We start from the raw sequence: 115,343 nt of genomic DNA, 5'->3' as shown, positions 1-115,343 counted from the left end.
CAGGTCCTTCTGCAACAGCGCACGCAGCGCATCCGTGCTGGCCAGCGGCTCCTGCGCGAAACCGTTCAGGTACAGCTTGAACGACTTCGATTCGATGATGTTCGGCGAGCCGGCCGGCACGCGGAATTCGGCCACCGCCAGTTGCGGCTTGCCGCGTGCATCCAGCCACGAAAGTTCGTACGTATTCCAGATGTCGCAGCCGTGGAAGGGCAGCGGTTCGTCCACGCCGATCTCCGCGCGCTTGGCGGCGCGGGGTATGGGAAACAGCAGGCTGGGGTCGTAGCGGTCGATGTAGACCGTGTCCTTGCCGAGTAGGGATTGGTCGGGCGTGCTCATTCGCCTAGTGTAACGGTGACTTCTGGCCTATCCCTCCGCCGCGCCGGCTTCCTATAGTGGGCCGGTCGCCCACGACCGAACCTCCCCGATGAAAACTCCCCTCCCGGCCGTCGCCGCCCTGTTCGTTGCCGCCGCGCTGTGCGCGCCTGTCCATGCACAGGACAAGGCTTCCGCCTTCGATCCCCAGGCGCTGTTCGCACCGCTTTCCCTGCCGTATCCGGCCAATGCGTTCCGCGACGGCGCCGGCAGGCCCGGCCCGGAGTTCTGGCAGAACCGCGTCGACTACGACATCAAGGCCAGCGTCGACCCGGCCACGCACGGCCTGGCCGGCGACGAGACCATCACCTACACCAACAACAGCCCCGATGCATTGGATGCGGTGTGGGTGCAGCTCGACCAGAACATCTACAAGCCCGATTCGCGCGGCGCCATCGCCTCGCCGTGGCGGCTCAAGCATGGCGAATCCAGCGATGGCTACCAGCTCGACGCGGTGGAAGTGGACGGCAAGCCAGTGCATTACCTGGTGGACGACACGCGCATGCGCGTGGACCTGCCCGCGACGCTCAAGGCCAAGGGCGGCCAGCTCAAGCTGCGCATCCGCTACCACTACACCGTGCCCGGCGTGTGGGGCGGGCGCACCGCGGTCACGCCGAGCAAGAACGGCGACATCTACGAGATCGCGCAGTGGTTCCCGCGCATGGCGGTGTACGACGACCTGCGTGGCTGGGACACGCTGCCCTACCTCGGGCAGGAGTTCTACCTCGAATACGGCAACATCGATTACGCGGTGACGGTGCCGTGGAATTACCTGGTGGAAGGTTCCGGCCAGCTGGTGAACCCCGATCAGGTGCTCACCGCCACCGAGCGCCAGCGTCTGGCCGCGGCGGCAAACAGCGACAAGACGGTCTACATCCGCAAGCCGGAGGAAGTGAACGATCCTTCCTCGCGCCCCGCGCGCAGCGGCACGCAGACCTGGCGCTTCCACATGGAGCACACGCGCGACGTGGCCTTCGCCGCCTCGCCTGCCTTCGTGTGGGATGCCGCGCGCATCAACCTGCCCGACGGCAAGCACGCGATGGCGATGTCGATCTACCCGGTCGAGGGCGTGGGTGCGGACAAGTGGAACCGCTCCACCGAATACATCAAGGGCGCGGTCGAGCACTTCTCGTCGAAGTGGTATCCGTACCCGTGGCCGAACGCGATCAATCTCGGCGGCCATGGCGCGGGCATGGAATATCCGGGCATCGTGTTCGACGGCTATACCGACAGCGGCGCGCCGCTGTTCTGGATCAGCGCCCACGAGATCGGCCACACCTGGTTCCCGATGGTGGTCGGCTCCAACGAGCGCCGCAACGCGTTCATGGACGAGGGCTTCAACACCTTCATCGACGTGTACGCGTCGGATGCCTTCAACCATGGCGAATACGGACCCAAGCGCGACGGCGAATACGCGCCGCAGGGCGGCAACCCGGTGGACGACATCCTGCCGCTGCTGGCCGACCCCGATGCGCCCACGCTGATGGCGCACGCCGATTCCATCAGCGAGAAGTACCGCCACCCGCTCACCTACTTCAAGGGCGCGCTGGGCCTGATTTTGCTGCGCGAGCAGATCCTCGGGCCGGACCGCTTCGACCCCGCGTTCCGCGCCTACATCCGCACCTGGGCCTACCACCATCCCACGCCCTCGGACTTCTTCCGCTTCATGGACAGCGCGGCGGGCGAGGACCTGTCGTGGTGGTGGCGCGGCTGGTACTTCCACAACTGGCAGCTCGACATGGGCATCAGCGGCGCCAGCTACGTGGACAACGACCCGGCCAAGGGCGTCACGGTGAACCTGGTCAGCAAGCAGAAGCTGGTGATGCCGGCCACGCTGCGCGTGGACTTCGCCGACGGCACGCACCGCGACATCCGCCTGCCGGTGGAAACCTGGCGCTTCGGCGCCACGCCCAAGGTGACGCTGGATACGGACAAGCGCATCGGCAAGCTGGAGCTGGATCCCGACCACAAGCTGCCCGACGCGGATCGCTCCAACAACAGCTACACGATGCCTTGAGCATCGTCCTCCCCCTGCGAACAGAGGGGGAAAGGCAACCCGCGCAAGCCTTCATCCGCTCCCGAACCGCCCCCTGCACACAGGGGGCGGTGTGTTTCGGCCGTCGCCTGCCGCAGCGGGGTGCACGCTCCTGGCGACGTCCAGCCGGGCGACGGGCATTCGCGGCCGCCATCCGGCGCGGGCAAGGAGCAGTTGCCATCAATTGCGCCGAAATCCGGCAGGTTCCGCGCCGGCAGCTTGCCTAGAATGCGCGCTGCGCTTCATCCACCAACCGTCTACACAGGGGGTAGTCATGGTTTTCGGCATGCGTTCGTCCGCGGCGTTCCTCGCGCTTCTTCTGGCCACCGGTGCCTATGCCGCCGACGGGCAGGTGCAGGTGCTCAGCGCCACCGTCAAGGACCAGAAGATCGCCGGGGCCACGGTGATCCTGCAGAAGAACGGCGAACAATCGGTCACGGCCCAGACCGATGCGCAGGGCAGGGCGGTGCTGGATGCCGGTGCGCTGGCCGACGGCGGTTCGCTGATCATCGTCAAGAAGGACGGCTATTCCGACCTCGTGGCCAAGTGCCCGTGCAGCGGCCTGACCTATGCGCTGAGCCCGGTGATGAACGGCCTCGACGGCCTGCGCATCGTGTTGACCTGGGGCGCGACACCGAAGGACCTGGACTCGCACATCGTCTACCCCGGCAACAACATCTATTGGCGCAACCGGCGCGGCACCGACGCCAACCTCGATGTCGACGCCACCCAGGGGTTCGGGCCGGAAACCGTCACGCTGGAGCGCAAGCACCAGGGTGAGACCTATGTCTATGCCGTCCACGATTACACCGATCGGCACGTACCCGGCACGAACGACCTTTCCGCCAGCCAGGCCAAGGTGTTCGTCTACGTGGGCCAGTCACTGGTGCGCACCTATTACGTGCCGCAGGGCCAGGCCGGCAACCTGTGGACGGTGTTCCGCATCACCGGGGCGGGCGAAATCCAGGACATCAACACGATGCGTGGCGTCGACGTGGCCGCAGAGAACGTGCTGGATACCCTGAGCGACGCCAGCAACGAGCAGAACCATGTGGTTGCCGCCAACCAGGCGCCCGTCGATCCCGCCCGTGCCCATGCCTCGAACCAGTCCGGCGAGAAGGCCTACCACGCGGGCCAGCTGGACAACGCCATCGCGCTGTACAACCAGGCCATCGGGCAGGACCCGAATTACGGCCAGGCGTACAGCAACCTCGGGCTCGCCTACCAGAAGGCGGGGCGCAAGGCCGAGGCGATCTGGGCCGACCGCAAGGCGCTCGCTCTCGCCAGCGGCCCCACCGCCGCCACCGTGCGCGCCAGCTCGTACTACAACATCGGCAGGATGTACGAAGAAGCCGGCGACTTCGCCAGTGCGCTGCAGAACTACCAGGCGGCCAAACGCGAAAAGGCCAACCCGACCTACGACAGCGCCATCGAGCGCGTTGGCAGCCACCACTGACCTCCAGCAGCCCCCGCACGCCGGGGGCTTTTCTCATACCGGGATACGCCCATGCGCAAGCCAGTCATCCTGCTTGGCCTGTTCCTTCTTGCCGCCGGCCCGCTGCATGCCGCCGGCCCCAGTGCCGTCGCTTCGATGGATCGCGGACTCTGGCCCGATCCCATCGATACGGCGGCCTCTTTCGACCGTGCCTCCCGCGCGGAACTGCTGGCCTTCGGCCATGCGCTGAGCGAAAGCGAGCAGTTGGGCGACGACAGCCTGCGCGACGCGCTCAAGCTCAAGCAGCTCGATCGCGCGGCGGTCGACCGCATGCGCGGCATCTACTGGCATCGCCTGGCCGCGAACTATGCCCTGGCCGCCACGCACTGCGGCACGGGCGAACCTTTCTGCGCAGGCGGCTCCGATGAAGCCGCCTTCAGGAAGGCAGCTGCCGCCTTCACTTCGGTCCGCGACGACCGCTACGCGCCGTGGTTGCAGGGAGCCGAAACGTTCCACCGCGTCTATCTCTACGAACTGCTGCGCCTGGCCTCGCTGTTCCCGCGCGTGAGCAGCGAAGTGGACACCTATTCGCCGCGGGAACTGAGCGGCAACGAACTGGCGGACCGCCACTTCCTGCTCACCTTCGACGACGGCCCGACGGCCGCCGGCGGCAATACCGGCAAGCTGCTGGCCGTGCTGCGCCGCGAGCACCTCAATGCCACGTTCTTCCTGCTCGGCAATTCCCTGCAGGCGCGATTGCGGCAGACGCCCGCCAGCGAACTGGCGGCCGACTACCAGGGCATGTGCACCGGTTCCCACGGATGGGAACACAAGTCGCACAGCGCGTGGCCCGAATGGCAGGATTCGGTCATGCGGAGCAGCGCGCTCGTGCATGACACGTTGCCGGCCAGCTACGTGCCGTTGTTCCGTCCGCCCTATGGCCAGCGCCGCTCCGACAGCGGTGCCTTCTTCGATGCCCAGGGCCTGCGCGTCACGCTGTGGAACATCGACTCGCAGGACTGGAGCGCCAAGGTCGATGCCGACCAGGTCAAGCAGCGCGTGCTGACGCTGATGCTGCTCTGGCGCCGCGGCGTCATCCTGTTCCACGACATCCACGTCAAGGCGCAGACGGCGGTGCCGTGGCTGGTCGACCAGACCCGGGGCACCGGCGTGCAGTGGATCGATTGCCATTCGTTCCCTGCGTCGTGACAGAGCCTGTCCGCGATCCCCCACGGGCGGGCCGCGGAGAGGCTCCAGAACGAACTTCAGCGATTCACGTGCGCCATGCTTGCCGCGGCATAGCGGGCGCCCGCCACCGCCCCGGCCGGGAACACCGCGTCGATGGCGGCGAGTTCCTGCTTCGACAACACCACGTCCAGCGCGCCCAGGTTCTCGTCCAGCCGCGAGCGCTTCTTGGTGCCGGGGATCGCCAGCACGTCGTCGCCCTGCGCCAGCACCCAGGCCAGCGCCAGCTGCGCGGGCGAGCAGCCCTTGTCGGCAGCGAGGGCCTTCACCTCGTCCACCAGCGCGAGGTTGCGTGCGAAGTTCCCGCCCTGGAAGCGCGGGCTGGAACGGCGGTAGTCGTCGGCCTCGAAATCCTCCGGCGAACGGATCGCGCCGGTGAGGAAGCCGCGGCCCAGCGGCGAGTAGGCGACGAAGGCGATGCCCAGCCGGCGGCAGGCGTCGAGCACGCCGTTGCTTTCGGGGTCGCGCGTCCACAGCGAGAACTCGCTCTGCAGCGCGGCGATCGGATGCACCTTGCTGGCGCGCTCCAGCGTGGCGGCGGAAGCCTCGGAAAGGCCGAGGTGGCGCACCTTGCCGGCCTGCACCAGCTCGGCCATCGCGCCCACGGTTTCCTCGATCGGCACCGCCGGATCCACGCGGTGCTGGTAGTACAGGTCGATGGTCTCGATGCCGAGGCGCTTCAGGCTGCCTTCGCAGGCGGCGCGCACATACTCCGGGCGGCCGTCGACGCCACGCGCGGCCGGATTGGCCGGGTCGCGCACGATGCCGAACTTGGTGGCGATGAAGGCCTGCTCGCGGCGTCCCCTGATCGCCTTGCCCACCAGTGCCTCGTTGGTGTGCGGGCCGTACATGTCGGCGGTGTCGAGCAGGGTCACGCCGCGATCCAGCGCGCGATGGATGGTGGCGATGGATTCGGCGTCGTCGCGGTCGCCGTAGAAATCGCTCATGCCCATGCAGCCGAGGCCGAGGGCGGAGACTTGCGGGCCGTTCCTGCCAAGCGTGCGGGTTTGCATGCGGGTGCTCCTGGGTGCGGGTGATGGGGAAGTGGCGCCATGCTGCGCCGTGGTCGTTGCGGGATAAATACCCAATAATCGTCATCACCATTCCATCGGCAACAACAATCCATGGATCGCCTGGACACCATGCGGCTGTACGCGCGTATCGTCGAGCTGGGCAGCTTCACCGCCGCCGCCAACGACCTCGGCCTGCCGCGCGCCACCGTCACCCACGCCATCAAAAAGCTGGAGGCGCGGCTGGGCGCGCAGTTGCTGCAGCGGACCACGCGCTCCCAGCGCGTCACCCGCGACGGGCAGGCCTATTACACGCACTGCGTGCGCCTGCTGGCCGACCTGGACGAAGTGGAAGCCGACTTCCGCGAGGCCGCGTTGAAACCGCAGGGCCGCCTGCGCATCGACCTGCCTGCCACGCTGGCGCGACAGCTGGTGATTCCCGCCCTGCCCGGGTTCTGCGCGCGTTTCCCGCAACTCGAACTCGACATCGGCACCAGCGACCGCTTCGTGGACCTGCTGCGCGAGGGTGTGGATTGCGTGCTGCGCGTGGGCGAGTTGCCGGACTCCGGCCTGGTGGGGCGGCGCGTGGCCACGCTGGCGCAGGCCACCGTGGCCAGCCCCGGCTACCTGCGCCGCCACGGCAGGCCCTCCCAGCTCGCCGACCTGCAGCAGGGCCACCTGGCGGTGAACTGGGCCTCGCCCACCACGCGGCGCCTTGAGCCTTCGCTGGAGTTCGTGCTGAATCGCCGTCGCCGCGAAGTGCACCTGCCTTCGCGCGTCACGGTCAGCGGCGTGGATGCCTATCTCGCCTGCTGCGAGGCCGGGCTGGGCATCGCGCAATTCACGCGCTATCGCATCGCCGATGCGCTGGCCGCGGGCACGTTGCGCGAGATCCTGCCCGACCTGCCGCCGCCGGCCTTGTCGGTCCACGTGCTGTACGCGCAGCAGCGGCAGATGCCGGCGCGCCTGCGCGTGTTCGTGGACTGGCTGGTGGAGCTGATCGGCAAGCAGGATCGAGGCGCGTAGGAGCGCAACACGTGTCGGGCGGTCACGAGGTGCGCGGCAGGATCGGCCTCGGCGGGTGGGTGCCCATCGTCTCGCTGCTCAGCGGCGCGCCGGCGGCGATCAGCGCCGCGCGCTGCTCGGCCATCGGCAGGCGCAGCATGCAGTCTTCGTAGCGGGCCAGCTTCTGCATGACGGGCAGCGCCTGCACGCGCCCCACCAGAGCAGCGGTGCGCGGCCAGCGCGTGGCGTCGATGGCGTAGCGTGCGAAGAAGGCGGTGCGGAAATAGCAGGCGATGCTGATGTCGGCGATGGAGAGCGCGCCGAAGACGAAGCCGTCCTCCGGCAGCTGGGTCTCCAGGTAGTCGATGGCGGCGGGGATCTCCACTTCCAGTGCCTGCGTCACCACGCCCTCGTCGGGCGGCTCGTTGAACACACGGCGGCGGATCGAGCGCTGGTAGAACAGGCGCCAGATCAGGCCGTCGGCCAGCCGCGTGTCGGCGTATTCCTCCAGCCAGCGGGCGCGGGCACGCTCGGCGATGTCGTGCGGGAAGACCGACGGCGTGGGGTATCGGTCCTCCAGGTACTGGCAGATCACCGAGGAGTCGTTCACCACCAGGCCGTCGTCGACCAGCACCGGCACGCGCCTGAGCGGGCTGATGCGCGCGAAGGCCTCGTTGCCCATGAACGGCGGCATCGGGTCGATCTCGTAGTCCAGTTCCTTCAGTTCCAGGCACGCCAGCACCTTGCGCACATAGGGCGAGAGGTAGCTGCCGACCACCTTGATGCGAACCATCGCGGCACTCCGCTGGAGGGAACCCGGACAGCGTGCGCGAATGGCGGCGCCGGCGTCAATCGCCTGCCGGGGCATGGGTGCCTGCTGCCGCCGGCTTCGCCTGCGGCCGTGTCAACCGACTTCGTCCGTCGCCGTTGCATTCGGGTTGCGGCGCCATCGCTTGGCGATCCGGCTTCGTGATTTTTTGCGACAAGAGCGGCAGCAACATGCGAATAGCCGCGACAGCGCGTGGCGCTGCGAACGAAGGGGGCGTGGTAAATGGGCGAGAGGGGAGCCGATCCAGCGTGACGGCTTCACGATGGCCGCATTCCGTCCGGTACAACCGCGAACGACCGCCGGGCGGTGATGCGCGCGCTGCTTCCCTCTCCACTTCACTGTCATCTTGCAGAGAGGGGAGATTTCCATGATCAGCTCGATTTCGAACGGGACAGGATCCAGCCGCGGCACCTCGCGCCTTGGGCGGGGCGCATGCATGCTTTCGCTCGCCGTGGCCATGGCGCTGGGCGTGGCCACGACGGCGTGGGCCGGGGAATTCATGACGCATCACGTGCGCGATGCGGTGCGCCAGGGAACGGCGAAGCAGGTGGGCGACCTGCCCACCAACCAGTTGATGAGCCTCGATGTCGTGTTGCCCGTGGGCGACCAGGCGGGCCTCGACCGGTTCGTGGCCAGCGTGACCGACCCCACCAGCATCGGCTATCGCGACTACCTCACGCCGACGCAATTCACCGCGCTGTACGGACCCAGCCAGCACGACTACGACGCCGTCGTGCAGTACCTGGTCAGGAACGGCTTCGCGATCACCGGCGGCAGCCGCGATGGCATGGACGTGCAGGTCGTCGGCCCGGTGTCCGCGGTGGAGGCGGCCTTCAACGTGAGGATGCACACCTACCAGCATCCCACCGAGAACCGCGTCTTCTACAGCCCCGACCGCGAGCCCACCACTTCGCTGGCCATCCCGCTCTGGCACGTCTCGGGTCTGAACAATTATTCGATCCCGCACCCCATGCTGGAGAAGAAGAGCGACTACGCGCGTGCGCACGGCATCTCACCCGACGCGGTGGTGACGCATGCCACGACCGGCTCGGGTCCCTCGGCCTCGTTCCTGGGCAGCGACATGCGCGCGGCCTACTACGGCGGCAGCGCGCTGACCGGTGCCGGCCAGAACCTGGGCCTGTTCGAGTTCGAAGGCACCGACCTGGCCGACCTGACCACGTACTACAAGAACGTGGGACAGACCAACAGCGTGCCGGTCACGCTGCTGTCGACGGATGGCACCAGCACGGCCTGCGTCGACTCCAAGGCGGGCGGCAGTTGCGACGACACCGAGCAGACGCTGGACATGACGCAGGCGCTCGGCATGGCGCCTGGACTGGCCAGCCTGACGGTGTACGTCGGTTCCACCGACACCGCCATCCTCAGCTCCATGACCACGCACAGCCCGCTGCCGACGACCATCGGCTGCTCGTGGGGCTGGACGCCGGCCGACCCGAGCACGTTGAATCCGTATTGGGAAAAGATGGCCGCACAGGGCCAGAGCTTCTTCGCCGCCTCCGGCGACAGCTCGACCTGGTCGAGGCGCAACGAGGCATGGCCGGCCGATGCCGCCTACGTCATCGGCGTCGGCGGCACCGACCTCACCACCGCCTCGGCGGCCGGGGCCTGGAAGTCGGAGACGGCGTGGGTCGACAGCGGTGGCGGCATCTCGCCGGACAAGATCGCCATTCCCTCGTGGCAGGCGGCTTCCGGCGTGATCAACAGCAGCAACAAGGGCTCGACCACCTATCGCAACGGTCCGGACGTGGCGGCGAATGCCAACTTCACCTTCTACGTGTGCGCGGACCAGACCACCTGCACCGCCAACGAGTACGGCGGCACCAGCTTCGCCGCGCCGATGTGGGCGGCCTTCGCCGCGCTGGCCAACCAGCAGGCCACGGCCAGCGGCGGCGCCACGGTCGGCTTCTTCGATCCGACGATCTATGCGCAGAACGAATCGGGCGGCAAGTTGACCAGCGCCTTCACCGCCGATTTCCACGACATCACCAGCGGCAAGTCCGGCACTTACTCGGCGGTGACGGGTTACGACCTGGTCACCGGCTGGGGCAGCCCGAAGGCGGCGCTGATTTCGGCGTTGGTTCCGTAGTCGCGGCAGGCCGCATTCCCGGAGCGCATCCGGGAATAGGCAGCAGGGCCCGGGGGCGACCCCGGGCCTTTTCGTGACCTCAGGCCAGCGCCGGCACGGCCGTCGGCGAACCGTTGGAATCCAGCGCGATCATCACGAAGCGCCCCGTGGTGCATACCCGGCGGTCGCCGGTGAGCGGGTCCTCGGCGGTCATCTCCACCTCCACCTGCATCGAGCTTCGTCCGGTGCCCGTGATGCGCGCCACCAGTTCCACCAGCTGGCCCTTGCGCACCGGCACACGGAAGTTCACCTCCTCCGAGCGCGCGGTGACCACGATGCGCCGCGCGTGCCGCGAGGCCACGATGAAGGCGGCCTTGTCCATCCATGCCAGCGCCTGGCCGCCGAACAGCGTGCCGAGGTGGTTGGTGTGGTCGGGGAAAACCATTTCCAGCAAGCGGGCTTCGGGCAGGGCGGCGGGCATCGAGGGTTCCGTGGCGCATGGAGAGCCCGCCATTCTGCCGCAGCGGGAGCCGGTGCATGCTCCCGGGCCTCCGTTCCGCGATCGGGGCGTTTGTTCTTGCGGTCCCGCTCAACCTTTGGCAGGGGTGCGCCCGCGCGCAAGGCATTAGCATCGGGCGTTGATGCGCTCGCGTTGCGGGCGCCGGTTTCGTTCCCTCGAGGGGTGGAAAGAAGATGAGTTCGACTATCGGCAAGACGCGCCTCGCCGGCGCGCTGGCAGTGGCATTGTTGGTGGGCAGCACCGGCGCGATGGCGCAAACGCGCACGCTCACCGCGCAGGACTACGCGCAGGCAGAGCGATTCATGATCTACAACACCCTGCCGCTGGTCGATCACGACGTGCAGCGCGTGAAATGGCTGGACGACACCCACTTCTGGTACGTCGACCACGACGCCAGCGGCGACCGCGTGATGGAAATGGACACCGCCACCGGCAAGGCCGCCCCGGCCTTTGACCAGGCCAGGTTTGCCGCCGCGCTGGGTAAGGCCACCGGCAAGCCGATGCCGGCGAACAAGGTGCCGCTGTTCGGCTTCGACTTCAGCGTGCAAAAGGACGGCCGCTACGACATCGACCTGATGGGCAAACACTACGTTTGCGACCTCAATGGCGCGGGCGACTGCACGGCCAAGGCCGCGGTGAAGACCGGCAACGAGCCCGGCATCGTTTCGCCCGACAAGACGAAAGAAGCCTTCATCCGCGACTGGAACCTGTGGGTGCGCGACCTCGCCACCGGCAAGGAAACCCAGCTCACCACCGATGGCGTGAAGGACTTCGGCTACGCCACCGACAACGCCGGCTGGATCCACACCGACCGCGCCGTGCTCAACTGGTCGCCCGACTCGAAGAAGATCGCCACCTACCAGCAGGACCAGCGTGGCGTGGGCGAGATGTACACCGTGCGCACCAAGGTCGGCCATCCCGAACTGGACGCGTGGAAGTACCCGCTGCCCGGCGACGACAAGGTGTTCATGATCGAGCCGGTGGTGGTCGACGTGGCCTCGCACCAGGTGGTGCGCCTGCAGCTGCCGCCGCAGCAGCGCCTGTCCAGCCTGTGCGACGACATCAGCTGCAGCAGCGACGGCCACTGGGACGACCTGCAGTGGGCACCCGACGGCAAGACCTTCGCGATGGTCAACAGCTCGCGCGACCGCCAGCAGGTTTGGTACCGCGTGGCCAACGCCGATACCGGCGCCGTGCGCACCGCCTTCGACGAGAAGGTGGACACCTATTACGAAAGCGGCATGGACCACGCCAACTGGCGCTACCTGCCGGATGCGCACGAGGCCATCTGGCCGTCCGAACGCAACAACTGGCAGAACCTCTACCTGTACGACACCGGCACCGGCAAGGAACTGCACCCGATCACTACCGGCGACGGCAACGTCATCGACGTGCTGCACCTCGACCGCAAGTCGCGCGAGCTGTGGTTCATCGGCACCGGCCGCGTGGCGGGCGTGGACCCGTATTTCAAGCAGTTCTGGAAGGTGGGCGTGGACGGCGGCAAGCCCGTGCTGCTCACGCCGGAAAACGCCGACCACACCATCAGCATGTCGCCCGACGGCAAGACCTTCGTGGATAGTTATTCCACGGTCGACACGGCGCCGGTCACCGTGCTGCGCTCCAGCGACGACGGCCACGTCATCGCCACCGTCGCCAGGGCCGACCTCACACGTCTCAAGGCTGCCGGCTGGGTGGCGCCGATCCCGTTCACCGTGAAGGCGCGCGACGGCAAGACCGAGCTGTACGGCCAGATGTTCAAGCCCAGCCACTTCGATCCGAACAAGAAGTACCCGGTCATCGACTACGTCTATCCCGGCCCGCAGACCGGCTCGGTGCGCACCCGCAGCTTCCTGCCGGCGCAGGGCGACAACCAGGCGCTGGCCGAACTCGGCTTCATCGTGATCGCGCTCGACGGCATGGGCACGCCGTGGCGCTCGGCCAGCTTCCACCACACCTGGTACGGCCAGATGGGCGACAACACGCTGCCCGACCAGGTCAAGGGCATCCAGGAACTGGCGCAGCGCTACCCGTGGATCGACATCAACCGCGTCGGCATCTGGGGCCACTCCGGCGGCGGCAACACCACCGCCGACGCGATGTTCCGCTACCCCGACTTCTTCAAGGTCGGCTGGGCCGAGAGCGGCAACCACGACAACCGCAACTACGAGAACGACTGGGGCGAGAAGTACCAGGGCCTGCTGACCACCAACAAGGACGGCAGCACCAGCTACGACAACCAGGCCAACCAGCTGATGGCGAAGAACCTCAAGGGCCGCCTGATGCTGGTGCACGGCACGATCGACGACAACGTGCCGCTGGGCGAGACCATGCTGGTGGCCGATGCGCTGATCAAGGCCAACAAGGACTTCGACATGCTGATCATCCCCAACGTCCACCACGGCTACGCCGCCGCCACGCCGTACGCCACGCGCCGCCGCTGGGACTACTTCGTGCAGTACCTCGCCGGCGACACGCCGCCGAAGGAGTACGAGCTGAAGAAGTGGCCGTGGTTCTGATCGCAGACCGTTGAATGACGCAGCAAAAGGCCAGGGTGCGAACCCTGGCCTTTCTGTTTCCCGGGTGCAGTGCTTCAGTGCACGTTGACGGGCTTGGCCAGGCCTTTGGCGAGGGCGTCGTCGATCAACGCCGACTTGCGTCGTTCGACTTCGGATTCCGCTGTCTGTCGTTGCTTCTGCATGGCTTCGATCTGAGGTTGCAGCGCCCCAAGTTCATGCTTGAGATCGGCCAGGCGCACGGTGATCTGCTGCTGCTGTTGATCCAGATCGGCAAGCCGTTGTCTGGATTCAGGTGCGTCTGGGGTGGCCAGCAATTTCTCGCGCTGCGCCTGCACGCTGTCTTGCCAGGCCTGCAGACCCTGCATCGGGCCCTTGATGGACCATTGCTTCCCTTCGAAGCTTCCGGCATTACGCCAATAGTCTTCGAGTGGCGCCGGCATGTCGCGGGCGCGCTGGATCATGGCGCGGTCGTGAACCACGTAAGCTTGCCCGCCACGTCGCAGCCAAAGCAGCGGTTCGTCCGACTTTACGCGTATGCGCTTGGCAGCTGCCTCATCGGTGGTGGTGCCATTGATGATGACGGTGTCGCCGTCGAATAGTGCCAGGCCTTCGCGCGCATCGGAGTGGATGTCGATTTCCACATTGTGTGCACCAAAACCTGCAGGGGGCACCGGTAGAGGCGGGGGCGGCGGGGGCGGCGGCGCGATGCGCGGAGGAGGCGGTGCATCGGGCATTTGCGCAGGGGGTGCCGGCGGCGGTGGCGGCAGTGCAATGGAACTGGTTGGTGCCGGTACGGCGGCGCGAGCAGCCTGGTCGCCCGCCACCACGCGATACGGCAGCACGCCGACCAGCGCGACGAGCGCGACGAGCAGCCAGCCACGCGCGCGCGGCATGGCGGTGGTGGTCTGTTGCAGCATGGTCAGTCGCCTTTTCAGGTTGTGGAAGGTGGGGGAGGCGCCGGCCAGCGCGGCGTGCGTCGGATGGGCTACGCCGAGGCGCAGCAACAGGCGGCCGTAGTCCTGTGGCGCGACGCGCTGCTGTTCGACGGCCAGCGCGTCGCAGGCGGCTTCGCGGTTGATCGCGTATTCGCGCATCGCCCAGCGCAGCAGCGGGTGGAAGAAGAACAGCCGCGCCGCCAGCGCGGGAACCCAGCCGAACAGCAGGTCGCCGCGTTTCAGGTGCGCGAGCTCATGGGCCAGCGCCAGTGCGGCCTCGTCCTCGTCCAGTGCGTCGCGTGCCGGCCACAGCACTACCGGTCGCCAGCCGCCGCTGACTTGCGGCGAGGCGATCTCGGGCGAAGCAAGCACGCTGGGCGCGCGACGCAAGCCCAGCGTGTGCGCTTGCCGCGCGCAACGCATCTGCAGGCCGGCATCCGTCGTCGCCGATGCATTCCGGCGCAGGCGACGCGCAATCCGATACGCGCGCAGCAAGGCGGGCAACTGCGCCAGCAACAGGAGCAGCCACGCGCCAATCAGGGTCGTGCGCCAATGGCTGGAGAGCCAACCCGGCGGGGTGTCCCGGCTTGTGCCGGCCGCGGTTGGCATCGTGATATGCACGGCCATGCGGTGCACGGCGGCATGATCGATATCCGTGGCGGTCTGCACGACGGCGATGGGCGCTTCGGCAACCGCCGGTGGCGCCAGCAACGGCAGGCGGATCGGTGCCTGCCAGCACAACCCCAGCACCACCTGCAGGCCGACCAGCCACCACAACGCGCAGCGCGCGGCGGCGGGCAGGCGCGGCAGGGCGCGGATGAGCAGCGCCACCGCCACGACCAGCACGGCAGCCTGCAGCGAAGTCCAGGCCAGGCGTTCCAGCAGGGTGGAGGCCAGATGATCGAGCGTCGTCATCTCACTTCTCCTTGCGCGTGCCCTTGAGTTGTTTCACCAGTGCCTGCAGCTCGGCCAGTTCGTCGTCGCTGACCTCGCCGCGTTCGGCCATCCACGCCACGAAGGGCGAGACCGAGCCGCGCAGCGTGTTCTGCACGAAGCTGCCCACCGCGCTGCGCATCGCCTCGCCCGGGCCGGTCGCCGTGCTGTAGCGGTATACGCCCTGCGCCTGCCTGCGCTTGAGGTAACCCTTGGCGCGCAGCCGTTCCATCATCGTCAGAACGGTGGAGCGGGCGAGGCCCTGCGCTTCGCCGAAACCGCCCGCCACTTCGCCCACCGAGGCGGGCTCGTGCGCGGCGAGGTAGCGCAGCAGGGCGAGTTCCTGGTCGCCGATGGAGGGTCGTGGCATGGGGCGGCTCCGCTTGACTACACGTGTCGTTACGCTACGCCTTGGCGACACGTGTAGTCAAGCGGTGGCCGGCCGGCGGTCAGAGAACCGTGGCGGCGTCCACGATGAAGTGCGCGATGATGTTGACCCACAGGTTGCGGCGCCACAGGTAGAGCAGCGAGAAGGCCAGTCCGCCGACGGCGACGATCAGCTCATGGCTCCAGCCCCAGTACGTCACGTGGTCGACCGTGAATACGGCAAGGGACAGCATGGTCGCGACGGCGCGGCTCCCGGTCAGTTCTTCGATGCGCCCCATTGCATACCCGCGGAACAGCAGTTCCTCCGCCACCGCCGCGCGCACCGTGGAAATGAAGCGCCACCACCACGGCGTGGCCATCAGGGCGCCGCCGTTGGCCGTGGCGACTGCCGAATCGTCGAGATGGAGTGCGGGCAGGATGAGGAAATACATGGCTGCGAATACCGCCAGCACGACTGCGCCGGCGAGCACGCCGATGACGCTGTTGGCGATGCCCGGCGGGCGGAAGCCGACCGACGACAAGGGCCGCCGCTCGACCCGTCGCACGTAGAGCAGCATCACGGCGACATAAGTCCACCAGATCGCCTCGTTGCCGAGCAGGTGCCCGATGCCGGCGAATTCATGGTCCCAGATGCCGAAGGGCAGGCTGACCACGCCCAGGGCGAGCAGCAGGCCGACAAGGCTGGTGAGCCATTGGCGCGTCCGGATTGCCTTCAGGTGATCGAACAAGCCGCGCATGGATGCCTCGTTTGGCGGGTCAGGTGTCGGCCCGGAATGCACGGGCATCGCCGACGATGCGGATGAAACGGTCGAGCGCCTGCGTCGTCCGCTTGCGGTCGCCGGTGCCCATGAGTTCGAGGAAAAGGCCGTCGAAGACGGCGCCGCACAGCGTGGCGAAGGCAGGGTCGCGCCGCGGTGCCGGGATTATCGAGAGGATCAGGTCCGACCAGTTCAGGGCGTTGCGCTGCAGATACTGCGCGTACGCCTCCGGATTCTGGATGGCGAGTATCTGCAATTCGTAGAGCAGCTTGAAATAGGGGTAGTTCGCATCGGCGATCGCCCAGTGCCAGAGCAGCTTGAGCGGCGGTTGCGGCTGCTTGCCGCCGGCCTGCGGCTCCAGCAGGCGCGCGAAGGACTGCCGGAGCCGGGCCTGCATGGCCTCGAGGATCTCGGTGAGCAGGCCTTCCTTCGATTCGAAGTGGTAGATGAGCAGGCGTGCGCTGGTGCCGGTGGCCGCGGCCAGCGGACGCAGCGAAAGGTCGGCCAGCCCGTGTTCGAGCAGGTAGGCGACGATGGAGTCGACCAGCGCTTCTTTTCGCGTCATCATGTAACGGACGTTACATGTAACGTCCGTTACAGGTCAAGCGGGCGTTGCCTTTCAGAACGCCATGTCGAACGCGACTTCGCCCTGCACGCCGACCTGGTACGCCGACACGCGGCGCTCGAAGAAGTTGGTGACTTCCTGCACGTCCTGCAGGTCCATGAAGTCGAACGGGTTCTTCGCGCCGTATTTCTTCGGCAGGTCGAGCTGGGCCAGGCGCTGGTCCGCGCAGTATTCGAGGTACTGGCGCATGTCCTTCGCCGAGAGGCCGGCCACGCCGCCGGAGAGCACGTCTTCGGCGAATTGCGTCTCGCAGGCGATGGCGTCTTCCAGCATTTCCTCGATCTGCGTGCGCATGCCGTCGTCGAACAGGTCCGGCTCTTCCGCGCGCACCGTGCGAACCACGTCGAACGCAAACGCCATGTGGCAGCTCTCGTCGCGGAATACCCAGTTGGTGCCCGAGGCCAGCCCGTGCAGCAGGCCGCGCGAGCGCAGGAAGTACACGTAGGCGAACGCGGCGAAGAAGAACAGGCCTTCGATGCAGGCGGCGAAGCAGATCAGGTTGAGCAGGAACTGGCGGCGCTGTTCGCGCGTCTGCAGCCTTTGCAGGTCCTGGATGGAGTCGATCCACTTGAAGCAGAACTCGCCCTTCTGGCGGATCGACGGGATGTTCTCGATGGCGGCAAAGGCCTTGTTGCGTTCGCCCGGATCGGGAATGTAGGTGTCCAGCAAGGTCAGGTAGAACTGCACGTGCAGTGCTTCCTCGTACAGCTGGCGCGACAGGTACATGCGCGCTTCCGGCGCATTGATGTGCTGGTACAGGTTCAGCACCAGGTTGTTCGCCACGATGGTGTCGCCGGTGGCGAAGAACGCGATCAGGCGGTGGATCAGGTGGCGGTCGGCCTCGCTCATCTTCGAGCGCAGGTCGGTGGTGTCCAGCGAGAAATCCACCTCGTCCACGGTCCAGGTGTTCTTGATCGCGTTGCGGTACATCTCGTAGAACTCGGGATAGCGCATCGGGCGCAAGGTGAGTTCGAAGCCCGGATCGAGGATGTGCTGGGTGCGTTCGGGTTGGGCGGACATGGGCGTTCCTTGATGAAGCGTTGGATGAACATCCCTTCTCCCTTCGGGAGAAGGTGCCCCGTAGGGGCGGATGAGGGTCCGGGCGAAGCGCGTCGATGAATTTGATCGCAAGGTCCGTCCGCGCGCTCTGCCCGAACCCTTACCCTCAACCCCTCTCCCGGTGGGAGAGGGGCTGCGAGCGGATTACTGGCAAGCCTCGCAATACTCAGGGTTCTCCAGCGAGCAGAACACCGCCGCCGTTGCCTGTTCCTGGTCGCTGGTGACCGCGGGCTTCGCCATCGCCGCGGCCGACACCGTGGTCTTGGCAATCTTGGTCGCCGGGCGCGAGCGCAGGTAGTACGTGGTCTTGATGCCGGACTTCCACGCGTACATGTACATGGAAGAGAGCTGGCCTATGTTCGGGTTCTCCATGAACAGGTTCAGCGACTGGCTCTGGTCGATGTACGCGCCGCGCGCGGCGCCGAGGTCGATCAGCGCCTTCTGCGGCAGTTCCCACACCGTGCGGTAGATCGCGCGCAGGCGTTCCGGGATCGCGCTGATGCCCTGGATCGAGCCTTCCGCCAGTTTGATCGCATCGCGCACTTCCGGCGTCCACAGGCCCAGCGTCTTCAGCTCGTCGGCGAGATAGCGGTTCACCACGAGGAAGTCGCCGGATAGCGTCTCGCGCTTGAACAGGTTGCTCACCTGCGGCTCGATGCACTCGTAGCAGCCGGCGATCGAGGCGATGGTGGCGGTCGGCGCGATCGCGATCAGCAGCGAGTTGCGCAAGCCCTTGGCCTTGATAGCCTCGCGCAGCGCGTCCCAGCGTGCAGAGTCGTTTGGCGTGGCGTTGGTCCAGTAGTCGAACTGCAGCTCACCGTTGGCCGCGCGGCTTTCGGCGAAGCCCGGATGCGCGCCGTGCTCCATCGCCAGCTCGTTCGACTGCGACAGCGCGTTGTAATAGATCTCCTCGGCGATGCGCGTGGACAGCTCCAGCGCTTCGACCGAATCGAACGGCAGGCGCAGCTTGAAGAACACGTCCTGCAGGCCCATCACGCCCAGGCCGACCGGACGCCACTTGCTGTTCGCCGTCCTGGCGGTGTCGATCGGGTAGAAGTTGAGGTCGATCACGCGGTCGAGCTGGCGCACCGCGGTGCGCACGGTGGCGGCGAGCTTGTCGAAGTCGAAGCGGCCGTCGACCACGTGGCGCGAGAGGTTGACCGAGCCGAGGTTGCACACCGCGGTCTCGCCGGCGTTGGTGACCTCGAGGATCTCGGTGCACAGGTTCGACAGGTGGATGACGTTTTCCGCCTTGGCTGTCTGGTTACTGGTGGCGTTGCTGCGGTCCTTGAAGGTCATCCAGCCGTTGCCGGTCTGCGCCAGCGTGCGCAGCATGCGCGCGTACAGCTCGCGTGCCTTCACTTTCTTCACGGCGAGGCCGGCGGCCTCCGCTTCTCGGTAGGCCTGCTCGAACGCCTCGCCCCAGCTGTCCACGAAGTGCGGCACCACCTTTGGGTCGAACAGCGACCATTCGCCGTCGCCCTCCACGCGGCGCATGAATTCGTCCGGGATCCAGTTGGCCAGGTTGAGGTTGTGCGTGCGGCGGGCGTCGTCGCCGGTGTTGTCACGCAGTTCGAGGAATTCCTCGATGTCGCCGTGCCACGGTTCCAGGTACACGCAGGCCGCGCCCTTGCGCTTGCCGCCCTGGTTCACCGCCGCGACCGAGGCGTCCAGCGTCTTCAGCCATGGCACCAGGCCGTTGGAGTGGCCGTTGGTGCCCTTGATCAACGAGCCGCGCGAACGCACGCGCGAGTAGGCCAGGCCGATGCCGCCGGCGAACTTGCTGAGCTTGGCCACGTCGCCGTACTTCTCGTAGATCGATTCCAGCGAATCGGCCGGCGAGTCGAGCAGGAAACAGGAGCTGAGCTGTTCGTGCGCGGTGCCGGCGTTGAACAGCGTGGGCGAACTGGCGATGTATTCCAGCGAGGAGAGCAGGCGGTACAGCTCAAGCGTTTCACCGATCTCGCTGCCGCCCAGCGCGCAGGCGATGCGCATGAAGAAGTGCTGCGGCGTCTCGATCACCAGGCGCTTCTGCGGATGGCGCAGCAGGTAGCGGTCGTACACCGTGCGCAGGCCGAAGTATTCGAAGCGGCGCGTGGCGAGCGGGTCGATGGCGTCGTTGAGCTTGCGCGCGTTGGTGGCGACGAAATCGCGCAGGCGTTCGTTGAGGATACCCAGCTCGGCGCCGCGCGCGATGGACTGCGAGAAGCTCTGGATTTCCTGGCCGCTCACTTCCTTGTCGATGAAGGCGCCCAGCAGGCGTGCGGCGAGCTGGCCGTATTCGGGCTCTTCCGCGGTGAGCGCGGCGGCGGTGCGGATCGAAAGCTGGTCCAGTTCCTGCGTGGTGGCGCCGTCGTACAGGCCGCCGATGGTCTTCAGTGCCACGCGCAGCGGATCGACGCCGTGCAGGCCTTCGCTGCTGCGGGTCACGGCGCGCACGATCTTGTTCACGTCCACCACTTCCTGGCGGCCGTTGCGCTTGGTCACGCGCATCTGGCCGGGGTTGTGCGGCGGGGTGAGGGCGAAGGCTTCGCCGGTGGAGGCCGGTACTTCGGCGGAAAGCGGGGACGACTCCGCGCGCGCAGCGGGAAGCTCGCGGGTATCGGTATCGAGAGGCTGCATGTCGGTGGCTCCAGGCCGTGGCGATCAACCGCCTGCTCCCGCGCGCAGGGCTGATGCAGTGGTTGCCCGCGGACGGTCGCCCATCGGGCGCAAGGGCCCGACGATCCGACGCGCCTCCCCGCGGAAGCCGCCACCACCCGGCATGGCGCTATGGCCATGCCGCGTCGGCAGGTCTTCGGACTCGTGGACGTGGGCCTGTGCCCGCCTACTGGTCTCCGCTTCCCGATCGCTGTGGATCAGTGCGCTATCGAGACGTTCGTTTCCACTTACCGCTGCGGGGCAGTTCCGGATTCGCACCGGATTCCCTTTTGAGCCCGGCCGACGATCGCGTCTGGCAGGGCACCGACCGGCACAACATATCGGGCAAAATCGGCCGGGTCAACCCAATAAGTTGTGGACAAGTCTTAGAGCGCGTCCTGATCCAGTTCGCCGGTGCGGATGCGGATCACCTGTTCCAGCGGGCTCACGAAGATCTTGCCGTCGCCGATCTTGCCGGTGCGGGCGGAGTTCTGGATCGCTTCCAGCACGCGGTCGAGCTGGTCGTCGGCCACCGCCGCCTCCAGCTTGATCTTGGGCAGGAAATCGACCACGTACTCGGCACCGCGATAAAGCTCGGTATGGCCTTTCTGGCGGCCGAACCCCTTCACCTCGGTCACCGTGATGCCCTGCACGCCGACCTCGGCCAGTGCCTCGCGCACGTCGTCGAGCTTGAATGGCTTGATGATCGCCACGACCAGCTTCATGGGGATTCCTCGGGCAGGAGCATCGCGACGCGACGCGGACAGGCATTTTGCCTCCGCAGCTTGCCGCTGTCGCCTGGGGGATACCATGTAGGACAATTCCTACACCAAATAACGGAATCCGCCGATGGTGCGCCCACCTTTCGTTCATGGAAACTCTCTTTCGACAAGTTCGAGGCGCCGTCCATGATGGATAGGCTGGATATCGATCAGCTGGCACGACGCCTGGCATCATTGGTTCCGCCCGGAGTGGCACAGGCGCAGCAGGATCTGCGAACCAATTTCCACGATGTCCTGGCACAGGGATTGCGCCGCCTCGACCTGGTCACCCGCGAAGAGTTCGATGTCCAGAGCCAGGTGCTTGCACGCACCCGCGCCAAGGTCGAGGAACTGGAGCGGCGCGTGGCCGAACTCGAGGCCGCCGTCGCCGCCCGCGGGGACTAGCCTCCCGGGAGCCGCCCCCGATTCGTCACCCTCACCCCGAGTTTTGCGATCGGGGGCGGTTATTTACGACTGACGCTGCACATGGAGTGTTCGATGCGGGTGCGTGACCGCGGCTTCCAGGCGAGCCGGCCGATGGCTCGACTCGTGGGCCGGCACGCGTTTCGGCAAGGAACGGCCGCATGAGCCTCGCCGTCACCCTCAGTCGCGCGCAGGAGGGCATCGCTGCGCCGCAGGTGATGGTCGAGGTTCATCTCTCCGGTGGCCTGCCGGCCACCAATATCGTGGGCTTGCCCGAGGCCGCCGTGCGCGAGGCCCGTGATCGCGTGCGCGTGGCCATCCAGAACACGGCCTTTGAGTATCCGGGGCGCAAGGTCACCGTGAATCTGGCACCCGCCGAGTTGCCCAAGGATGGTGGCCGCTTCGACCTGCCGATCGCGCTGGGCATCCTCGCCGCCAGCGGACAGGTGCCGCGCGAGAAGCTCGACGATTGCGAATTCCTCGGCGAACTGGCGCTAAGCGGTTCGTTGCGCAGCGTCTCGGGCGTGCTCCCGGCACTGCTGCGCGCACGCGCACGTGGCCGCAAGGTGGTGGTGCCACGGGCGAACGCGGCCGAGGCCGCGCTGGTTTCCGAGGTGGAAGTGCGTGTGGCCGACTCGCTGGCCGAGGTCTGCGGCTGGCTGCGCGGCGCTCAGGACCTGGCGACGCCTACAGGCGTCGACACCGAAGGCGGCATTTACGACGGTCCGGATCTGCGCGACGTGCGCGGCCAGTTGCAGGCACGCCGCGCGCTGGAAATCGCGGCCGTAGGCGGTCATCACCTGCTACTGGTGGGGCCGCCGGGCACCGGCAAGACCATGCTGGCCGAACGCCTGCCAGGCATCCTGCCGCCGCTTTCCGAATCCGAGGCGCTGGAAACCTGCGCGGTGCTGTCGGTGGCTGGCCAGCCCACCGATCCCGCACGCTGGCGACGCCGGCCATTCCGCGCACCGCATCACACCGCCTCGGCGGTGGCGCTGGTGGGCGGCGGTTCGCTGCCGCGACCGGGCGAGATTTCGCTGGCGCACAACGGCGTGTTGTTCCTCGACGAGTTGCCGGAATTCAGCCGGCACGTGCTGGAGGTGTTGCGCGAGCCACTGGAATCCGGCCATATCGTGGTGTCGCGTGCGGCCCGGCAATCCACTTTCCCCGCACAGTTCCAGCTGGTGGCGGCGATGAATCCATGCCCCTGCGGCCATGCCGGCGACACGCGCCGGCGCTGCCAGTGCACGCCGGAGCAGATCCAGCGCTATCGCTCGCGCATTTCCGGGCCGCTGCTGGATCGCATTGACCTCGCGGTCGAGGTGCCGTCGCTGCCGCTGCGTGAAATGGATGCGTCGCGCGGCCCGCACGACGAGGACTCCGCCACGGTGCGCGCCCGCGTGCTCGGTGCGCGGCGTCATGCCCTGATGCGTGCGGGTCGACCGAACGCGGAGATCAACCACCGCGAACTGGAGCGCGACTGCGCCTTGGGCCAGGCCGAGCGTCGCTGGTACGAACAGGCGCTGGAGAAGCTCGGCCTGTCCGCGCGCGCCTACCACCGCGTGTTGCGCGTGGCGCGCACCATCGCCGACATCGACGGTGGCGCCGGCGTGCTCGAGCGCGAACACCTTGCGGAGGCACTGCAGTACCGCCGTTTCTGACTGCCTGCACGCCGGACGTGCAGTCCTGGGGCTCGGGTGGACCGGCAGGAACCGGACGGATCGCCTGGACGCAGCGTGCTGCCGCGTGTTCCGATGCGGTTGGCGACGCGGACCAAGGATCGCGATGAGCATCGAACCCGGCCTGGTGCTGACCGGCATGCTGGTGATCGGCTTCCTGTGCCAGTGGCTGGCATGGCGGGTGAAATTGCCCGCGATCGTGTTCCTGCTGCTCGCCGGCCTGTTGCTTGGCCCTGTGTCCGGCCTGCTGCGACCCGATGCGCTGCTGGGCGGATTGCTGTTCCCGATGGTGTCGCTGGCGGTGGCGCTGATCCTGTTCGAAGGCAGCCTCGCCTTGCGTTTCCACGAACTGCCCGGCATCGGCGGCGTGGTGCGCGGGCTGGTGAGCTACGGTGCGCTGGCCGCCCTCGTGTCGCTGGCCGCCGCGGCGCATTGGGTGGCCGGCGTGGCCTGGCCCATCGCGCTGCTGTTCGGCGCGCTCACCTGCGTCACCGGGCCCACCGTGATCGCGCCGATGCTGCGCACGTTGCGGCCGAATGCGCGCATCGCCAACGCCTTGCGCTGGGAAGGCATCGTGATCGATCCGCTGGGCGCATTGCTCGCCGTGCTGGTCTACGAGGTGGTGGTGTCGCGCGAGCAGGGGCATGCGCTGAGCGTGTTCCTCGGCACGGTGCTCTGCGGCGCGGCGACAGGCGCGCTGGCGGCGTGGCTGCTGGGCCTGCTGCTGCGCCGCCAGTCGATTCCCGAGTACCTGCAGAATTTCGGCGTGCTGGCGACGGTGCTGCTGGCCTTCACCATCGCCAACCGGCTTGCGCACGATTCGGGTCTGCTCACGGTGACGATCATGGGCATTGCGCTGGGCAATATGCGCGACGTGCATGTCGACGACATCCTCGACTTCAAGGAGCACCTGACCACGCTGTTGGTGTCGCTGCTCTTCATCCTGCTGGCGGCACGGTTGCCATGGCCACTGCCGGGCGACCTGCTTTGGGAAGGCTTCGTGATCTTCCTGATCGCCCAATTCCTGGTGCGTCCGTTCAGCGTGCTGATCGCCAGCCTCGGCAGCCCGCTGGGTTGGCGCGAGCGCACGCTGATCGGCTGGGTGGCGCCGCGCGGCATCGTGGCAGCCTCGGTCTCCGCCCTGTTCGCGCTACGCCTGCAGGCGCTGGGCGTGGCAGGTGCAGGGGCGCTGGTGCCGCTGGTGTTCATCCTCATCGTCGGCACGGTGGTTCTGCAGAGCGCCACCGCGCGACCGCTGGCGCTGTGGTTGGGCGTGGCCGAACCGGAGCCGCGCGGCGTGTTGATCTTCGGTTCCGATGCGGTGGCCCGTGGCGTGGGCAGGGCGCTGCACGAAGCGGGTTTCCGCGTGGTGCTGGCCGACGACGAGCACGACGGCATCCGCCTGGCGCGAATGGAGGGGCTGAGTACCTTCTTCGGCAACCCGGCCTCGCCGCACGCCGAGCGCAACCTCGATCTCGCCGGCATCGGCCGACTGCTGGCGATGTCCGTGCACCGCGAGCGCAACACGCTGGCCTGCGTGCATTACCGGCAGGAATTCGGCCGCAACAAGGTGTACCGCCTGCGCGTGCTGGCGCCGGAGGAGAACACGGATCGCACCGCGTTGGCCGAGCGCCTGCTGGCTCCGCCGCTGTTCGACGAATCGATGACGCACGCGCGTTTCGCCGAGTTGCTGCTGGGCGGGTGGCGCATCAAGACCACCCGGCTGAGTACTGCGTTCGACTGGTCGCACTTCATCGCGCAGTACGGTCCGGACAGCGTGCTGCTGTTCGGCGTGGAGGAAAAAGGCGCGTTGCGCGTGGCTTCGGCCAAGCGGGATCTGGAACCCAGGCCGGGTTGGACGGTGATCGCGCTGGTGCCGCCGGCGACCGGCACGGCGTAAGGAGCGCACCCTGTGCGCGATGGCCCGGCGCTTCGATCAAGGCGCAAGGCCATCGCGCACAGGGTGCGCTCCTAAAGTGGCACGGCTTACGCCGCCGCGTGGCGTGCGAACTGCGCCTCTTCCGTCGAACCCTTCAGCGCCGTGGTCGACGACTGCCCTTGCTGGATCGCCTGGGTCACCGCATCGAAGTAGCCGGTGCCCACTTCGCGCTGGTGCTTCACCGCGGTGAAGCCGCGTTCGGCGGCGGCGAATTCCCTTTCCTGCAGCTCCACGAAGGCGCTCATCTGGCGGCGCGCGTAGCCGTGCGCCAGGTCGAACATGCCGTAGTTGAGGCTGTGGAAGCCGGCCAGCGTGATGAACTGGAACTTGTAGCCCATCGCGCCCAGCTCGCGCTGGAACTTGGCGATGGTGGCGTCGTCGAGGTTCTTCTTCCAGTTGAAGCTGGGCGAGCAGTTGTAGGCGAGCAGCTTGCCGGGGAACTGCTTGCGGATCGCCTCGGCGAACTGGCGCGCTTCCTCCAGGTTCGGCTTGCTGGTCTCGCACCACACCAGGTCGGCATGGGGCGCATAGGCGAGGCCGCGGCTGATCGCCTGGGCCAGCCCGGCGCGCACGCGGAAGAAACCTTCCACGGTGCGCTCGCCGGTGACGAAGGGCTTGTCGTTGTCGTCGATGTCCGAGGTGAGCAGGTCGGCGGCGTCCGCGTCGGTGCGCGCCACGATCAGGGTGGGCACGCCCAGCACGTCGGCGGCGAGGCGGGCGGCGGTGAGCTTGTCCACCGCTTCGCGCGTGGGCACCAGCACCTTGCCGCCCATGTGGCCGCACTTCTTCACGCTGGCGAGCTGGTCCTCGAAGTGCACGCCGGCGGCGCCGGCCTCGATCATCGCCTTCATCAGCTCGAAGGCGTTGAGCACGCCGCCGAAACCGGCTTCCGCGTCGGCCACGATGGGCGCCAGCCAGTCGATGCCGTCCTTGCCCTCGGCGTGGTGCAGCTGGTCGGCGCGCAGCAGGGTGTTGTTGATGCGCTTCACCACCTGCGGCACCGAATTCGCAGGGTAGAGCGACTGGTCCGGATACATCTCGCCGGCGAGGTTGGCGTCGGCGGCGACCTGCCAGCCCGAGAGGTAGATCGCCTTGAGGCCAGCCTTCACCTGCTGCATGGCCTGGTTGCCGGTGAGCGCGCCCAGCGCGTTGACGAAATCCTCCTCGTGCAGGCTCTTCCACAGCCGCTCGGCACCGTGGCGCGCCAGCGAATGCTCGATCGCCACGGTGCCGCGCAGGCGCACCACGTCGGCGGCGCTGTAGTGGCGGCGGATGCCGGCCCAGCGGGGGTTGTTGTTCCAGTCCAGTTCGATCTGTTCGGCGGTGGGCAGGGTGGTCTTCATGGCGTGGCTCCGTGGTTTGAGCCCCTCTCCCGTCGGGAGAGGGGTTGGGGTGAGGGTCCGGTGCTTGCGTAGTGCTGCGCACGACCGAACCCTCATCCGCCCTTCGGGCACCTTCTCCCGGGGGGAGAAGGAAGAGATTCAAAGCTGTTCGTAAGCCGGCACGGTGAGGAAATCGGCCAGCGTGTCGGCGTGGATCAGCTCGCGCAGCAGCCGCGCGGCGGCATCCACGCGCGCAGCGCCCGGCACGTCGCTGTCGCGCAGACGATGGGCGTGCGAGGCCAGCGCGTGGTCGAACAGGGCAAAGTCGATCGGCGCGTGATCGGGGAATTCCAGGCCACCCCCGGCAGGCGTCCCGCCGGCCGGAGCATCGGCATGATGCAGCCACTGCCACAACTGCGCGCGGGCGATCTCGGCGGTGGCGGCGTCTTCCATCAGGTGGTGGATCGGCACGCAGCCCTGGCCGTCCAGCCAGGCGGCGGTGTAGCGCAGGCACACCTCGACGTTGTTGTCGAAGCCGGCGCGGGTGATGGTGCCCACGCACGGCGCCAGCAACTGCTCGCGGGTCACGCGCACGTCATCGCGCTCCACGTCGCGCTGGTTCGGCTCGGGCATGTATTCGTCGAACACCGCCTGCGCGATGGGCACCAGCGCGGGGTGCGCCACCCAGGTGCCGTCGTGGCCGGCCTTCACCTCGCGCAGCTTGTCGGCGCGCACCTTGGCCAGCGCGGCCTCGTTCGCGGCCTCGTCGCCCTTGATCGGGATCTGCGCCGCCATGCCGCCCATCGCGAACGCGCCGCGCCGGTGGCAGGTCTGGATCAGCAGCTCCGAATACGCCTTGAGGAAGGGCACCGTCATCAGCACCTGGCCGCGTTCGGGAAGCAGGCGGTCGCGGTGGCCGCGCAGGGTCTTCAGGTAGGAGAAGATGTAGTCCCAGCGCCCGCAGTTGAGGCCCACGGCGCGCGACTGCAGCGCGTGCAGGATCTCGTGCATCTGGAACGCGGCGGGCAGGGTTTCGATCAGCACGGTCACCTTCATGCTGCCGGGCGGGAGGTCCAGTTCGGTTTCCGCGTGCGCCATCACCGCATCCCACAGCGCGGCCTCCTCCATGCATTCCAGCTTGGGCAGGTAGAAGTACGGGCCGAGGTCGCGGCGGTGCAGGGCGCGTGCGTTGTGGAAGGCGTACAGGCCGAAGTCCACCAGCGCCCCGCTCATGGTTTCGCCGTCCACCGTGATGTGGCGCTCCGGCAGGTGCCAGCCGCGCGGGCGCACCACCAGCACCGCGGGGTTGTCGGCCACGCGGTAGTGCTTGCCCTCGGGCGAGGTGTAGTCGAGCTTGCCGGCCACCGCGTCGCGCAGGTTGATCTGGCCGTCCAGCTGGTTGGCGAGGCTGGGCGCGGAGGAGTCCTCGAAGTCCGCCATGAACACCTTCGCGCCCGAGTTCAGCGCGTTGATGATCATCTTGCGCTCCACCGGCCCGGTGATCTCCACGCGGCGGTCGCGCAGCGCGGGTGGGATCGGCCCCACCGTCCATTCCGATTCGCGGATCGCGGCGGTGTCGGCGCGGAAATCCGGCAGTTCGCCGGCGTCCCAGCGCGCCTGCCGCTCGCGGCGGGCGGCAAGCAGTTCGCGACGGCGGGCATCGAAGCGGCGATGCAGGTCGGCGAGGAGGGCCAGCGCCTGCGGGTTGAGGATCGCCTGCTGGGCGGGATTGGGCTGGCCGTGCAGTTGCACGGCTTCGGTGGTCAGGCGTTCGCGGGGCAAGGCCATGGTTGGCTCCGGTCGTTGGACGACTCGAAGCTAGGCCATGGATTTACAATTTGACAAAGCAAATGTTTCAATTTTTGATATTGTCAATATTAATGCATATTGCAAGTCATTGACATGACAGAACGAAAAGCACCGACCAAGACAGCGAAATCGCCCAAAAAATCGCTCCGCAGCGCAACAAAAAAGCGTACGCAAGCGCATGGTCTGGCGAGCGAGCCTGCCCGTTTCTACTACAAGGGCAACCGCCACAAACAGCTGCGCGCCTTCGTGGCCACGGTGAAGCTGGGCACGCTGAGTCGTGCTGCCGAGGCGCTGTACCTGTCCCAGCCGTCGGTGAGCCTGCAGTTGCAGGCGCTGGAGCGTGAACTGGGCGCGACCCTGCTGGAGCGCCGCCGCCGCCGCATCAACCTCACCGATGCGGGCGAGGCACTGTACGAACTGGCGCGCCCGCTGGTGGAAGGCTGGGAGAATCTCGATCGCGACTTCCAGGCCAGGGTGCAAGGCCTCACCGCCGGCAGGCTCACCATCGCCGCTGGCACCTCCACCATCCAGTACCTGCTGCCGGAGCTGGTGCGCCGCTACCGCGAACGTTACCCGGCCGTGCACCTGCAACTCGCCAACGTCACCGGCAAGGACGGCATGGCGATGCTGCGCGAGGACAAGGCCGACTTCGCCGTGGGCTCGATGCTGGATGTGCCGCACGACATCGCGTGGGCGCCGGTGCGCCAGTACGACCCCATGCTGATCCTGCCGCCCGGCCACCCGCTGGCGGAAAAAGCCGAGGTGACGCTGGCGGATCTCTCGCCCTACGGCCTGATCCTGCCGCCGCAGCGGCTGTCCACCTATCGGCAGGTGGACCTGGTGTTCCAGCAGAACCAGGTGCCCTACCAGGTCGCCATCGAAGTCGGCGGCTGGGACGTGATCAAGGAATACGTGGCGATGGGCCTGGGCATCTCCATCGTCACCGGCATCTGCATCACCGACGCCGACCGCGGACGCCTGGTCGTGCGCAACATGCAGCGCTGGTTCCCGCAACGCAGCTATGGCGTGGTGATGCGCAAGGGCAAGTTCCTCAGCGCCGAGGCGCGCGCCTTCATCGACCTGATCCGCCCGGGATTGCTGACGCACCGGGACTACGACGAGCCGGGGCACTCCGGGCGCTAGAGGTGTCCTGCACGTCGTGATGCTTGCCCTTCAAGTTGAGCGTGTCGCCACGACTGGCGGTACGCGGGAGGCGCGCAGCGCCGGCACCAGCGCCGCCGCCTGGCCCAGCACAAGCAGGGCAAGCGCGCCTGACGCCACGTAGATCACTGGCAGGGGCGTCATCTCGTATTGCGCCATCAGCCATGCGTTGAGGCCAAGGGCCAATGCCGTGCCGACGATCACGCCGCCCGCGACAATCAGGAAATTCTCGATCTGGAAATAGCGCAGGATATCCACCTTGCGCGCGCCGAGTGCCCGTCTCACCCCGATCTGCCGGTAACGCTGCAGCACCCAGAAACTGGTCAGGCCGACAATGCCGGCAGCCGTGACGCCCAGCAGGATGATGCAGATTGCGCCCATCAGCAGCGCCATGCCGCGATCCGGGAAATAGCCGGAGGCGCGTATCTCGGTGAACGAATGGATGCCGGCATAGGGTTCGGGCATGAGGCGCATCGGGTTGAGTGCAAACAGGGCATCGTGGATTTCGCGCATCGCCTCCGCGGTGCGACCCGGTCGTGCCCGCACCACATAGCCCGCCCACGCATCGTCCACGCGCAACGGCTCGAGCACCGAGTTGAAAGCCCAGTCGCTGTCCGCCCTTTTCGGCGTCTGCAATCGTTCGACGATGCCCACGATCCTCGCTGGCTTGCCGTCCTGGTACACCGTCTGGCCGAGTGCATGGCCATCCGGAAAAAGGCGGTCTGCGACAGGCTTGCTCACGATGACCACGGGCGAGCCCGGAAGACCGTGCCCGTGCCGGATCTCGCTGGCGTAAAAGTCGCGGCCGGCGATCAGGTGCAGGCCGAAGACCGGCCGCATGCGCTCGTCGCCGTAGTAATAGGCCGCGCGCACGAATTTGCCCTTGCGGCCCGAGTCCAGCGAGATGTCGCCGGCTTCGTAGCCGCTCAGTATGGGATTGCTGGTGGAAGCCGCCGCGTCCTCTACGTCCGGGAGACTCCGCAAGGTTTCGAGATCCGCGCGCTGCATGGCATCGAATTTCTCGATGGCAGCCGCATCGTCCATGCCGGGCGTTGCCGGCCATTGCTGCACAACACGGATCAGGCCGTCTTCCTCGAGGCCGGTCGGCCGGCTCATTCGCCCGATGCTGTGGCCGATGATGAAGAACGCATTGGCGACGATCGCCAGCGTCAGCGCGATTTGCAGCACGATCAGGAGCGCGGCGCTCTTGTGCTTCTTCAAGGCCGCGAGGATGGGGTGGATATCCACGGCGCCCCTCACTGTCCCTTGAGCTTCAATGCGGGAGGTACGCGCGATGCGCGATGGGCCGGGTATGCGCCTGCAAGCAGGGTGGCGACCATGGCGAGCAGCAGGGCGGACGAAAGCAGGCCCGGGTCGATGCCCGCCAGGGCGGCAAGCTGCGCCGGCATGACCAGGCCCACAGCATGCACTCCCGCAATGGTGAGCAGCAGCCCGAGGATGCCGCCACCCAGGCCGATCAGGCCCGCCTCGATGAGGCATTGCGCGCAGACGGCTGCGCGCGACGCCCCCAGCGCACGTCTTACGGCTATCTCGCCGCTGCGCCGGAGGAATTTGGCCAGCAGCAGCCCCACCGTGTTCACCAGGCATACGAGCAGCAGGCCCTGCGCCACCAGCAATGACACCCGGGCCGTGCCGGGTATCACGTGCTCATGGTCGAGAAGCGCCGGCACGTCGCGCAGGCGGTTGTTGGGCGCCCAATTGAAGCGGCCGACCTTTTGTTGCTCGACCGCATAGGCATCGAGGTATTCGCGATACGCCCTCGCGGCAGCGGCGTCATCGAGTTCGACCATGAAGGAGATCCACGTGCAGTCCGAGTGCAGCAATGCCTCGAAGTCGGTGCCCGGATCGTCCGCGTCCCTCTTGCAATTGGCCCCCGCGTTGCCGATGGCGCGGGTCTCGACCACGTACTGGAACGGCAGGAAAACATCCGGCGCATCGACCCGGTACTGGAGATCCGCAAAGAAATCCGGCTGCGGGTTCCAGTAGGCGAGGATGCCGGCGATGCGATAGGCGCGGCCGCCGACTTCGATGGTCTTGCCAACGTTGTCGCCGCCGCCGAATACCTGCCGATTCAGGTGGTCGCTGATGACCGCCACGGGCGCCCGGCGCGCATCTTCCTCCTCGCTCCAGCTGCCGCCGTAGCGAAAGGGCACATCCAGCATGGGAAAGAACCCGCTGTAGACGGCATAGCCGCGAACCGGGATCGGGCTTGCGCTGCCGGTGGCGCGGTCCGGCATGGTTGATGACGACAACGAATAGATCGCCGATTGCCGGATGGCCCGGTGCCGGCGCATCAGCGCCATGGCATCGATGTAGTCCAGGCCGCTCTGCGGCTCGCCACCCGGTTCACGAAAACCCGGTCCCCAGATGTCGATCTGCGGCACGAACAGCCGCGACGACTTCCACGGGATGGGGTCGGCGGACAGGCCGCGGAATACCGAGTACATGGTCATCGACGCCGCCACGCCGAAGCCGATCGCCAGGATCATCAGCGCAGTCAGGCCCGGGCTGCGCTTCATGCTGCGCATGGCCAATTCAAGGTAGTAGCCAAACATCCGCTTGCTTGCCCCTTGCTCGATGCCCATCCGAAGCGGCGTCGGTCCTGGCGATTGCCCAACGCGATCGACCTGACCCTATATCCCGTGATGCTTCCCCTTGAACGGCGCATAGAACGCGCGCAGCCGCGCCATGTCGGCGTCCATGTCGTCGCTGGTGGCGAACAGCGGGCCGAGCTGGATGGTCTTGTCGGGGTAGTTGAAGGCGACCGGGAACACCGGCACGCCGGCGCCGTGGGCGATGCGCCAGAAGCCGGTTTTCCAGCGCGGCATGCGGCGGCGCGTACCTTCGGGGGCGATGCCCAGCCACAGCGTCTGTTGCTGGCCGAAACGTTCGACCATCTGCTCGACCATGCCCGCGGCGGCGCCGCGGTCGATGGGGATGCCGCCGAGCCTGACGAGCAGCGCGCCCAGCGGGCCGCGGAACAGTTCGCGCTTGGCCATGAAGTGCACGTCGGCGCCGATCGCGGCCTTGGTCAGCAGGCCCCAGATGCCGTCCCACCATGACGAATGGGGGGCGGCGATCAGCACCAGCCTGGGCACGTCGGGGAAGCTGCCGACCAGGCTCCAGCCGCACAGGCGCAGCACGCCGCGGCACAGCTTGCGGCGCCAGCCGTCGCGCAGGCGCGGCATGTGCGGCGGCAGTTGCGCTGGCGTGAAGACCGTCCCGTTCATTCGTGCCCCGGCTTCTTCGCGCGCAATTGTTTCAGCTTGCCGCGCTGCTGCTTGCCGGCGAGGCGGCGTTCCTTCGAGGCGCGCGTGGGCCTGGTCGCCACGCGTTTCTTCGGCACCACCTGCGCGGCGCGGACGATTTCGGCCAGCCGTTCGCGCGCGTCCTCGCGGTTGCGGGCCTGGTCGCGGAAGCGGCGCGCCTGGATCACCAGCACGCCGTCGTCGGTGAGGCGGCGGTCGCTGCGGGCCAGCAGGCGCTCGCGCAGCGGTTCCGGCAGGGTGGGCGAGCGTGCCACGTCGAAACGCAGCTCCACCGCGCTCTCGGTGCGGTTCACGTGCTGGCCGCCGGGGCCGTCGGCGCGCAGGAAGCGCTCGACCAGTTCGGATTCGGGCAGGGCAAGGGTGCGGCTGATGGTCAGCATGCGGGGAGTTTAGGGGATGGCACGCGGCGCCGGAACGCGGTGCCCGTGCCATCGCCATGGCCGAATCCGTCGCCTGCTACGATGGCGGGACGCCACGCAGCCTTGGGTCGCGGATGAAGGGAAAGGCCACATCGTTCGACATCGCACACCTCGCCGGGGTCTCGCAGTCCACGGTGTCGCGGGCGCTGCGCGGCAGTCCGCTGGTGAGCGAGGAGACGCGGTTGCGCATCCAGTCGGCGGCCGACACGCTGAACTACAAGGTGGACAAGAACGCCTCCAACCTGCGCCGCCAGCACACCGGCACGCTGGCCTTGCTGCTGTTCGAGGACCCCACCGCGGACGACTCGCACATCAACCCGTTCTTCCTGTCGATGCTGGGCTCGATCACCCGTGCCAGCGCGCAGCGGGGCTACGACCTGCTGATCTCGTTCCAGCAGTTCTCGCGCGACTGGCATGCCGACTTCGCGGGCAGCCAGAAGGCCGACGGCCTGATCCTGCTCGGCTACGGCGACTACCAGTCGCACCGCGACAAGCTGGAGAAGCTGGTGGCGCAGGGCACGCGCTTCGTGCGCTGGGGCGCGGTGCTGCCCGGCCAGCCGGGCGTTTCCATCGGTTGCGACAACTTCGCGGGCGGGCGGCTGGCCACCCAGCACCTGATCGAACAGGGGTGCCGGCGGATCGCCTTCCTCGGCGACGCCACGCCGCATTATCCCGAGTTCCACGAGCGCTACCGCGGCTATGCGGCGGCGTTGCGCGAGGGCGGCCTGCGCGTGGACGAGGCCCTGCAGGCCGACGCCGAGACCACCGAGCGCGCCGGTTACGAGGCCGCCGAGCTGCTGCTCGAGCGCGGCGAGCAGTTCGACGCGATATTCGGCGCCAGCGACCTGATCGCCATCGGCGCCCTGCGCGCGCTGAACGAGCGCGGCCTGTCGGTGCCGGGCAACGTGGCGCTGGCGGGCTTCGACGACATCCCCATGGCCAGCTTCATCAATCCCTCGCTCACCACGGTGCGGCAGGACACCGGCAAGGCCGGCGAGGTGCTGGTGGAGCAGCTGGTGCGGCAGATCGACGGCGAGGGCGCCGAAAGCGCGATGCTGCCGGCGCAGCTGAAGGTACGGCGATCCAGCCTGCGGCCGGAGCCGGAGTCGGGGCTCCACAAGATATTGCGCGATCCGTGAGCGATACTCACGTTGTGGCGATGCAGGGACTGGCATAACCTGCACCACCTGCATCGGGAGCACTGCACAGGGGCAATGCGATCCATGGAGAGCCGCCAGTACGAATCCGTGTCCAGCCATGTCTTCGAGCGCATCGCCGAAGCGTACGTGGCGCTGGACGCAGACTGGCGCTACACCTACGTCAACGAGGCGGCCGCCAGGGTCCTCGGCCGCAGCGCCGGGGAGTTGCTGGGCGAGTACGCCTGGGCGGGGTTCCCGGAGGAAGCCACCAGGCCGTTCCGCGAGGCCTACGAACGGGCCATGGCCGAGCAGCGGCCATGCACGGTCGAGGCGTGGTTCGCACCGCTCGGCCGCTGGTTCGCCAGCCGGGCCTACCCCGCGCCCGACGGGCTCACGGTGCTGTTCCAGGACATCGACGCGCGCAAGCGCGAGGAGTTGCGGCTGCAGACGCAGCAGCGGCTGATGGAGCAGGCCCAGCAACTGATGCACGTGGGCAACTGGAGCTGGGATGTCGCCGCCAACCGCGTCGCGTGGTCGGATGAGCTGTACCGCATCTATGGCGTGGATCCCGCGCAGCATGAGGCCACCTTCGAGGCCTACCTGGCGCGGGTGCATGCGGACGACCGCGAGCGGGTGCTCGGCATCATCCGGCAGGCATTGCACGATTGCGCCGCGTTCGAGTTCGAGGAACGCATCGTGCGGCCGGATGGCGACGAACGCGTGCTGAACAGCCGCGGCGTGGTGGAGGCCGACGCGGACGGCCGCGCGGTGCGCATGCTGGGCGTCTGCCAGGACATCACCGCGCGCAAGCGCGAGGAGCGCATGGCCGTCGGCTTGCACGAGATCCTGCTCGACATCGTCGCGCAGCAGCCGCTGGCGGCAAGCCTCGAACGCATCGCGCGCCAGCACGAGGCGATGAACCCGGGTTCGCAGTGCTCGCTGCTGCTGCTCGACGGCCGGCGCCTGTTGCACGGCGCCGCGCCCAGCCTGCCGGAGGCTTACGCCAGGGCCGTGCATGGGCTGGAGATCGGCGAGGCGCGCGGTTCCTGCGGCACGGCGGCATGGAGCGGCCAGCGCGTGGTGGTGGTGGACATCGCCACGCATCCCTACTGGACGGATTACCGCGAGCTGGCGATGGCGCACGGTCTGCGCGCCTGCTGGTCGACGGTGATACCCGGCAGCCACGGCGAGGTACTCGGCACGTTCGCGGTGTATTACCGCGAGCCGCGCGAGCCGCGGCCGGACGAACTGGCGAGCATCGACCGCCTGGTCCCGCTCGCCGGTATCGCCATCGAAAGCGCGCGATTGCTCGGCCGCCTGCGCGAGCGCGACCGCTTCTTCGAGATGTCGCAGGAAATCTTCTGCATCCTCGACCCGGGCAGCGAGCACCTGGTGCAGTTCAACCCCTTCCTGCAGCGGCTCACCGGTTACGGCACGGACGAATTGAAAGCGCTCGGTTACCGGCAGTTCCTGCGGACGCTGCCAGGCGACGAGTCGTCGGAGGTGATCCCGGCCACGGTGGAGCCGGGGCAGACGCGCGAGTTCCTCAACTGCTGCGTGGCGAAGGACGGCAGCGAGCACCTGCTGGAATGGACTTCGTTCGCCACGTCGGATGGCCTGCTCTATGCCGTGGCGCGCGACATCACCGAGCGCCGCCAGGTCGAGCAGAAACTGATCCACGCCGCCAGCCACGATCCGGTCTCGGGCCTGCCGCGCCGTGCGCTGCTGGAGGAGGCGCTGGCGCGCCTGCTGGACAACCCGTGGAGCGAGGCATGGGTAGTGGTGATCGGCCTCGACCGCTTCCAGGTGGTCAACGAATCGGTGGGTCACGTGATCGGCGACGACGTGCTGCGCCGCGTGGCCGACCGCCTGCGCGCCACGCTGGACGCGCGATGGCTGGTCACGCGCACCGCCGGCGACAAGTTCGCCATGGCGATGGCGGGCATGAGCCACGAGGAAGTGCTGGCCCTGGTCGAACGCCTGCGCGCGGAAGTGGCGCGCCCCATCGAGGGCCAGGACTACCGCCTGCTGCTCACCGCCAGCGTCGGCATCAGCCACGCGCCGGTGCACGGCAACACGCCGACGGCGCTGCTGCGCGGGGCGGAGGCGGCGATGATGCAGGCCAAGCGCGATGGCCGCGACCGCGTCGGCGAGTTCAGCGTGGCGCAGAAGCGCGCGCTGGACGAACGCGTGATCCTGGGCCGTCGCCTGCGCGACGCGTTGCGCAACGACGAGCTGGTGCTCTATTACCAGCCGCAGTACCGCGCGCTCGATCATGCGCTGACCGGCTACGAGGGGCTGCTGCGCTGGAATTGCGGCGAACTGGGGCAGGTCCCGCCGGCGCGCTTCATCCCGGTGGCCGAGGCGCTGGGCCTGATGCCGGAGATCGGCGGCTGGGTGTTCGCGCAGGCCGCGCGGCAGATGCGCGAATGGCTGGACCGCGGCCACCGCGGCTTCACCATCGCGGTGAACGTTTCTGCGCAGCAGGTGCAGCACCCGCACCTGGTCGCGCAGGTGGCCGAGGCGCTGCAGCGCTACGCCGTGCCGGCGTCGATGCTGGACATCGAGATGACCGAGAGTGCGCTGATGGAGAACGTGGCGCGCATCCGCACGACGCTGGCGGGCCTCAAGTCGCTGGGCGTGCAGCTGTCGCTGGACGACTTCGGCACCGGCTATTCCAGCCTCGCGTACCTCAAGCAGTTCCCGATCGACAAGCTGAAGATCGACCAGAGTTTCGTGCGCTGCCTGCCCGACGACGAGGACGATGGCGCCATCGTGCAGACCATCATCGAACTGGGCCACCAGCTGGGCATGCTGGTGTCGGCCGAGGGCGTGGAGACGCAGGCGCAGGCCGCCTTCCTCGCCGGCCTGGGTTGCGACGAACTGCAGGGCTACGTCCTCGGCACCCCGCTACCCGTGATGGACGCCGAGCGTTACTTCGTCGGCGTGCGGGATTCGTCGCTCGCCTGATGTGTCGTCTCCCCTCTCCCGCTTGCGGGAGAGGGGCTGGGTGAGAGGGCGTGAAGTTGCCTCGGCACCGCGCTCCGCCCGGGCCCTCTCCCGCCCTTACTCGCGCCGTCCTTGCCGCTCGCCCCTGCGGGGCCAGCTTCGCTGTTCCGCAGGGGCATCCTGCCCCTGCAGGTCGGGCACCCTCTCCCACAAGTGGGAGAGGGGAATAGTCAGGGCAGCGGCACGATGCGCAGCGCGCCGACGTCGGCATCGTTCAACGGGGCGCTGCCGCCCGTGCCGCCGGTGTAATGCGCGTTGTGCGCGAGGTAGCTCATGTTGAAGCCGTCGTCCAGCGCGAAGCTGCAATGCGCGCCTGCATCGGCGGTGAATCGCGCGGTGGTGGAGAGCTCCTCGCCCACGCTGTGCGGCATCACCACGGGTACGCGTTGCTCCGCGCCGCCATCGCAGCGGATCGCGAGCATCTTCACCGCGGCGGTGATGCCGGTGTTGATCGGGCCGTGGTCGTTGCGATAGTCCAGCGCCACCTGGTAGTTGCCGGCGGCGGGCGCGACCCACGCGCGCGGCCATGCGCCATCGACGCGGACGAACGGACCCTCGCACTGCGACGGGCCGTGCAGCGACTCCAGCCCGCCGGCGCCGGTCTGCGTGAGGCTGAAGCATTGCAGCGCGTCCGTCGCGGGAACCGCGAGCTTGCCCTCGATGGGCCCCACCGGCTTGCCGTTGAGGTAGAGCACGCCGGGCGCCGCGCTGCGCACCTGCCAGTCCGCGCCGTCGCGCGTCACCTGCGGCGCCGCGGGCGCCGACGGCGCGAACGGCGGCACCGTGCTGCGCACGCCCAGCACGGGCACCTTGATCGCCATCAGCTGCACCACGCTCTCGTCGCCGCGTTGCGCGGTGTCGCCGGCCACCAGCAGGTTGCCGTCCAGCTTCTTCGGGAGCTTCAGGGTGATGCGCCTGCCGGGCAGCTGCAGGCTGATCGAGTCCTTCTTGCCGAACAGCATGGGCACCAGCGACACGGGCAGCTTGGGCTGGATGCTGCCATCGTTCTCGAGGCCGAACACGCCCTCGCCCACCACCGCGAGGTAGGCGGCCACCGACCACAGCTGGCGCGGCGAATCCACCACCGGGCCGCTGAGCCTGCCGTCGTCCACGTGCGGGGCTTCGGTGGTCAGCTCGTAGTTCTCCATGTTGGAGCCGGCCAGCGCGGCGCCGCGCATCACCGAGGCGATCTCGAACGCGATGTGCTCCGGGTCGTTGAGCTTGCGCGCGGCGCGCAGCGCGTAGGCGCTCACGAACGGCCAGATCGCGCGGTTGTGGTAGATCGGCTGGTCGGTGCGCTCGGGCCAGATCACCGGGCTGCCGGCGGGCCATGCCGGGTAGTTCGCCAGCGCCTGCCGCGCGCGGTCGCCGTCGGCCACGCCGCTGTCGATGGCCAGCGCGATGCCGAGCAGGTCGTAGGTGTCGAAGGGCGCGCCGTCGCCGCCGATGTAGCTCATGTACATGCCGCGGTCGGCGCGCCAGAAATGCGCGTTGATCGCGGCCTTCAGTGCATCGGCCTGTGCCTGGTAGTCGGCCGCGCGCGCGTCGTGGCGCTCCCCCGCCAGGCGGGCGGCGAGCTGCAGCGCCTGGTAGTGCAGCACGTTGGTGGACAGCGCGAACGATTGCGCGATGAACACCACGTCGTCCTGCGTCCACGCGGGATAGCTCTGCTCGCGCCAGTCGAGGAAGGAGGTCTCGCCGCGGTACAGGCCCATGTCTGCGTCGAACACGTACTGGCGGTCCTGCGCCAGCGTGTTGGTGAGCGCCTGCCAGGTGTCGCTGGCGAAGGTGCCGTCGTCGAGCAGGTGGCGCGCGGCGAGGAACCATGCCACGCGGTCCGTGCTCACCGGCCAGCTGCCGCCCGAGCCGGTGTCCTGCATGACGACGGGTCCTTCGAGGGCAGGGTCTTTCGGCACATCGTTCGCGCGGATGCCGGAGAGCTTGAAGCGCAGGCCGTTGCGCGAGCGCGCGGCGTCGTAGCGCCACAGGCCGAGGTCCACCGAGAACGACAGGTCGCGCGTCCACACATAGGGCCACTTCTCGCCGGTGGCGAAGCAATCACAGGGGATCGGCTGGTCGTGGTCGTAGGCGCCGTCGCGGATCGCGTTGACGGAATCCTGCCGCAGGTCGTCCTGCGCCATCGCGTACAGGCCGTCGAACAGCGGGCTGGCGGTCTGCACCGCGTACGGCGGCGCGGGGATCCGGCGCGTGTCGTGCGCCGCATGCAGCAGGAAGCCGCCGCCGGCCTGCATCTCGATGCTGGCCGTCTGGTTGCGCCACTGCAGGCTGTCGTGCCACATCGGCCCGTGGGCGCCGGCGGTCAAGGCCATCATCACGCTGCTGAAAATACTCATGCGATATATCCGTGAACTGTGGGACGCCGGCACCATCTTGCCGAACCGCGGGTGTGTCGTGGAGTGCGGATCGAGCCGTCGCTGTCGCAGTCGTTTCCCTCCATCCGGCTGGCAGGCAACCCTTGCCGCCGCGATGCGCGCAGCCGGCAGCCAGTCTACGCGCATGCGGGACCGGAGAGGCCTGCCTTCCCGATGAATACGCCCCATCCGCCGGACAGGCGGACGGGGCGCGTGCCTCACTGCGCGAGGATCGCGCCGTAGTGCCCTTCCACGCTTACCGTGACATTGCCGTTGCTGACCGTGTACCTGGTTCCGGTGAGCAGGTCGGTGACCTGGCTGCCGTTGGTCATGCTCTCTTCGTACACCGGCACCGTTACCGTTTCGGTGTTGCCGGTGCCGTTGAGCACCACGGCGATGCGGTTGGTCCTGTCGAAGCGGGCGAACGCGTAGATGTCGTTGGTGTCGTCGGTGAGCAGGGTCATGAACGAGCCGGTGCGCAGCGCGGGGTATTCGTTGCGGATGCGGATCAGCTGCTGCGTCAGCGCCACCGCGGTGTTGCTGGTGGTGGCCTGGGTCCAGTCGAAGGTGCGGCGGTTGTCCGGGTCGGCGCCGCCCTGCATGCCGTATTCGTCGCCGTAGTAGATCGTGGGCGTGCCCACGTAGGTCATCTGGAAGATCAGGCCGAGGTAGGTCTTCCAGATGTCGCCGCCGCAGCGGGTGGCGAAGCGCTCGGTGTCGTGGCTGCCCAGGAAGTTGGTCATGGTCTGCTGCACGTCGATCGGCAGGTCGGCGCGCGTGCCGAGCAGCCAGCTGTCGAGCCCGCTGGGGGCCAGCGAGGCGCTGTTGCCGCTCTCGTCCACGCCGCAGATCCATTCCGACGCCGGCTGGGTGAAGCCGTTGTAGTTCATCGCGCCGTCCCACTCGGCGCCGTCGTCCAGCCAGGACGAGGCGTCGCCCCAGTATTCGCCCACGATGTCGGCGTTCGGGTTCACCGACTTCACCGCCGTGCGCAGCTCCTGCATGATCTGGTGGTTGGTGGCGTCGCTGCCGTTGTTGCCGCCGGCGTCGAGGTACTGCGCCGCATCCAGCCGCCAGCCGTCGATGCCGTAGGGCTGCTCCAGGTAGGTCTGCACCACCGAACCCGAATTGCCGTAGATCTGGTTGCGCGTGGCCGAGCCGCTGGCGCCGTAGTCCAGCTTGGGCATGCTGGAAATGCCGAAGAAGGTGGAATAGGTGCCGGGCCAGGTCTGGAACGTGTAGTAGCTGTAGTAGGGGCTGGACTGCGACTGGTAGGCGCCCGGTTGCGGGCAGGCGATCGAGTCGTAGGTCTGTGCGCCGAACCAGCAGTTGCTGTCGCCGCTGTGGTTGAACACGCCGTCCAGGATGATATAGCCGGCCGGGCCGTTGCTGGCGCTGTGGATGTCGCCGATCAGCTGCTGCAGCGTGGCGTTGCTGCCGAAGGCCGGGTCGACGGTGTAGTAGTTCTGGGTGTCGTACTTGTGGTTGGTCGGTGAGGAGAAGATCGGGTTCAGGTAGACGATGTCGGCGCCCAGCGTGCCCTTGATGTAGCCCAGTTTCTGGTCGACGCCGGCGAGGTCGCCGCCGAAGAACACCTCGCTGTTGCAGCCGCTGACGTTGGCGGTGACGCTGCTGCCCCAGGCGTGCTGCTCGGTGGCGCAGCCGGCATAGGTGTACTCGCCGTTGGTGACGTCGTTGCTGGTGTCGCCGTCGTAGAAGCGGTCGGGGAAGACCTGGTAGATCACGCCGTTCTTCATCCAGTCCGGCGTCTTGAAGCCCGGGATGATGAAGAAGTCGCCGGACGACGGTTCGCTGCCATAGATGCCCGCCGCGTTGTACCAGGCGGTGGCGCTGCCGTCGTTGATCTGGAAGCGGTAGTACTTCTCCGACGGGCTGGCGGGGATGGTGCCCTGCCACAGGTCGTAGGTGCCGGTGGCGTCGTTGGCCACCCATTGCATCGCCACCCAGTGATACTGGCCGTCGGCGCTGTCGTAGTACTTGATGTTGGCGCTGGTGATGTCGCCCTTGAAAGTGCGGAACGTCAGCGTCACCGGCGTGCTCGCCGTGGGTTCGGGGGCACTGTCGTAGACCGGACCCTGGTCGTGGAACAGGCCGGCCCACTCCACGTTGTTGTCGTTGCTGGCGGCGCGCGCGGCATTGCTCCAGAGCGACGCCCCGGACAAGGCCAGTGCCATGCACAGGGCGAGCGGCAGCCTGCGCGAACCGCGGCGGTGGTGTTGCATCGGATGAATCATCGGAACCCCTCCGTATCGAATGGAATGGATACCGTCGCGCCGGCCGGGCCCCCGTCCCGATGACTGCCGCGTGGCGGTGTTCGAGGCCATGCCTGGCAACGGACTCCCTGCGCCGCGCAGCCATTGCGCGGCGCCAGTCGCGATTCAGTGCGCGGGGCCCGCGTGCAGCGTCACGTTGCGTGCCGCGCCCGCATCGAGCTTGAGCACGGTGAACGTGCCGTAGCGGTCGCTGCCCGTGCTCCAGCCCTCGCCGCCGGCGGCTTCGAGCGCGGCGGGCGTGGCGTAGTACTGCAGCGGGCCATCCACGGCGGCGGCGGCAAGGCCGTGCACGCGCACCAGATAGCCGTGCAGCGCGGGGTGGTAGCTGCCCTCGGCCGCCGCGGTGCTGAAGCTCACCGTGTCGCCCGCGCGCTGCGTGGCGAGGCGCTGCAGGAAGTACGCGCCCTGCGCATAGTCGTAGCTCGCGCCGTCGTCGTCGTAATAGTCGAAGTGGGTGGCCTGCGCGGACGGGAACACGTCCACGTCCACGGTCGTCACCGGGTGCTCGGTGGTCCAGTCCATCACCGCCTGGGTGGGGATGATCGCGCCCTCGCGGATGAACAGCGGGATGTCGTCCCACTGCTTCGCGTCCGTGGCGACGGTGATGGTCTGGCCGCCCTGCCAGGTCTTGCCGCTGGACCAGTCCGTCCACGTGCCCGCGGGCAGGTAGACCTGCTTGCTGGTCTGGCCTTGCGCGACCACCGGCGACACCAGCAGCCAGTCGCCGAACAGCCAGGCATCGACGTCGTTGCGCAGCTTCGCGTCGTCCGGCCACGCGAAGGCCAGCGGCTGCACCAGGCCCAGGCCCTGCGTGCTGGCGCGATGCTGGTAGGCGTAGATGTAGGGCAACAGGCTGTAGCGCAGGCGGATCGCCTTGGCGGCCGCGGCTTCGGCCACCGGGCCGTAGCGCCACGGCTGGCGCTTCTCGTTGTCGTCGCCGTGCACGCGGAAGATCGGCACGAACGCGGCGAACTCGATCCAGCGCGCATAGTTCTCGTCCGAGGGATGGCCATGGAAGCCGCCGCCGTCCATGCCCCATTGCGTCACGCCCGTGTCGATGGCGCTGAGCATGCGCTCGCGCTGGCCGGCCATGCTGGCCCAGCCGGTGGGGATGTCACCCGACCACAGGCCGTAGGCGTAGCGTTGCGAACCCAGCCAGAAGTTGCGGTTGATCGACCACACGCGCAGCTTCGAGTGTGCGCGCTGGCCGTCGTAGGTGGCGCGCTGCATGTTGAGGAACTGCGTGTTGCTCTTGGTGGTGTCGGCCTCGTCGTTCCAGAAGCCGACGATGCCGGTGTCGAAGCTGTGCTGCAGGTCCGGGTTGAACCACCACGCGCGCGCCTCCGGCTTGTCGAAGTCGATGTCCTTCACCGGCAGGTGCGAGAAGTAGTCGGGGCTGGCCTTCTCGCCGGGCAGCCAGAGGTCGTGCGCGGTGGCGTAGCGGCCTTCCTCGGTATCCACGTGCACGCGCGGCTTCATGATGCCGGTCATGTGGATGCCCAGTGCATCCATGTCGGCCTTGAGCTTGCCGGTGGGGCCGTCGGGGAATTTCGCGGCGTTCCAGCGATACTCGCCCCAGTCCTTGCCCCAGTCCTTCCAGTCGAAGTCGAAGGTGAAGGCGTCGATGGGGATGTGCCTGGCGCGGTAGGCGGCGACGATGTCGCGGAATTCCTTTTCGTCGATGCCCCACTGGCTGTTGATGAAGCCGTTGGCCCACTTCGGGAACAGCTGTGCGTGGCCGCTGAGGTCGGCGAGTTCGCCCATCAATTGCGGCGGCGTGCCGACAAGGATGTAGAAATCCATCGAAGGATTCGCCGGTCTTCCGATGGTTTCCTCGGCAATGTCGAGGCGCGCGAGGTGCGGGTCGGCATCGGGATGGCCGGTCGGCAGGGTCTCGTCGAAGTCCACGTTCCGGTCACTGGCGAACAGCACGCCATAGCCCGCGGTACTCCACACGAAGGGCGCGCCGGGGTGGCCCTGCTCGCCGGCCTTCGCCACCTGCCTGCCCTTGCGCAGCAGGCCGGCGCTGGTGTTCTTCTCGAAAGCGTCGTAGCCGCCGATGCCGTACATCGGGTCGTCGCTGGCGTGCATCAGCGAGACCTTGCCGATCGCCGCGCCGAGCGGATGAAGCGTCAGCAATGGGTGCCCATTGGCGTCGTCCACGCGCAGCGTGGCCTTCTGCTTGTTCCATGTCGCGGTGAGCCGGTCGGAGCTCATCGTCACGGTGTCGTCCGTCTCGGACACTTTCACCGATGCATGCGTCGGCTTGTAGGCGGGATCGAGCACCAGGGCGGGCGTGGCCGCCGCCGTGCCGTATTGCACGTGCAGGATGCCGTCGTCGTCGAGATGGATGGCTACCGGCACCTCGGCAGCATGGGGGCCAGTGAAGGCCATGGTCCAGGCCATGCCATTCGCATCGACGTGCACGGGCCTGGGCGGCAGGGGCTCGTAAAAGTCGGCACGCGCAACGGGCGCAAGGCCCAGGCCAAGCATCACGGTGAGTGCGAGCGTGTGCAGTTTCGGTGTCGTCATCGTGCGGCTCCGGATGGTGGAAAGGTTTTGCCGTAGGAGCGCACCCTGTGCGCGAATGCTCTTGGCTCTGATCGAAGCATCAGGGCAATCGCGCACAGGGGTGCGCTTCTACGCGCATGGCGTCACTTCATGATCGCGCTGCCGTAGGCGGGCAGTTGCAGCTCGCCGTCGGCGAGGGTGGTGCCGGGCAGGCTGTGCCTGAGCAGGGTGCGGAAGCGTTGCGCGGGCAGGGCCACCGATTGCGGCTCGCCGGAGAGGTTGTGCAGCACCAGCACGTCGCCCTGTGCGTCGTCCAGCTCCCATGCGGCGACGTGTTCGCCGGCGTCGCGCCAGTTGTGCAGCGCGCCTTCGCGCAGCGCGGGGACGTCGCGGCGCCACTGGATCAGCATGCGGTACCAGTTGAGCAGCGAGTGCGGATCGGCCTGCTCGGCCTCGACCGACACGGCGGCGCCGTCGCCCGCGCTCCAGCCTTCCCAGGTGGTCTCGCCCGGACCCTTGCCGGCGCGGTACCAGCGCATCGGTTCGCGCAGGTGTTCGTCGGGCTTCTCGCCGCGCATGCCCAGTTCCTCGCCGTAGTAGACGAAGGGATGGCCGGGCAGGGTGAGCAGCATCGCGGCGGCGGTGCGCATGTGCTGCGGATTGCCGTCGAGCTGGCTCATCACGCGTTCCTGGTCGTGGTTCGACAGGAAGGGCGCGTCGTCGAAGCGGCCATGCGCGGCGGCGCGGAAGGCGTCGTACATGCGTTCCAGCGTGGCGCCGATGTCGCGGTCGCGCTCCTGCGCGGCACTGTCGATCAGCCGCGTGGCGAGCGGGAAGTTGAACACTGCGTCCAGCGAGGCCATCCACGGCGGCAGCTCGTCTTCATTGTGCCGCGCCACTTCGCCCACCAGCCACGCATGCGGGTTCGACGCGGCGATGCCCTGGTGGAACTCGTGCCACCACGCCAGGTTCTTCTGCAGCGCGACCGGGCTGTCCATATCGCTTTCGCTGTCGTCGTAGATGTGCTGTGCGGCGTCGAGGCGGAAGCCGTCCACGCCCTTGTCCAGCCAGAAGCGGCCCACCTTCACCATCTCCGCACGCACGGCGGGATTGTCGTAGTTGAGGTCGGGCATCTCGGCCGTGAACACGCCGAGGTAATGTTGTCCTGAAGCCGGCTGTCCGCCCGCCGCCGCGTGCCAGAGCGCACCGCCGGTGGCGCTGATCTGCTTGAGGTCGGTGGCCGGCGTGGCCCATTCGTACCAGGCGCGGTAGGGGCTGTGCGGGTCCTGCGCGGCCTTGAACCATGGCGACTGGTCGCTGGTGTGGTTGATCACCAGGTCCAGCACCACCTTGATGCCGCGCTTGTGCGCCTCCTGCAGCAGCCGTTCGAAGTCGGCCATCGTGCCGTACTGCGGGTTGATCGCCTCGTAGTCGGTGATGTCGTAGCCGTGGTAGCTGGGCGAGGGGTTGACCGGCATCAGCCAGATGCCGTCCACGCCCAGCGACTTCAGGTAATCGAGTTTGGCGGTGACGCCGTTGAGGTCGCCGATGCCGTCGCCGTTGGTGTCGTACCAGCTGCGCACGAAGATCTCGTAGTACGTGTCGGAGGGTGCCTGCGCGGCCTTTCCGGTGGCGGCCGGCGTGGCGGCCAGCGTCGGCGGCAGCAGCGCGACCGACAGCAGGAGGGCGAGGCGGCGGGGAAATTTCATGAGGACTCCTGCGGGGAAATTGCAGCCTGCATCGGTCAGGCCTCGACGGGCGTCGGCGTGCTGCAGTGGCGCGCCACGAACTCGTGGTGCGGCGGCAGCCTGTCTGCAGTGCGGCCGACCACGGTGCGGATGTCGGCGAGGAATTGGTCGAGCTGCCGCTCGTCCAGCTCGTCGGCCAGCGGGTGATGGCGCGCAGGCTCGATGTGCTGGCCCAGCAACACCTGCAGCCAACCCGTCTCGGCGAACAGCTCGTCGGCTTCGCGGAAGATCATGCTGGTGCGCCGGAACAGCTCGATGCGGCGCGCCAGTTCCGGCGGCACCTCCATCGCGCCGCACTGCCGCCAGAACGGCGTGTCGGTGCGTTCGGTGGCCTTGTAGTGCAGGATCAGGAAGTCGCGCACACGCTCGTATTCGAAACGGGTCTGGCGGTTGTACTCGTCCGCCAGTTTCGTATCGCAATGACGGTCGGGGAACATCGCCAGCAGGCGGTTCACGCCCGACTGCACCAAGTGGATGCTGGTCGATTCCAGCGGTTCCATGAAGCCGGCGGCGAGTCCCAATGCGAGGCAATTGCGGTTCCATGCCAGCCTGCGCATGCCGGTGACGAAGCGCAGCGGCCGGGGGTCGCCCAGTGGCTCGGTCTCCAGGTTCGCCAGCAGCTGCGCGGCGGCCTCGTCGTCACTGACGAAGCGGCTGCAGTACACGTGGCCGTTGCCGGTGCGGTGCTGCAGCGGGATGCGCCATTGCCAGCCCGCGGTGCGCGCACTGGCCTGGGTGTAGGGCCTCATCGGTCCGCCCGGCGCGCTGCCCACCGCCAGCGCGCGGTCGCAGGGCAGCCAGTGTTGCCAGTTCTCGTAGCCGGTCTTCAGCGTGCCTTCGATCAGCAGGCCGCGGAAGCCGGAGCAATCGATGAAGAAGTCGCCCTCGACCGTCGTGCCGCCCTCCAGCAGCAGCGATTCGATATGGCCGTCCTCGGCGTGCAGGCGCACGTCGACCACCTTGCCCTCGATGCGTTGCACGGCGCCGGGCTTGATGTGCTCGCGCAGGTACTGGCCGTACAGCGAAGCGTCGAAATGATAGGCGTAGCGGATGCTGGTAAGCGGATTGCCGGACGCCGAGTCCGGCCGTGCGAAGCGGTTCGCGGCCGCGGCGGCCGCGTTGATCGAATAGGCCCACAGGCTCTGCGCGGCGGGCCGGCCGCGGCTGCGCAGCCAGTAGTGGTGGAATGGCGTCAGGCCCAGCGGCAGGCCCAGGTCGCCGAAGGCATGGAGGTAGGAGTCGCCCAGCCGTCCGAAGTCGTTGAGCTGCACGCCGAGCTTGAAGGTGCCGTGCACGGCACGCAGCATGTCGTCCTCGTCGAGGCCGAGGAAACGGTTGACATGCAGGATCTGCGGGATCGTTGCCTCGCCGACGCCGACGGTGCCGATCTCGGCCGATTCCACCAGCCGGATCTCCAGCTGCGATCCGAGCGCGCGGGCCAGCAGGGCCGCGGTCAGCCAGCCGGCGGTGCCACCGCCCACGATCACCAGGCGTCGAATGCGCGTATCACTCATCTCGTCACCCTAGTCGATCCCGTCACCCTCCGTGGAACCTCTTTGCGCGTATCGACCCCGCGGAAAAAAAGTCCCCGCTGGTTTGCACGCAGCGGGGCACGGGGAGTCACGCGGTTCTGGTGCGTTGCCGCTTACTGGAACTTGTACGAGGCGCCCAGCGTGTAGGTGCGGCCGTAGCGTTCCCAGATCAGCACCTGGCGCGGATCGTTGTTCTGGTAGGTGGAGAAGATCTTGTTCGACAGGTTGGAGCCCGTCGCGATCAGGGTCAGGCCCTTGAAGGTGCCGCTGCTGAACGTGTAGCTCACCTGCGCGTCGTAGGTGCTGCCGCCCTTCAGCGTCTGCTCGATGCGCGAGGCGCTGATGCCCGACACCTCGCCCAGGAAGCTGGAGGTGTAGTCGTCGCTGACACGCGCCTCGAAGCCGTTGTGCTGGTAATACAGCGTGCCGTGGGCCACCCACTTCGACAGGCCCGGCACGGTGATCGGCGAGGGATTGTCGCCGTACACCAGCGAGCTGTCGTTGTGGGTGCCGGTCAGGATGGTGCCGAAGCCGTCGAGCACCGGGGTGAGCAGGTTGAACGGCAGGTTCAGGGTGACCTCTTCGCCGCGGATGTAGCCGTGGCCGTCGTTGGTCGGGCCGGAGACGATGCCGTACGGTGTGCCGAGCTGGGCCTGCTGCGCCGAAGTCAGGTAGTTCGGGATGAACGCGCTGAAGTCGTACAGGTAGGACGCGTTCGGGTCGATGTAGTCGTGCAAGCTCAGGAAGTAGGCCGATACCGCGAAGTAGCCGCCGCCACCGCCGTTGCGGCACAGGTCGGAGCTCTTCGAGTCGGCGTCGTTGCACTGGTAGCCGCCGGTGATCGGGCCCGAGAAGTAGTGCTCGTAGCTGATGTTGTAGTTGTCGGCCATGGTCGGCAGCAGCGCGGCATTGCCGCCGTTGGAGCTGAAGAACGCCTGGTTCGGGTTGGTGGAGGCCAGGTTCGTGATGTTGCCGCTCACGCTCTGGCTGGCGTTCATCTGGTCCATGCGCGGCTGGGCCATGGTGCGGGCAGCGCTGACACGCAGGTCGTCGTTGTCGGTGAAGCCGAAGATCAGGTTGGCGCTGGGCAGGTAGCGGGTGTAGCTGGTGCCGCCGGTCACCGGGATCAGCTGGGTCTGGCCGCCGGTAAGCGAGCTGCCGGGCGCCACGCGCGCGCCATCCGAGGTCTGGTTGGTGTGGTCCACCTGGATGCCGAAGTTGCCGCGCAGGGTGACGGCGCCCAGGTTGGTGTCGAGGTTGAACTGCAGGTAGGGGTTGAGGTCGCGCTCATGCACGCGCCAGTTCGGCGGCAGCGGCAGCGATGACTGGAAGGTGGGGACTTCCACCAGGGTGCCGTTGTCGATCAGGCTGAACGGGTTGTAGCACTCCTCCGAACCCATGCCCATCCACGCCAGCGGGCTGCAGGTGCTGCCGCCGAACGGTGCCGTCATCACCGCGTTGCCACCGCTCAGGGTGCCGCCGCCCAGGGTCAGGAAATCCTGGGTGATGTCATAGGTCTTGGTGCGGGTGGTATCGGACAGGCCGAACTTGATGCTGGAGAACAGGCCGCTGTCGAAGTCGCGTTCCACCGCGACGCGGAAGTTGGCCAGCCAGTCCACGGTGTGCGGCGCATTGATGAAGCCCGCCTGCACCAGGTTGCTGCCCGAGCCCCAGGCCTGCGGGTCGGTCAGCACCACGCCCTGGGTGTAGTTGAGCGAAGGGACGGCGTAGAGCATGCCATCGGGCATCTCGGCGAAGTCGAAGCTGCCGGGCTGGCCGCGCGTGCCGGTCGCCGCGTCGTAGTAGCCGGTGCCCGAATAGCTTTCCAGGTTCACGTCCTGGCGGGTGGCGCGCGAGTAATTGGCGTTGGCGTCGATCGACCAGTCTTCGTTGATCGTGAACTTGTTGTCCCAGTTGAAGTTGTAGACGCGGGCGGTGGTGCTGTTGAAGTCGTTGCGGATCACCGGGTTGATGTTCTGGTAGGTGCCGCTCTGCACGAAGCCGTTCTCGACATTGCCGGGCACCAGGGTCGGGCCGGGCTGGATCGCGCCGTTGCCCCACAGGAACGGCAGCTCCATGCCCTTGGCCACCTGGGTTTCCTTGAAGTTGTCGTAGGTGAGGTCGAGCGTGCTGGTGTAGTGCTCGTTCGGCCGCCACTCGAAGGTGGCCAGCAGGCCGTTGCGCTTCATCGAGTCGGTGATGCCGTAGTTCTTCGAGCCGCCGATCACCTGGTCGCCGTTGCTGTCGGCCAGGTAGCCCCACGGCGCCTGGTGCTCGATCTGCGTCGGGTTGTTCTCCAGGTCCACGCCCAGCGTCACGCCGAAGGTGTGGTCGGCGAACTGGTCGACCCACACGCCGTTGACGTTGTAGCCCTTGTTGCTGACGCCGGTGCCCTCGCCGGGGGACAGCTGGGACATGCTGTTCCAGATGTACTTGGCGTTCACCGCCGCCTCGGGGCCGCTCTTGTCCAGCGGGCGGATGGTGTGCATGTCGGTGGTGCCGGCCATGCCCTGGCCGACCAGGTCGGCCTCGGGCGAGAGGTGCACCACCACGTTGTCGAACCAGCTCGACGGGTACTGGTCGAGCGCCACGTCGCGGTTGTTGTTCGTGCTGACCTGTTGGCCGCCGTTGACCAGCACGGTGGAGAAGTCGGGGCCGAGGCCGTGGATGTTCAGCACCTGCGGGCGGCCATCCACATCCTGCGCGGAGATGCCCGGCAGGCGGCCCAGCGCGTCGGCGATGGAGGCGCCGGGCAGCTTGCCGACCTGCTCGGCCGAGACCGCCTCGACGATGGTGTCGGCGTTCTTCTTCAGCGCGGTGGAGTTCTCGATGCTGCTGACGAAGCCGTTCACCTGCACGGCCTGCATCTGCTTCGCCTTCTCCTTGTCCTTCTTGTTCTGGGCGGAGGTGGCGTCGGTGCTGGTGGTGGCGGTGCCTTGCGACGTCTGCGTGTCCTGCGTCTGTGCGGCCGGTGCGGTGGCGGCGTTGGCCACGGCGCATGCGCCGAAGCAGGCCGTCGCGATCGCCATGGCCAGCAGCTTGTGTTTCATCAACATGTCTCGTCTCCCCACGAAAATGGTCGTTGTCGTTGTCGCGCGTACCGTCTGGCGAATCCATCGATGGTGTCCATCGGAGAAAGGCTTTCGCCCACGTGCCCCCGTCGCGTGATTGCATGTTAGGGCGGCGTTTTCCGTGCGAGCGATCCGTGCATACGTATTCATGATGCGACGGGAGCGTCTTCGTCGCGGCGCAACATCGCGCTTGTGCGGAATCGATCGATCGCCTTCCAGCCCGCGCCGTTCCTGCATTCCGGCATGCACGAATCGCCGGCTTAAAATCGTTTGGACGTCTATTTCATTTGCCTGGTTACGCGACTGCAGCATCCATGAATACGTATGCAGCACTGTGCAGGGTGCGCATGGCCTGCCACTAAGCTGATCGCCATTCGACGACCGGGGCGTCTGCCTCGCGTCATGGGGCACAGCTAATGACCGACACACCCTGGTGGCGCGGCGCCGTCATCTACCAGATCTACCCGCGCAGTTTCCTCGACACCAACGGCGACGGCGTGGGCGACCTGCCGGGCATCATCGAGCGGCTCGACTACGTGGCGGGCCTTGGCGTGGACGCGATCTGGATCGCGCCGTTCTTTCGCTCGCCGATGGCGGATTTCGGCTACGACATCGCAGATCCTTGCGACGTCGACCCGCTGTTCGGCACGCTGGCCGACTTCGACCGCCTGCTGGCCGCGGCGCATGCGCGCGGCCTCAAGGTGATGATCGACCAGGTGCTCAGCCACACCTCGGACGAACATGCGTGGTTCAGGGAAAGCAAGCAGGGGCGCGACAACCCCAGGGCCGACTGGTACGTGTGGGCCGACGCGAACGAGGACGGTACGCCGCCCAACAACTGGCTGTCGATCTTCGGTGGCAGCGCGTGGCAGTGGGAGCCGCGGCGCGGCCAGTACTACCTGCACAACTTCCTCGCCAGCCAGCCCGACCTCGATTTCCACAACCCGGCCGTGCGCGCCGCGGTGCTGGACAACCTGCGCTTCTGGCTGGATCGCGGCGTGGACGGCTTCCGGCTGGACTCGATCAACTTCTGCTTCCACGACGCGCAGCTGCGCGACAACCCGGCCAAGCCGAAGGCCATGCGCACCGGCCGCGGTTTCAGCGCGGACAATCCCTATGCGTTCCAGTACCACTTCCACAACAACACGCAGCCGGAGAACCTCGCGTTCCTGCAGGACCTGCGCGCGCTGATGGACCGCTATCCCAGCATCGCCACGCTGGGCGAGATCTCCTCCGAGGATTCGCTGGCGACGATGGCCGAATACACCAGCGGCCAGCGCCTGCACATGGGCTACAGCTTCGAGCTGCTCACCCGCGACTTCAGCGCCGCCTACATCCGCGACACCGTGCGCGCGCTGGAGGCGAAGATGACCGAAGGCTGGCCGTGCTGGGCGATCTCCAACCACGACGTGGAGCGCGTGCTCAGCCGCTGGGGCAATGGCCACGCTTCCGCGGCGATGGCAAACCAGCTCACCGCGATGGTCTGTTCGCTGCGCGGCTCGGTGTGCGTCTACCAGGGCGAGGAGCTGGGCCTCACCGAAGCGGAGCTGCCCTACGAGGCATTGCGCGATCCCTACGGCATCACGTTCTGGCCCGAATTCAAGGGGCGCGACGGCTGCCGCACGCCGATGCCGTGGGAGGACGGCGAGCATGCCGGCTTCAGCGACGCCACGCCGTGGCTGCCGGTGCCGCCCGAGCACGGCGTGCTGAACGTGGCGCGCCAGCAGGTCGATCCCGGCTCCGCGCTCAGCGGCTACCGCCGCTTCATGCACTGGCGGCGCGGGCAGCCTGCGTTGCGCCATGGCGACATCCGCTTCCTCGATACGCCGGAGCCGGTGCTTGCCTTCGTGCGCGAGCTGGATGGCGAGCGGGTGCTGGCGGTGTTCAATCTTTCCGCGGCCGCCGTGGAGTGTGCGTTGCCGCTGGCGGGGGCGTTGCGACCGCTGCAGGGCCATGGCCTGGTGTCCGGGACGCTGGACGGTGGGCGCCTGCACCTGCCCGCCAATGGCAGCTTGTTCGCGCGCATGGCCTGAGCTTCCCGCGCCGGCTCCAGGGCGGCGCGCGCCGGGTTATTCGCGCGAGCGCGCTCCGGCGAGCCGGGACAGCCGCAGTTGCAGCCATTGGCCGACATCCGGCCACTCCCGGTCGAGGATCGAATAGCAGACCGTGTCGCGCAGGCTGCCGTCGGGGCGGCGCTTGTCGTTGCGCAGCACCCCGTCGCGGTGGGCGCCCAGGCGTTCGATGGCGCGCTGCGAGTCGAGGTTGCGGTGATCGGTGTGCAGCACCACGGCCACGCAGCGCAGCGTGTCGAAGGCGTGCGCGAACAGCAGGCGCTTGCAGGCGGTGTTGAGGTGGCTCTTCTGCCAGCGCCTGGCGTACCACGTGTAGCCGATGGCCAGCCGCGGCAACTCGGGCGTGATGTCGTAGTAGCGGGTGGTGCCGACGATCTCGCCGCTGCCCAGCTCGCGCACCGCGAACGGCAGCATGCCGCCGTCGCGCTGGCCGGCGAGCGCTTTTTCCACGTAGGCGCGGGCTTCGCCGGGGGCGGGCGCGCTGGTGTACCAGAGCTTCCATAGCTCGCCGTCGGCGGCAGCCGCTTCCAGCGCGGCGACGTGGTCCAGGGTGAGCGGTTCCAGCGCGACGTGCTCGTCGCGCAGCAGGGCGGGCTCGGCGAAGGTCGTCATGCGTCGAGGTCGGGGATCAGCTTGCTTTCCAGGCGCGCGATGTGGTCCTTCAGCAGCAGCTTGCGCTTCTTGAGGCGGGTGAGCTGCAGCTCGTCGCGGCCGATCGCGACGGCCAGCTGGCCGATCGCGAAGTCGAGGTCGCGGTGCTCCTGGCGGAGCTCGGCGAGCAGCTGGACGGTTTCGGCTTGATCCTGGACCTGCATGGCGGGCGCGGCGGTGCGGATGATGCCCGCTAGTGTAGCGCCGCCGGATGCGGCCCGGACGGGCAGGTACAATGGGCATCCTGCCGTCCCGATGCCCGCCATGTCCGCGCTGCCCGAATCCGCCGCCACGCCCGTCGCCGAGGTCGAACGCCTCGCCACGCGGCTGCGCCACCTCACCGGCAAGGCGATCACGGATTTCCGCATGATCGAGGACGGCGACAAGGTGATGGTGTGCCTGTCCGGCGGCAAGGATTCCTACACTTTGCTGGACATGCTGCTGCAGCTGCAGGCCAGGGCGCCGGTGCGCTTCGAGCTGGTCGCGGTGAACCTGGACCAGAAGCAGCCGGGCTTCCCCGAGCACGTGCTGCCGGAATACCTGCGTGCGCGCGGCGTGCCGTTCCACATCATCGAGCAGGACACCTACAGCACGGTGACCCGGGTGATCCCCGCCGGCAAGACCATGTGCAGCCTGTGCTCGCGCCTGCGCCGCGGCTCGCTGTACACGTGGGCGGCGGCGAACGGCGTGACCAAGATCGCGCTGGGCCACCACCGCGACGACATCCTCGCCACCTTCTTCCTCAACCTGTTCCACCAGGCCAGCCTGAAGGCGATGCCGCCCAAGCTGCGTTCGGACGACGGCCGCCACGTGGTGATCCGCCCGCTGGCGTACTGCCGCGAGGGCGAGATCGCCGAATACGCCGCGCTGCGCGAATTCCCGATCATCCCGTGCAACCTGTGCGGCTCGCAGGAAAACCTGCAGCGCAAGCAGGTGCGGCGCATGCTGGACGAATGGGAGCGCGATTACCCCGGGCGCAGCGAGACGATGTTCCGCGCGCTGGGCAACGTGGCGCCCTCGCAGCTGGCCGACCGGAAACTGTTCGATTTCGAGGGTCTCGGCGCAGGCGGCGGCGAAATCTGACATCATTGGGCGTTCATCCGTATGGACGTCCATACTTCCATTTGCACAGCAGCGAGAAATCACGTGTCCATCTTTGCTTCCGTAACCATGGCGCCGGGCGACCCCATCCTCGGCCTCACCGAAACCTACAACGCCGATCCGCGCAAGGAGAAGGTGAACCTCGGCGTGGGCATCTACGTGGACGAGCAGGGCAAGGTGCCGGTGCTGGATGCCGTGCGCCAGGTGGAACAGGCGCTGGCGCGCGACGACCAGCCGCGCAGCTACCTGCCGATCGACGGCCTGCCGGCGTACAACCGCGCCACGCAGAACCTGCTGTTCGGCGCGGGCGCAGCCATCCTCGAGGCGGGCCGCGTGGCCACCGCGCAGACCATCGGCGGCAGCGGCGCGCTGCGCGTGGGCGCGGACCTGCTCAAGAAGGTGCTGGGCGACCAGGCGAAGCTGGCGATCAGCAACCCGAGCTGGGGCAACCACCACGTGGTGTTCCGCACCGCCGGCTTCCAGCTCATCGACTACCGCTATTACGACGACGCCAGCCACGGCCTCGACTTCGCCGGCATGCTGGAAGACCTCGGCAAGCTGGAGCCCGGCACCGTGGTGCTGCTGCACGCCTGCTGCCACAACCCCACCGGCGTGGACCTGGACGCCGCGCAATGGGCGCAGGTGGTGGCGCTGCTGAAGGACCGCGGCCTGCTGCCCTTCGTGGACATGGCCTACCAGGGCTTCGACAGGAACTCGACCGACGACGCGCTTGCGATACGCCTGCTGGCCGACTCGGGCATCCCCGCCTTCGTGGTGGCGAACTCCTACTCCAAGTCGTTCTCGCTGTACGGCGAGCGCGTGGGCGCGCTGAGCTTCGTCGGCGCCGACCGCGACGAGGCCGCGCGCCTGCTGTCGAACATCAAGACCACCATCCGCGCCAACTATTCCAGCCCCGCCACGCACGGCGGCAAGCTGGTGGCCGGCGTGCTGGACAGCGCCGAACTGCGCGCACTGTGGGAGCAGGAGCTGGGCGGGATGCGCGGCCGCATCCACACCATGCGCGCGGCCTTCGTGGACAAGCTCGCCGCGTTGGGGGCGCCGGACTTCGGCTTCATCAACCGGCAGGCCGGCATGTTCTCCTACTCGGGCCTGAGCAAGGCCCAGGTGGATCGCCTGCGCGAGGAGTTCGCGATCTACGCGCTTTCCAGCGGACGCATTTGCGTGGCCGCGCTCAACACCGGCAATATCGACTACGTGACCAGGGCGGTCGCGGCCGTCTGCCGCTGAGACTGGTCGCGACGCGCCCCATACTCCGAGCCTGGGTTCTCCGAGGCGTCATGCCCGCGAAGGCGGGCATCCATTCGGGCAGCCCGAGAATGGATTCCCGCTTGCGTGGGAATGACGTCGTCGCCAGGTTCGGAACGTGGCCGCCGCAAGGCGGCCTTCGCATCTGCATGGATACCCGATGTTCTTCCGCAACCTCACCCTGTTCCGTTTTTCCCCCGCCGTCGCCGACGACCTGAAGCGCCTCGACGAGGCGCTGGGCGAGCATCGCCTGCGCCCCTGCGGCCCGCTGGAGATGTTCACCAAGGGCTTCGTGCCGCCGGTCGGCCGCGGCGACGAGGCCGCGCTCACCCACGTGGTGAAGCACTGCACCTGGCTCACCGTGGGCGGCGAGGACAAGCTGCTGCCTGCCGCGGTGGTCAACGACGAGCTGCAGCGCAAGGTGCGCAAGATCGCCGAGGAGGAAGGCCGCAAGGTGGGCGGGCGCGAGCGCAAGCGCCTGAAGGAAGACCTGCTCACCGAACTGCTGCCGCGCGCCTTCGTGCGCAGCTCGCGGCTTTCCGCCTACGTGGACACGCAGCATGGCTGGCTGGTGCTGGACACCTCCAGCCGCAAGAGCGCCGAGAACGCGCTCAGCCAGATCCGCGAGGCGCTGGGCAGCTTCCCCGCCGTGCCGCTGGCGCCGGAGGAAGGCCCGCGCGTGCTGATGACCGACTGGCTCGCCAACGGCACGCTGCCCGCCGGCCTCGCGCTGGGCGACGAAGTGGAACTGCGTGACCCCGCCACCGCCACCGGCGCGATCGCCAAGTGCCGCCGCCAGGACCTCGATGCGGAGGAGGTGAAGGAGCACCTGCGCAACGGCAAGCAGGTGTTCCAGCTCGGCCTGGTGTTCGACGACCGCATGAGTTTCGTGCTGGGCGAGGACCTGATCGTGCGCAAGCTGAAATTCCTCGACGTGGTGCTGGACGAGATGGGCGATGGCCACGAGGATGCGGCCGCCGAGGCCGACGCCGGCTTCGTCCTGCTAACCCTGGAACTGGAGCGGTTGCTGGCCAAACTCGAGGAATGGTTCGGCCTGCCGCGTCCCGCTGACGCGTGAGATTGGCCCAGGGCAAGGGTTTGCAGGGGGCATGACCCACGGCCCTTGCGCCGGGGCGTAGTCCTCGCCGCATACTGTCCGTCCGGGCCGGCCAGGTCGGCCGCGCCCGGCCGTGCAGGCAGCAGGATCATGGCGCAGCATCTCGAAGGCGACTGGCTGGAACTGGCGACCGCAGGCGGCAACACCATCCGCGTGCTCAAGGCCGCCCATCCGCGTGCGCGGCGCCTGCGCCTCACCGTCTCGGCCAGGGGCGCGCGGGTGACCTATCCCGACGGCACGCATCCCGCGCAGGTCAGCGCCTTCCTGCGCCACCACGCCGACTGGCTGGAGCAGAAGCTCGACGAGCTGAACCTGATCGTGAAGCCGCTGCCGCCGCTGCGCGTGGGCCATGCCACCACGCTGCCGCTGCGCGGCGAGGTGGCCGCGCTGGACTGGGCCGATGGCGCCTATCCGAAGATCGAGGCACATGCCGCTGGCATCACCCTGGTGATCCCGCGCCCGCACACGCGCGCCTTGCCGGTGGCGCGCGGCCTGCTGGCTTCGCATTTCGAAACGCTGATCCGCCGCGACGTCTCGCGCTGGCTGGCGTTCTACGTGCCGCAACTCGGCCTCGCCCCAACCGCGCTGAAAGTGCGGCCGATGAAGAGCCTGTGGGGCAGCCTCGACACCCGCGACCGCATCAACCTCGACCTCGCGCTGGCGCTGGCGCCGCCCACCGCGCTGCGCTACGTGCTGGTGCACGAACTCTGCCACCTCAAGGTGCGCAGCCACGCGCCGCGCTTCTGGGCGCAGGTGGGGCAATTGATGCCCGAGTGGCGGGAGCAGCGCGACTGGCTGCGCGTCAACGGTGCCACGCTGAAGGCAGAGCTGGATCGGCTGATTGCCGACGTGGCGGATTGATCAGCAGATAATCCGACGAAAGCGGAGTCGTTGCGCAAATAATTTCGATTGCGCAATTGGGCTCGAGTCTTTACAGGCAACCTGCCTCGCGTAGACTTCCGGGCATGCTCACTTTCAGGGGAATGTTGATGTCCAGGCGCTTGCTGCTGCTGGCGGGTTTTGCCGTGTGCTGCAACTCGATTTGTGCGCAGACAATCGATGCCCCTCAATTGAAGCCCGGAGACACCTGGGTCTATTCCAATACGAGGCAAGCGGGCAGCAGGGGGTGGGATAACAAGGTCACGGTGTCCACCCTTGAACGAATCGAGGGTGATCGCATCCTGGTCGGTACGAAGCAGCAGGATTCGACGCAGTCTCCCACCGAGCGTACGTATGGGCTGGACTGGAGTCGTTCCCGTGATGTCGACGGCAAGCAGACGGTGGTGAATCAGCCGCTGGATTTTCCGTTGAAAACGGGCAAGAAGTGGGAAGTCGGCTATACCGAAACAAATCCACCGAGCAATAAATCGCACTCCAGTGAAACCTTCAATGAAACCTATACGGTGAAGGGTTGGGAAGATGTCCAAGTGCCCGCTGGAAAATTCAAGGCCGTCAAGATCGAGGCCGAGGGTCAATGGACGGCAGTGATGGCGCGTGCCGCAGTCGGCGGAACCAGGACGGTGGCTACTGCGGAAGGTGTAACGGCAGTGTCGCAGGCTGGCCGCATTGACCCGCGAACAGTCAGTGGCCGGCTTTACAAGGCATTCTGGTATGTCCCCGCCGACAAGCGTTTCGTGAAGTCGGTGGAGGAATACTACAATGCCGATGACGTGCTTTCGCAGCGTTATACCGAGGAGCTTGTTTCATTCAAGCCTGCTGGTTGATGCCGATTGCGTCATCAAGGGGTTTGACGGGAAGTTGGTGCAACGGGTCGACTCGAAGAGCTCACGTGCATGATCTGACAACCGTCACTCGATCGGGGCGTAGTCGCGGCGCATGCTTGGTCCATCTTTTCCGCAGGCTGCCGCCATGTCGTCCTTCGAGAATTACACCGATCTCGCCGTCCTCGTCATCTGGGTTGCGTGGCTGCTGTACTGGTTCGTCAGCGCGTTCGGCAACAAGGCCGCGGCGCGGGTGGACGGCTGGGCTTCGTTCCTGACCTATCGCGTGCCGCTGGTGGTGGCCTACGTGCTGCTGTTCAGCCGGGCGACGTGGCGGCTATGGCCATGGCTGGTGCAGCGTTTCCTGCCGCATGGTGTCGCATGGCCGTGCATCGGGCTGGCCGTGTTGCTGCTGAGCCTGGCGTTCGCCTGCTGGGCGCGCGTGGCGCTGGGGCGCAACTGGAGTGCCACGGTGCAGCTCAAGCAGGGCCACGAGCTGGTGACCGCGGGGCCGTACCGCTGGGTGCGCCACCCGATCTACACCGGCATGTTGTCGGGCGTGCTGGGCAGTGCGCTGGTGATCGGCGAATGGCGCGGGCTGGTCGCGCTGGCGCTGGTCTTCGCCTCGTTCGCCTACAAGCTGCGCCACGAGGAAAGCTGGATGCGCGAGCAGTTCGGCGCCGCCTATGTGGAGTACATGCGGCGTACCAAGGCGTTGATTCCCGGCGTGCTGTAGGGGGCTTGCGAGGGCGGAGCAAAAAGCCCCTCTCCCCAGCCCCTCTCCCGCAAGCGGGAGAGGGGAACACGCGCGCTCAGTGCGACAGCGCGAACGCGGTGAGGATCTGCGCGGTTTCCCCGGGCTTCTCCATCTGCGGCATGTGGCCGCAACCGATCAGGGTGCTGGCGCTGATGCCCGAGGCGTGGACGAGGCCGTTGCGCAGGCTGTCCATCGCGGAGATGTCGATCACCTTGTCGCCGTTGCACCACAGGCCCAGCACCGGCATGGTGAGCTGGCCGAGCCGGTTCTGCACGGCGAGGTATTGCGAGGGTTCGCGCAATTCGTCGAATACCTTGGCCATGAAGGCGTGGTCCTTCACGTTGTTCGCCACCAGCACGTCGACGAAGCGGCCGGGGATCTCGGGGCGCTTGGCCAGCACGAGGTCGGTGGCGCGCCAGAAGCCGGCGGCGTCGGAGAACGCGAGGGGATCCTTGCCGGCCAGCGATTCGCGCGCAAAGGCGTTTTCGTTGAACTTCAGCCCGAAGCTGTCCATCAGCGCCAGCCCGCTCACGTGCTCGGGGTGTTCGGCGGCGTAGGTGCCGGCGATCGCGCCGCCCATCGAATGGCCCACCAGCAGGAAGCGGCCGAGGCCCAGCGTCTGCACGAAGGCCTGCAGGCGTGCGGCCTGCGCGTCGATGTTGTAGCTGGCGTCCATGTCGCGCGACGACTCGCCCCAACCCGGCAGGTCGGGGATGACGAGGTGGAAGTGCGGCGTGAGCTGCTTGGCCACGTCCAGCCAGACGTTCTTGCTGTCGGCGAAGCCGTGCAGCAGCACGATGGTGGGGCCGCTGCCGCCCTCGTAGTACGACCAGCGGGTATCGCCGGCCTGCACCGACTTCTTGTCCAGCTGCGCGGCCATCGCCTCGCGCGCGTAGTTGGCGTTGAGCAGCCACTGCGGCGCGAACAGGTAGCTGCCGCCCAGCAGCACGCCCAGCACCACCACCACGATGGCGAGGAACTTCAGCCGGCGGACGAGCATGCGCTTCCAGAGCGGGCGGGTGGAGGTGTCGGTGTTGGGCATCGGTTGAATCTCGTGGTGATTGAGCTCCCTCCCCTGCGTGCAGGGGAGGGTTGGGGTGGGGTTGCTCTTTGCGGCATCGAAGCACCCCCTCCCGGCCTCCCCCTGCCAGCATGGGGAGGAGGTTGAAGAGCGTTACTTCGCGGCAGACTTCGCCTTCGCGAACAGGCGCTCGATGGCCTGCTGCGTCATCGGGTGATAACCGTCCTTCGCCTTGGCATAGACCTGCCCGGCGTAAGCCAGGCCTTCCGGCGTCTGCGCGAACGCACGGTACACCGGCGTGGTGAGGTAGAGGCGGCCGATGCGCGTCATGTGCTCGGCGGCGGCCGGCCACACGGCCTTGTCGCCGGCGGCGATGGCGTGCACGTACCAGCGCATGCCGATCTCCGCGTTGTGCGTGCCGGTGAGGTGCCAGGCGGCGTCGATGGCCTGCACCTGCGCCAGCGTGGGCGCGTCGGGCAGGCGGTCGAGGAAGTACATCCATTCCTGCGTGTTCCAGTCCTTCGCGTCCAGTTGCGCGGCGGGCAGGCTGCCGGCGAGGAAGGCGCTGCGTTCCTTGTCGATGGCGTCGAAGCGCGGCGAGTCGGGCAGTGGCGCGTCCTGCGGGATGCCGGCGCCGTACACCCAGGCCTGCACCTCGTCCCAGCGCATCTTGCCGGGGTATTTCTCGATCAGGTTGGGCTTCATGTAGGCCAGCATCTGCTCGGTGGTGATGCTGTGCCAGGCGAAGTGGTCGAAGTAGCCCTTGAGGTAGGCGTCGAAATCCGCGCGGCCGAACTTCTGCTCCAGCGTGCGCAGGAACCACGAACCCTTGTCGTAGGCCACGTCGGAGAGCGCATCGTCGGCGTCCACGCCGCGCGGCTCGGGCGCCAGCTTCTGCGAGTTCGCGGGCATCTTGCCGATGGATTTCTGCAGCGCGCGGGCGGAGAGCAGCGCCTCCTCGTCGGCCAGGCGCTTGCCGTACAGCGCCTCGGTGATGCGCCCCTGCACGTAGGTGGTGAAGCCTTCGTTGAGCCAGCCGTCGCGCCACGCGGCATTGGTCACCAGGTTGCCCGACCAGGAGTGCGCCAGCTCGTGCGAGATCACGCTGACCAGGCTCTTGTCGCCCACGATGATCGTCGGCGTGGCGAAGGTCATGTTGGGGTTTTCCATGCCGCCGAAGGGGAAGGACGGCGGCAGCACCAGCAGGTCGTAGCGGCCCCAGCGGTAGGGGCCGTACAGCGACTCCGCCGTTTCGATCATCTTCTCGGTGTCGGCGAACTCGCTGGCCGCCTTGTCCACCACGGAAGGCTCGGCGTACACCGCCGAGCGCGGCCCGGTTTCCTTCACCGCGATGTCGCCGGCGGCGATGGCGAGCAGGTAGGACGGGATCGCGTGCGGCTGGTCGAAGCTGAAGTCGCCGTCCAGCGGATGCTTCGCGTCGTTCAGCGCGCTCATCACCACGCGCACGTCCTTCGGCGCAGTGACATGGGCGTCGTAGCTGAAGCGGATCGCCGGCGAATCCTGCAGCGGCACCCACGAGCGCGCGTGGATGGACTCGGACTGCGAGAACATGAAGGGCAGCTTCCTGTCCGCGGTCTGCGCGGGCAGCAGCCACTGCAGGCCGGAGGCCTCGGGCGAGGTGGCGTAGGCGATGCGCACCTGCGCCGGATGCCGCGGCGCCTCGATGGTGAGCTTGCTGCCCAGCTCCTTGTCGGCTGGTGCGAGTACGTACTTCAGCACCTGTGTCCTGCCGTCGGCGTCCACCGCGTCCACCGAGGCGATCGACAGGGCGCGCGTGTCCAGCACCAGCGCAGGGGCCTGCGGGTTCTTCCAGTCCAGCTTCAGCGTGGCCACGCCGTCGAGCTGCTTGTGCGGGAAGTCGATCTTCAGGTCGAGGTCGAGGTGGGTCACCACCACCTGGTCGGGCTGGGCGTAGGAGTGCGGGTCGTTGGCGTGGGCGGCCAGCGGCAGCGCGAATGCGGCCAGGGCAAGGACGGGGAGCGGGCGCATGGCGGGTACTCTGGAACCGAAAGGGCCAAGTATGCCATCGCCCTCCTGGTGGCGAACCGTGGCGGAAGTCCGGTCAGCTCTCGGCGACGGCCTGCTCCGGGTGGATCCGGTAGCCGTGCTTGCCCGCGTGCTTGACCTGGTACATCGCCCGGTCGGCGTGTCCCAGCAGTTCGGTCAGGGTATGCCCGTGCCGTGGGTAGAAGCTGATGCCGATGCTGGCGTGCATGGCCCACGAGCGCTCGGCGGCCACGATGGGTTCGGCCAGCGCGTCCAGCAGTTTCCTGGCGATGGCGTGGGCCTGCTCGGCCTGATCGAGCTGGGTGCAGATCGCCACGAATTCGTCGCCGCCCAGGCGGGCGCAGATGTCGGTGCTGCGGGTGGCATGGGTGAGCCGCTCCGCCACCACTTTCAGCACTTCGTCGCCGGCCAGGTGGCCGGCCTGGTCGTTGATGGACTTGAAGTCGTCCAGGTCGATGCACAGCACCGCCACCAGGTGATGCGGGCGGGTGGCCAGCAGCAGCGCGTTCTCGAACAGCGAATTCATGTAGCGCCGGTTGTTCAGGCCGGTGAGCGGGTCGCGGAAGGCCATGTCCAGCGCGTGGGACTCGGCCAGCAGCAGGCGTTGCTGGAAGCTGCGCAACAGCGCGGCGAGCAGGGCGAAGTACTGCGCCAGCGTCAGCGCCACGCCCAGCAGGAAACCGTGCGAGGACCAGATGGGCGCCCACGCGATGACCGGGTAGACCAGCGCCCAATGCAGCGCCAGCAGGAAGCTGGCCGCGCTGGCGACCGGCATCCAGCGGGCATCGAGTTCGTCGCGGAAGCGCAGGGCGACCCAGCCGATGGCCGACTGGACCAGCACGCTGACGCCCACCAGGGTCAACCCGCGCGAGTGCGGCGTGGCGCCGAAGGCCACGCCCAGCCAGATCCATGCCTCGACCGCGAACCATGCCAGCGCCACGAACCGCAGGTCGAACGCGAGCCGGAAGCAGCGGATCATGCCGGCGACGAGGCAGGCCGATTCCATCACCTTCAGCGCGGCATAGATCGCCTCGGTCGGCGCCCCCGCGTCGGCCACCGGCTGCAGCAGGTAGTCCACGTGCCCGGCGCAGGCGAACAGCAGTGCCATCGCCCACCATCCGGCGCCGGGATTGGTGCGCGGGATGGTCCGCAGCCACAGGAACAGCGCGCAGAAGACGAGATAGACCGCGGCGCCGACCGCGTGAATGGCCTGGTGCGACAACATGGCAGCCCCCCGGCAGGCCCACCCTTCGCCAATCCGGTCGATCGCCGGCCTGGCGCCCCTGAACGCTTGCGCGAATGCGTGGCCAGTCTGGATCTCCGCTTTCGCAAAATGCAAGCAGCAAAATGTATAGGCCGCGCGGCTTTCCTTGTGGTGAGGGTTGGCGCAAGCTGGGCGCCTGCATGGGAACGGGGGCGGGCATGCTGGACGGGGTGTATTTGCCGGCGGTGGGCTATTTCTCGGTCGCGTTGATCGCCGCCGCCGGCATTGCCTTCGCGTCGGGCGTGCAATACACGGTGATCGGCCTGTGGCAACGGCGCAGCGCGATCCACCTGTCCTATGCGCTGCTGTGCTTCCTGATCGCGGCGCTGGCGCTGGGCAACGTGCGCCAGAACGATGCCGCAGACCTGGCCGATGCCGTGGCGGCGATCCGCTGGACCATCGGCGCGGCGGTGCTGTCGTTCCTGCCGTTCGTCGTGTTCATCCGCGGCTACACCGGCGACGCCACCGGCTGGCGTACCGTGCTGGTGCTGGGCGCGGTGTTGCTGCTCTTCTTCTGCGTCAACCTGGGCGCGCCGGCGACGCTGTTCTTCAGCGAGCTGCGGGCCGGCCAGGGCATCACGTTGCCCTGGGGCGAGCGGCTGTACCGGCTCGACGGCGTGGTGTCGGCCTGGGGTTGGCTGTTCCATGCCGCGACCTACGCGCTGTTCACCTGGGCGCTGGGCCGGGCATGGCGGCAGTGGCGGCGTGGCGAAGCCATGCTGGCCATGCTGCTGGGCATCTGCCTCGCCATCGAGTTCGCCGCGCTGCTGTGGGGCGACATCGCCATCGACGTGCTTGGCGTGCCTTCGCCCTACCTCGATGCGTTCGCCTTCCTGCCCTTCGTGCTGCTGATGAGCCTGTCGCTGGCGGCGCAGTTGCGCCAGCAGACGCGGCAACTCGAGTCGGTCAGGCGGCGGCTGGAGATCGAGGAGCAGACCCGCCAGGCGGCGGAACACAAGCTGCTGCATCTCGCCTACCACGACGGCCTCACCGGCCTGCCCAACCGCAGCCGACTGCTCGAACACCTCGAAGGCGTGCGCGACGAAGCGCGGGCGCAGGGCTGTTGCGGCGCGTTGCTGCTGATCGACCTGGACAACTTCAAGACCATCAACGACGGCCTGGGCCACCTGGTCGGCGACCGCCTGCTGGAGGCGGTCGCCGCGCGCCTGCTCGCGATCGCGCCACCGCAGTCCCTGCTGGCGCGGCTTGGCGGCGACGAGTTCGTGCTGTTGCTGGGGCCGCTGCCCTGCGCACTGGCCGATGCGCGGGCGCAGGCGCAGCGGCTGGCCGAACAGTTGATCGCGCGGCTGGCCGAGCCGGTGGCGGTGGATGACCGCATGCTCGCCGTGGGCGCCAGCGTGGGCATGGTGATGTTCCCGGATGGCGAGGCCGACGTCACCGACCTGCTGCGCCACGCCGACATCGCGCTGTACCGAGCCAAGGCGGCCGGGCGCAGCATGGCGCGCCTGTTCGAGGCGCCGATGCAGCGGGAAGCCGACACCCGCCTGTTGCTGGAGCGCGGCCTGCGCGAGGCCCTGGAATGCGACGCCGAGCACGCGCAGTTCGCCCTGCATTTCCAGCCGCAGCTGGATCGTGATGGCCGCCTGCTGGGTGCCGAGGCGCTGCTGCGCTGGCGCCATCCGCAGTACGGCGAGCTGTCGCCGGACCGGTTCATTCCGCTGGCCGAGGAAACCGGCCTGATCCACGCGCTTGGCGCCTGGGTGATCACCGAGGCCTGCGCACGGCTCAGGGCCTGGGAGCGCGACGGCGTGGCCTTCCACGGGCGGCTCGCGATCAATGTCAGCGCGTGGCAACTGGCGCATCCGCATTTCGCCACGCAACTGGAGCGGCAGGTGCGTGGCGCCGGCATCGCGCCCGAACGGCTGACGCTGGAACTGACCGAAAGCGCCTTGCTGCAGGATTTCGACGGCACGCTGGCGATGCTGCGCCGCCTGGTCGGCGCCGGCTTCCATCTCGCGCTGGACGATTTCGGCGTCGGCTATTCCTCGCTGAGCTACCTGCAACGCCTGCCGCTGGACGTCATCAAGATCGACCGCGCCTTCGTCAGCGGGCTGGCACCCGCCGACACCGACCCGTTGGCCGGCTTCATCGTCGACGTGGCGCATCGCCTCGGCATCGCCACGGTGGCCGAAGGCGTGGAGACCGAGGCGCAGCGGCAGGTGCTGGTGGCGCTGGGTTGCGATGGCCTGCAGGGTTACCTGATCTGCCGCCCGGTGGACGATGCGGGCTTCCGGCGCTGGTTGCTCGAGCACGAACGCGCGTTGCCCGCGCCGCCGGTGGTGGCCGGCGATGTCGTGCCGGCCCAGTCGTAACCTGTTCCATAGCGACGGTCCGGTTGCCTGGCGGCCTCGGCGGCGCCGAAAGTACGGGCGTGCATCTCCATGTGTGCAGGCAGTCCCGGCGCCGGGTGCCAGGTGATCATGAATGGCCGGACAGGCGGCCGGTTCGCGCCGCCGTGTAAAATGCACCCTTTTCAGTCTGGATCCATGGCGAAAGCTTCCTCACGGGCGCCCGTGCTGGGCCCGGCGTTCATTCGCCTGCTGGCCCGCTTCAGCGATGCCGACCTGCCGCGCACGCCGCCGGTGTTGACCGAGCGGCTGGCGCAGTGGTTCGACTGGAATCGCGCACTGGTGCTGTCGCGCGCGCTGGACGGCAACCTGCCGGCTGCGGAGGGCGACAGGGCCGGAGACGACAGGGATGTCGACGACATGCAGGATGCCGGGTGCGCGGAAGTGCGCCAGTCGCTGGTGCAGGCCATCGATGCCGACATCGCGCCTGCGCTCGACTACCAGCCCTACCGCCAGCATTGCGTGGCCGTGCAGCGCGCGATGCAGTCGGCCACCGGCCTGCTGCGCGGCCGCCTGCGCGACGCGCTGGCCCGCCAGTCGCCGGCCAAGGCGCGGCTGGCCGAGGTCGATGCGGTGATGGAGGCCACGCTCAGTCCGCGCGAACTGATGTTGCTGGCCCGTGTCCCGAGCCTGCTTGGCCTGCATTACCAGCACCTGCGCGACACCGAGAAGCTTCAATACACGCAGACGCTGCCTGATGAATCCCTCTCCCGCTTGCGGGAGAGGGTGCCCGAAGGGCGGGATAGGGGTCGTGGGCGAAGCGTGCCCTCTCCCCCGACCCCTCTCCCGCAAGCGGGAGAGGGGAGTAGAGCCTCTGCGCTTGACGATACCTCTGCGACGCCTGCCGCCGGCCCCTGGCTGGCGCGGTTCCGCCAGGACATGCGCATGGCGCTGCTGGCCGAACTGGAGGTCCGCTTCCACCCCATCGACGGCCTGCTCGCAGCGCTGCGCACCCGGTAACGCTCCATGTCCCGAAACCTCGTCGCTCCCATCGTCTTCCTGGCCGGCCTGCTGGTCGTGGGCTGGATAGCCATCGGCTATCTCGGCAACCACACGCTGGCCTTCGCCGTCGCCGCCCTGATCGCCGCGTGCTATCTCGCGGGTTCGTTCGAGCTGCTGCGCTACGGCCAGGCCACCGCCACGCTGCTGCGCGCATTGCCGTCCATCGAACAGGCCGGAACCCATCCGGGCGACTGGCTGGTCCGCCTGCATCCCGGCCTGCGCAACAGCGTGCGCCTGCGCGTCGAAGGCGAACGCGTCGGCCTGCCGGCGCCGGCGCTGGCACCCTACCTGGTGGGCCTGCTGGTGCTGCTGGGCATGCTGGGCACCCTGCTGGGCATGATGGCCACGCTGCGCGGCACCGGCCTCGCGCTGGAAAGCGCCACCGACCTGGATGCCATCCGCAGTTCGCTGGCCGCGCCGGTCAAGGGCCTGGGCTTCGCCTTCGGCACTTCCATCGCGGGTGTGGCAACCTCGGCGGCGCTGGGCTTGCTGTCGGCGCTGCTGCGGCGTGAGCGCGCGCAGGCCGTGCAGCAGCTGGACGCCGGCATCGCGATGCACCTGGGGCAGCATTCGCCGTCGGCGCAGCGCCGCGAAACCTTCCGCCTGCTGCAGGAACAGAACGCGTTGATGCCGGCGCTGGTGGATCGCCTGCACATGCTGACCGACACGCTGGAGCGCCGGCAGCAATCCGCGGACGAGCGCCTGCACGCCGACCAGCAGGCCTTCCACCAGCGCACCGAAGCCGCCTGGACCCGGCTGGCCACGACGCTGCAGCAGGCGTTGCACGACGGCATCGCCCAGCAGGCCAACGCCGTGGGCGCCGCGCTGCAGCCGGTGGTGGACACCACCATGGCGGGACTGGCCGAACAGTCCGGTCGATTGCACGCGTCCATCGAACACGCCGTGCGCCGGCAACTCGACGGCCTCGATGCCGCCGTGCAGGGCGCGGCCGGCGCGGCCCGCGAAAGCTGGGGCGCGGCCGTGGCCGAGCAGCAGCGCGGCAACGCGGCGCAGGCGGAGGACTTGCGGCAGGCCTTGCAGCAATTCGCCGCCACCTTCGAGCAGCGTTCGGCGACGCTGGTCGATGGCGTGGCTGCGCGCCTGGAGGACAACACCCGGCGCACCGCCGAAGCTTGGAGCGCTGCGCTCACGAGCCAGCATGAAGCGCACGACGCGCTCGCCCGGCGCAACGAGCAGGCGCTGGTGGCGGCTTCGGCCAGTTTCGACGAGCACGCGCGTGCCCTCGTCGGCAGCCTGCAGCAATCGCACGGCGAACTGCAGTCGGCGCTGGCCGCGCGCGACGAGCAGCGCCTGGCGCAGTGGTCGCAGTCGCTGTCGGCCATGCTCGCCGCGCTCGACGAAAGCTGGCAGCGCAACGGCGCGCAGGTGACGCAACAACAGCAACAGGTCTGCGACGCGCTGGCGCGCACCGCCGGCGAAGTCGCCACGCAATTGCAGGCGGCGGCGGGCGGCGCGCTGGACGGCATCGCCGGCAATGCGCAGGCGCTGACCGAAGCCGCCGCGGCGTTCGCGCAGCGCAGCGACGCGATGATCCAGTCGCTGCAGCGCTCGCACGGCGAATTGCAGGATGCGTTGCAGGCGCGCGACGCCGAGCGCCTCGCGCAGTGGCGCGAGGCCTTCGCCACGCTGACCGGCGAGTTCGGCCAGCGCTGGGAGCACAGCAGCGGACAGCTCGCCGCGCACCAGCAGCAGGTCTGCGCCACGCTGGAAGAAACCGTGCAGGCGATCAGCGAACAGGCGCAGGTGCAGGCCCGCGACACGCTGGCCGAGATCGCGCGGCTGGTCGCCACGGCTTCCGAGGCACCGCGCGCCGCTGCCGAAGTGGTGGCCGAGCTGCGGCAGAAACTGTCCGACAGCATGGTGCGCGACACCGCGATGCTGGAGGAACGCGGCCGCCTGCTGGCCACGCTGGAAACCCTGCTCGACGCGGTCAACCACGCTTCCACCGAGCAGCGCGGCGCGATCGACGCGCTGGTGTCCACCTCGGCCGACCTGCTGGAACGCGTCGGCAGCCGCTTCACCGCGCAGATCGAGGACGAGCGCGGCAAGCTCGACGAGGCCGCCGCGCACGTCACCGGCAGCGCGGTGGAAGTGGCCAGCCTGGGCGAGGCGTTCGGCACGGCGGTGCAGCTGTTCGGCCAGTCCACCGAGGCGCTGAACGGCCGCCTGCAGGGCATCGAGTCGGCGCTGGACAAGTCGCTGGCGCGCAGCGACGAGCAACTGGCCTACTACGTGGCGCAGGCGCGCGAGGTGATCGAGCTGAGCATGCTGTCGCAGAAGCAGATCATCGGCGAGCTGCAGCAGCTTGCCGGGGCCGCCAGCGCATGAGCGACGAGATCGAGTTCGACGCCGAGTCCAGCGCCACCACCTGGGCCGCGTTCGGCGACCTGATGTCGGTGCTGCTCGGCGTGTTCGTGCTGATCCTGGCCAGCGTCATCGGCGTGCAGCTGCTGCTGCACCACCGCCTGGACCAGGAAGTGAAGCAGCGCCAGGCCGAGGCCGCCCGGCTCAGGACGCTGGAGCAGGCGCTGGCCGCGCCGCTGGCCGCCGGGCGCGTGACCCTGGTCGATGGCCGCATCGGCATCAGCGGCAGCGTGCTGTTCGCGCTCAACTCCGACCAGTTGCAGCCCGCGGGCCGCGAACTGCTGCAGAGCATCGCGGGCCCGCTGCGCGATTACCTCCGTTCGCGCGACGAGATCCTGATGATCAGCGGCTTCACCGACAACCAGCCGGTGCGCGCGGCCAACGCGCGCTTCGCCGACAACTGGGAGCTGTCGGCGGCGCGCGCGCTCACCGTCACCCGCGCGCTGATCGCCGACGGCGTGCCGGCATCGTCGGTGTTCGCCGCCGCGTTCGGCGCCGGGCAGCCGGTAGGCTCCAACGACGACGAGGCAGGCCGCGCGAAGAACCGCCGCGTGGAAATCGCCCCGGTCCCGCGCCAGAAGAACGACGGCAAGGCCGATGCGCGCTGAGCAGGGCGACCCGCATGCGCGGCTCGCCGCATGGCGCCAGCAGGGCGCCGATCGCGCCGACCCGTTGCGCTTCGCATGGATGGATGCGCTGGCGCGGCGTGCAGCACGCCACGACGGCGCGGTGCGGCAACGGCTGGACGCACGCCTGCGCGAACTGGTCGATGCCTATGCCGACCTGCTCGCCAGTCCCCCCGGGGCGCAGCCGGCGCGCGGCGCCGGCGAAAGTCCGCTGAAGCAACTCATGGCGTATTTCGCCAGCGCACCGCGGCTGGATGCCGCTACGCAAACCGCGGCTGCGGTGCAAGCCAACGAATCCGGCGGGCAGGCACTCGCCATCGACACCGCGCCGATGCCGGTGCTGGACGAGTTCCAGCAACTGTGGAGCCGCATCCGCATCGACAGCCTGCTGCGCCAGTGTCTGGACTCGCTCTCCGAAGATGCCGGCCCGCTGCACTCCAGCGTGCTGACCTACCGCGCCATGATGCTGATGCGCGAAGTCTCGCCCGAATACCTGCAGCACTTCATTGCGTATACCGACGTGCTGACGTGGATGGAGCAGGTTGGCGGCGGCGCGGTTGCTGGCGGCGATGCCGATGGTGCGGTCGCTGTGCGCAAACCTGCGCGCGCGGGTGGCATACGGCGAAAGAAGCCATCGGCGAATCCGGAAGCCTGATCTGCTCGCCATCGATCAACGAAGCGAGAGGTTCGAGTTCGCGTGGGCATTGCCAGTGAATCCCTCTCCCTTCGGGACCTGATTAGCGTCGAGTCTCAGTCGTGCCATGTTCGGTCTCCCTCCCCTGCATGCAGGGGAGGGCTGGGGTGGGGTCAGGTTCTTGCGAAAGCCATACATGAGAGTCTTTCGCAGGGTTTCACCCCCTCCCAACCTCCCCCTGCAAGCAGGGGGAGGAGCAAATCGGCTTGCCGCTGAGACTCGACGCTAATCAGGCCTTCGGGAGAGGGTGGCGACCTGCAGGCGCCGGAGCGCCTGCGGAACGGCGAAGCCGGCCCCGAAGGGGTAAGCGCCATGGATGGCGCAAATCCAGCCGGGTGAGGGTTCGGGCGAAGCGAGGTAGTGATGACTTGCGCAGAATGTCGGCGGCACGCTTCGACCGAACCCTCACCCCCAGCCCCTCTCCCGGAGGGAGAGGGGAGAAGAGCGGCATCAGCCGTAACGATCCGCCAGCTTGTCGGTAGCCTCCACCAGCGCATCGACGATGGCCGGATCGGCCGCGCTGTGGCCGGCCAGCACGATGCGCAATTCCGCCTCCGGCCAGGCCGCATGCAGGTCGAGCGCCGTCTTCACCGGACAGATGATGTCGTAGCGCCCGTGCACGATGGTGGCGGGGATGCGGCGGATCTTCGCCACGTCGCGCAGCAGCTGGTCCGGCCCGAGGAACATGCCGTGGCGGAAGTAGTGCGCCTCGAGCCGTGCGAGGCTCACCGCCTTGTGCGGCTCGGCGAAATCGCCGCTGGCGTCCGGGTCGTGGACCAGCGTGGTGCTGCCGCCCTCGTACTCGCTCCACGCCTGCGCGGCGGCGAGGCGCAGTGCCTCGTCGTCGCCGTCGAGGCGCTTCCAGTACGCCACTATCATGTCGCCGCGCTCGGCCTCCGGGATGAAATCGCGGAAGCGTGCCCAGCGCTCGGGGAAGATGAAACGCGCGCCGCCGTCCGCCTCGTTGAACCAGCGCAACTCCTCGTCGCGCGCGAGGAAGATGCCGCGCAGCACCAGTCCCAGCACGCGCTCGGGATGCGCCTCGGCGTAGGCCAGCGCCAGCGTGGAACCCCACGAGCCGCCGAACACTACCCAGCGTTCGATGCCGAGTTCCTCGCGCAATGCCTCGATGTCGGCGACGAGGTGCGCCGTGGTGTTGTCGACGAGGTCGGCGAACGGCGTGGACTGCCCCGCGCCGCGCTGGTCGAACAGCACCACGTGCCAGCGCCTGGGATCGAAGAAGCGGCGATGATAGGGCGCGATGCCCGCGCCAGGGCCGCCGTGCAGGAACACCGCCGGCAATGCGCCGGGCGTGCCGCACTCTTCCACGTATAGCGTGTGACGCGCATCCACCGCGAAGCGGCGCGTGCGGAAGGGCTCGATTTCGGGGTACAGCTCGCGCATGGTGATATTCCTCGATGTAGGAGCGCACCTTGTGCGCGAATGCTTTTGACTCCGATCGAGCATCAAGGCATTCGCGCACAAGGTGCGCTCCTACGGTCTGTGTCTAGCCGAAGTGCAACGCGGCGGTGAGGTCGCCCGGCGCCGGTCCGCCCGCATCGCGCATCGCCTTGTCGCGCATCACGATGCCGGGCAGCGGTTCCAGCCCGAAGCGGCGGTTGAGGAAGCGCTGGATCGAGCCGGTGTCGTAGATGGTGTGGTCGATGTGACCCTTCTTTGCGTAGGGCGAGATCACCAGCGCGGGGATGCGCGTGCCCGGTCCCCAGCGATCGCCCTTGGGCGGCGCCACGTGGTCCCACCAGCCGCCGTTCTCGTCCACGGTGATGACCACCAGGGTCTGCGGCCACAGCGGGCTCTTCTGCAGCGCGTCGATGACACTGGCGATGTGCGCGTCGCCAGCGGCGATGTCGGAATAGCCCGCGTGCATGTTGAGGTCACCCTGCGGCTTGTAGAACGCCACCGTGGGCAGCGTGCCATTGGCGATGTCGGCGATGAAATGGTTGGTAGCGGCATCGCTGCCGACGCCGCCGTCGCGCAGGTGCTGCGCGCGTGCCGTGGTGCCCGGCGCGAACGACTGGAAGTAGTTGAGCGGCTGGTGGTGTTCCTGGAAATTCGGCCCGTAGGGGAAGCTGTCGTGCGAGCCGCGCACGCCCTTGCCGTCCAGCGCCAGTTGCCAGCCGCCGCCGTACCAGGCCCAGTCCACGTTCGCCGCGCTGAGGCGGTCGCCGATGCTGGCATGCACCTGTGGCGGCAGCGTGCTGGGGTCGGCGGGGTCGGCCAGCGCCGGATTCTTCGGGTCCTTGGTGAAAGCCGGTGCATACGGCGGGCCCATCGTGTTCACCGCCCAGAAATCGGGAGTGAGCGCCATGCGCGAAGCGAACTTCGGCCGGCCCTGCATCGCGCTGGCGGGAGAATCGTCGGCGAGCTTGGGGCGCGTGCCCGTGGGGTCGTCGCCTTCCAGTTGCGTGATCTGGAACTGCGCCGGCGTCTTGTCCGCGTCCGGGAAGAACGGCGGCTGCGCGGCGACCAGGTACTGGTGGTTGAGGAAGGAGCCGCCGAAGGCGCCCATGAAGAAGTTGTCGCACAGCGTGAACTGCTGCGCCAGCCGCCACAGCGCGAAGTTGTCCGTGCCGGTGGCGTAGTGGCCCATCACCAGCGCGCCGCTGTCGCCCCAGGCGACGAAGCCATCGTTCCGGCCGCCGTTGATCTGCAGCTGGTTGTTGTAGAAGCTGTGGATCAGGTCGCGCGTGACCAGCGCATGCGGCAGCGGTTCGCCCTCGGGCGTGTGCAGCGCGAACGGCGCGTTGGCGATGTCGCGGATCGCGTCTTCGGCGATGTGGTACTCGCGGCCGTCCAGGGTCTGCTTGTGCGGCACCAGGCCGTGCCAGATCGGCGGCAGCGTATCCAGCAATTTGCCGTCGCGGTCGCGCTGCTGGAACTGTCCGGGCTTCAGCGCGGACAGCGGCTGCGCGAGCCCGGGGAAACCGCCGAACAGGTTGTTGAAGCTGCGGTTCTCCGCGTAGATCACCACCACGTGCCTGATGTGCTCGCGCAGCGCGGCATCCAGTGCGCCGCCGTCGGCGCTCGCCGTGTCAGTGCCGACGCCACGCGCATTGGTCTGGCAACCGCCCACCGCCAACGCGGCACCGGCCAGCGCGATGCCACCGAGCAAGCGGCGACGGGAAGGATCGGCAGGCGCGTCGTCGGTGGTGGTAGTGGGCACAGCGGGCGGCAGCTTCTCGGTCATGGCGATTCGCTCGTGGATATCGTGGATATCAAGGTCGGGAGTATGCCCGTCTTTGCCGTGGCAACGGGTCCACCCCGGGTCGAAATGGACCGCGACCATTTACTCTGCTGCGCATCGTTGCCAGCACATTGTTCATGCCTGACAACGCGACTCCCCATCGCGATGGTTCCAGCTGCGCACGTGTCAGCGCAATGCGATTCCGCGATGGCCATTGGCTCCGGCATGGTCGATGACAATGAAGGCGGCGTAGATTGCATCGTCGCAAAAACTTGCTTGTTGACGTGGCGCCCCCAGTGTCGCTACTTCTAAAAAAGCACCGCGCGCAACGCGCGGTCTGAAGGGGACAATGGGATGCGTGCACGTTGGCAAGGGAACTGCCTGTGGGCAGTGGCGTTGTTGGTGGCGTCAGCTGGGTGCCGAGCCCAATCGGTGACACCCGATCAGGAATACCAAAAGCTGATCCAGGTCGATCAAGCCATTCACCCATTGGGTGAGCATCCCTTCGGCGAAAACATCAGCCTGTACGACGGGAGCTTTTCGTTCGACGTCACCGACGTCACTTTGCACGGCAATGGCCCAACCATCACCGTGGGTCGAACAGCGCATTTTTTTGAGTGGTCCTCCGCCGGCGACGTCACTCGTCCAAATTTTCCATTCGACAACTGGGATTTGGATATCCCCCGCATCGAAACGTTGGCAGCGACGTCTCTGGGGTGGCAGACGGGGGTTGGCGGGGCTACCCCTACCGTAGGTACAACCAATCGGTGCAGCAATTTTGCGCCGCCACCAGGCATTCAATCCACGCTGGCTGAGGGAGGTTGGGTCGCAGATGAATGGTGGTATGGCTACAACCTGATGGTGCCCGGCGAAGGCACGCAGCCGTTGATGCCCCGTTACAGCGCAAATTCGCTGTCACCGACCATCAGCGGGATGAGCTTTAACATTGTCACGAAAAACAACTGGATGATCACGTGCGGCGTCACCGCAAGTGATGGGGGCGAGGGGTTCCTTGCCATCGCACCCGATGGCACGCGCTATACCTTCGCCCATCTTGTCTATCGCCCGTGGTATCCGATCATCGGTGCAGGGGGGCCACTCCCTCTAGATGGCGAGATCATCGCGACATCAGGCAATCCCTCCGCGCAGAGTGCTGCATCGGCCAAAAGCAACGCCGCAACACAGGGCGCTACGCCTATGACGGCCGGGCCAGGCGGCCTGGCCATCCTGGCTCGGGAAGATGCGTTGATGTATGTCACGCAGATCCAGGATCGCTACGGCAATACGCTGACCTACCACTACGATCCCACCACGGGGTATCTCTCCAGCATCACGGCGAGTGACGGCCGTGAGGTGGATGTCACCTACGTGTCCGGCTCGCCGAACATCCAGACGATTACCGCCAAGGCATCCAATGTTCCGCCGCGCACGTGGACATATACCTACGGCACGACTACCTACAGCACGACACTGACCGGTGTTCAATTGCCCGATGGCAGTGCGTGGTCCTACAACCTGAATATTGGGGCGTATGATCTCACGCTCCCTTCCAATGCCTGTTCACTCAACCAGTTTCCCTATTCCAATACGACCCCGGTCAGTGGGTCGGGTGCCGTCTCCGGTACGATAACGACGCCCTCTGGGCTCACGGGCGCTTTCGGCTTCGTGGGGAAAATGAGCGGCCGTTCGTATACCCCCCAAGTGTGCTGGGGGCAAAGCGGTGAAACGCCGCCGTTTGAGGAGGCCATGGCGATCTGGCCGGAATGGTACGTTCAACCCGCCATTGCGAGCGAAGTGATCTCGGGGGCGGGCGTGCCCACGCAGACCTGGACTTATAGCTACTCGCCCGCGAATGCGAGCTGGACGACCGACGCATGCGCGAGCAGCGGTACGTGTCCGACGACGGTGTACACCGTCGTCACCGATCCGGGCGGCAACGACACGGTCTACACCTTCAGCAATCGCTTCGATGCGACGGAAGGGCAACTGCTGAATACCAACTACTACAGCGGTTCCGCCGCCAGCGGAACATTGATGCGTTCGGTCACCAACACCTACGCCAATGCATCAGGTGGCCCTTGGCCAAGCGTCTATGGCATCGATCTGCTCTACCGCGACAATTACTATCAATCGGAACAATTGTCGCCGTTGAGCGAGCGCACGACCACGCAGGACGGCCAGACCTACACCTGGCAGGCGACGGCGTTCGACGCCTACGCGCAGCCGACCACGGTGACGCGCTCCAACAACATCGCCGGCCAGTCGTCGATCCAGGAAACCACCGCCTACCTCAACGACACCAACCTCTGGGTGCTGGGCCTGCCGCAAACCGTGACCAACGTGGGCACGGGCGAGGTGGAGAGCAGCAACACCTACAACAGCCTGGACGAGCTGACGGCGCGCGCCCGCTTCGGCGAGCCGCTGATGACCTATACCTGGAACAGTGCCGGTCAGCTGGCCAGCTTCGAGGACGGCGACAGCCACACCACCACGTTGGGCAACTACTACCGCGGCATCCCGCAGTCCATCGGCTACCCGGACAGCACCAGCGAGACCCTCTCCGTCGACGACCTCGGCCAGATCACGGCGATCACCGACCAGTCCGGCCACACCACGAGCTACAGCTACGACGCCATCGGCCGGGTCGCGCAGATCACCTACCCCTACGACAGCAGCATCGACAGCGCGTCGTGGTATCCCAAGGTGTTCACGTATGCCTACGTGACCAGCGCGGAGCGGGGCGTGGCGGCGGGCCACTGGCGCCGCACCACCACCCAGGGCAGCGCCACCGACACCACGTACTTCGATGCCACGTTGCGTCCGGTGCTGGACGACACCTCGAATGGCAGCGCGGACATCAGCACGGCCACCGCCTACGACTGGCGCGGGCTGACCACCTTCGCGTCCTACCCGGCCGCCGGCAGCCCGGCGCTGTCGGCGATCACCACCGGCACGCGCAGCACCTACGATGCCCTGGGCCGCCTGACGCAGAGCCAGCAGGACTCGGAGCTGGGCACGCTGACGACGACGACGGCCTATCTGTCCGGCGCGCAGGAACAGGTGACCGACCCGAAGGCCAACGTCACCACCACCACGTACCAGGTGTTCGACGAACCGGAGTACAAGACCCCGCTCCAGGTGCAGGCGCCGGCCGGCATCACGCAGGCGATCAGCCGCGACGTGTACGGCAACCCGCTGTCGATCACCCAGTCGGGCACCTACGGCACCGGCACGCTCAGCGTCACCAAGTCGCTGATCTACGACAGCTACCACCGCCTGTGCCGCACCGTGGAGCCGGAGACCGGCAGCACGGTGATGGCCTACGACGGCGCGAACAACCTGGCCTGGAGCGCGGAAGGCCAGAGCATCAGCGGCACGGCCTGCAGCCAGAGCGCGGTTCCGGCGGCCGCGCAGACTGCACGCAGCTACGACGCGATGAACCGCGTGCTGACGATCGTGCCGCCCAGCGGCACGCAGAGCACGACCTACACCTACGACACGATGGGCCGTGTACACAGCGCCGTCTCGGGCGTCGCCACCCAGGGCTTTGCCTACAACAGCCTGGGGTCGCTCACGGGCGAGAGCCTGCAGGTCAGCGGCAGCGGCTACACCTGGGCGCTCGGCTACGGCTACGACGCCTACGGCCACCGGGCCACGGTGACCTATCCGGCCGGCACGGGCACCAGCGAAAGCGTGAGCTATGCGCCCGATGCCTGGGGCCGCCCCACGCAGGCGGGCAGTTACGCCACCGGTACCAGCTACTTCCCCAACGGCCAGGTCGCGGGCTTCAGCTACGGCAATGGCCGCACCTACGCCGCCACGCAGAACACCCGCCAGCTGACCAGCGGCTTCAGCGATGGCACGAGCAGCGCGGCGGACCTGCAGGAAACGCTCACCTACGACGCCGACGGCAACATCACGGCGGTGACCGACCCCAGCGGCCTGCGCAGCAAGAGCTTCGGCTACGACGCCCTGAACCGCCTGACCAGCGCCACCGCCGCCAACCTCTATCCCGGCGGCCCGGAAAGCTACACCTACGACCCGGTCAACAACCTGCGCACGCGCCTGACGCAGGGCCAGACGCTGACCTACAACTACGACGCCACCAACAAGCTGGGCAGCATCACGCAGGGCGCGACGTCGATCGACACCTTCACCTACAACGCGCAGGGCGACACCATCGGCCAGAACAGCACCACGCTGGCGTTCGATGCCAAGCACCAGTTGACCAGCGTGCCGGGGCTGGAGAGCTACAGCTACGACGCCGCCGGGCGCCGTGTCGTGAAGCAGCCGACCAGTGGTTCGCCCACGTACTACCTCTACGACCAGGCCGGGCAGCTGATGTACCAGTACGCGCCGGGTACGGCCACGAGCAGCAATTACATCTACCTCGGCACCCACCTGGTCGCGCAGCACGACCATGTGCAGCTGAGCCAGCCCGGCGCCATCGGCTTCGGTACCAATCCCACCACCGGCAGCTCGACGGTGAGCTGGGGCAGCGCGCTGGCGGCCACCAGCTACACCCTGCAGCAGAGCAGCAACGGCGGCAGCACGTGGAGCACGGTGTACGGCGGCAGCGCCACCAGCACCACGGTCTCCGGCCTGGCCGCCGGTGGCTACACCTACCGGGTGGAGGCCTGCATCGGCAGCAACTGCAGCGGCTGGACGAGCTCGGCCACGCTGGGGGTGTGGCCGGCGATCCCGGCCGTCACGGTACCCACCGGCACCATCAACGGCCCCTACACCGTGAGCTGGACGGCGGCGACGGGCGCCACCGGCTACACCGTGCAGGAAAGCCTCAACGGCGGCGCGTGGAGCACGATCGCCACCAACACCACGGCGACCTCGATCAGCCGCCCGGGCACCACCACGGGCAGCTACACGTATCACGTGGAAGCCAGCGACGCCTACGGCACCGCCGGGTGGAGCGCCACCTCGGCGGCGGTGAGCGTCAACACGGCCTACGGCGTGGTGCCCACGCCGGTGCCCACGCTCACCGTGCCCGCGGCCAGCAGCACGGGCAGCGCCACGCTGGGCTGGACGGCGTCGTCGCCGGTGACCGGCTACACGCTGCAGCAGAGCAGCAACGGCGGCGGCACCTGGACGACGGTCTACAGCGGCACGGCGACCAGTGCGGCCCTGACGGGACTCGCCAACGGCAGTTACACCTACCACGTGCAGGCCTGCAATGACACGGGCGGCAACTCGGTGTGTACCGCATGGGCCACGGGCGGCACGCTGGTGGTGACGCATCCGCCGGCCAGCGCGCCGACCCTCACCGTCCCGGCGAGCAGCACCACCGGCAGCTACACCGTGAGCTGGGGGGCGGTGAGCACGGCCACCAGCTACACGCTGCAGCTGAGCAGCAACGGGGGCAGCACCTGGAGTACGGCCTATAACGGCAGCGCCACGAGCTGGGGGGCCAGTGGCCAGGGCAACGGCAGCTACGTGTATCGCGTGGAAGCCTGCAACGTGGGCGGCTGCAGTGCCTGGAGCAGCAGCGGCACGACCACGGTGTTGCTGCCGCCGGCCAGCGCGCCCAGCTTGAGCGTGCCGGCCAGCAATGCCACCGGCAGCTACAGCGTGAGCTGGAGTGCGGTGGGCACGGCCACCAGCTACACGCTGCAGCGAAGCATCGACAGCGGCGGCTGGAGCACGGTGCAGTCCAGCAGTGCGACGAGCTGGGCGGCCAGCGGCCAGGCCACCGGCACCTATGCGTACCAGGTGCAGGCGTGCAATGCGAGCGGCTGCGGGCCGTGGAGCGGCACCGGCACGACCAACGTGCTGCTGCCGCCGGCGAGTGCGCCGAGCCTGAGCGTGCCGGCCAGCAGCAGCACCGGCAGCTACACGGTGAGCTGGGGCGCCGTGGCGACGGCTGCGAGCTACACCCTGCAGGAGAACGCCAACAGCGCGGGCTGGAGCACCGTGCAATCCAGCAGTGCGACCAGCTGGAGCACCAGCGGGCGGGGCAATGGCAGCTATGCGTACCAGGTGCAGGCCTGCAATGCGAGCGGGTGTGGGCCGTGGAGCGGTGCCGGTACGGTGGCCGTGGTGCTGGTGCCTGCAACGCCCACGCTCACGGTGACCCAGAGTCACGTGGACTCGTTCATCAATGCATCGCTCACCTGGACCGCCGAGCCCACTGCAACGACATACGTGGTGCAGGAAGAGAGTGGCGCCACCATCACCCAGATGTATTCGGGATCCGGCACAACGTGGGCGGGTGGTTATGCCTACGGTGCCTTGCGCTCCTTCCGAGTGGAGGCATGCAATAGCAGTGGGTGTTCGCCCTGGACCGGGTGGCAGTGATGGCTTCGATGAGGATGCGGCCGGCCCCGGGCCACGAGGCCATGACGATGGCGATGGCGTCGCGCCTGACGCGTCGTCGTGCGTTTGATCGCTTGGACCTATCGGTACGCACCGGGTTGCGTCTATGCCATGGCTTGTCCGTGATGCGGCCAGGGCTATCAAGGAAGGACACACTATGAAGATCCGTCGGCACACCATCCGTTTCCTGTGCCTGCTTGGCCTGTGGTTGGGACTGGGGCTGCAGGCGCATGCACAGACGGATACGGTGACCTATGTGTACACCGATCCGCAGGGCACGCCGCTGGTGAAGGCGGATGCGTCGGGCAATGTCATCGCGCGGTATGACTACACGCCGTATGGCAACTCGATCGCGTCGCTGGGGGCGGCGCCGAACGGGCCGGGGTATACCGGGCATGTGAACGACCCGGAGACGGGGCTGGTGTATATGCAGGCGCGGTACTATCAGCCGATCGGGCGGTTTCCGAGTCCGGATCCGCTGGGGCCGGTAGCGGGCAACATTTACAGCTTTAATCGGTATGCGTATGCGAACAACAACCCGATTGTAAATATCGATCCGACAGGAAGGGCTCCTGGGGATGAAGATGATTTCTACCACTCGGCATATCCTGTCGAAATGACGACATTTGCTCCGATGGACCATGGAAGTGGCGGGGATTCGAAAGCATCGACAACACTAAGCAAGCAGACCCCATACCAAGCCAGCAATCACGAGGCAAATGTCACATATCATGAGACAGCTTCTCTAAAGGCAATCTCTGGCTTATCAGATGGCAATGATCTCCATAAGACCAGGGTGGATGCAGCTCACGTTTATAACAACTTGAAGAATAAGTCTAAATTTCAAGACTCTGGAACTCTTGATGCACGAGAACAAAGAGCCTTAGTTAATGGCTATGGTCCTGCAGTAAATGCATACAAAGATTCTCTTGGGGCTGTTGATGAGGCGACTCATAGCGCTGATACGACAAATGGATCAAGGCACTTTTTCGTGCGAGACATAACTGCCGGCCCTGCACAGCATGTCCCATCATGGGCAAACGGAAACCAGATTGTACATGGCCCCTTCAGGACGACGGCAAATGGAGATGGCCCAATACATAAAGGTGATACTGTATATATTTGGATAAACAACACAAGGTGAATCCAATGAAACTTATACCCATTCTTCTCTTGGTTGTGATTGCTTTGCCACTGAAGTCGCAAGCTGTGCAACAGACTACCAAGGACTCGAAGAGCCTCCTGCCGGCGGTGGCTCAGGCCATTGAGGATGAGCTATATGATCTAAAGCGGGAAGGTCTTTACTTTCAAATTGATGGGAACAGTGGTGGGGACGATAGTCCGGCTGAAATAAGCATGTACGTGAGTAAAGATATATCTCCAAACGGGGTGGGTGTCGTTGTTTATAAAGATATGCCCTATGGAGAGGTTTACCGGTACTTCGATGTTGATTCAGATGGAACAATAGAGCTTGCAGGGGATCCCGTATCAAAATTCCCGCCACATGGTGGCAGCATGCTGACCGTCTATATGACGGATGAGGAAGTCTGCAATTTCATACAGAGCAAGTCTTACAAGTCAAAGTTTGTCATCGATCCTCAGGCCTCCTCTAAACGTATCCATGACGCCGAAGTACGTCAATTGCGGCGCACTGGATACTCATTCAGGTTGAACAAGGGTCCTGGTTATAAGGCGACCTGATCAGCGATTCAGCGACGCATAAGGCGCATAAGGTGACGGAGGGAGTTAATCGGCCTCCGAGTCATCAGGCTGCCGTGGCCGATCTGGCCTCCTTGAGATGTGCGGGTCGTCCAAAGACCTTCGCCACCATGACCTGAAATTTCGTGTCACCAGTACGCATTGGCATCTATTCAACAGGGGATGATTTGTGATCAACAGCATGAAGTGCTTGCTCGTGATGGGTCTGCTGGCCTTGGCTGGCTGCGCTGCGACGCCTACACGGCCAAACAACGCCTCGGGCATCGTCTACAACAAGGGCGAGGCAAGGGTGCAGAAGGCAGCCGTCGGTGCGCTGCTGGCGAACGGCTTCGTGATCGGCAGGTCCGACACCGACTACGTGGACGGCTCGCGGCCGCACAAGATCGGCCTGGTGGTGGGTTCGGGCGGTGAATCGGCCGCGGTCTGGCTGTCTCCGCTGGGGCCCGGCAGGACGGCCGTCAAGGTCAGTACGGCCAAGTCCCTGCTTGGCATCCTGGGTCAAAAGAACTGGGACGCCGAGATCATTGCCGAGATGGACAAGAGCATCGGCCCCCATGAGGGTGGCGGCGCCGCCGCGATGACGATGGACTCGCCCGCGGAGCCGCAATCCGAACCGACGACAGGAACGGTCGCGGCAGCGGCATCACCGGATGCGCCCTCCGCGCAGGCGCCCCTCGACGACACGGCTGCCATGACGCAAGCCCAAGGCATCGCGTCCCAACTGGGCTGCGGTGCGGTCCAGTCGCAGGGCGGCTCGACCTTCGTCGCGCCTTGCGGCACCTATGGCGTGTTGATCGACTGCTATGACGGGAAATGCCACGCGATGCATACCGTCGGCATCAAGGGCAACGAATAGCTGGTCTGGCCGGGGCGCTGCCCCGGCGCGACGCCCGGTGGGGCAGGGACAACGATGCAGGGGAATCCATGAAAACAGCGGTATGTGCAGTCGTCATCGCATCCAGCCTGTCCGGGTGCGCGACGACGATCGGCAACCATCGCCCGCTCAATGGGCACTATCCGCCCAGGCCGGCCGATTGCCAGATCGACATCTTCAAGGCCCAACCACCCGCGAGGCCGTATGTTGCCGTTTCGCAGTTGAATGTCCATCTGGAAAAGACGTTCTTCGTGCCATCGGATTTCTCCTCGGCGCGCGGCGAACTCCGTCGCCAGGCGTGCCTCTCTGGTGCGGATGGCGTCATCGACATCGACGAGGAGCATTCAAGCTACCTCGAGACGCGCATCTACAATTTGTCGGCGACGGGTATCCGTTACCTGGAGCAGGCCCCGGCAAGCGGGAAGTGACGCGGCTTGCTTCGCCGGTGTGCCGGGCTCGCCCAGCCGCATGGTATTGACGGATACCTCAGGGGCGGAGGGAATTAAACGCTTTCCGGCTCGATGGCGGGTCGCCGTGGCCGGCCGCGCTGACGCAGCTTGGCAGAGTGACCCAGCGTCTTTTCGATCATGGCCTGGATATTTGGTGTCGCCCAGCGCCCGCTCCTGTTCGAGGTGCGCACGGATGTTCAGGAGTTCATCTTCACCGATGCCCTCTCGCAACCAGGTCCGGTAGGCAGCTGCGCGTGCCTGCGGGTCATGGCCTTGCGCCAGGAAGACGGGATGAGGCGTGATCAGCGGATCTTCCCCCAAGCCAAGATTCGCATGCACGCTTGACCAGCGGTACTGCTCGGGAAGCGCCACCATGGCCGCGCGCACCGGATTGAGCTCGATGTAGCGGTGAACGGTCATCAGGTAGCGGTCGGTGTCGACCAGACAGGATTTGAACCGCCCCTGCCAGAGCGCACCGGAGCGTCGATGACGCTTGTTGAAGGCTTGCACGTAGCACTGGCCGAAGTTGCGCATGGCACGGGATAGCGCTTCCCGGTCCGGAGGCGTCAGGAGCAGGTGCACGTGGTTGCCCATGAAAACGTAGGCGTGCACGTCGATGAGGTGCTCGGCCATGGCCTCGCGCAACAGATCGTAAAAGTGGTTTCGATCAAGGTCGTCAACGAAGATTGCACAGCGATTGACGCCACGCTGGGTGACATGGAGAGGGGTTCCCGAAAGCTGAAGGCGCGGACGACGAGGCATGCCGCATGATTGGCGCCGGATGGTCATCCACGCAGTCAGCAGATCGGGGCGATGGTGGTAAGCCGTCACCTGAAAACCCGGTCTCTTAATCTCGTCCGTCCCCTTTCATGCGTGATTCGCTCGTGGGTATGAGGATGGGGAGTATGCCCGTCCGATGGGGCATGTGGTCTGGGCGCCGGTATCGCTGGCGCAGGATGTGCAAGGCGTGGCAAGTGCACTGCATGGGCGGCGCATGCGCCGTGCTGGTTGGCGCCGGCATCCTTCAGCGCCTGCGGGGCCGCGCAGACATCCGTCCCCGCTTCTCCACCAGGAAGTCCATCAGCGCCCTGACTTTCGACGGCATGTATTCCCTGGACGGCACGTACAGGTAGAAGCCGGGGAACGGCTTGCACCAGTCCTTCAGCACGCGGACCAGCGTGCCGTCGTCGAGATGAGGCTGCAGCGTCCGCTCCATGTGCTGGACCAGGCCCACGCCCTGCAGCGCGGCGCGGATCATTTCCTCGTCGTCGTTGCTGATGAAGGAGCCCCTGGGCTCCACGGCGAAATCGTGGCCGTCGACGTCGGGCGCGCTGAACTCCCAGCCGTAGATCGCGCCGCTCGAAGTCTGCCGGTAGCCCACGCAGTCGTGTTGCACCAGGTCGGCCGGGGTGGCGGGCTTGCCGCGGCGGCGCAGGTAGTCGGGCGAGCCGGCCACGGCCATGCGCATCATCGGCGTGACCGGCACCGCCACCATGTGCTCGGACAGGCTTTCGCCCAGCCGGATGCCGGCGTCGCAGCCGTCGGCGATGATGTTGGCGATGCCGTCGTCCATCACCACCTCCAGCCGCAGCAGCGGATAGCGCCCGAGGAATTCGGCCAGGTGCGGTTCCAGCACCATCCGGGCGGCCACGCGGCCGGTGTTGACGCGCAGCAGGCCGGCCGGCTCGTCGCGCATCTCGCCCAGGCTGCGCACCGCGCGCTCGATGGAACCCAGCGAAGGGCGGATCGCGTCGAACAGGCGCTGGCCTTCCTCGGTGAGCGACATGTCCCGCGTGGTGCGGTAGAGCAGCTTCACGCCCAGCTGCCGTTCCAGCGCTTTCAACTGCTGCGACAGCGCGGGCCGTGACACGCCCATCTCGGCAGCCGCGCGGGTGAAGCTGCGGTGGCGGGCGATGTGGGCGAACCAGGCCAGCGGGGGGAGCAGGGAAGGGTCCATGGACGATTGGTAATCCATGCTTACCACTGTGGTCAAGTTCATGGGCTTCCTGGCGACCAATCGCCGGCCTAGCATTTCCTCCCGCAGCTACCGATGCGCCGCACGGGTCCACCGCCATGGCGCCGGGCATCGCCCAACGCAATTCGAAGCGCACAGTGCTTGAGCGCGTTGCGTCTTCACTTCCCGAGGAACCGACTGCCATGAAAACCGTGAACATCCGCAACCGCGACATGCAGTTGGATATCGCCGCCGATATCCGCTTCCCGCCCGGTTTCGACGAGCGCAGGAAATACCCCGCGATCATCAGTGCCCACCCGATCGGCAGCTGCAAGGAGCAGACCGCCGGCAACGTCTACGGCGCGGCGCTGGCCGAGGCCGGTTTCGTGGTCATCGCCTTCGATCGCAGCACCCAGGGCGCGAGCGGCGGCGAGCCGCGCTATATCGAGGATCCGACCGTGGCCGTGGAGGATTTCCGCCACGTCGTCGATTACCTGGTCACCCTGCCGTACGTGGATGAAGACCGCATCGGCGTGCTCGGCATCTGCGGCGGCGGCGGTTACGCCATCAACATCAGCATGACCGAACGCCGCATCAAGGCATTGGCCAGCATCACCGGGGTGAACTTCGGGCGCCTGTGCCGCGAGGGCTTCAGCAACTACGACCCGATCGGCGCACTGGAGGCGATGGGCAGGCAGCGCACCGCGGAAGCGCGCGGCGCCGATCCGCAGGTGGACCTGTTCGTGCCGCCGTCGCTCGACGCCGCGGCGCAGGCCGGCATCACCGACATCGACGTGCTGGGCGCTACCGACTACTACCGCAACCGTTGCCCGAACGACGGCGCCGGCACCCGCGCGCTGTTCTCGCACCGCGCTGCGTCGGTCGGCTGGGATGCCTTCCACCTGGCCGAGACGCTGCTGACCACGCCGATGATCGTGGTCATCGGCGACAAGCCTGGCGGCTTCGGCGCCTACCGCGATGGCCTGGAAATCCATGGCCGCGCGGCCTCGGCGCACAAGGAACTGGTCGTGGTGGAAGGCGCATCGCACTACGAGTTGTACGACCAGCCCGAGCCGGTACGGCAGGCGCTCGCCAGGGTCGTGCCGTTCTTCCGGACCCATCTCTGAGCCGCTTTTCCCGCGAGGACAGGATCATGCAAAAGATCAGCATCAAGAACGCCAATGGCGCCGGTATCACCCTGTCGGCGGTCATCGACTTCCCGCCGGATTTCGACGCGGGCAAGCGGTATGCCGCGGTCGTCGTCGCGCACCCGGGCGGCGGGGTCAAGGAACAGACCGCCGGCCTCTACGCGCGCAAACTCGCCGCGCAGGGCCTGGTCGCCATCGCCTTCGACGCCTCCTACCAGGGCGAAAGCACCGGCGAACCGCGCCAGCTCGAAAACCCGTACGTGCGCACCGAGGACATCAGCGCGGTGGTCGATTACCTCACCACGCTGCCTTAAGTGGACGCCGGGCGCATCGGCGCGATGGGCATCTGCGCCGGCGGCGGCTATGCCGCGAACGCGGCGATCAACGACCGCCGCATCAAGGCGGTGGCGACGGTCAGCGCGGTGAACATCGGCGCGATGTTCCGCAACGGCTGGGACAACAGCATCAAGGATGCCGACGCCATCCCCGCGCTGCAGGGCGGCTCGCAGGCGCGCACGGCCGAGGCCGGCGGCGCGGCGACCGTGCAGATCCCGCTGGCGCCGCTGCGCAGGGAAGATGCGCCGAACAAGGAGCTGGAGGAAGCCTGGGAGTACTACCACACGCCGCGCTGCGAATACCCCACCGCACCAGGCTGGGCCACCGCGCGCAGCCTCAACCAGATCATCACCTACGACGCCTTCCACAAGGCCGAGGCCTTCCTGACCCAGCCGCTGCTGATCGTCGCGGGCAGCGTCGCGGGCAGCAAGTGGATGAGCGACGACCTGTACGCGCGCGCCGCCAGCCAGGACAAGCAGTTCCACGTCGTGGACGGTTCGAACCACATGCAGCTCTACGACGTGCCGAAGTACGTGGACGAAGCGGTGTCCCGCCTGACGCCTTTCTTCGCGGCGAAACTGTAAGCACGCCATCGCAACCGGAGCATTGACCATGAAACGTGCAGGCAACGTGCTGGTGCTGGGCGCCGGCGGCCAGATCGCCCGCTGGGTGATCCGCATGCTGGCCGATCGCGACGACACCAGGCTCACGCTGTTCCTCCGGCATGCGCGGAAGCTCGGCCGCGCTCCCGCGCATGCGCGCATCGTCGAAGGCGACGTGCTCGACCGGGACCGGCTCGATGCCGCCATGGCGGGACAGGACCTGGTCTACGTCAACCTGGCCGGCGAGGTGGATGTGCAGATGAAATCCATCGTCGCGGCGATGCAGGCCGCCGGCGTGAAGCGCATCGTGTTCGTCGCCTCGCTGGGCATCTACGACGAGGTGCCCGGCAAGTTCGGCGCCTGGAACCGCCGCGAGATCGGCCCCTACCTCGGCCCTTACCGCCGTGCGGCGGACATGCTCGAGGCTTCCGGCCTGGACTACACCATCCTGCGTCCCGCATGGCTTACCGACGAGGACGAGATCGACTACGAGACCACAGGCCGCGACGCGCCGTTCAAGGGCACCGAGGTCTCGCGCCGCAGCGTGGCGGACCTGGTCGTGAAGCTGATCGAATCGCCCGGCCTGCTGGTGTGCGGCAATGTCGGCGTGGACAAGCCCGGTACGGAAGGCGACAAACCGGCATTCCTGTGACGGCAGCCGGATTCGCGCCGTGCGCGACCGCTCAATCCAGCGGCAGCTTGCGCGCGGCGTCCCACATCGCGCGGGTGACCGCGCGGTTCGCGTGCGGCGCCTGCAGCACGATCAGCGTGGTGGTGCTGATGCTGGAGTGGATCTTCAGCAGGCGATCGAGCACGCTTTCGAGGTGGTTGATGGACATCGCCACCACGCGCAGAAGGGCGGAATCCTCACCGGCGAGGCGGCGGCAATCCAGCACCTCGGGGATGTCCGCGACGATCTGGCCGATGCGCGCGCAGATGCCGCCGTCGCAGCGCAGCCGTACCATCGCCTCGATGCGGTAGCCCAGCCTTTTCGGTTCCACCATGGCGCGATAGCCGGTGATCACGCCGGCATCCTCCAGCCGCTTCACGCGTTCGGCCACGGCTGGCGCGGAGAGCTTCACCTTGCGGCCCAGCTCGGCGTAGCCCAGCCGCGCGTCGCGCTGCAGGGCTTCCAGCAACTGCCAGTCCTTGGCGTCCAGTTCGGGTTTCGATTCCAAGGCGGCATGCTCCGGTTTTTGTTTCGATCGACGGCGAAACATCGTGGTGGCCTGTCGATGCATTATTCCGCGGCATCGCCGGCAAGACTAGGATGCGCACTCCCCACTGCAGGAACTTCCACCCATGAGCGCCACCGAGCGCCTCGACGCACGCGCCCTAGTCTGCATCGCCATCGCGCTGGTCACCTGGTCGTCGGCGTATGCCGCGATCGCCTACGCGCTGGCCTCGTTCACGCCGGGCGAGGTGGCGTTCGCGCGGCTGGCCATCGGCTCGCTGTGCTTCGCCGCGCTGCTGGCGGCGAAGCGCGTGCCGCTGCCGGCGCTGCGCGACTGGCCGAAGTTGTTCGTGCTGGGGCTGGTCGGGCTCACCGCGTACCACGTCTGCCTCAACTGGTCGGAAACGCGCATCGCCAGCGGCACGGCGTCCATCATCATCTGCCTGGTACCCGCGGCGACGGCGGCGGTGTCGGCGTTGTGGCTGCACGAGCGTTTGAGCCTGCGCACCTGGATCGGCCTTGCCATCGCACTGGTCGGCACGGTGCTGGTGGTGCTGGCCAGCGGGCAAAAAGTCGAAGCCGATCCGAAGGCGCTGCTGGTGCTGGTGTGCGTGCTGGCCTCGGCGATCTTCTTCGTGGGGCAGAAACCGATGTTCGCGCGCTCCAGCACATTGGCGGTCACCGCCTTCGCCTTCTTCGCCGGCACGCTGGGTTGCCTGCCGTTCGCGGGCGGCTTGCCGCAGGCGCTGGCGGCGGCACCGTGGTCGCATGTCGCCGCGCTGTTGTGGCTGGGCATCGCGCCGAGCTTCATCGGCTATCTCGCATGGAACGTGGCAGTGCATCGCGCCAGCGCGTCGCGCGTGTCCAGTTTCATCTACCTCTCGCCGCCCATCGCCATCGTGATCGGCTGGGTATGGCTGGGCGAAGTGCCTGGCGCGATGGTGCTGGTGGGCGGCGCCATCGTGATCGGCGGCGTGGTGCTGGCGAATGCGCGCCGTCGGGCGCCGCCGGTGCCGGCCGCTGTTTCGGAGGCGACATGAGCGGCGCCGGGGTCCTGCGCATCGCGGCCTTCGCCGACGGCGATGCCGGCGGCAATCCCGCGGGTGTGCTGATCGCCGATGCGTTGCCGGATGCGGCGGCAATGCAGCGGATTGCCGCCGAGGTCGGGTTTTCGGAAACCGCCTTCGCCATGCGCCAGGACGATGGCTGGCGGGTGCGCTATTTCTCGCCCGAATCCGAGGTGCCGTTCTGCGGCCACGCCACGATCGCGCTGGGCGCGGCGCTCGCGCTCGCGCAGGGCGACGGCGTATTCGCGTTGACCCTCAACGAGGCGAAGATCACCGTCGAGGGCCGCAGCGCGGGCGGCACGCTGAGCGCCGCGCTGCAATCGCCGCCGACCCGCAGCGCGCCCGCGCCGCAGGCGCTGGTGGACGAGGCGCTGGCGCTGTTCGGCTACAGCCGCGCGGATCTCGATCCGCGCCTGCCACCCGCGTTGATCCACGGCGGCGCGGACCATCTGGCGCTGGCCTTGCGTAGCCGCGAAGCGTTGGCGTCGATGGCCTACGAACTGGACGCCGGCCGCGCCTTGATGCGCCGTGCCGGGCTGGTCACCATTCTGCTCGCCCATGCCGAGACACCGCAGCGTTTCCACACTCGCAATCCCTTCGCCTCCGGTGGTGTCTACGAAGATCCCGCCACGGGTGCCGCGACCGCGGCTTTCGCCGGCTACCTGCGCGACCTGGGCTGGCCGCATGGCGGCGACATCGAGGTGCTGCAGGGCGTGGACATGGGCAGTCCCTCGCGGCTCAGGGCCGAGATTCCGGCGGGGCCGGGCAGTTCCATCCGCGTCTCGGGAAGGGCCCGCCTGATGTAGCCATGCCCGGCGATGCAGGCCGCACCATTCAGACCACCAATCGAGGAGTGCATCGTGTACGAGCTCTACATCGCCAACAAGAACTACTCCTCGTGGTCGCTGCGGCCGTGGGTGCTGCTGCGCGAGCGCGGCATCGCGTTCACGGAAAAGCTGGTGCCGTTCGACGGCGGCGTGGGCGCGAACTGGGCGGCGTTCCGCGCGTTCTCGCCCAGCGGCAAGGTGCCCTGCCTATGCGACGGCGACACCGTGGTATGGGATTCATTGGCGATCGCGGAATACCTCGCCGAGCGGCACGCCGGCATCTGGCCGTCCGATCCGCAGGCGCGGGCATGGGCACGTTGCGCCGCCGCCGAGATGCATTCCGGCTTCAACGCCTTGCGCGGCAGCTGCACGATGAACTGCGGCGTGCGCGTGCGCATCGATGCGCCCGGCGAAGCCTTGCGCAAGGACATGGCGCGCATCGACGAGCTGTGGAGCGAGGGCCTGGTGCGCTTCGGCGGCCCCTTCCTCGCCGGCAAGGATTTCACCGCGGTCGATGCGTTCTTCGCGCCGGTGGCGTTCCGCATCCAGAGCTATGGACTGCAGCTTGGCGCCGCGGCGATGGCTTATGCGCAGCGTTTGCTCGACCTGCCCGCCATGCGCGAGTGGTATGACGCGGCCTTGGCGGAGCCGTGGCGCGACCCCGAGCATGAGGACGAAGCGCGGCGCGCGGGCACGTGGTTGCAGGATCTGCGCGTACCAGCCTGACGTGCGTCGCGCTCAGGACTTCGTCGGCGGCGCGATGCGGGTTTTCACGGAACGCCTTGCTTGCCATCGTCCCAGCGCAACCAAGGCCACGCCGACCAGGACAAACGCCAGCAGCACGCCGCAGGCATCGAGCAGTACGCGCAGGTAGCCCAGCGTGGTGACATCGAGGAACGGATACGGATAGCGGCCATCCATCGCGCCACGCAGCAGCACGTAGGCGAAATACACGGCTGGATACACCTGCCAGGTAAATACCTGAGGCCAGCGCAGCGTTGCCTTCGGCACCGCCAGCCACCAATGCAGCAGGAACAGTGCCGGCATCACCACGTGCAGCATGTTGTCGGCGACGATCTGCCAGCCGTGCGGCTGCCACAGCTGGCGCAACATCAGGTTGTAGACCGCAGCGACGATGACGATGCTCATCGCGGTCGCGGTCTGCATGCCCGGGCGGAGGAGCCGGCGGTCGACTGCGTTTTGCGGACCACGCGCCGCCGCGGTCAGCACCAGAGCCACCAGAAGATTGGTGAGGATGGTGAAGTAGCCGAGGTAGGTCCATACGCCGCTCCATGCGCCGCGCCCGTTGTCGATGCCCAGCCGGATCGACAGCAACAACTGCAACGCCAACGTGAGCCAGCCCAGCAGTGCCGCCACGGCGGCGAAGATGCGATGGCGGTTCGACGTGTGCTGCATCGGGCGTTCCGGCCAGCAGCGAATCAGAACTTGTACGCCCGATGGATCGCCACGATGCCGTTCGAGAGGTTGCGCACCTCCACGCGGCCGAAGCCGGCGCGTTCCATCATGCCCTTGAGCGTCTGCTGGTCGGGGTGCTTGCGGATGGATTCGGCGAGGTACTGGTAGCTATCGGCGTCGCCGGCGAACAGCTGGCCGAGTTTCGGCAGCACCTTGAACGAGTGGAAGTCGTAGAGCTTGTTGAACAGCTCGTTCTGCACGCGCGAGAACTCCAGCACCAGCAGGCGGCCGCCGGGCTTGAGCACGCGGCAGATGTCGGCCAGCGCCTTGTCCTTGTCGGTGACGTTGCGCAGGCCGAAGGCCATGGTCACCGCGTCGAACGAGTTGTCCGGGAACGGCAGCGCCTCGGCGTTGAGCTGGGCCCAGCGCAAACCGCCGACCAGGCCGCGGTCGGTGAGGCGGTCGCGGCCCACGCCGAGCATGGCGGCGTTGATGTCGCCGACGACGACCTCGCCTTGTTCGCCCACCACCGGCTTGAGCAGCGCGGCGATGTCGCCGGTGCCGCCGGCCAGGTCCAGCACGCGGTCGCCCTTGCGCACGCCGCTGATCGCCACGAAGTGGCGCTTCCACAGCCGGTGGATGCCGAACGACATCAGGTCGTTCATCAGGTCGTAGTTGCGCGCGACCGAGGTGAACACCTCGCCGACCAGCTTCTGCTTGTCGGCGACGGGCACGTCGCGGAAACCGAAATGGGTGGTGGCCGTGGGCTGCTCGTTCATGGCGTCATGCGCTCGGATGGATGGATCGTCACAGCGGCAGGTCGCGCTGCGTGCCTTCTTGTTCCGCGGCCGCCGGGGTGGCGGCGGGGTGGGCGCGATGGCTTTCGTGCTCGGCCGCCGCGTGGCGCTGGTGCAGTTCCGCGCCGGCATCGGCGGTTGACGCGAGCGGTACGGGCGCGGCGGGTTCCGGCGCGGGTTCGTCGGCCACGACATCGCGTTCGCCGCCAGGCGTGATCTTGAGGATGGAGTGGCGCATCTCGCGCGAGAGGATCACCCGCGAGTCGCGCACCATCTCGTCCAGCGCGTTGTCGAAGTCAAGCTTGCCGGCGTCGTCCGTCCATACCACGCGGCGCTCGCGCAGCTTCTGGATGAAGCCGCGGAACAGCGCCTTGTCGAAGAACTCCGGCGCGTTGAGTTCGTTGAGCAGGGAGAGCCTTTGCGCGGTGAGCGTGCAGGTGTTTTCCAGCTCGGCCGCGGTGAGCGCATGCGGGCCGTGCTTGGCCAGCGCGGCCAGCGCGATGTAGTAGCGCTCGAAGGCCTGGATCAGGCTGCGCGCGATGATGCGCAGCTGGTAGGCGCTGTCGTCCTGGCCCGGCGCGCGTTCCAGCATGCGGCCGTCGCCGGTGGTCTCCAGCAGGCCGCGCCGCACGAAGAAGTCGACGGTGGCCTGCACCTGCGCGGCGAAGCCCTGTTCGTCCCAGGCGAGGAACAGCTCGCCCTGCAGGAACGGATAGATGACGCGGCCCAGCCGCTGCACCGAGGCGGGCGACACGCGGCGGTTGTTGAGGAAGCAGCAGGCTACCCATGCGGCGACGGCGACCAGGTGCAGCACGTTGTTGCGGAAGTAGCTGAGCAGCACCGCCTGCTCGGCCTCCACGTCCAGCACGTCGCCCAGCGGGTGCTTGATGCGGCGGATCCAGCCCATCTGCTCGCCGTAGGCGATGATGCCGGCGGGATCCATCGGGGTGATGGTGACGCGGTCGGAGTAGGGCAGTTCCAGCAGCAGCGACCGGGTGAGTTCGAGCTGCGCCAGCAGGTCGTTCTCGGCCATCGCGTGCTTGGGCGTGGCCAGCAGGGTGAGCGCGAGCAGGTTGATCGGGTTGACGTCGGCGGCGCGGTTGACGTTGACCTGGATGCGCTCGGCCAACTGGTCGATGGCGCCGCCCAGCCACTCGGGGCGGGTATCGGGGTCGGCGCTGGCGCTGCGCCAGTCCGGGCTGGCCGCCTCCAGCAGCGGGGTCAGCTCGATCGGCTCGCCGAAGTTGATCGTGACGTGGCCGTAGCGCTGCTTGAACAGCCCGCCGATGCCACGCAGCAGGGCGAACAGGGTTTCCTTCTCCTTGGGCTGGCCGCTGAGCTCGCCCGCGTAGCTCTTGCCTTCCATCAGCTTCTCGTAGCCGATGTACACCGGCTGGAACAGCACCGGCCGGCGCGGCGCGCGCAGGAAGGCGCGCACCGTCATCGACAGCAGGCCGGCGCGCGGCGCCAGCAGGCGCCCGGTGCGCGAGCGGCCGCCTTCGACGAAGTACTCCATCGGCACGCCGCGGTCGATCAGCTGCGCCATGTACTCGTTGAAGATCACCGAGTACATCGCGTTGCCCTTGAAGGTGCGGCGCATGAAGAACGCGCCGCCGCGGCGCAGGATCGGCCCGATCAGCGGCAGGTTGAGGTTGACGCCCGCGGCGATGTGCGGCGGCACCACGCCGGACATGTGCAGCTGGTAGCTGAGCAGCAGGTAGTCGGCGTGGCTGCGGTGGCTGGGCACGTACACCACTTCGTAGCCCGGCGCGGCGGCGCGGGCCTTGTCGAAGTGGTGCATGGCGATGCCGTCGTACAGCTTGTTCCAGAAGTTCGACAGCAGGAACGACACCGAGCGCACCACCGGGTGCGAGTAGTCGGCGGCGATCTCCAGCATCATCTTCTGCGCGCGGCGCGTGGCCTTGGCTTCGCTGATCTTCTCCTTCGCCGCGGTGGCGGCGATCGCCGCGCGCACCGGCTCGGCGCGCAGCACGTCGTCCACCACGGTGCGGCGGTGCGAGAGGTCCGGCCCGATCACCGCGGCGCGGATGCGCCGGAAGTGGGTGCGCAGCACGCGCGCCAGCTTGCGGGCGAAGCGCGGCGGCGGCAGCTCGCCGGACTCGGCCAGCACCTCGCGCAGCGACACCGGCTCGGCGAAATGCACCGTGGTGTCGCGGCCGTTCAGCAGCACCGCCAGCAGGCGCCGGAAGCGGCCCACCATCACCCAGTTTTCGGAGAACAGCACGCTGAACCAGCCCGACTCGCGGTTCGGCGCGCGGCCCACGTAGATCGACACCGGCACGATCTGGATGTCGCGCTCGGGCATGCCTTCCAGCGAATGCACCAGCTGGCCCAGCGGCTCGTTCGGCGAGCGGTGGCGCTTGCGGCCGAACAGCCAGCCGTCGCGGCGCATCAGCGCGAACACCGAGCGCTTGCGGCGGGTGCCGGCCAACGGCTGCAGCGGGCTGGGCAGGCCGGCCTCGCGGCAGGCGCGGTCGAGGATCAGCGCGTCGGAGAAGCCGTCGCGCTCGATCACGTAGCACACCGGCACGCCGGCCTTGAGCAGGGTGGCCGGCTCCGCCGGGTCGCGCCGGATGCGCACCCAGGGTTGCAGCAATTGCCCGGCAAGCTGGAACCACCAGGGGGCTCGGCGACGTGGGGAATCCGCGTGGGAGATGTTCTGCATCCGCCTATTCTACCGGCTGGTTCGTAAAACCATGCTTGTGCGTGTGGTGGGGCGTCCCGGCACTAACTGTATGTAGGAGCACCCTGTGCGCGAAGGCTTTTGCTCTGATCAGGCATCGAAGCCATCGCGCACAAGGTGCGCTCCTGCAACAAACAGCGCAGGCTGGCGTCAGTGCGCGGCCACGCTGCCTGCCGTCGCCGGCTGCTGCAATGCCTGGTGCGCCTTGCGCACGTTGTCCACCAGCGACTCGCTGTACCAGCGGCCGTCCTGCTGCACCAGCCTGGTTTCGGCGGAGAGCGGCTTGCCGAGCAGGGTGTAGTCGATCTTCACCACGGCGTGGCCGTCCTGGTTGGAAACGGTGCTGAGCTTGGCCGAGGCCAGCGCGTCGTCCACCGACAGGCCGTAGATCGCCAGCACCTGCTTGAGGCCGGCGTAGCCGGTGGCGTACTTCGCCATGGTGCCGTCGAAGTCCAGCGTGCGCAGCTGCTCCGGGCTCTTGAGGTCGAGCTTGCGCGCGGTGGCCGCCAGGATGCCGATGGTCTGCTTCGCCCTGGCCTGGTCGAACCATGGCGCCTGCTGCGCCCACGGCGTCAGCACGTCGATCAGGCTGCCGGCCTGCGTCTTCTGTTCGCTGTCCAGGGACTGGTTCTGCGCCACGCCGTTCTTGAGGTAGGCGCCACCCATGGCAACCAGCACCGGCAACTGGTCCTTGTACTGCTGCTGCATCTGGTCGAGCTTGGGTTGCACTTCGGCGTAGAGCTTCGTTTCCGCATCCGGGGCGGTGAGTTTCTGCACGGAGGCGTCGAAGCGCGCTTCGTCCGTGGCACTCACCGGCGGCCGGTCCGCGTTGCGGCGGCTCCAGTCGGCGCGCAGGGTGGCGTAGTCGCCTGCCGGCAAGGCGTGCTTCCACAGGCCGTTGAAGTCGCCGGCCTTCAGCAGGGTGATCGAACCCTGCACGGCCGCTTCCGGCGTGCTGCCGCCGACCTGCGTGGCCTCGTCCTTGTTGTGGCAGGCGGCCAGCGCCAGCACGGCGAACAGGGGCAGCAGGGTGCGGCGGAAGGAGCGGAAACGCATGGGCAGGTCTCGCATGGGCGTGGCCGGTCAGGGTAAGTGGCGTGGTGAGCGGTGAACAAGAGCCGCACGCAAAAATTTGCGGGAAGGCTTTTGCACGTCACCGGCGAAAGCCGGATTGGCGAGCGTATGCGGCGACATCCGCCATCGGCGATGGCCCAAAGAAAACCCCGCGGGCCAAGCCTCGCGGGGCAGTCCGGCAGAGCCGGAAGGGAAATGGCCTTGCCTGCGGAAACTTGAGGTCAGCAGCAGGTAGGCGTAGCAGATATTACTTGGGCGTTAAAGCTAAGGCAATACTTTTCTTATTTCTTATAATTGATTGTTTTTATTCAATTAAAGCGTAAGGAACCCACCTTCTGTCGGCGCTGCTCCGACGCCGGCGCGCTCCAGTCGTTGTTGAACAGGGCGGGCTCCCACGAGCCATAGGTGGGATTGGGCAGCACGAACCAGCGGGTGCCGATCCAGTCCATGTAGCCGGCGATGGCCTGCTTGCGGCCGGCCTCGGTGTTGGCGAGCACGTCCACGAAATCGCCCAGCTGGTCGCCGAACTGCATCAGCACGCGGTACTTGCGGCTCACCAGCTGGCGGCGGCAGCCTTTCTCGGTGCCCACCTGGTCGCAGCCGGGTTCCACCGTGCCCAGGCCAAGGAAGGCCTCCGGGCCGGAGACGGGGAAGCCCAACTGGCGCAGGTTGGCGAGCGTGACGGTGTCCAGGTCCTTGGCCCGGTTGGACAGGTAGATCACCGCGATGCCATGCGCGGCGGCGAACTGCGTGAAGGCCAGCGCGCCGGGCATGGCGCGGGCGCGCTGCTCCTTGCACCAGGCGGCCCAGCTGGCCTCGTCGTAGGCGCCGCCGTTCTTCACCAGGCGGGCCTGGTAAGGCGAGTTGTCCAGCACGGTTTCGTCGATGTCCAGCACCACCGCGGGCGGCAGGCCGGCAGCGGGCGCCACGCGGTCCTCCCTGGACAGCGCGTCCCAGTCCGGGTCGTGCAGGGCGGCCAGCAGCTGCGACTGCGCGTCGCGGTAGGCCTGGATGTAGATCAGGTCGTGCTCGATCGCGGTCTGCGTCCACGCCACCGCGTTGAGGTTGTCGTTGGCGGCGGCTTCGACCACGGGGGCTGGCGCGGGCGTGGCGGCCTGGTGGGTCGGCGCGCTGGCGCAACCGGCGAGCAGGAGGGACGCGGCCAGGGCTGGCAGCAGGCGAAGTCGCATGGGGTTCTCCAACGTAAAGCGGCGAGTCTTCCAAGATTTTACGTCAGTGGCATGACCGGGACTGGTTGCCGCCGGCACCGGCTGACAGACTGGCAGCCGTCCCCGCCAACGCCGGAGCCCGCATGAACGATCCGACGCCCATTGCATCCCGCGCCAGCTCGCCCGCCATCCATGCCGCCAGTTACGTGCTGGCGGCGCTGCTGTTGTGGCTGGTACTGCAATTGCACCTGCTTTCCGCGCTGTTGGCAGGGCTGCTGGTCTACGAGCTGGTGCAGGCGGCGACGCCCTTGCTGGGTCGGCGCATCCCCAGCGATCGCGCGCGGGTGGTGGTGGTGGCGCTGCTGGGGGCGCTGGTGGTGGGCTTGCTGGTGCTGCTGATCCTTGGCGCGATCAGCTTCTTCCGCAGCGAGCTGGGCAACCCCGGGCTGCTCTGGCAGCAGCAGCTGATGCCGCTGGTGGAAAAGGCGCGCCAGCAGTTGCCGGCGATGCTGGTCGACCACCTGCCCGACAGCGTCGACGACCTGCGCGATGGCCTGGCCGCGCTGGCCAGCAAGCACGCGGCAACCCTGCAGACGGCGGGCAGGGGCGCCGCGCGCGTATCCGTGCACATCCTGATCGGCCTGGTGCTGGGCGCCATCGTGGCCCTGGGCCGCACCCGCCCGGCGCACCAGGTGGGGCCGCTGGCGGCGGCGCTGGGCCAGCGTTGCCAGCGCCTGGCCGGCGCGTTCCACGACATCGTGTTCGCGCAGATCAAGATCTCGCTGGTCAACACCGCGCTCACCGCGGTGTTCCTGCTCGGTGTGCTGCCGCTGCTGGGCATCCACGTGCCGCTGGCCAAGACGCTGGTGGCGATCACCTTCATCGTCGGCCTGCTGCCGGTGATCGGCAACCTGCTCTCCAACACCGCCGTCACCGTCGCCGCGCTGTCGGTCTCGCTGGGCGTGGCCATCGCCGCGCTGTGCTTCCTGATACTGGTCCACAAGCTCGAGTACTTCCTCAACGCACGCATCGTGGGTTCGCAAATTCATGCGCGTGCGTGGGAACTGCTGGTGGCGATGCTGCTGCTGGAGGCCGCCTTCGGCCTGCCCGGCGTGATCGCGGCGCCGATCTATTACGCCTATCTCAAGGGCGAACTGGAGCGGCAGAGGCTGATTTGAATGCTCGAAATAAAATACGCAAAAAGCAATGTATTTCGATTTTGATCGCAATATAAATCGATTATCTCGGCAACGTTAGAAAAGAACCGAAAAAATCATTGCGATAACGTTAAATCCCGTGGTAAATCTCGCGACCACCCGCCCTGCGTGAACCCGGCTCGACCGGGATTGGCGGGTCCTGCATCGGTTAATCGATGCACCTGCGCGCGATATCCGGCCAAGCACCAATGCCGGATTCCAATACTGATACCGGGGAGAACCAAAGCATGATCAAGTCGAAACTGGCCATTGCCGTGATGGCGGCCTTGGCGTTTGGGGTCACGTCTGCTTCCTATGCGGCAGACCAGTCCCAGCAAGCCGCATCGAGCCAGGCGCAGGACACCAGCCAGCAATCGTCCGGCAGCGACCAGTCCGCGAGCGGCAACTCGCAGGACAAGCAGGACAAGCAGGCCAAGCGCCTGGATGCGGTGGTCGTCAGCGGTTCGCTGATCAACAACGCGCAGATCCAGACGGCCACGCCCACCTACACGATCACGGCCGCGGATATCCAGGCACGCGGCTTCACCAGCGTGGCGCAGGTGCTGCAGAACGTGGTGCAGGCCACCGGTTCCGTGCAGGGCCCGCAGGAGAGCGGCGGCTTCACCCAAGGCGCCCAGACGGTCAGCCTCTACGGCCTGAACCCGGAATACACGCTCACCCTGATCGACGGCAAGCCGATCACCCAGTTCGGCCAGCTCTACAACGGCCAGAGCAACTTCACCAACATCTCCAACATCCCGCTGTCGATGATCGACCACATCGACGTGATCCCTGGTGGCGGTTCGTCGATCTACGGTTCGGCGGCCATCGCCGGCGTCGTCAACATCGTCACCAAGCAGCACATGGACGGCGCGGAAGTGTTCGTGCGCACGGGCAACTTCGATGGCGGCGGCGGTGCCGAACAGCACATCACGCTCTCGTTCGGCCACGATTTCGGCAAGCTGAACGTGCTGGGCTCGTTGGAGTTCGACAACCAGTCGCCGACGTGGGCCTACCAGCGCTCACTGACTGCCACCAATCCCACGCCGGTAGCGGTGGCTACCGTCTTGAACTACGGCAGCCTCTATACGAATACCTATACCGGCTCGGTACTGGGTTACGTGAGCCCGACGGACGGCTGCGCTGCCATGAGCGGCCTGTTCCATGGCACCACGTATGACACCCCCTCCGCCAATCCCAATCGCACCGGCACCTTCTGCGGTTCCAAGGACGTGCTGAGCTACACCACGTTGAACAACCAGAGCCGCAGTTACGACGGCATGCTGAAGTTGCGTTACGACGTGAACAACTACGTGCGCCTGTACAGCGACATTCTGGCCGACTTCCAGCAGCAGCGTTGGACCCCGGGTTCCGACTTCAACTGGTGGGGCCCCGCCGTCGGCTATCCGTACGGTCTGGTGGAAGACGTCAACACCACCAACATCATTTATCCCGAGCGGATATTCGGCCCCGAGGAAGTGGGCAACAACTACTACAATCAGTTGGGCATCCAGGACGACTTCATGTACCAGGCCGACATCGGTGCCAACGGCACCTTTGGCGACTCGAACTGGAACTGGGATGTGTACTACCTGCGTTCCGGCGATCGTACCGACCAGAGCTCGCCCGAGCGCATGGCGGCACCGGTGAATGCCTATTTTGACAGTATCCTGCGGCCGGTCGGCATAGATCCGAACACCGGCCTGGAGATGGTCAATCCGAACTACCAGGCATTCTTCACGCCGCTGACGGTTGCCCAGCTCAACAGCTTCATGCGGAACATCACCACCTTCAGCAACACCTGGATCAACAACACCCGCGCCACGGTCACCAACGACAGCCTGTTCGCGCTGCCGGGCGGCAACGCCGGTTTCGCCTTCCTGGTCGAAGGCGGCAACCAGGCGTGGTACGAACCGCTCAGCCCGTTGATTGCGAACAACGAAGTGTGGGGTCTCACCGGCACAGCCGGCGGCGGCGTGCGCGACCACCAGGGTACGGCCTTCGAGTTGAACCTGCCGGTGTTCAAGCAGCTGACCTTCGACCTGTCCGGCCGCTACGACCACTACAAGCCGGACGGTGGCAGCAGCAGCGGCAAGTTCACCTACAAGGCGGGCATCGAATACCGCCCGTTCGACACGCTGTTGCTGCGCGGCAACTATTCCACCTCGTTCCTGGCCCCCGACATGTCGGCGATCTTCCTCGGGCCCAGCGGCAACTACCAGGACATCATCGACTACTACCTGTGCGCCACGCAGGGTGGCAACAAGAATTGCAGCGCCAACTACTCAGAACAAGTGCAGGGCAACCTGCTTTCCAACAAGGACCTGAAGCCGACCACCGCGCAAAGCTGGACCGGCGGTTTCGTGTGGTCGCCCATCAGCAATATCAGCGTCAGCGCCGATTTCCTGCACATCGCCATCCAGAACGAGATCGCGCCGCAGTCCACCGACCTGATGATGCGCCAGGAAGCGCAATGCCGGCTCGGCACGCTGAATGATCCCGGCCTCTGCAACCAGGTGGAGAGCCAGGTGGTGCGCAATTCGATAACCGGCCAGGTCGATACCATCACCCAGTACTACGTCAACGTTTCCAACGAAGTGACCGATTCGGTGACGGCCGAGGCCAAGTACCAGTTCAACCCGACTCCCTTCGGCACGTTCGGCCTGCAGTTCGACTACAACGGCATGCTGAAGCACCAGTACCAGATCTACGCGGGCAGCCAGCCGATCAACATGCTGGCCAACCCGCTGTACAGCTCGGAGTTCAAGAGCATCGCCACCGGCGCGCTCAACTGGTCGCTGCACGACGACACCTGGTCCAGCACGCTGTACTGGCACCGCTACGGCCCGACGCCGAACTACACCGCCATGGTCGATGGCCCGAGCTACCCGGGGGCCGGCAAGGTGTCGCCGTGGATCACCTGGAACTGGAGCCTGAACTACACCCCGCCGGCGATGAGGGGCCTGACCCTGTCGATGCTGGTCAACAACTTGACGAACAAGATGCCGCCGAAGGACATGACCTACGCAACCAGTTTCCCGTACTACAACACGCAAAACTACAACGTGTACGGCCGCGAGATCATGCTGCAGGCGGACTGGAAGTTTGGCGCCAGCACCAACTGACGACCGGCAGCGATGCCAAGCGAAGCCCTCCCGTTCCGGGAGGGCTTTTTTTTGCGTGAGGGGTGGCCAGGGGAAGCGGTGCGCAAGCGCAAGAAATCATCTGTCCGCCGTCACGGTCAGGTTTGGAAACCATTCGTGGACGCATGGCGGATCATCGGCATCCCTCCATGGGAAGCACCTGTTTCATATGTAACTAATTGATGTTTAGGAATATTTTTAGAACTTATCGCACCCTCCAGGGTGCGTGATATTGCGCCGAAAACGTTCTTTCTGACGAAATTGGCAAGAATTTATTGCGATACCGTTAAATCTTGTGGTACAGATGGCGTTGCACATTCAGCAGCCGGCCAGTAGGGGCTGGCTGGCGCCCGCATCGGGATCCGACGATGCATATGTGCCCAATACCCGGCCAAGACCGGGTTCCAACGCTACTGAATACCTAAGGGGTACCGAATAATGATCAAGTCGAAACTGGCCGTCGCCGTGGTGGCGGCCCTGGCGCTTGGCTCCGTTTCCGCCCATGCGCAGGACACGCAAGCCGACCCGCAGAGCCAGAGCACGCAGCAGACCCAGGGCGCCAGCCAGTCGGCAGACACCAAGGACGCCAAGAAGCTGGAAGCGGTCACGGTCACCGGCTCGCTGATCCCGCAGACCCAGATCGAGACCGCCACGCCGGTCATCACGATCACGGCCAACCAGCTGAAGCAGCAGGGCTTCAGTACCGTGGCCGAGGCGCTGCAGCAGGCGTCGTTCGCCACCGGCAGCGTGCAGGGCGCGGCGACTTCCGCGTCGTTCACCCAGGGTGCGCAGACGCTGAGCATGTTCGGCCTGCCCGTCGGCTTCGTGAAGTACCTGATCGACGGCCGCCCGATGGGCAACTTCCCCGCCCTGTACAACGGCAGCGACGCGTTCAACAGCCTCAGCGGCATCCCGATGGACATGGTCGACCACATCGACATCCTGCCGGGCGGCCAGTCCTCGCTGTACGGTTCGGACGCCATCGCGGGCGTCATCAACATCGTGCTCAAGAAGCGCATCGATGCGCCGGTGGTCGACGTGCGCGTGGGCGGCTACAGCGAAGGCGGCGGTGCGAGCCGCCGCATCAGCCTCGCCGACAGCTTCAGCTGGGGCAAGTTCAACTCGCTGGTCGGCGCGCAGTTCGAGAAGTCCCAGCCGATCTGGACCTACAGCCGCGACCTGACCAAGCAGTTCTTCACCGAGGGCACCAGCGCGCCGGTGGCTTCGCGCGACTACCTGGTCAACAGCGGCACCGGTAAGGGCTACCTGTTCGAGGACCCGAACAACTGCGCCAACGTCACCGGCCAGTTTGGCGGCACCGAAGGCAAGCAGTACCGCAAGAACTCCGGTACCTACTGCGGTTCGTTCTACACGCCTGGCTACGCCACGATGAAGAACGACGAGAAGACGGCCAACTTCTACACGCACAACACGTTCGACGTGAGCGACAACCTGCAGCTGTACGGCGACCTGCTCTACAACTACAGCGAGCAGAAGTACAACGTGGGCTCCGGCTACACCTGGTGGGGCACGTCGGTCGACTACGGCTACATCTACGACCCGAACCTGAAGGACTACATCAACCTCCAGCGTGCGTTCTCGCCCGAGGACGTCGGCGGCTACCAGAACATCATGAACAAGCAGTACGAGAACTCGTACATGTTCACCCTGGGCGGCCGCGGCACCGTCGGCCAGAACTGGGACTGGGACCTCGGCTTCACCCATTCCGACGACAAGCTGATCGAGCACAACTACCAGCGCTTCGACGGCGCCATCGACGCGTACTTCCGCTCCCACGTGCTGGGGCCGCAGGACGGCTGGGATCCGAAATACGGGGCCTATCCGCAGTTCGACAACATCAACTACGCGGCGTTCTACACGGCGATGTCGCCGGCGGATTTCCGCAGCTTCACCGGCTACACGGACACCTACGCCAAGACCTGGGACAACATGCTGCGCGGCCAGGTGACCAATGCCTCGCTGTTCAGCCTGCCCGGCGGCGACGCCGGCGTGGCGGTGGTGCTGGAAGGCGGCAACCAGGGCTGGAACTACACGCCCGACCCGCGCCTGCTCAACGGCGGCATCTGGGGTACCACCGACGTGCAGGGTGCCGGCCACCGCTCGCGCTACGCGGCCACCACCGAGCTCAAGTTCCCGCTGCTGAGCCAGGTGACCGTGGATGTCTCGGGTCGCTACGACAGTTACCACGTGGATGGCCAGGACGTCAGCCACGGCACCTACAACATTGGCATCGAGTACCGCCCGTTCGACTCCCTGCTGCTGCGTGGCCGCTACGGCACCGCCTTCAAGGTGCCGACTCTGGCCGACGAGTTCCAGGGCCTGAGCGGCTACTACAGCAGCGTCGTCGACTACGCCAACTGCGCCCGCCTCGGTTATACCGGTGAGAATGTCTCCGACTGCCCCACCAAGTACAGCGACGTGCAGTTCTTCGGCCAGCAGGCCGGCAGCACCAAGCTGAAGCCGATCACCGCAACGGTGTGGAGCTACGGCGTGGTCTGGGCACCGGTCGAGCGCATGTCGCTCAGCGTGGACTACCTGCACTGGGACATCAACAACGAGGTGAACCAGCAGAGCGCGGGCGGCCTGTCGCTGACGGAGTACCAGTGCGACGCGGGCATCATCGACATGAACACGGAGACCTGCAAGGCGGCCTTCGCGCAGATCACGCGTGGTGCGTCGGACGTCTACAACGGTGTCCCGGTGCTTGGCGACATCGAGGAGATCTTCACCCCGAAGGTGAACGTGTCCAACGAGCAGGTCAACGCCATCTCGGCCAATTTCAGCTACGCGCATGGCATCGGTTCGTGGGGCAACCTGGTCTGGAACGCGTCCTACAGCGACGAGTTGAAGCACACCTACCAGGATTACCCGGGCGATCCCGCGGTCGACCTGCTGCGCCACCCGGGCTGGAGCACCGACTTCAAGACCAAGACCAATGCCTCGCTCACCTGGAGCAAGGACAACTGGAGCGCCACGCTGTATGCCAACCGCTATGGCAGCACGCCCAACTACCTGGCCACGGTGTATGACAACTACATCCACGCGGGTACGGGCAAGCTGCCGGCCTGGACGGTGTACAACGCCAGCATCACCTGGCATCCGCTCAAGCGGCTCGGCCTGTCGGTCCTGGCGAACAACGTGTTCAACAAGATGCCGCCGATGGATCACAGCTATCCGGGTACCTCCGGCTCGCCGTACAACTCGGGCAACTACAACGTGTACGGTCGCGCGATGTACCTTGAGTTGAACTACAAGTTCGGCGTCGCCGGCGAATAAGCACGCGGGAGTGGATGTTTCATCTGCTTGAAAAACGGCCCCGCTTCGGTGGGGCCGTTTTTTATGGCGGTGTGGCTTGCCGGAAATTCCGCCTGCGGTACGACCCGAAGTCCCGACGGGTCTTCTCCACGGAAAACCGGCCCGGACCCCCGCAAGAACCAGGGTTTTCGTTGTGTCTCGGCTTGCCTGGCTGTTTCAGTCGGCCACGCCGATGCCCGCACTGGCGAGACGCCAGCGCAGATCGCGTAGTTGGGGTTCGTAATGGCGCCAGTGGCCGATGGCGTGCCTGTAGATCGGCGCACGTACCTGCCACGCGTTGGGCGTGTTGACCGGTGCGGCGTTGTCCTCGGAACGCAGGCAGGCGTCGTCCCATGGCAGTTTGCAGAATTCCAGCAGCTCGCGCGTCGTGGCTTCGGCGGATTCCACCAGTGCCTCGTACCGTACTTCGTGGATGCGGCCGGGAAACAGCTTGCGCCAATGCGCCGTCAGGCGGTCGAACTGGAGGTAGTAGCGGCCGATGTCGTCCAGGTTGAAGGAGTAGTCGTAGAAACCCGACTCCTGGTCGAACAGGTGGCGGAAGTTGCCGATGCAGGTGTCCAGCGGGTCGCGGCGCAGGCAGACGATCTTCGCGTTGGGCAGCGCGCGGGCGATGAAGCCTGCGTAGAGGAAGTTGTGCGGCATCTTGTCGATGAAGCGCGGCGTTTCGCCGCTCACCGGCCGCGTGCTGGCGAGGTAGGCCGCGCCGAGTTGCCGCCAGTCGATGTGTCGGGTGCGCGCGGCGATGTCCGGCTCGCCCAGCAGGGCAGTGGGGCAGCCGGAGGCGCGCTGGATCAGGGTGGGGAAGTTCTGCAGTTCGCCACAGGAGCGCACGTCGGGATGGCTGGAAAGCACGCGATCCAGCAAGGTGGTGCCGGTGCGCGGCATGCCGATGACGAAGATCGGTTCGTGCGTGGGATCGCCCGCCATCGTGGGCTCGGCTTCGGCGGACGGGAAGGCGCGATACAGCGCCTCGAACATCGCCTCGTCGCGTGCGAACGCATAGGGGCGCATGCGCCGGCCGGCGGCCTTGCCGCGCGTGTAGTGCTCGAACGCCCGCGGGTAGTCGCCGAGGTCATCGCACTCCTTGCCCAGCGCGATGTTGAGCAGCAAGTCCGCGCCGGGATCGTGGCCGTGGCGTTCCAGCAGTTCACGCAGGCGTTCGACGTGGTTGTGCTCCCGGGTCTGCTTCTGCAGCTGTGCGAGCAGCAGGTGCGCATACCAATGGCGCGGTTCGGTCTGCACGCAGGTTTCCAGCTCCTGCTCGGCGCCTTTGGCGTCGCCAAGCGAGTTCAACGCGTAGGCGAAGTTGAGATGGTGGATTGCCTGCCCGGGGGCCAACGCCACGGCGCGGCGGAACGCATTGGCCGATTGCACGTGCGCATTGGCCCGCTTGTACACCATGCCCAGCGTGCCAAGAGTCTCCACATCGTCGGGCGACAAGGTCATGGCGCGATCGGCGACCTGCCGCGCCTCGCGGAGCCGGCGGGTCAATGCCAGCGCGCAGGCGTATTGCGCAACGTATTCGGCGCGGCGCGGTTCCAGGTGGGTGGCCTTGAGCAGGTGTTCGAGCGCTTTCGGCATCTGCTGCATGCGCATGCAGGCCACGCCGGCCATGAAGTGCACGCGCGCATCGTTCGGCGCGACGGCCAGCAGCTGGGTGACGCGTTGCTGCACGCGCGGCCAGTCGCTCTGGTTGAAGGCGGCGACGAGCTTGCTGTAAGCCCGGGTCGAGTCGATCACGGCAATCCCCCTGGCGCCGGCGGTGCGGGGAGGCGGCCGGTCGCTTTCGACACAATGAAAGGCCTGCGTCCGCGCGTCAACTAGGTGCCAGCGAGCATCGCCTTGATCCGCGCCATGTGCGACTCCGCGGTTTCGCGCACGGCCTCCTTGTCCGCCTCCGGGTCCTTGCCCTGCCAGTGCAGGTCGGCCTGCGGCAGCTCGTGCAGGAAGCGGCTGGGCTGGTTGCTGTGCACCTCGCCATAGCGTTTCGTCTTCGCCGACCACGACAGCGTCAGCAGTTCCTTGGCGCGCGTGATGCCCACGTACATCAGGCGACGCTCCTCGTCGATGCGGCCCTCGTCGATCGCGCCGTCGTGCGGCAGGGTGCCGTCCTCGCAGCCGACGATGAAGACGAAGCGGAACTCCAGGCCCTTGGCGGCATGCAGCGTCATCATGCGTACCGCGTTGCCGGGGTCGTCGCGGTCGGCGTGGCTGAGCAGGGCCAGTTGCGCGGCGAGGTCGCCGGCGCTGTCGCCCTTCTGCATGGCGCGGAACCAGTCGGTGAGTTCGCGCAGGTTGCCGAGCTTGCGCTCGCGCACGCTGGGGTCGGGCGTGCCGGCGGCGAGCTGCGCCGCGTAGCCGGTGCGCTTGAGCAGGCGCTCGACCAGGTCGGCCGCGCTCTCGTGCAGTGCGGCGCTGCGCAGTTCGTCGAGCAGGTCGGAGAACGCGGCCAGCGCGGCGGCGGGGCGCGGAGTGAGCTGGCGCAGCACGGCGTCGCTGCGGGTGGCTTCCAGCAGCGAGCATTGCTTCGATTGCGCGAGCTGGCCCAGCTTTTCAAGCGTGGTCGAACCGATCTCGCGCTTGGGCACGTTCACCACGCGCAGGAAGGCGGCGTCGTCGTTGGGGTTGGTGAGCAGGCGCAGGTAGCAGAGCAGGTCCTTCACCTCGGCGCGGTCGAGGAAGGAGAGCGCGCCGGTGAGGTGGTAGGGCACGCGCGCCAGCCGCAGCGCCTTTTCCAGCGGACGCGCCTGGAAGTTGCCGCGGTAGAGGATGGCCATGTCGTGCCAGCGCGCCTTGTGCTTTTCCGCCAGCGTGGTGGCGAGCGCGGCCACCTTCTCGGCCTCGTGCTCGGCTTCCTTGCACTCCAGCACGCGGATCGGCGCACCTTCCGGATGCTCGCTCCACAGCTTTTTTTCGTGCGCGTGCGGGTTGTTGGCAATCAGCGCGTTGGCGGCACGCAGGATGCGCTTGCCGCAGCGGTAGTTCTGCTCCAGCTTGATCACGCGTAGATTGGGCCAGTCGCGGCCGAGCTGGTCGATGTTCTCCGGATTGGCGCCGCGCCAGGCGTAGATGCTCTGGTCGTCGTCGCCCACGCAGGTGATGCCGCCGCGTTCGCCGGTCAGCGCCTTGAGCAGGCGGTACTGCGCGTCGTTGGTGTCCTGGTATTCGTCCACCAGCAGGTAGCGCAGGCGCTCGCGCCAGGCGGCGCGGCAGTCGTCGTCGCTCTCCAGGATGCGCAGTGGCAGGCGGATCAGGTCGTCGAAATCCACCGCGTTGAAGGCGGCGAGGCGCTGCTGGTAGAGGTCGTAGATGGTCGCCGCCTCCAGCTCGCGCGGGCTGCGCGCGGCGGCCAGCGCTTCCTCCGGCGAAAGGCCGGCGTTCTTGGCGCGGCTGAGCAGGTTGCGCAGGTTGAACAGCACGTCGGGCTTCGCGCCTTTGGGCGCGAGCTCCTTGACGATGCCTTCGCTGTCGTCCGCGTCCAGCACCGAGAAACCACGGCGCAGGCCGGCGCGGGCGTGCTCGATCTGCAGGAACTTCAGCCCCAGCGCGTGGAAGGTGCACACGGTGAGCGCGGCGGCGTCCTCGCTGGACACCAGCTTGCCCACGCGCTCGCGCATCTCGCGCGCGGCCTTGTTGGTGAAGGTGATCGCGGCGATCTTCGAGGCGGGCAGCTTCCGCCGCCCGATCAGGTGGGCGATCTTCTGCGTGATCACGCTGGTCTTGCCCGAGCCTGCGCCAGCCAGCACCAGCAGCGGCGTGTCGCAGTGTTCGACGGCGGCCTGTTGTTGCGGGTTGAGCATGGATCGGGGCGGGCGTGAGGCGGCGGCCGATGGTAGCAGAGCGGTCGGATGCCGGCCGGCGCGCTACCATGCACGACCCGGCACCTGGCGCAACGACATGGCCAAGCTCTACTTCTATTACTCGGCGATGAACGCCGGCAAGACCACCACGCTGCTGCAGAGCGCGTACAACTACCACGAGCGCGGCATGCGCACGCTGATCCTCACGCCGGCGATCGATACGCGTGCGCAGGGCGTTCCCTCTCCCGGCGCTGCGCGCCACCCTCTCCCGCAGGCGGTAGAGGGGAAAGGGACGCAGCCTGCGGCTGCGGACTATCACATGGGCGTGGTGGCTTCGCGCATCGGGCTCAAGGCGAACGCGCGCCGCTTCGGCAGCGACGAGAACCTGCTCGCGCTGGTCGAGGCCGACATCGCCGCGCACGGCACGCTCCACTGCGTGTTCGTGGACGAGGCGCAGTTCCTCGCCAGGCAGCAGGTGTGGCAGCTCACCGACGTGGTGGACAAGCTGCGCGTGCCGGTGCTGGCCTACGGCCTGCGCACCGATTTCCGCGGCGAACTGTTCGAGGGCAGCCGCTATCTGCTGGCCTGGGCCGACGAACTGCAGGAGATCAAGACGATCTGCCACAGCGGCAGCAAGGCCACCATGGTGGTGCGCGTGGACGGACAGGGCCGGGCGGTCACCGAGGGGCCGCAGGTTGAGATCGGCGGCAACGACCGCTATGTCTCGGTGAGCCGTGCCGAGTTCAAGAAGATCACCGAGGGCCGTGGCCGCATCGAGTTGCAGCAGAGCGTGCTTCCCCTTGGCGATCGCCCCTGAACCTCGACGTCATCCCGGCGAAGGCCGGACAAAAGCTCGCCTTGCGAGCGTTGAACAGCCGAAGGCTGACCCCGCAGGGGGAGCGCAGCGAATCATCCAGTGTCCTCGGATCACGGAGTGCCCAGACACTGGACTCCGGCTTTCGTCGGAATGACGGGCAAGAACCTTTTCACCTTTCATCGCAGGCACACCATGAGCGAATCCAATCCGACCCCCGAATGGCTGCGCCCCTACTGGCAGCCCGGCAGCGACGAAGACGTGCTGCTGCAGTTCTTCGTGTTCGGCAAGTTCGACCCGCACGAGTTGGTGATCCCTGCGCGCCGCTACGGCAGCCCCGGCCTGCCCGCGGGCGTGGAACTCAAGCGCTTCCAGAACCTCGAGCTGCGCAAGTGGGAGGGTTACCCGCTGGCCGGCACGCTGGGCGAGATCCTGCGCGACGAGGCGCCCGAGGCATACGAACAGGCGCGCATCGCACCCGAAGTGCTGGTGGTGCGCGGGCAGCTGAAGGACGGTCCCGGCCTCGACTATCTGCGCGACACGCTGGGCGTGCTCGCCGCGCTGCTCGACATCGGCGGCCGCGTGATCCTGGACCCGCAGATCATGGGCCTGTTCGATGCCGAGGCGTGGCGCGCGCGTTACCTGGTGCCGGGCGGGGCGCCGCCGCGCAACCACGTGCTGATCCTGCGCAGCGACGAGCCGGGCAGCGATCGTTCGTGGGTGCATACCCGCGGCATGCGCAAGTTCGGCCGCCCCGACCTCAGCTTCCGCCAGATTCCCGCCCACGAACTGGATCGAGCCGGCGTGCTGTGCGAGAAGCTGGTGGAGATGCAGGCGCTGGGCACCCGTTTCGCCGCGGGCCAGGAACTGGAAGTGGAAGGCATGCCGCAGGCGCTGGTCGCGCAGCCGGGCGGCAGCCTGACCGACCCGGAGTTCAACAACCGGCATGTGGAGTTCCGCTGGCCGTTCTGAGCGGCGTTGCATTCGGCAAAACGAAAGAGGGCGGCTACTGGCCGCCCTCTTTGCATGCCTTGCTCGTCATCCCAGCGAAAGCTGGACAAGCGCTTTGCGCTCACCCCTGCGGGGCCGCCCTTCGGCTGTTCAACGCTCGCAAGGCGAGCTTTTGTCCGGCTTGCGCCGGAATGACGAACGAAGAAGTTGCTTTGGATCAACCCGCGACGATGAAGCGCTGGCCGTCGTCCATGAAGGCCTTGTCGCCGAAGCCAGCCTCGTGCGAACCGAACGGCATCTGCGCACGCAGCTTCCACGAGGCCGGCACGTTCCAGCTCGCGCGGGCGGCGTCGTCCACCAACGGGTTGTAGTGCTGCAGGCTGGCGCCGATGCCGGCGTCGGTCAGCGCGAGCCACACGGCGAACTGCGCCATGCCGCCCGACTGCTCGGACCACACCGGGAAGTTGTCCGCATACAGCGCGAACTTCTCCTGCAGGCCCTTCACCACGTCCTGGTCTTCGTAGAACAGCACGGTGCCCGCGCCGGCGGCGAAGCTGTCCAGCTTGGTGGCGGTCTGCGCGAACGCCTCGGCCGGCACGATCCTGGCCAGGGCTTCCTTGGCCAGCGACCAGAACTTCACGCTCTGCTCGCCGAACAGGATCACGGCGCGCGAACTCTGCGAGTTGAACGACGACGGCGTGTGCTTGATGGCTTCCTGGATGAGGCGGTTCAGGGCGTCCTTGTCCACGTTCACGTTGCGGCCCAGCGCGTACTGGGTGCGGCGCTTCTTGAGGTGTTCGATCACGGCGTTGCTCATGACGTTGCTCCGTATAAAGAAAAGCCGAACCCGGGGAACGATGGGCGTTCCGGTCTCATGCCTGTGTTCGGGATGACGGATATGTTGGGCGCGCCATGCGGCCACGGGTAGCCGGCGATCCGTGGTTACACCGTTTCCCGAGGGAAACGCTGGGCGACGAGGTGGGCTTTCAGCGCTGGCAGCGTGGGCACCAGAACGTGGAGCGTTGCCCCAGCACGGCCTGTCGTATCGGCGTGCCGCAGACCTTGCACGGCTCGCCCGCGCGGCCATAGACCATCAGCTCGCGGAAGAAATAACCCGGCGCGCCGTCGGGGGCGAGGAAGTCGCGCAGCGTGGTGCCGCCGCGTTCGATGGCGTGGGCGAGGATGCGCTTCACCTCGATGGCGAGTCGGGCGTAGCGTGCGCGCGACACGCTGCCGGCTTCTCGGCGGGGATCGATGCCGGCGGCGAACAGCGCCTCGCTGGCGTAGATGTTGCCCACGCCCACCACCACGGCGTTGTCCATCAGGAATACCTTTACGGCCGCGCTGCGGCCGCGCGACGTGTGCCACAGGAGATCGCCGTCGAAGGCGTCGGTGAGCGGTTCGGGGCCGAGCTTCGCCAGCAGTTCGTGCGTGGCCCCCTGCGCCTGCCACAGCAGGCAGCCGAAGCGGCGCGGGTCGGTGAAGCGCAGCACGCGCGGGCCGGCGTGCGCGCCGCGATCCAGCGCGATGTCCACATGGTCGTGAGGCCCGAGCGGCGCGTCCGGCGGCAGCACGCGCAGCATGCCGCTCATGCCGAGGTGCAGCAGCGCGCTGCCCGCTGGCGTATGCAGCAGCAGGTACTTCGCGCGCCGTTCCACGGACTCGATACGCTGGCCGGGCAGCAGCTCGGAAACCTCGCGCGGGATCGGCCAGCGCAGGTCGGGGCGGCGCAGCGTCACCGCCGTCACGCGCCGGCCGACCACGTGCGGGGCGATGCCGCGGCGGGTGGTTTCGACTTCGGGCAATTCAGGCATGGCTTTTGTCGTCATTCCCGCGAAGGCGGGAATCCATTGTGGCGGACTTGCAGACGACCGGCATGGATGTCCGCAGGTGCGGACATGGCGTCACGTCAGTGCAGCCCGAGGTCTTGCTGCTTCTGCTGCGGCGCCTGCGGCATGAAGCGCAGCGATACCAGCGCCACGCGCTGCCCCACCTGCACATAACACTGCGGCCCGGTGGCGGACACCGCGCCGAAGGCGAGGCGCTGGCCATCCAGCGTGAGCACGGCCCTGGGCGGGGAAAGGCCGATTTTCGCGGCATCGAAATCGCCGCCGGCATGCCATTCCAGCACGGGCGCAGAGGCGGCTTCGGTCAGCGTGTCGAGATAGCGGTCGTCGCCGCGCCGGCCATCGTCGCGCCACCAATGGCCATCGCGCTTCGTGTAGTGCGTGGCGGTTGCGTCGCCAAGCTGCAGCGTCACCTGCGTGACCGTCGCCGGATCGAGTGCGAGCAGGTTGCCCGGCGCATTGCGTGCGTCGCTTCGCCATTGCCACAACGCCAGCGCGACCAGCGCGGTGGCGCCGAGCAGCATCAGCAGGCGCGAGCGCGCGGCGCGCTTCATGCGCGGCGGCGACGCCATGCGATCAGGCCGCCAGCGATGAGCAGCAGCAGCGGCAGCAGCACCATGAAGCCGAGGCCGGCGGCATTGAGCTCGCCCTGGCCGATGCGCAGCACGCGGTCGGGCACGCCTTCATGCGGCACGTTGACGAGCGCATCGTCGCCCAGCAGCCAGTTGAAGATGCGCTCGCCCAGCGCGCGGTTGCCGCCCTGGCCGAGGTAGGCGTTGGAGAGGAAATCGCCGTCGCCGACCACCACCGCGCGCTGTTCGCGCTTGTCCGGGCTGGGCGAGAGCCGCGCCAGCGTGAAGCCGAAGTCCAGCGGTCCCTTGAATTCGCCGGCCGCGGCGTCGTAGCGGATGGCCGAGGGATGCGCGTTGTCGATCGGGTGGAACTCGGTCCAGCTCTGCGCGCTGGAACGCAGCAGTGGCGTGGCCGTCCAGCCGCCCGCGCCGGTGCGCGCCAGCGCGGCCACCTGCGGGAAGCGCGTGGCGAGCTGGAAGCCCAGCGTGACCGGGTTGGCCGGATACTGCGCCACCGCCAGCAGGCGCGGATCGTCGAGGCCGAGCGCCGCGCCGCTGCCGTCCACCAGCACGCCCGGCAGCACCTGCACGCCCAGCGCGTCGGCCAGCGGCTTGAGGCCGAGGTCGTCGTTCGCCGGATCGCGCAGCCACAGCAGGTTGCCGCCGTCCTGCACGTAGCCCACCAGCGCCTGCGCCGCGCCGGCGGGCAGGTCGGAGGTGGGGCTGGCCAGCACCACGAGGTCGGTGCCCTGCGGCACGGCGGCCGCTTGCGCGAAGCTCAGCGGCACCGAGCGCAGGCCGCTCTGCGCGAGCTGGTCCATCAGCGCCGCCATGTCCGCGCCGCCCTGGCCGGAAGGCAGGCGCTCGCCGTCGCCGGTGACGAAGGCCACGATGCGGTCGTTGCCGCGGATCAGGCGCTCCAGCGCATTCGTCACGTCGCTTTCGGAGAGTTCCGTCAGGCGTTGCTCGTGGCCGCGGTAATGCAGGATCAGCTCGCCGTCCACGGCTATGCCCATCTCGCGCATCTTCGCCGGATCCTGTTGCGGATCGACGAAGCGCAACGCGAGGTCGGGCTTGGCCTGCCGGTAGCGCTGCAGGAAGCCGGCGACCTGCGCGCGCAGGTCGCCCTGCGGGCTGGCGTAGCTGACCACGTCCACCGGGCCGTCCAGCTGCGCCAGCACGGCGCGGCTCTGCGGCGACAGGCTCAGGCGGCCGTTCGCCGTCCAGTCGGAAACGTGCGCGTAGCGCGTGCCGAGGAAGCCGAGCGCGCCCGCGCCGGCCAACAAGAGCAGGGCGAACAACCAGCCGTCCAGGCGTCTGGATAGTTTCATGTCAGCCGCGCTCCTTGTCGGCAGCGAGGCGGCGCGTGGCCAGCGCAAGGCAGACCACGATCAGCAACACGAACCACAGGATGTCGGCGCTGGAAACCAGCCCGCGCAGCAGGTCCTGCTCGTGCGTGCTCATCGCCAGCCAGTTGACCACGCCGTCGTTGAGGCCGGCCATCTGCGCGCCGAGGTTCACCGTCCACAGCGCCAGGCCGATCAGCAGGCCCAGCACGGCGGCGATGGCCGGGTGCGTGGTGAAGGCGGAGGCCGCCACGGTCAGCGCGGCCAGCGTGGCCAGCATCAGGGCGACGCCCAGCGTGGCGGCGGCCAGCTTGCCCCAGTCCGGCGTGGTGGCGTGCGCCAGCGAAAGCGGCATTGCCAGCGTCAGCGCCAGCCATGCCAGCAGCCACGGCAGCAGGGCAAGGTACTTGCCGAGCACGATGCGCGATGCCGGCACGCCCGCGGCGAACAGCAGCGGCAGCGTGCCGTTGCGGCGCTCGCCGGCCAGCGTGGACATGGCCAGCAGCGGCACCACGAGGAAGGCCAGCTGCGCGAGCTGGCCCAGCAGCGGCAC

86 protein-coding genes and 1 riboswitch (2 of these 87 only partly in view) are annotated in these 115,343 nt (G+C 67.2%); of the genes, 41 read left to right on the top strand and 45 right to left on the bottom strand.

The features are described 5' to 3' along the window. Nucleotides 1-336, bottom strand: the beginning of a protein-coding gene (gene queF / locus IHE47_RS16480) for an NADPH-dependent 7-cyano-7-deazaguanine reductase QueF (protein WP_192107869.1). 489 nt of this gene lie to the left of the window's left edge; the window shows 336 of its 825 coding nt (coding positions 1-336); its start codon is at nt 334-336; its stop codon lies off the left edge, out of view. Between the two features lie 88 nt (nt 337-424). Between queF and IHE47_RS16475 the strand changes: the two genes are divergently transcribed. The 3 genes from IHE47_RS16475 to IHE47_RS16465 all read left to right on the top strand — a co-directional run bounded on the left by IHE47_RS16475 (nt 425) and on the right by IHE47_RS16465 (nt 5,051). Next, on the top strand, nt 425-2,389 hold the full coding sequence (locus IHE47_RS16475) for a M1 family metallopeptidase (protein ID WP_192107867.1): 1,965 nt from the start codon (nt 425-427) through the stop codon (nt 2,387-2,389). A gap of 304 nt (nt 2,390-2,693) precedes the next feature. Then, nucleotides 2,694-3,863 carry a tetratricopeptide repeat protein gene (locus tag IHE47_RS16470; RefSeq protein ID WP_192107864.1) on the top strand — a complete coding sequence of 390 codons (1,170 nt, stop codon included), beginning with the start codon at nt 2,694-2,696 and terminating at the stop codon, nt 3,861-3,863. 51 nt (nt 3,864-3,914) lie between these two features. Then, nucleotides 3,915-5,051: a polysaccharide deacetylase family protein gene (locus IHE47_RS16465; RefSeq protein WP_192107863.1), complete on the top strand. Its 1,137-nt coding sequence runs from the start codon at nt 3,915-3,917 to the stop codon at nt 5,049-5,051. 56 nt (nt 5,052-5,107) lie between these two features. Here IHE47_RS16465 and IHE47_RS16460 read toward each other — a convergent pair whose 3' ends face one another. Then, nucleotides 5,108-6,100 (bottom strand): aldo/keto reductase, encoded by a 993-nt coding sequence (locus IHE47_RS16460; RefSeq protein ID WP_192107860.1) that lies wholly within the window; start codon nt 6,098-6,100, stop codon nt 5,108-5,110. 111 nt (nt 6,101-6,211) lie between these two features. Between IHE47_RS16460 and IHE47_RS16455 the strand changes: the two genes are divergently transcribed. Continuing rightward, a complete protein-coding gene (locus tag IHE47_RS16455) occupies nt 6,212-7,123 on the top strand; it encodes a LysR family transcriptional regulator (RefSeq protein ID WP_192107859.1) in 912 nt (303 codons plus the stop codon). A 22-nt stretch (nt 7,124-7,145) separates the two neighbouring features. On the opposite strand, the gene IHE47_RS16450 is transcribed toward IHE47_RS16455, so the two are convergent. Then, nucleotides 7,146-7,895: a glutathione S-transferase family protein gene (locus IHE47_RS16450; RefSeq protein WP_192107857.1), complete on the bottom strand. Its 750-nt coding sequence runs from the start codon at nt 7,893-7,895 to the stop codon at nt 7,146-7,148. 472 nt (nt 7,896-8,367) lie between these two features. On the opposite strand from IHE47_RS16450, the gene IHE47_RS16445 reads away from it, so the two are divergent. Continuing rightward, a complete protein-coding gene (locus IHE47_RS16445) occupies nt 8,368-10,038 on the top strand; it encodes a S53 family serine peptidase (RefSeq protein WP_192107855.1) in 1,671 nt (556 codons plus the stop codon). A 79-nt stretch (nt 10,039-10,117) separates the two neighbouring features. Here IHE47_RS16445 and IHE47_RS16440 read toward each other — a convergent pair whose 3' ends face one another. After that, nucleotides 10,118-10,498 (bottom strand): acyl-CoA thioesterase, encoded by a 381-nt coding sequence (locus IHE47_RS16440; protein WP_192107853.1) that lies wholly within the window; start codon nt 10,496-10,498, stop codon nt 10,118-10,120. A gap of 212 nt (nt 10,499-10,710) precedes the next feature. Here IHE47_RS16440 and IHE47_RS16435 point away from each other — a divergent pair, with 212 nt between their 5' ends. Then, a complete protein-coding gene (locus IHE47_RS16435; protein ID WP_192107851.1) occupies nt 10,711-13,053 on the top strand; it encodes a S9 family peptidase in 2,343 nt (780 codons plus the stop codon). A 74-nt stretch (nt 13,054-13,127) separates the two neighbouring features. Here IHE47_RS16435 and IHE47_RS16430 read toward each other — a convergent pair whose 3' ends face one another. The 7 genes from IHE47_RS16430 to glnK form a co-directional block, all read right to left on the bottom strand. Then, nucleotides 13,128-14,903 (bottom strand): M56 family metallopeptidase, encoded by a 1,776-nt coding sequence (locus IHE47_RS16430; RefSeq protein WP_192107849.1) that lies wholly within the window; start codon nt 14,901-14,903, stop codon nt 13,128-13,130. A 1-nt stretch (nt 14,904) separates the two neighbouring features. Then, nucleotides 14,905-15,291 (bottom strand): BlaI/MecI/CopY family transcriptional regulator, encoded by a 387-nt coding sequence (locus IHE47_RS16425; RefSeq protein ID WP_192107847.1) that lies wholly within the window; start codon nt 15,289-15,291, stop codon nt 14,905-14,907. Between the two features lie 79 nt (nt 15,292-15,370). Then, a complete protein-coding gene (locus tag IHE47_RS16420; protein ID WP_192107845.1) occupies nt 15,371-16,045 on the bottom strand; it encodes a CPBP family intramembrane glutamic endopeptidase in 675 nt (224 codons plus the stop codon). Nucleotides 16,046-16,064: 19 nt separating this feature from the next. Next, entirely contained in the window at nt 16,065-16,631 is a 567-nt protein-coding gene (locus IHE47_RS16415; protein ID WP_192107843.1) for a TetR/AcrR family transcriptional regulator, read from the bottom strand. A 54-nt stretch (nt 16,632-16,685) separates the two neighbouring features. Continuing rightward, nucleotides 16,686-17,711, bottom strand: a complete 1,026-nt coding sequence (locus IHE47_RS16410) for a ribonucleotide-diphosphate reductase subunit beta (protein WP_192107841.1) — start codon at nt 17,709-17,711, stop codon at nt 16,686-16,688. Nucleotides 17,712-17,894: 183 nt separating this feature from the next. Next, entirely contained in the window at nt 17,895-20,372 is a 2,478-nt protein-coding gene (locus tag IHE47_RS16405) for a ribonucleoside-diphosphate reductase subunit alpha (RefSeq protein WP_192107839.1), read from the bottom strand. Nucleotides 20,373-20,520: 148 nt separating this feature from the next. Beyond that, nucleotides 20,521-20,734: riboswitch (cobalamin riboswitch) on the bottom strand. Between the two features lie 42 nt (nt 20,735-20,776). Beyond that, nucleotides 20,777-21,115 carry a P-II family nitrogen regulator gene (gene glnK / locus IHE47_RS16400; protein WP_192107837.1) on the bottom strand — a complete coding sequence of 113 codons (339 nt, stop codon included), beginning with the start codon at nt 21,113-21,115 and terminating at the stop codon, nt 20,777-20,779. Nucleotides 21,116-21,298: 183 nt separating this feature from the next. Between glnK and IHE47_RS16395 the strand changes: the two genes are divergently transcribed. The 3 genes from IHE47_RS16395 to IHE47_RS16385 all read left to right on the top strand — a co-directional run bounded on the left by IHE47_RS16395 (nt 21,299) and on the right by IHE47_RS16385 (nt 25,153). Further along, nucleotides 21,299-21,556: an accessory factor UbiK family protein gene (locus tag IHE47_RS16395; protein WP_192107832.1), complete on the top strand. Its 258-nt coding sequence runs from the start codon at nt 21,299-21,301 to the stop codon at nt 21,554-21,556. 179 nt (nt 21,557-21,735) lie between these two features. After that, nucleotides 21,736-23,235, top strand: a complete 1,500-nt coding sequence (locus tag IHE47_RS16390) for a YifB family Mg chelatase-like AAA ATPase (RefSeq protein ID WP_192107830.1) — start codon at nt 21,736-21,738, stop codon at nt 23,233-23,235. A gap of 124 nt (nt 23,236-23,359) precedes the next feature. Next, on the top strand, nt 23,360-25,153 hold the full coding sequence (locus tag IHE47_RS16385) for a sodium:proton antiporter (RefSeq protein WP_192107828.1): 1,794 nt from the start codon (nt 23,360-23,362) through the stop codon (nt 25,151-25,153). 86 nt (nt 25,154-25,239) lie between these two features. Here IHE47_RS16385 and aceA read toward each other — a convergent pair whose 3' ends face one another. Both aceA and aceB read right to left on the bottom strand, forming a co-directional pair. Then, nucleotides 25,240-26,535, bottom strand: a complete 1,296-nt coding sequence (aceA, locus tag IHE47_RS16380; RefSeq protein ID WP_192107826.1) for an isocitrate lyase — start codon at nt 26,533-26,535, stop codon at nt 25,240-25,242. Nucleotides 26,536-26,673: 138 nt separating this feature from the next. After that, complete coding sequence (aceB, locus tag IHE47_RS16375; RefSeq protein WP_192107824.1) at nt 26,674-28,302, bottom strand: malate synthase A; 1,629 nt, start codon at nt 28,300-28,302, stop codon at nt 26,674-26,676. Nucleotides 28,303-28,416: 114 nt separating this feature from the next. On the opposite strand from aceB, the gene IHE47_RS16370 reads away from it, so the two are divergent. Further along, on the top strand, nt 28,417-29,466 hold the full coding sequence (locus tag IHE47_RS16370; protein WP_192107822.1) for a LysR family transcriptional regulator: 1,050 nt from the start codon (nt 28,417-28,419) through the stop codon (nt 29,464-29,466). Between the two features lie 30 nt (nt 29,467-29,496). Here IHE47_RS16370 and IHE47_RS16365 read toward each other — a convergent pair whose 3' ends face one another. From IHE47_RS16365 to arfB, 4 genes are all read right to left on the bottom strand, one after another. After that, complete coding sequence (locus IHE47_RS16365; RefSeq protein WP_192107820.1) at nt 29,497-30,732, bottom strand: ABC transporter permease; 1,236 nt, start codon at nt 30,730-30,732, stop codon at nt 29,497-29,499. Nucleotides 30,733-30,740: 8 nt separating this feature from the next. Continuing rightward, nucleotides 30,741-32,060 (bottom strand): ABC transporter permease, encoded by a 1,320-nt coding sequence (locus IHE47_RS16360; protein ID WP_192107818.1) that lies wholly within the window; start codon nt 32,058-32,060, stop codon nt 30,741-30,743. Between the two features lie 78 nt (nt 32,061-32,138). Next, nucleotides 32,139-32,735, bottom strand: a complete 597-nt coding sequence (locus IHE47_RS16355; protein ID WP_192107816.1) for a lysophospholipid acyltransferase family protein — start codon at nt 32,733-32,735, stop codon at nt 32,139-32,141. Next, nucleotides 32,732-33,154: an alternative ribosome rescue aminoacyl-tRNA hydrolase ArfB gene (gene arfB, locus IHE47_RS16350; RefSeq protein ID WP_192107814.1), complete on the bottom strand. Its 423-nt coding sequence runs from the start codon at nt 33,152-33,154 to the stop codon at nt 32,732-32,734. The genes IHE47_RS16355 and arfB overlap by 4 nt, the downstream gene beginning before the upstream one ends. Nucleotides 33,155-33,267: 113 nt before the next feature. Between arfB and IHE47_RS16345 the strand changes: the two genes are divergently transcribed. Together IHE47_RS16345 and IHE47_RS16340 are read left to right on the top strand one after the other, a co-directional pair. Further along, nucleotides 33,268-34,332 carry a LacI family DNA-binding transcriptional regulator gene (locus tag IHE47_RS16345; protein ID WP_192107812.1) on the top strand — a complete coding sequence of 355 codons (1,065 nt, stop codon included), beginning with the start codon at nt 33,268-33,270 and terminating at the stop codon, nt 34,330-34,332. An 84-nt stretch (nt 34,333-34,416) separates the two neighbouring features. Next, complete coding sequence (locus IHE47_RS16340; protein WP_192107810.1) at nt 34,417-37,302, top strand: EAL domain-containing protein; 2,886 nt, start codon at nt 34,417-34,419, stop codon at nt 37,300-37,302. A 209-nt stretch (nt 37,303-37,511) separates the two neighbouring features. Here IHE47_RS16340 and IHE47_RS16335 read toward each other — a convergent pair whose 3' ends face one another. From IHE47_RS16335 to IHE47_RS16310, 6 genes are all read right to left on the bottom strand, one after another. Further along, nucleotides 37,512-39,695, bottom strand: coding sequence for a Six-hairpin glycosidase-like protein (locus IHE47_RS16335; protein WP_192107808.1), 2,184 nt, complete (start codon nt 39,693-39,695; stop codon nt 37,512-37,514). Nucleotides 39,696-39,931: 236 nt separating this feature from the next. Continuing rightward, nucleotides 39,932-41,956 carry a glycoside hydrolase family 13 protein gene (locus IHE47_RS16330; protein WP_225562031.1) on the bottom strand — a complete coding sequence of 675 codons (2,025 nt, stop codon included), beginning with the start codon at nt 41,954-41,956 and terminating at the stop codon, nt 39,932-39,934. A 156-nt stretch (nt 41,957-42,112) separates the two neighbouring features. Next, nucleotides 42,113-44,539: a TIM-barrel domain-containing protein gene (locus tag IHE47_RS16325; RefSeq protein WP_225562030.1), complete on the bottom strand. Its 2,427-nt coding sequence runs from the start codon at nt 44,537-44,539 to the stop codon at nt 42,113-42,115. Between the two features lie 122 nt (nt 44,540-44,661). Further along, a complete protein-coding gene (locus tag IHE47_RS16320) occupies nt 44,662-46,227 on the bottom strand; it encodes an alpha-amylase family glycosyl hydrolase (RefSeq protein WP_192107804.1) in 1,566 nt (521 codons plus the stop codon). Nucleotides 46,228-46,262: 35 nt separating this feature from the next. Further along, complete coding sequence (locus tag IHE47_RS16315) at nt 46,263-47,780, bottom strand: tryptophan halogenase family protein (protein ID WP_192107802.1); 1,518 nt, start codon at nt 47,778-47,780, stop codon at nt 46,263-46,265. A 131-nt stretch (nt 47,781-47,911) separates the two neighbouring features. Continuing rightward, on the bottom strand, nt 47,912-50,848 hold the full coding sequence (locus IHE47_RS16310; protein ID WP_225562029.1) for a TonB-dependent receptor: 2,937 nt from the start codon (nt 50,846-50,848) through the stop codon (nt 47,912-47,914). A gap of 437 nt (nt 50,849-51,285) precedes the next feature. Here IHE47_RS16310 and IHE47_RS16305 point away from each other — a divergent pair, with 437 nt between their 5' ends. Then, nucleotides 51,286-52,902: an alpha-glucosidase family protein gene (locus IHE47_RS16305; RefSeq protein ID WP_192107798.1), complete on the top strand. Its 1,617-nt coding sequence runs from the start codon at nt 51,286-51,288 to the stop codon at nt 52,900-52,902. 36 nt (nt 52,903-52,938) lie between these two features. Here IHE47_RS16305 and IHE47_RS16300 read toward each other — a convergent pair whose 3' ends face one another. Next, nucleotides 52,939-53,553 carry a GNAT family protein gene (locus tag IHE47_RS16300; RefSeq protein WP_192107796.1) on the bottom strand — a complete coding sequence of 205 codons (615 nt, stop codon included), beginning with the start codon at nt 53,551-53,553 and terminating at the stop codon, nt 52,939-52,941. Then, nucleotides 53,550-53,756 (bottom strand): DUF465 domain-containing protein, encoded by a 207-nt coding sequence (locus IHE47_RS16295; protein ID WP_192107794.1) that lies wholly within the window; start codon nt 53,754-53,756, stop codon nt 53,550-53,552. The genes IHE47_RS16300 and IHE47_RS16295 overlap by 4 nt, the downstream gene beginning before the upstream one ends. 100 nt (nt 53,757-53,856) lie before the next feature. Here IHE47_RS16295 and ttcA point away from each other — a divergent pair, with 100 nt between their 5' ends. From ttcA to IHE47_RS16265, 6 genes are all read left to right on the top strand, one after another. Next, nucleotides 53,857-54,675 carry a tRNA 2-thiocytidine(32) synthetase TtcA gene (gene ttcA, locus IHE47_RS16290; RefSeq protein WP_192107792.1) on the top strand — a complete coding sequence of 273 codons (819 nt, stop codon included), beginning with the start codon at nt 53,857-53,859 and terminating at the stop codon, nt 54,673-54,675. Nucleotides 54,676-54,738: 63 nt separating this feature from the next. Next, nucleotides 54,739-55,941, top strand: a complete 1,203-nt coding sequence (locus tag IHE47_RS16285) for an amino acid aminotransferase (RefSeq protein WP_343227496.1) — start codon at nt 54,739-54,741, stop codon at nt 55,939-55,941. A gap of 178 nt (nt 55,942-56,119) precedes the next feature. Continuing rightward, nucleotides 56,120-57,037: a recombination-associated protein RdgC gene (locus tag IHE47_RS16280; protein WP_192107790.1), complete on the top strand. Its 918-nt coding sequence runs from the start codon at nt 56,120-56,122 to the stop codon at nt 57,035-57,037. A gap of 129 nt (nt 57,038-57,166) precedes the next feature. Continuing rightward, on the top strand, nt 57,167-57,937 hold the full coding sequence (locus IHE47_RS16275) for a SprT family zinc-dependent metalloprotease (RefSeq protein WP_192107788.1): 771 nt from the start codon (nt 57,167-57,169) through the stop codon (nt 57,935-57,937). Between the two features lie 128 nt (nt 57,938-58,065). Further along, nucleotides 58,066-58,800 carry a hypothetical protein gene (locus tag IHE47_RS16270; RefSeq protein ID WP_225562028.1) on the top strand — a complete coding sequence of 245 codons (735 nt, stop codon included), beginning with the start codon at nt 58,066-58,068 and terminating at the stop codon, nt 58,798-58,800. 145 nt (nt 58,801-58,945) lie between these two features. After that, complete coding sequence (locus tag IHE47_RS16265) at nt 58,946-59,533, top strand: isoprenylcysteine carboxylmethyltransferase family protein (RefSeq protein WP_192107786.1); 588 nt, start codon at nt 58,946-58,948, stop codon at nt 59,531-59,533. 76 nt (nt 59,534-59,609) lie between these two features. On the opposite strand, the gene IHE47_RS16260 is transcribed toward IHE47_RS16265, so the two are convergent. The 3 genes from IHE47_RS16260 to IHE47_RS16250 all read right to left on the bottom strand — a co-directional run bounded on the left by IHE47_RS16260 (nt 59,610) and on the right by IHE47_RS16250 (nt 63,828). Further along, entirely contained in the window at nt 59,610-60,596 is a 987-nt protein-coding gene (locus IHE47_RS16260; protein WP_225562026.1) for an alpha/beta fold hydrolase, read from the bottom strand. 132 nt (nt 60,597-60,728) lie between these two features. Then, nucleotides 60,729-62,585, bottom strand: coding sequence for a M1 family metallopeptidase (locus IHE47_RS16255; RefSeq protein ID WP_192107784.1), 1,857 nt, complete (start codon nt 62,583-62,585; stop codon nt 60,729-60,731). 73 nt (nt 62,586-62,658) lie between these two features. Continuing rightward, nucleotides 62,659-63,828: a diguanylate cyclase gene (locus IHE47_RS16250; RefSeq protein ID WP_192107782.1), complete on the bottom strand. Its 1,170-nt coding sequence runs from the start codon at nt 63,826-63,828 to the stop codon at nt 62,659-62,661. A gap of 197 nt (nt 63,829-64,025) precedes the next feature. Between IHE47_RS16250 and IHE47_RS16245 the strand changes: the two genes are divergently transcribed. The 5 genes from IHE47_RS16245 to IHE47_RS16225 all read left to right on the top strand — a co-directional run bounded on the left by IHE47_RS16245 (nt 64,026) and on the right by IHE47_RS16225 (nt 70,904). After that, nucleotides 64,026-66,200, top strand: a complete 2,175-nt coding sequence (locus tag IHE47_RS16245; RefSeq protein WP_225562024.1) for an EAL domain-containing protein — start codon at nt 64,026-64,028, stop codon at nt 66,198-66,200. 174 nt (nt 66,201-66,374) lie between these two features. Further along, nucleotides 66,375-67,196 carry a DUF3348 domain-containing protein gene (locus tag IHE47_RS16240; protein WP_192107778.1) on the top strand — a complete coding sequence of 274 codons (822 nt, stop codon included), beginning with the start codon at nt 66,375-66,377 and terminating at the stop codon, nt 67,194-67,196. Between the two features lie 6 nt (nt 67,197-67,202). Further along, nucleotides 67,203-69,587: a DUF802 domain-containing protein gene (locus tag IHE47_RS16235; RefSeq protein WP_192107776.1), complete on the top strand. Its 2,385-nt coding sequence runs from the start codon at nt 67,203-67,205 to the stop codon at nt 69,585-69,587. Next, nucleotides 69,584-70,231 (top strand): OmpA family protein, encoded by a 648-nt coding sequence (locus tag IHE47_RS16230; protein ID WP_192107774.1) that lies wholly within the window; start codon nt 69,584-69,586, stop codon nt 70,229-70,231. Before IHE47_RS16235 ends, IHE47_RS16230 begins: the two co-directional genes overlap by 4 nt. Continuing rightward, nucleotides 70,221-70,904: a DUF2894 domain-containing protein gene (locus tag IHE47_RS16225; RefSeq protein WP_192107772.1), complete on the top strand. Its 684-nt coding sequence runs from the start codon at nt 70,221-70,223 to the stop codon at nt 70,902-70,904. The genes IHE47_RS16230 and IHE47_RS16225 overlap by 11 nt, the downstream gene beginning before the upstream one ends. 489 nt (nt 70,905-71,393) lie before the next feature. Here the strand turns inward: IHE47_RS16225 and pip are convergent, their stop codons facing one another. Together pip and acpA are read right to left on the bottom strand one after the other, a co-directional pair. Continuing rightward, on the bottom strand, nt 71,394-72,347 hold the full coding sequence (gene pip / locus IHE47_RS16220; protein WP_192107770.1) for a prolyl aminopeptidase: 954 nt from the start codon (nt 72,345-72,347) through the stop codon (nt 71,394-71,396). Nucleotides 72,348-72,450: 103 nt separating this feature from the next. Then, nucleotides 72,451-74,151, bottom strand: a complete 1,701-nt coding sequence (gene acpA / locus IHE47_RS16215) for an acid phosphatase (protein WP_192107768.1) — start codon at nt 74,149-74,151, stop codon at nt 72,451-72,453. Between the two features lie 1,245 nt (nt 74,152-75,396). On the opposite strand from acpA, the gene IHE47_RS16210 reads away from it, so the two are divergent. The 5 genes from IHE47_RS16210 to IHE47_RS16190 all read left to right on the top strand — a co-directional run bounded on the left by IHE47_RS16210 (nt 75,397) and on the right by IHE47_RS16190 (nt 83,496). Beyond that, complete coding sequence (locus IHE47_RS16210) at nt 75,397-80,457, top strand: hypothetical protein (RefSeq protein ID WP_192107766.1); 5,061 nt, start codon at nt 75,397-75,399, stop codon at nt 80,455-80,457. A 175-nt stretch (nt 80,458-80,632) separates the two neighbouring features. After that, entirely contained in the window at nt 80,633-81,619 is a 987-nt protein-coding gene (locus tag IHE47_RS16205) for an RHS repeat-associated core domain-containing protein (RefSeq protein WP_192107764.1), read from the top strand. A gap of 5 nt (nt 81,620-81,624) precedes the next feature. Next, nucleotides 81,625-82,176: a hypothetical protein gene (locus IHE47_RS16200; protein WP_192107762.1), complete on the top strand. Its 552-nt coding sequence runs from the start codon at nt 81,625-81,627 to the stop codon at nt 82,174-82,176. 187 nt (nt 82,177-82,363) lie between these two features. Beyond that, nucleotides 82,364-83,050, top strand: coding sequence for a hypothetical protein (locus IHE47_RS16195; RefSeq protein ID WP_192107760.1), 687 nt, complete (start codon nt 82,364-82,366; stop codon nt 83,048-83,050). 68 nt (nt 83,051-83,118) lie between these two features. Continuing rightward, nucleotides 83,119-83,496 (top strand): hypothetical protein, encoded by a 378-nt coding sequence (locus tag IHE47_RS16190; RefSeq protein WP_192107758.1) that lies wholly within the window; start codon nt 83,119-83,121, stop codon nt 83,494-83,496. Here the strand turns inward: IHE47_RS16190 and IHE47_RS16185 are convergent. Continuing rightward, nucleotides 83,413-84,279, bottom strand: coding sequence for a transposase (locus tag IHE47_RS16185; RefSeq protein ID WP_343227495.1), 867 nt, complete (start codon nt 84,277-84,279; stop codon nt 83,413-83,415). The two genes, IHE47_RS16190 and IHE47_RS16185, sit on opposite strands and share 84 nt — an antisense overlap. Before the next feature lie 262 nt (nt 84,280-84,541). Beyond that, on the bottom strand, nt 84,542-85,474 hold the full coding sequence (locus tag IHE47_RS16180; protein WP_192107756.1) for a LysR family transcriptional regulator: 933 nt from the start codon (nt 85,472-85,474) through the stop codon (nt 84,542-84,544). 200 nt (nt 85,475-85,674) lie between these two features. On the opposite strand from IHE47_RS16180, the gene IHE47_RS16175 reads away from it, so the two are divergent. The 4 genes from IHE47_RS16175 to IHE47_RS16165 are packed head-to-tail and all read left to right on the top strand — an operon-like array spanning nt 85,675 to nt 88,209. Further along, nucleotides 85,675-86,598 (top strand): alpha/beta hydrolase, encoded by a 924-nt coding sequence (locus IHE47_RS16175; RefSeq protein ID WP_192107754.1) that lies wholly within the window; start codon nt 85,675-85,677, stop codon nt 86,596-86,598. A gap of 26 nt (nt 86,599-86,624) precedes the next feature. Then, nucleotides 86,625-86,933: an alpha/beta hydrolase gene (locus tag IHE47_RS17820; RefSeq protein WP_225562021.1), complete on the top strand. Its 309-nt coding sequence runs from the start codon at nt 86,625-86,627 to the stop codon at nt 86,931-86,933. Beyond that, nucleotides 86,934-87,539, top strand: coding sequence for an alpha/beta hydrolase (locus IHE47_RS16170; protein ID WP_225562020.1), 606 nt, complete (start codon nt 86,934-86,936; stop codon nt 87,537-87,539). Nucleotides 87,540-87,567: 28 nt separating this feature from the next. After that, a complete protein-coding gene (locus IHE47_RS16165; RefSeq protein WP_192107752.1) occupies nt 87,568-88,209 on the top strand; it encodes an SDR family oxidoreductase in 642 nt (213 codons plus the stop codon). Nucleotides 88,210-88,240: 31 nt separating this feature from the next. Here the strand turns inward: IHE47_RS16165 and IHE47_RS16160 are convergent, their stop codons facing one another. Continuing rightward, the gene (locus tag IHE47_RS16160) at nt 88,241-88,735 is read right to left on the bottom strand and encodes an Lrp/AsnC family transcriptional regulator (RefSeq protein ID WP_192107750.1); all 495 of its coding nucleotides are present in this window, start codon (nt 88,733-88,735) and stop codon (nt 88,241-88,243) included. 124 nt (nt 88,736-88,859) lie between these two features. Here IHE47_RS16160 and IHE47_RS16155 point away from each other — a divergent pair, with 124 nt between their 5' ends. Genes IHE47_RS16155 through IHE47_RS16145 form a run of 3 tightly spaced genes read left to right on the top strand, consistent with a single transcriptional unit; the run spans nt 88,860 to nt 91,351 of the window. Next, nucleotides 88,860-89,771: a DMT family transporter gene (locus IHE47_RS16155; protein ID WP_192107748.1), complete on the top strand. Its 912-nt coding sequence runs from the start codon at nt 88,860-88,862 to the stop codon at nt 89,769-89,771. Next, nucleotides 89,768-90,604 (top strand): PhzF family phenazine biosynthesis protein, encoded by an 837-nt coding sequence (locus IHE47_RS16150; RefSeq protein WP_192107746.1) that lies wholly within the window; start codon nt 89,768-89,770, stop codon nt 90,602-90,604. The genes IHE47_RS16155 and IHE47_RS16150 overlap by 4 nt, the downstream gene beginning before the upstream one ends. Nucleotides 90,605-90,658: 54 nt before the next feature. Then, the gene (locus tag IHE47_RS16145; RefSeq protein WP_192107743.1) at nt 90,659-91,351 is read left to right on the top strand and encodes a glutathione S-transferase family protein; all 693 of its coding nucleotides are present in this window, start codon (nt 90,659-90,661) and stop codon (nt 91,349-91,351) included. 12 nt (nt 91,352-91,363) lie between these two features. On the opposite strand, the gene IHE47_RS16140 is transcribed toward IHE47_RS16145, so the two are convergent. From IHE47_RS16140 to IHE47_RS16120, 5 genes are all read right to left on the bottom strand, one after another. Further along, the gene (locus tag IHE47_RS16140) at nt 91,364-92,041 is read right to left on the bottom strand and encodes a Pr6Pr family membrane protein (protein WP_192107741.1); all 678 of its coding nucleotides are present in this window, start codon (nt 92,039-92,041) and stop codon (nt 91,364-91,366) included. A gap of 23 nt (nt 92,042-92,064) precedes the next feature. Continuing rightward, the gene (gene ubiE / locus IHE47_RS16135; RefSeq protein WP_192107739.1) at nt 92,065-92,820 is read right to left on the bottom strand and encodes a bifunctional demethylmenaquinone methyltransferase/2-methoxy-6-polyprenyl-1,4-benzoquinol methylase UbiE; all 756 of its coding nucleotides are present in this window, start codon (nt 92,818-92,820) and stop codon (nt 92,065-92,067) included. A gap of 28 nt (nt 92,821-92,848) precedes the next feature. Beyond that, nucleotides 92,849-95,524: a glycerol-3-phosphate 1-O-acyltransferase PlsB gene (plsB, locus tag IHE47_RS16130; RefSeq protein WP_192107737.1), complete on the bottom strand. Its 2,676-nt coding sequence runs from the start codon at nt 95,522-95,524 to the stop codon at nt 92,849-92,851. A 168-nt stretch (nt 95,525-95,692) separates the two neighbouring features. After that, entirely contained in the window at nt 95,693-96,598 is a 906-nt protein-coding gene (locus IHE47_RS16125) for a hypothetical protein (protein WP_192107730.1), read from the bottom strand. Nucleotides 96,599-96,924: 326 nt separating this feature from the next. Further along, complete coding sequence (locus IHE47_RS16120; protein WP_192107728.1) at nt 96,925-97,806, bottom strand: HAD family acid phosphatase; 882 nt, start codon at nt 97,804-97,806, stop codon at nt 96,925-96,927. Nucleotides 97,807-97,928: 122 nt separating this feature from the next. On the opposite strand from IHE47_RS16120, the gene IHE47_RS16115 reads away from it, so the two are divergent. From IHE47_RS16115 to IHE47_RS16105, 3 genes are all read left to right on the top strand, one after another. After that, complete coding sequence (locus IHE47_RS16115) at nt 97,929-98,963, top strand: AI-2E family transporter (RefSeq protein WP_192107726.1); 1,035 nt, start codon at nt 97,929-97,931, stop codon at nt 98,961-98,963. A gap of 266 nt (nt 98,964-99,229) precedes the next feature. Then, nucleotides 99,230-102,106 (top strand): TonB-dependent receptor, encoded by a 2,877-nt coding sequence (locus IHE47_RS16110; RefSeq protein ID WP_192107723.1) that lies wholly within the window; start codon nt 99,230-99,232, stop codon nt 102,104-102,106. Nucleotides 102,107-102,562: 456 nt separating this feature from the next. Further along, nucleotides 102,563-105,421: a TonB-dependent receptor gene (locus tag IHE47_RS16105; protein ID WP_192107721.1), complete on the top strand. Its 2,859-nt coding sequence runs from the start codon at nt 102,563-102,565 to the stop codon at nt 105,419-105,421. A 195-nt stretch (nt 105,422-105,616) separates the two neighbouring features. On the opposite strand, the gene IHE47_RS18000 is transcribed toward IHE47_RS16105, so the two are convergent. Both IHE47_RS18000 and IHE47_RS16095 read right to left on the bottom strand, forming a co-directional pair. After that, nucleotides 105,617-107,200, bottom strand: a complete 1,584-nt coding sequence (locus IHE47_RS18000; protein ID WP_192107719.1) for a sulfotransferase — start codon at nt 107,198-107,200, stop codon at nt 105,617-105,619. An 80-nt stretch (nt 107,201-107,280) separates the two neighbouring features. Beyond that, on the bottom strand, nt 107,281-109,260 hold the full coding sequence (locus tag IHE47_RS16095) for a UvrD-helicase domain-containing protein (RefSeq protein WP_192107717.1): 1,980 nt from the start codon (nt 109,258-109,260) through the stop codon (nt 107,281-107,283). A 97-nt stretch (nt 109,261-109,357) separates the two neighbouring features. Here IHE47_RS16095 and IHE47_RS16090 point away from each other — a divergent pair, with 97 nt between their 5' ends. Then, nucleotides 109,358-110,077 carry a thymidine kinase gene (locus tag IHE47_RS16090; protein WP_192107715.1) on the top strand — a complete coding sequence of 240 codons (720 nt, stop codon included), beginning with the start codon at nt 109,358-109,360 and terminating at the stop codon, nt 110,075-110,077. A 192-nt stretch (nt 110,078-110,269) separates the two neighbouring features. Further along, nucleotides 110,270-111,046 (top strand): hypothetical protein, encoded by a 777-nt coding sequence (locus tag IHE47_RS16085; RefSeq protein WP_192107713.1) that lies wholly within the window; start codon nt 110,270-110,272, stop codon nt 111,044-111,046. Nucleotides 111,047-111,242: 196 nt separating this feature from the next. Here IHE47_RS16085 and IHE47_RS16080 read toward each other — a convergent pair whose 3' ends face one another. From IHE47_RS16080 to IHE47_RS16060, 5 genes are all read right to left on the bottom strand, one after another. Further along, complete coding sequence (locus IHE47_RS16080; RefSeq protein WP_192107711.1) at nt 111,243-111,842, bottom strand: nitroreductase family protein; 600 nt, start codon at nt 111,840-111,842, stop codon at nt 111,243-111,245. Nucleotides 111,843-112,011: 169 nt separating this feature from the next. Continuing rightward, the gene (mutM, locus tag IHE47_RS16075; RefSeq protein ID WP_192107709.1) at nt 112,012-112,839 is read right to left on the bottom strand and encodes a bifunctional DNA-formamidopyrimidine glycosylase/DNA-(apurinic or apyrimidinic site) lyase; all 828 of its coding nucleotides are present in this window, start codon (nt 112,837-112,839) and stop codon (nt 112,012-112,014) included. 95 nt (nt 112,840-112,934) lie between these two features. Then, a complete protein-coding gene (locus IHE47_RS16070; protein WP_192107707.1) occupies nt 112,935-113,426 on the bottom strand; it encodes a hypothetical protein in 492 nt (163 codons plus the stop codon). Next, nucleotides 113,423-114,775 carry a GldG family protein gene (locus IHE47_RS16065; protein WP_192107705.1) on the bottom strand — a complete coding sequence of 451 codons (1,353 nt, stop codon included), beginning with the start codon at nt 114,773-114,775 and terminating at the stop codon, nt 113,423-113,425. Before IHE47_RS16065 ends, IHE47_RS16070 begins: the two co-directional genes overlap by 4 nt. A 1-nt stretch (nt 114,776) precedes the next feature. Further along, nucleotides 114,777-115,343 carry the 3' portion of an ABC transporter permease subunit gene (locus IHE47_RS16060; RefSeq protein WP_225562015.1) on the bottom strand. It continues 174 nt past the right edge of the window, so only the last 567 of its 741 coding nucleotides appear in the window; its start codon lies off the right edge, out of view; the stop codon is at nt 114,777-114,779.

Source organism: Rhodanobacter sp. DHB23 (assembly GCF_014842975.1).
Taxonomy (GTDB): Bacteria; Pseudomonadota; Gammaproteobacteria; order Xanthomonadales; family Rhodanobacteraceae; genus Rhodanobacter_A.
The sequence above is the reverse complement of the archived record's forward strand: the minus strand, read 5'-3'. Positions and strand labels throughout refer to the sequence as shown.

Excerpts from the sequence above, each read along its gene's own strand:
- IHE47_RS16265 (WP_192107786.1), top strand. The coding sequence starts at position 58,946 with ATGTCGTCCTTCGAGAATTACACCGATCTCGCCGTCCTCGTCATCTGG.
- IHE47_RS16190 (WP_192107758.1), top strand. The coding sequence starts at position 83,119 with ATGAAAACAGCGGTATGTGCAGTCGTCATCGCATCCAGCCTGTCCGGG.
- IHE47_RS16210 (WP_192107766.1), top strand. The coding sequence starts at position 75,397 with ATGTATGTCACGCAGATCCAGGATCGCTACGGCAATACGCTGACCTAC.
- IHE47_RS16165 (WP_192107752.1), top strand. The coding sequence starts at position 87,568 with ATGAAACGTGCAGGCAACGTGCTGGTGCTGGGCGCCGGCGGCCAGATC.
- IHE47_RS16255 (WP_192107784.1), bottom strand. The coding sequence starts at position 62,585 with ATGCGCCCGCTCCCCGTCCTTGCCCTGGCCGCATTCGCGCTGCCGCTG.
- IHE47_RS16070 (WP_192107707.1), bottom strand. The coding sequence starts at position 113,426 with ATGAAGCGCGCCGCGCGCTCGCGCCTGCTGATGCTGCTCGGCGCCACC.
- IHE47_RS16440 (WP_192107853.1), bottom strand. The coding sequence starts at position 10,498 with ATGCCCGCCGCCCTGCCCGAAGCCCGCTTGCTGGAAATGGTTTTCCCC.
- IHE47_RS16125 (WP_192107730.1), bottom strand. The coding sequence starts at position 96,598 with ATGCGTTTCCGCTCCTTCCGCCGCACCCTGCTGCCCCTGTTCGCCGTG.
- pip (WP_192107770.1), bottom strand. The coding sequence starts at position 72,347 with ATGCGCGAGCTGTACCCCGAAATCGAGCCCTTCCGCACGCGCCGCTTC.
- IHE47_RS16465 (WP_192107863.1), top strand. The coding sequence starts at position 3,915 with ATGCGCAAGCCAGTCATCCTGCTTGGCCTGTTCCTTCTTGCCGCCGGC.
- IHE47_RS16445 (WP_192107855.1), top strand. The coding sequence starts at position 8,368 with ATGCTTTCGCTCGCCGTGGCCATGGCGCTGGGCGTGGCCACGACGGCG.
- IHE47_RS16345 (WP_192107812.1), top strand. The coding sequence starts at position 33,268 with ATGAAGGGAAAGGCCACATCGTTCGACATCGCACACCTCGCCGGGGTC.
- IHE47_RS16410 (WP_192107841.1), bottom strand. The coding sequence starts at position 17,711 with ATGTCCGCCCAACCCGAACGCACCCAGCACATCCTCGATCCGGGCTTC.
- IHE47_RS16425 (WP_192107847.1), bottom strand. The coding sequence starts at position 15,291 with ATGCCACGACCCTCCATCGGCGACCAGGAACTCGCCCTGCTGCGCTAC.
- ubiE (WP_192107739.1), bottom strand. The coding sequence starts at position 92,820 with ATGAACGAGCAGCCCACGGCCACCACCCATTTCGGTTTCCGCGACGTG.
- plsB (WP_192107737.1), bottom strand. The coding sequence starts at position 95,524 with ATGCAGAACATCTCCCACGCGGATTCCCCACGTCGCCGAGCCCCCTGG.
- IHE47_RS16120 (WP_192107728.1), bottom strand. The coding sequence starts at position 97,806 with ATGCGACTTCGCCTGCTGCCAGCCCTGGCCGCGTCCCTCCTGCTCGCC.
- IHE47_RS16250 (WP_192107782.1), bottom strand. The coding sequence starts at position 63,828 with ATGTTGTCGCACCAGGCCATTCACGCGGTCGGCGCCGCGGTCTATCTC.
- IHE47_RS16475 (WP_192107867.1), top strand. The coding sequence starts at position 425 with ATGAAAACTCCCCTCCCGGCCGTCGCCGCCCTGTTCGTTGCCGCCGCG.
- IHE47_RS16340 (WP_192107810.1), top strand. The coding sequence starts at position 34,417 with ATGGAGAGCCGCCAGTACGAATCCGTGTCCAGCCATGTCTTCGAGCGC.
- IHE47_RS16225 (WP_192107772.1), top strand. The coding sequence starts at position 70,221 with ATGCGCGCTGAGCAGGGCGACCCGCATGCGCGGCTCGCCGCATGGCGC.
- IHE47_RS16395 (WP_192107832.1), top strand. The coding sequence starts at position 21,299 with ATGATGGATAGGCTGGATATCGATCAGCTGGCACGACGCCTGGCATCA.
- IHE47_RS16115 (WP_192107726.1), top strand. The coding sequence starts at position 97,929 with ATGAACGATCCGACGCCCATTGCATCCCGCGCCAGCTCGCCCGCCATC.
- IHE47_RS16095 (WP_192107717.1), bottom strand. The coding sequence starts at position 109,260 with ATGCTCAACCCGCAACAACAGGCCGCCGTCGAACACTGCGACACGCCG.
- IHE47_RS16200 (WP_192107762.1), top strand. The coding sequence starts at position 81,625 with ATGAAACTTATACCCATTCTTCTCTTGGTTGTGATTGCTTTGCCACTG.
- IHE47_RS16330 (WP_225562031.1), bottom strand. The coding sequence starts at position 41,956 with ATGCAACACCACCGCCGCGGTTCGCGCAGGCTGCCGCTCGCCCTGTGC.
- IHE47_RS16240 (WP_192107778.1), top strand. The coding sequence starts at position 66,375 with ATGGCGAAAGCTTCCTCACGGGCGCCCGTGCTGGGCCCGGCGTTCATT.
- IHE47_RS16305 (WP_192107798.1), top strand. The coding sequence starts at position 51,286 with ATGACCGACACACCCTGGTGGCGCGGCGCCGTCATCTACCAGATCTAC.
- IHE47_RS16275 (WP_192107788.1), top strand. The coding sequence starts at position 57,167 with ATGGCGCAGCATCTCGAAGGCGACTGGCTGGAACTGGCGACCGCAGGC.
- IHE47_RS16415 (WP_192107843.1), bottom strand. The coding sequence starts at position 16,631 with ATGACGCGAAAAGAAGCGCTGGTCGACTCCATCGTCGCCTACCTGCTC.
- IHE47_RS16175 (WP_192107754.1), top strand. The coding sequence starts at position 85,675 with ATGAAAACCGTGAACATCCGCAACCGCGACATGCAGTTGGATATCGCC.
- IHE47_RS17820 (WP_225562021.1), top strand. The coding sequence starts at position 86,625 with ATGCAAAAGATCAGCATCAAGAACGCCAATGGCGCCGGTATCACCCTG.
- IHE47_RS16180 (WP_192107756.1), bottom strand. The coding sequence starts at position 85,474 with ATGGACCCTTCCCTGCTCCCCCCGCTGGCCTGGTTCGCCCACATCGCC.
- IHE47_RS16370 (WP_192107822.1), top strand. The coding sequence starts at position 28,417 with ATGACAGAACGAAAAGCACCGACCAAGACAGCGAAATCGCCCAAAAAA.
- arfB (WP_192107814.1), bottom strand. The coding sequence starts at position 33,154 with ATGCTGACCATCAGCCGCACCCTTGCCCTGCCCGAATCCGAACTGGTC.
- mutM (WP_192107709.1), bottom strand. The coding sequence starts at position 112,839 with ATGCCTGAATTGCCCGAAGTCGAAACCACCCGCCGCGGCATCGCCCCG.
- IHE47_RS16300 (WP_192107796.1), bottom strand. The coding sequence starts at position 53,553 with ATGACGACCTTCGCCGAGCCCGCCCTGCTGCGCGACGAGCACGTCGCG.
- IHE47_RS16405 (WP_192107839.1), bottom strand. The coding sequence starts at position 20,372 with ATGCAGCCTCTCGATACCGATACCCGCGAGCTTCCCGCTGCGCGCGCG.
- IHE47_RS16455 (WP_192107859.1), top strand. The coding sequence starts at position 6,212 with ATGGATCGCCTGGACACCATGCGGCTGTACGCGCGTATCGTCGAGCTG.
- IHE47_RS16385 (WP_192107828.1), top strand. The coding sequence starts at position 23,360 with ATGAGCATCGAACCCGGCCTGGTGCTGACCGGCATGCTGGTGATCGGC.
- IHE47_RS16270 (WP_225562028.1), top strand. The coding sequence starts at position 58,066 with ATGTCCAGGCGCTTGCTGCTGCTGGCGGGTTTTGCCGTGTGCTGCAAC.
- IHE47_RS16090 (WP_192107715.1), top strand. The coding sequence starts at position 109,358 with ATGGCCAAGCTCTACTTCTATTACTCGGCGATGAACGCCGGCAAGACC.
- IHE47_RS16235 (WP_192107776.1), top strand. The coding sequence starts at position 67,203 with ATGTCCCGAAACCTCGTCGCTCCCATCGTCTTCCTGGCCGGCCTGCTG.
- IHE47_RS16105 (WP_192107721.1), top strand. The coding sequence starts at position 102,563 with ATGATCAAGTCGAAACTGGCCGTCGCCGTGGTGGCGGCCCTGGCGCTT.
- IHE47_RS16420 (WP_192107845.1), bottom strand. The coding sequence starts at position 16,045 with ATGCGCGGCTTGTTCGATCACCTGAAGGCAATCCGGACGCGCCAATGG.
- IHE47_RS16310 (WP_225562029.1), bottom strand. The coding sequence starts at position 50,848 with ATGAAACACAAGCTGCTGGCCATGGCGATCGCGACGGCCTGCTTCGGC.
- IHE47_RS16325 (WP_225562030.1), bottom strand. The coding sequence starts at position 44,539 with ATGACGACACCGAAACTGCACACGCTCGCACTCACCGTGATGCTTGGC.
- IHE47_RS16260 (WP_225562026.1), bottom strand. The coding sequence starts at position 60,596 with ATGCCCAACACCGACACCTCCACCCGCCCGCTCTGGAAGCGCATGCTC.
- IHE47_RS16155 (WP_192107748.1), top strand. The coding sequence starts at position 88,860 with ATGAGCGCCACCGAGCGCCTCGACGCACGCGCCCTAGTCTGCATCGCC.
- IHE47_RS16430 (WP_192107849.1), bottom strand. The coding sequence starts at position 14,903 with ATGACGACGCTCGATCATCTGGCCTCCACCCTGCTGGAACGCCTGGCC.
- IHE47_RS16335 (WP_192107808.1), bottom strand. The coding sequence starts at position 39,695 with ATGAGTATTTTCAGCAGCGTGATGATGGCCTTGACCGCCGGCGCCCAC.
- IHE47_RS16140 (WP_192107741.1), bottom strand. The coding sequence starts at position 92,041 with ATGCAGCACACGTCGAACCGCCATCGCATCTTCGCCGCCGTGGCGGCA.
- glnK (WP_192107837.1), bottom strand. The coding sequence starts at position 21,115 with ATGAAGCTGGTCGTGGCGATCATCAAGCCATTCAAGCTCGACGACGTG.
- IHE47_RS16355 (WP_192107816.1), bottom strand. The coding sequence starts at position 32,735 with ATGAACGGGACGGTCTTCACGCCAGCGCAACTGCCGCCGCACATGCCG.
- IHE47_RS16460 (WP_192107860.1), bottom strand. The coding sequence starts at position 6,100 with ATGCAAACCCGCACGCTTGGCAGGAACGGCCCGCAAGTCTCCGCCCTC.
- IHE47_RS16185 (WP_343227495.1), bottom strand. The coding sequence starts at position 84,279 with ATGCCTCGTCGTCCGCGCCTTCAGCTTTCGGGAACCCCTCTCCATGTC.
- IHE47_RS16085 (WP_192107713.1), top strand. The coding sequence starts at position 110,270 with ATGAGCGAATCCAATCCGACCCCCGAATGGCTGCGCCCCTACTGGCAG.
- IHE47_RS16230 (WP_192107774.1), top strand. The coding sequence starts at position 69,584 with ATGAGCGACGAGATCGAGTTCGACGCCGAGTCCAGCGCCACCACCTGG.
- aceA (WP_192107826.1), bottom strand. The coding sequence starts at position 26,535 with ATGAAGACCACCCTGCCCACCGCCGAACAGATCGAACTGGACTGGAAC.
- acpA (WP_192107768.1), bottom strand. The coding sequence starts at position 74,151 with ATGACCGAGAAGCTGCCGCCCGCTGTGCCCACTACCACCACCGACGAC.
- IHE47_RS16360 (WP_192107818.1), bottom strand. The coding sequence starts at position 32,060 with ATGTTTGGCTACTACCTTGAATTGGCCATGCGCAGCATGAAGCGCAGC.
- IHE47_RS16110 (WP_192107723.1), top strand. The coding sequence starts at position 99,230 with ATGATCAAGTCGAAACTGGCCATTGCCGTGATGGCGGCCTTGGCGTTT.
- IHE47_RS16295 (WP_192107794.1), bottom strand. The coding sequence starts at position 53,756 with ATGCAGGTCCAGGATCAAGCCGAAACCGTCCAGCTGCTCGCCGAGCTC.
- IHE47_RS16450 (WP_192107857.1), bottom strand. The coding sequence starts at position 7,895 with ATGGTTCGCATCAAGGTGGTCGGCAGCTACCTCTCGCCCTATGTGCGC.
- IHE47_RS16435 (WP_192107851.1), top strand. The coding sequence starts at position 10,711 with ATGAGTTCGACTATCGGCAAGACGCGCCTCGCCGGCGCGCTGGCAGTG.
- IHE47_RS16320 (WP_192107804.1), bottom strand. The coding sequence starts at position 46,227 with ATGAAATTTCCCCGCCGCCTCGCCCTCCTGCTGTCGGTCGCGCTGCTG.
- ttcA (WP_192107792.1), top strand. The coding sequence starts at position 53,857 with ATGTCCGCGCTGCCCGAATCCGCCGCCACGCCCGTCGCCGAGGTCGAA.
- IHE47_RS16065 (WP_192107705.1), bottom strand. The coding sequence starts at position 114,775 with ATGAAACTATCCAGACGCCTGGACGGCTGGTTGTTCGCCCTGCTCTTG.
- aceB (WP_192107824.1), bottom strand. The coding sequence starts at position 28,302 with ATGGCCTTGCCCCGCGAACGCCTGACCACCGAAGCCGTGCAACTGCAC.
- IHE47_RS16390 (WP_192107830.1), top strand. The coding sequence starts at position 21,736 with ATGAGCCTCGCCGTCACCCTCAGTCGCGCGCAGGAGGGCATCGCTGCG.
- IHE47_RS16080 (WP_192107711.1), bottom strand. The coding sequence starts at position 111,842 with ATGAGCAACGCCGTGATCGAACACCTCAAGAAGCGCCGCACCCAGTAC.
- IHE47_RS16470 (WP_192107864.1), top strand. The coding sequence starts at position 2,694 with ATGCGTTCGTCCGCGGCGTTCCTCGCGCTTCTTCTGGCCACCGGTGCC.
- IHE47_RS16245 (WP_225562024.1), top strand. The coding sequence starts at position 64,026 with ATGCTGGACGGGGTGTATTTGCCGGCGGTGGGCTATTTCTCGGTCGCG.
- IHE47_RS16280 (WP_192107790.1), top strand. The coding sequence starts at position 56,120 with ATGTTCTTCCGCAACCTCACCCTGTTCCGTTTTTCCCCCGCCGTCGCC.
- IHE47_RS16315 (WP_192107802.1), bottom strand. The coding sequence starts at position 47,780 with ATGAGTGATACGCGCATTCGACGCCTGGTGATCGTGGGCGGTGGCACC.
- IHE47_RS16150 (WP_192107746.1), top strand. The coding sequence starts at position 89,768 with ATGAGCGGCGCCGGGGTCCTGCGCATCGCGGCCTTCGCCGACGGCGAT.
- IHE47_RS16205 (WP_192107764.1), top strand. The coding sequence starts at position 80,633 with ATGAAGATCCGTCGGCACACCATCCGTTTCCTGTGCCTGCTTGGCCTG.